A 113437-nucleotide genomic window follows, 5' to 3' on the forward strand; every position below is an offset into this window, starting at 1 on the left:
TGGTGCTCCGCCTGCGTGAAGCGCTGTCACGCAGGCGTTGCTTGAAATACTGGTAAAACAGTTATATCCGTATTCACCGGACCGCCGTCGTGGAGCCTCTCCACCGGCGGTCCGTCGGCATTGGTCGACACAAGGGGGCATCATGAAGTGGAACACGTGGGGGATGGCGCTCGCGGTCACCAGCCTGTTGGGGAGCGTGGGGGCAGCGCGGGCTGAGCCTTCCATGGCGGCCGTTCACTGGTACGGCGGATCCTGCTTCCAGGCGAACACATCCATTCCGGTGGGGGAGCGGGGATGGAACGTGGAGTCGGTGCTGGGCACCACCGACGGGACGTGGATCAACAAGTCGCTCACCGGGGCGCGCAACGCGGCCGGCGCCGGGCTGAGGAACATCATCCGCATCGACTACCGCAACTACAAAGCGGTGCCGGTGAGCTCGGCGGAGTACGCCGGGTGGGCCAATGAGTTCTGGAGCGTGGCGAACCAGTTCAAGAACGAGGGCCTGGCCACGGTCTTCATCGTGGGCAACGAGCCCAACATCGAGGGCTGCACCACCGCGTCCGAGTACGCGAGCGCCTTCAACTACCTCTACTCTCACGCGGGCCGTCCCGCCGGCATCACGCTGCTGGCCGCGGGCCCGGCCACCTACTCGCCCAATCCCGCCGGGCGCAACGCGGACGGGAGCTGTGCCTGGGGCGCGGGCAACTTCCTGGATTGGCTGGGCACCATGAGCAATGGGCTCGGCGCGGCGGATGGCTTCGCGCTGCACACCTACGGTGGCTCGTACGAGGGCTGTCCGAGCGAGCCCAGCCAGGCCTGTAGCCGCAACGGCTGGCCCTTCGATGCCGGCTTCCAGAGCTACAAGCAACAGATTGGCCGCATCACCAAGGCGGGGCTGAACACCAGGCCCATCTACATCACGGAGATCAACACGGACGTTCAGCCCGGCCAGTATCCGGATCCCCGGGATGCGTACCCGGCCGATTGGATCAACAAGGCCTACCAGGACGTGCGCAACTATAACGCCGCCAATGCCAACCGCATCAAGGCGCTGGCCTGGTTCGTGGACCGGGTGGACGGCTGGGATTCCTTCGCGCTGCGGAACATCCCCGCGGCCTGCCAGGACATGAAGGAGGAGTTCTCCAACCTGGCCAACCGTCCGGGGACGGTGGTCGTGTCGGGCAACAACGCGCAGGCCATGGCGGGCTCGACCAGCGTGGCGAAGTTCCTCATGCCGGGGCAGATCTCCCAGCTGACGCTCTCGATGAACAACACGGGCAGCACCCGGTGGACCGCGGCGAGCCTGTACCGGATGGGGGCCGTGTCGGGCAACACGACGACGTGGAGCTCCTTCCCGCAGTGCGGCGGCTACTCCAACTCCTCCACGGATGCGCGCATCTACGTGTGCGGTGATGTGGCCCCGGGCGGGACGTACGGCTTCCAGGTCCGGGCGCGGATGCCCACCACGGGCACCTCGGCCATGGTGGCGGGGAGGATGGTGCAGGACGGGGTGGCCTTCTTCGGCGACACCCAGTCGCGGACGATCAAGCTGGGCTCGGCCTTTTGCGGCTCCGCCTGCACCCAGTGCATCCTCAACGAGCGGACGGATCTGCTGCCCTTCTACCAGGCCAATGGCTGGGACACGTCGTGTGGCAACCGGGACAACATCGTCAACAACTACTGCACGGGCGTTGATCCCTCCAGCTGCAACGCGTTGAAGGCCGGTGCTTGCGCCAGCTTCTGCAACGCGTGCCGGTGCTCGGGTGGCAAGCACGCGGATGGCACCACCGTCGATGCCAATGCCACCTTCTGCGGCTACCGGGTGTGCGGCATGGACAAGAAGGAGTACGAGTGCACCAGCGCGGGCTGGAGCGCCGTTGCCGGCCTTACGTGCAAGTAGTCCCGGTGAAGCGGGCGGGGAGTGGAGACCCTCGCCCGCCGTCGGCGTCACCTGGCGCGCCGGGTTCCAGTTCGGTGGAGGACGGCCGGTCGAGCGCCTCTTGCAGGTTCCGAAGTTTGACGACCCCGCGAACCTGAAGCACTGGTTGAGGGGCCTCGTCTCGGTCGAGTTGCTCGAGGGAGAGCAGGGCCACCCCGGAGCGCGCTCGCGGTACATCTTCCAGATGGGCAAGCGGCGCGTCGAGATCATCCAGACGGTCACGAAGCGCAACCCGCCGGGCGAGTTCGACGCGATTTTCGAAACGCCGGGCATGTGGAACGAGGAGAAAAACCGGCTCGTCGCGCTGGGTCCCTCGAAGACGAAGTGGATCGCCGAGACCGAGTTTCGGATGAGCGGCTTCATGAAAGTGATCGGCTTCCTGATGCCGGGCTCGTTTCGGAAGCAGTCGCGGCAGCACCTGGAGGATTTCAAGGCGTTCGCGGAGCAGGGGAAGAGCGTCGCCGAGTGAGGCGGGCCCCACGTCCTTGAGCAGCACCCACCGCACCCGCCGTGGAGAGGCGGCGGGAATCGAAGCCGCCAAGGGCGGATGGTGTGTGCTAGACCGCCCGGCCGAGAGGAGCGGGCAATGGACAAGGCGAAGAAAGAGGAAACGGCGGCAACCGACACGATCCATGTGCGTGGCGCGCGGGTGAACAACCTCCAGAACATCTCGCTCGATCTGCCGAAGAAGAAGATCACCGTGTTCACCGGCGTGTCGGGCTCGGGCAAGTCGTCGCTCGTCTTCGACACCCTGGCCGCCGAATCGCAGCGGCTGCTCAACGAGACGCTGCCGACCTTCGTGCAGACCTTCCTGCCGCGGCAGCCCCAACCCGACGTCGACGCTCTCGAGAACCTCTCGGCGGCGATCATCGTCGACCAGTCGCGGATCGGCGGGAACAGCCGCTCCACCGTCGGCACCGTCAGCGACACCGCGGGCCTGTTGCGGCTGTTGTTCTCGCGCCTCGGCAAGCCGGCCGTGCCCCGCCCGAGCGCCCTGTCATTCAATGATCCCCTCGGCCTGTGCAAGGCCTGCGACGGCATCGGCGTCGTCTCGTCCATCGACGTGAAGGGTCTGGTCGACGAGAGCAAGAGCCTCGAGGAAGGGGCCTTGTTGTTCCCCGGGTTCGCCGTCGATTCCTGGTTCTACAACATCATCAGCGGCTCGGGCTTCTTCGACCTCAAGAAGAAGATCGCCGACTACTCCGCCGAGGAGCGGCACAAGCTGCTCCACGAGCCGGAGTGCAAGGTCAAGATCAAGGTGGGCACCAAGATGATGGGCTCCACCTATGAAGGGCTGATTCCCAAGATCCGCCGCCTCTATCTGTCGAAGAACCTCGACGACCTGCAGGCCAATCTCAGGAACGCGCTCGAACCCATCCTCACCCGGGAGCCCTGCGCCGAATGTGGCGGCACCCGCCTGAACGCCGCGGCCATCGCCTGCCGCGTCGACGACGGCGCGGGGCACGCCATCAACATCGCCGAGGCCACGGCGTTGCCGGTCGACGAGCTGCTGGAGTTGATCACCCGGAAGAAGAGCGGTTTCGACGATGCCGCCACCGCGCCGGTACGGGACGCCCTTGCCCGGCGCCTGCAATCCCTCGTCGACATCGGCCTCGGCTACCTCGCGCTCGATCGCGAGAGCAGCACGCTCTCGGGGGGCGAGTCGCAACGGGTGAAGATGGTCCGGGCGCTCGGCTCGAGCCTCACCGATCTGACCTATATCTTCGACGAGCCGAGCATCGGCCTGCACCCCGCCGACCTGCACCGCCTCAACACCCTGCTCGTGCAACTGCGCGACAAGGGAAACACGGTGCTCGTCGTCGAGCACAAGCCGGCGGTCATCGCCATCGCCGACCACATCGTCGACATCGGCCCTGGTGCCGGTGAGCACGGCGGCCGCGTCGTCTATGAAGGCGACGTCGACGGACTGAAGAGCTCATCGTCGGTGACGGGGCAGGCGCTGAGTCAGAAGCCGGTGACGAAGTCGCGGACGCGAGCGCCCACCGGGTGGATCGAACTGCGTGATGTGACCCTGCACAACCTGAAGAACCTGAGCGTCCGCATCCCCAAGGGCGTCTTCGTCGTCGTCACGGGCGTCGCCGGCTCGGGCAAGAGCTCGCTCATCCGCCAGACGCTGCCACAGCGCATCAAGGACGTCGTGGTCATCGACCAGAGCCTGGCTCGCGGCTCGAGCCGCTCGAACCTGGCGACGTGGACGGGAATCCTCGATGCCGTCCGCAAGCTGTTCGCGACGACGAACAAGGTCTCGGAGTCATTGTTCTCCGCGAACTCCAAGGGCGCCTGCCCCGAATGCCAGGGCCTGGGTGTCGTCTACACCGACCTCGCCCACCTGGACCCCGTCGCCATGCCCTGCGAGGCCTGTGGTGGCCGTCGCTTCACGGATGCTGTCTTGAAGCACAAGGTGCGTGGCCGCTCCATCGGCGATGTCTTCGACTTCCCGGTCGAGGACGCCGCCGCCTTCTTCGTCGAGCCCGCCATTCACGGACCGCTTCAATCCCTCGTCGACGTCGGGCTCGGCTACGTGCGCCTCGGCCAACCGTTGAACACGCTGTCAGGCGGTGAGCGCCAGCGCATGAAGCTCGCGCGCAGCCTGCACGAGCCGACGCCCCTGGCGATCCTCGACGAGCCGACGACCGGACTGCACTTGAAGGACATCGACCGGCTGGTGGGGATGATCGACCGTCTCGTCGCCACGGGCACGTCGGTCATCGTCATCGAGCATCACCCCCACGTCATCCGCCGAGCCGATTGGATCATCGACATGGGACCGGGTGCCGGCCACGACGGCGGCCGCATCGTCTTCGAAGGACCCCCCGAGGGCCTGCTGAAGCACCCAACCTCGCTGACCGGGAAGTGGTTGTCCCAGGAAGGCTGACGGCGGCCGCCTCGCCCAGGGAACCCGCGGAGGCGCATCCCGCGGGTTCCTGGAGCCGCCATCCGTCAGGGCTTCAGGTACGGACCATCCGAGCCCACCTTGCCGGGAGCCGGGTTGCCGGGCAGGTCGAGCACATACACGCGCAGGTTGCCCTTGCCAGAGACACTGGCCGTCAGCGAGCCGTTGCTCACGGTCTTCACATCACCGGTGATGGCGTCCTTGTAGGTCCCATTGGGGATGCCGCTGAAGGTGGCGCCGCCGGAGATGGTGACGAGTACGAAGCTGTCCACGCCCTTGGACGCGTCGGTGAAACGCCGCTTGAAGGCCATGCCGCCCGAGACGCCCTCGGTCGAGTACTGCCCCTTCTGGAGCGCGGGAATCTTGCGGCGCAACTGATTGAGCCGCTGCAGGTGTTTGGCCAGCGGCTTGTTGAGCGTCTCCGAGACCTTGCCGGAGGCGCTGCCCACCACGCCGAAGTCGGAGGCCGAGATGCTGCCCTCGAGGTTGTCGCCGTAGTACGCACGGCCGGTGGTGGCCAGCGCGCAGGTGGGGCCGCAGTCGATCTGCTTGCCCGCCTGGAACTCGATCTCCGAGCCGTAATACAGCGTGGGGATGCCGCGGAAGGTCCACATCAGGCTCATGTTCTCGGCCCAGGCGTCGGTGCCTCCGGCGTAGCGGGTGCTGGACTTGTTGGGGCCGTAGTCGTGCGAATCCACGTACACCACGTTGTAGGTGGCGTCGTTGTAGCTGTCGTCCGAGTCCTTGCCGTTCCACCAGGCATTGCTGGCCTCGCCGAAGTTCATGTGCATGCGCATGTCGATGACGCTCATGCCGGAGAACTGGCTGTGATCCGGGGCGTGGTACAGGTTGCCCTGGAGGAAGGCATTGGTGGACGTGGGCTGGTTGGACGTGCCCTGGGTCTGCTCGTAGTTGTACTGCTCGAGCGCGGCCGCGGTGTCATCCGCGCTATACGTCTTGCGCTCCTTCCACGTGAAGAACTGCGCCGAGTGGTTGGGCGAGCCACGGTTCCACTTGTCGTTCACGAACGAGCCCACCTCGCCGAACATGAAGAAGTCCCGGCCCTTGGCTCCGAACTTCTCCTCGGCGTGCTGGTGGGCCGCCGGCAGCAGGCGCCGGTTCCAGGTGACGCGCGGAATGTGGACCGCCGTGTCGATGCGGAAGCCGTCCACGCCCATGTCGATGTACTTGTTGTAGACGCCCACCAGGAACTGCTGCACCGGCGTGCTCTCGGTGTTGAAGTCCGCCAGGTCCTCGTGAATCCAGCAGCTGCGCGAGTCCTCGCCCTCCCAGTTCCCAATCCAGCACTGGTGGAAGTACTGCGAGGGGAACATGCCCGAGGTGGGGTTGGGCCACTGGCAGTTGTAGACCTTGTATCCCTCGGCGCTGTATCCCCCCGTGTGCACGCCCCAGTTGCGGCACGTGTTGCCCGCGGGCTCGGACGTCGACCACAGGTCCCCGTTGTAATAGGACTTCCCGCTGGTGGGCTCGACGGTGAGCCCGTCATAGGTGAAGCCAGAGACGGGCGCGTCGTAGTACCAGCTCCACTGGCTGTCGCGCACCCCGTAGACCTTGGCGTTCCACAGCCCCTTGGCGCCCCAGCGGCTGGAGTGGTTGTAGACCACGTCCTGGATGATCTTGATGCCCTTGGTGTGGGCCGCGTTGATGAGATCCTGGTAGGTGGCACCTGGAGACTCCAGGCGTGGATCCACCTTGTGGAAATCCCAGCCGTGATAGCCGTGGTAGTCGTAGTCCGAGCGGTTGAGCACCACGGGGGTGATCCAGATGGCGGAGAAGCCCAGGGCCTTGATGTAGTCGAGCTTCTGGATGAGGCCCTTGAAGTCCCCGCGGAACATGGGATCGTTGTTGGCGGCGTTGCCCGACTTGACGTGCATGCTGCCACCGCGGTTGTTGGACGAGTCGCCATCGTAGAAGCGCGCGGTGAGCACGAAGTAGATGGAGTCCTCGCGGATGTCTCCGCCCAGGGGTTCTCCCGGGGGGGGTGGAGGCGGCGCGCTGCCGGTGGTGGCCGACACGGACGCGCTGGCGGAGGACTTGTTGCCGGCCGCGTCGAAGGCCTTCACGGTGTAGCTGTAGGAGGTCTGGGCCGTCAGGCCGGTGTCGCTGTAGCTGGTGAGCGACGTGGTCCAGGTCCGCGTGCCCTGGGTTCCCCCGGTGCGCACGAGCTCGTAGCCGGTGACGCCCCGGTCATCGGTCGAGGCACTCCAGGAGAGGTTGATCTGCGTCCCCGAGGCCGTGGCGATGACGCCCGAGGGAATGGACGGCGCGGAGGTATCCGGGGGCAGCGTCACGCACGGCGTGGAGGCGTTGGCGGTGACGACGCCATCCCTGACGGTGATCAACCCCGTGCCCAGGGAGTAATCCGAGCCGTTGTTGTTGTCCCAGGTGGTGCCGTTGTTGAACGCCGCCTTCATGCCGGTGGCCGAGCCCAGGTCCACGGTCTTCTTCACCCAGTCGGTGCAGGCGGTCTCGTTCATGGCGGCGCCGGGCACGGCGGTCCACGAGCCGCCGGTCGGCGCGTAGTGGATGTTGACGGAGGTCCAGGCGCGGGTGCGCGTGTAGTAATAGACCTCGGCCCTGTTGCCCGCGGGGGTGGTGACGGACAGGGCAGGGCTGGCGGCGGACACGTTGCCCGCCGCGTCCACGGCCCTCACGGTGTAGCTGTAGGCCGTGGAGGCGGTGCGTCCGGTATCGGTGTAGCTCGTGCTGGTGGCCGAGCCGATGAGCGTGCCCGCGCGGTAGACGTCGTAACGGACCACGCCCACGTTGTCGGTGGAGGCGGTCCACGAGAAGGTGATGGACGTGGACGTCACCGTGCCCGCGGTCAACGCGCCAGGCGCGGTGGGCGCCTGGGTGTCGGCGGCACACGGCGAGCCCGCGTTGGCCAGGAGCTGGCCGTTCTTGATCTGGTGGGTGCCCGACGTGGGAATGACGTAGTTGGCGCCGGACTGATTGTTGAGGTTGTCCCAGCGGTTCTGGCCGTCGGTGAAGACCGCCTGGAAGGTGGTGGCCGAGCCCGTGGTGATGGCCTTCGTCACCCAGTTCGTACAGGCCGCGCTCATCGCGTCGCCCGGCACGGTCGTCCAGGTGCCACTGGCGTTGTGATGGATGTAGGCGGACGTCCAGGCCTTATAGGGCGTGTAGTAGTAGACCGTTGCCGTGCCGGCGAGCGCGGGCGCGCTCGAGAGCGCCAGGATCAACGCGCACAGCGCTGACCCTCTCCAGGGAAGCTTCATGGGGTTCTTTCCTTGCGTGTCGGGGGAAAACGCGGACAGCCCGGAAAGATTGAACGAGCTCTGACCACTTGGAAAGTGAGGAGCAGACCACATGGAAAGGGGTGAGGCGGACACTCGGGAGCACGCGGGGGAGCGGCCAGGTCCGGCCCACCTGGGGAGTGCTTGACGGAATCGGTATTGCGAATTATTCTCAATTGCAACTTGGGGCCACATGGTGTGGCCCTTCGTCGTGTGAGCCTCGAATGATCGTCTGCCTCTGCCATGTCGTCTCGGACCGGACCATCCGCGCCCGCATCTCCGAGGGAGCCCGGAGCGTGGAGGCCATCGGGGAGGTTTGTGGGGCGGGGACGGGGTGCGGGGGCTGCCAGGAGCAGCTCGCGGACCTGATCAAGGAGTGTCGTCAGGGAGCCAACGGACGCTCCGCCTGTCGGGACAGTTGTGCGGTCCCCGCGCTGCAACTAGCGTCCCCGGCCCTATGAAAGGCCACCCCCAGATCATCGATCTTCTCAACGACATCCTCACCACCGAACTGACGGCCATCAACGAGTACTTTCTGCACGCGCGTATCGCGGAGAACTGGGGGTACGAGCGGCTGCAGAAGAAGATCTACGAGGAGTCCATCGGCGAGATGAAGCACGCCGACCGGCTCGTGCGGCGCATCCTCTTCCTGGGAGGCCTGCCCAACCTGCAGCGCCTGGGCAAGGTGAACGTGGGGGAGACGGTCCCCGAGATGCTCCGCTTGGATCTGGAGCTGGAGCTCGGCTCGCAGAAGCGCCTCAACGAGGGCATTGAGCTGTGCCGCACGTTGGGAGACAACGGCAGCCGGGAGTTGCTGGACACCATCCTCGAGGATACCGAGGAGCACATCGACTGGATCGAGGCCCAGCTCGAGCTGATGAAACAGGTGGGGGAGGCGCACTACCTCGCCCAGCAGATCAAGAAGGAGAGCTGAGCGCTCCCGGGACGCTTTCGTGGTGAGGCGGAGTGGCACGGGGCGCTCATGGAGAAGCCCCATGAACACCGCAGAACGAACGAGCGAACGAACGTCCCGTAGAGGTCCCTTTCCCATCAAGGTCCGCCTCCTGGAGGTCCTCCGTACCCGGCGGCTGTCGCCGGACATGGTGCGGGTGACACTCGGGGGGCCGGAGCTGGAGGGTTTCCGGAGCGAGGGGGCGGACGATCACGTCCGTCTGTTCTTCGCCGCTCCGGGAGAGCGCAAGCCCGTGTTGCCCACGGGCATGGGGCCGCGAGGCCTGGAGTTCCCTCCGGACAAGCCCCGGCCCCCGCTGCGCGACTACACCCCCCGGCGGTATGACGCGGCGGCGGGGGAGCTGGACATCGACTTCGTCATCCACGGCACGGGGCCAGGCTCCACGTGGGCCTCCCAGGCCAGGCCGGGAGACCTGCTGGGCCTGGCGGGTCCTCGCGGCTCGCTGCTCGTCACCTACGACTTCGACGCCTACGTGCTCTTCGGGGACGAGACCGCGCTGCCGGCCCTCACCCGCAGGCTCGAGGAGCTGCCCGAGGGCGCGCGTGCCCTGGTCTTCGCCGAGGTGGCCAACGCCGAGGCGCGGGTGCCCGTGAGCACCCGGGCGAACCTGGAGTTGCACTGGCTCCACCGCGACGGGGCGCCTCCCGGCACGGCGAGCCTCCTGGAGCCGGCCATCCGCGGCCTCTCGCTTCCTCCGGGCGACGTCTACGTCTGGGGCGCGGGCGAGTCCACCCTCATGCGCACCCTGCGCCTGCACCTGCTCAACGAGCGGGGTCTGCGCAAGGAGTGGGTGAACCTCACCGGCTACTGGAAGCGCGGTGTCGAGGACCACGACCACGACGAGGAGTGATCGCCTGGAGGGGGGGGAGGCGAAGTCCTCGTGGCTCCTAGTTGAGAACGATTCGCATTGTCATTTTCACCCAATCGCGGTAGAGGGGGGGCAGATCCCCATGGAGAACCCCATGAGCAAGCACCCGTCACTGCCCCGTCCCAACGCGGGCGAATTGAAGCTCGAGAACTCCCAACGTCTGTTGGCCGACGCCCGGCGGCTGGTGCCCGGCGTGACCATGACCATGATGAAGCGGCCGGAGATGTTCGCCCCGGGCGCCTTCCCGGTGTTCCTCGCGCGAGGGCAGGGGGCCCTGGTGGAGGACGTGGATGGGCAGCAGTACATCGACTACGTCTGTGGCCTGGGCGCCAACTCGCTCGGCCACAACCACCCCGCGGTCCTGCAGGCCATCCGCCAGCACCTGGAGGAGGGGCTGCTGCACTCGCTGCCCACCCCCGTGGAGGTGACGGCCTCGCGCGCCCTGGTGGAGGCCACTCCCGGCGCGGAGATGGTGCGCTTCTTCAAGACGGGCGCGGATGCGACCTCGGCGGCGGTGCGCCTGGCGCGCTTCATCACCCGCAAGGATCGCATCATCACGGTGGGCTACAACGGCTGGCACGACCACTTCATGTATGACACCCCGGGCGTCCCCTCCGCCGTGGCCGAGTATACGCGCCGCCTGCCGCTCTTCGAGGAGCCGGAGGAGGCCGCGCTGCTGGCCCGGGTGGAGCAGGACGCGGGGCAGTTGGCCGCGGTGCTGCTGTCCGTGCCCTTCAACCGCGCCCTGAACCGTGAGTTCCTGCACCAGCTGCGCGCCGCGTGCACGAAGCACGGCGTGATGATGATCCTCGACGAGGTCATCACCGGCCTGCGGCTGGCGCGGGGCGGGGCCCAGGAGTTCTACGACGTGAAGGCCGACTTCGTCTGTCTGTCCAAGGCCATCGCCGCGGGCATGCCCCTGTCGGCCGTGGCCGGCCCGGCCCAGTACCTCTCCAAGCTCTCGGAACTCCAGGTGTCCACCACCTTCGGCGGCGAGATGCTGTCGCTGGCCGTCTGCGAGGCCGTCCTTCGCGAGTACCGCGAGAACGATCACATCGGGCACATGATGTCCCTGGGCCGGCGGCTGCGCGAGGGCATCAACGCCCGGTCCGAGCGGCTCGGCTCGCGGCTGCAGGTGCTGGGCTACGACGGCATTCCGCTCTTCCGTTTCTCCAAGGACCTCGCCGAGAACGCGAAGCTCACGCAGCCCTTCCAGGCCGGCATGGCCCGCCGGGGCGTGCTGCTGCGCCGCGATCTCAACTTCCTCAGCCCGGCGCATACCGTCGAGCAGATCGACTACACCATCGACATGGTGGAAGAGACGCTGCGCGAGAACGCCCAGCGCGCCGCCGGGTCGAACGCGGCCTGAGCCACTCTGCCTCTCGCCGGCAGCCGTTCCAGGGGCTCCTTCGTCCCGACGTGACCCCTGGAACGGCGGTGTGAAGTTTTAAAGTGAAGTTGCAAATCAAAATCAATATGTCATGCTTGCCCCATGGCACGGATCCACTCGGTCGAGGAACTGGAGCGCACCGTCGGCTCGCGTCCCGTGGGCGTCATGATGAAGTCGCTGGACGCCCTGGATGAGCACTGCGTCCGGTTGCTCGGGCTCTCGTCGTTCGCCGCCATCGGCTTCATCGACGGGGAGGGGAGGGCGCGTGTCACGACGGCGGGGGGCTCGCCGGGCTTTGCCCGGGTGGAGGACCCCACGCATGTGCGGCTCGACGGAACGCGGCTGGCGGTCGCGGATCGGCCCGGTAATCGCCGCACGGACACGTTCCACAATGTCATCGAGCAGCCACGGGCCGCGCTGCTCGCGTCGATGGCGGTCGCGGACAGGGTGCCGAAGCTCGCCCTCTGGCTTCGAAACGGGTCATGGACTGGGCCCTGACCCAGGACTACAAGAAGAACCTTTATTAGAGATTCCGAATTAGAGATTCCGATGAAACATCCAGCCTACTTGTTGCTGCTCATGAGCGCCGTCATCGCGAGCCCTCTCGCCCAGGCGGCGCCGATCAAGGGAGTCGACGGACAGAGCGTCGATATCGCCCCGCCCAAGCGGGTGGTCGCGGTCAACTCCTCGCTGGTGGAGATCCTGTTCGGACTCGGGAAGGGTGAGACCATCGTCGGTACCGACGTCGGCGGGACCTTTCCTCCCGAGCAGGCGAAGATCGCCAAGGTCGGCCACCCCTACCACCCCAGCCTCGAGGGCATCATCAGCCTGAAGCCGGAGCTCGTCCTCGCGGCGGAGGAGAACCTCACCCCCGCCACCGCCGGGCAGCTTCGCAGTGCCGGGATTCCCGTGCTGATCCTCGAGAACTCCTCCAAGGATGGGATCGACGGCCTCAAGCGGCGCATCGACATCGTCTCGCGGCTCTTCAACGTCCAGGACGCCGGGAAGCGGATGAGCCAGGAGATCGACAAGCAGCGCGCGGACCTGGACAAGAAGATCGCGGCACTCGGGAAGAAGCCCCGGATCCTCTTCCTCTATGCCCATGGGCCTGGAGAAGCCTTCGTCTACGGCAAGGACACGGGCGTCCACGTGCTCATCGAGCTGGCGGGCGGCCAGAACGCCGCGGACTTCACCTCGGGAACCAAGACGCTGACGGCGGAGGGGCTGGTGTTGGCCGCCCCCGATGCGATCCTCATGATGAACCGCGGCCTCGAGGCCGTGGGTGGAATCGACGGGGCGTTGAAGCTCCCAGGCGTGGCGCTGACGCCCGCGGGCAAGAACAGGAAGATCATCACCGTGGACGACACCATCCGCTGGGTCGGTCCCCGCTTCCCCCAGTTCGCGGACACGATCTTCAAGGCCATCCATGCAAAGCCTTCCCGGTGAGCGCGCCTGGGCGGTGGGGGAGTACGTCCCGAAGGTCCAAAGCAAGAGGACCCAGGGCCTGCTCCTCCTCGTGCCGTTCCTGCTCATGTGCGCGGTGGCCTCGCTGGGGGCCGGGGCCGTGTCCATCAGCCCGCTCCAGGTGATCTCCATCCTCCTGTCCTACGTCGGGCTGCCGCCGCTCACCGAGTTCTCGGAGCAGCAGTCGGCGGTCCTCTTCGTCATCCGCCTCCCGCGCGTCCTCCTGGGCGTCCTGGTCGGTGCCGCGCTCTCCGTTGCCGGCGTGGCCCTTCAGGGGCTCTTCCGCAACCCGCTCGCGGATCCCGGGCTCCTCGGCGTGTCGAGCGGAGCGTCGCTCACCGTGTCCGCGGTCACGGTGCTCAAGCTCCATGTCCTCGGGTTCTACACCCTCCCGCTGGCGGCGTTCGCCGGGAGCCTCGGGGCGATCCTCCTCATCTCCTCGCTCGCCCAGGAGAACGGGAAGACCCAGGTCACGATGATGTTGCTGTGCGGAGTCGCCATCAACGCCCTCTGCATGGCCGGAACCGGCCTCTTCACCTACCTCTCGACCGATGATCAGTTGAGGACGCTCACCTTCTGGCAGCTCGGCTCGCTGTCGGGAGCGACGTGGCCGCTGGTCTCCACCATCGCGCCCCTGGTCATCCTGTGCTCCGTGGGAATGGTGTCCCTGGCGAATCCGCTCAATGCGCTCCTCCTGGGGGAGGCGAACGCGGGCCATCTGGGCATCTCGGTGGAGCGGACGAAGTGGTTGCTCGTGGCGTTCGTCGCCCTGGGCGTGGGCTCCGCGGTGGCCGTGTCCGGAATGATTGGCTTCCTCGGGCTCGTCGTCCCCCACCTCGTCCGGCTCTGGCTGGGCCCCAACCACCGTGTCCTGCTGCCCCTGTCCGCGCTCCTGGGTGCATCGCTGCTGTGCCTCGCGGATCTGACCGCCCGCACCGTCGTGGTCCCCTCCGAGCTTCCCATCGGCATCGTGACCGCGCTCGCTGGCGCTCCCTTCTTCCTGTACCTGCTGTTGCGGCAGCGGAGGACCCACGCGTCATGACCGTGGCACTCGAAGTCCGGGATCTCCACTGCCGTCTCGGCGAGACGCAGCTGCTGTCCGGCATCCACCTGACCTTGAATCCTGGCGAGCTCACGGTGGTCATCGGCCGCAATGGCGCGGGGAAGAGCACGCTCTTCAAGCACCTGGCGGGAGAGCTGCCGTGCCAGCGTGGAGAGATCCGCGTCTTCGGTGCTCCCCTCGGCAGCGGCTCGAAGGCCGAGCTCGCCCGGAGAAGGGCGGTGCTGCCCCAGACCACGAACCTCCAGTTCGCCTACGAGGCCCTGGAGGTCGTGATGTTGGGGCGGCTTCCCCACCAGCAGAATCGTCCGGAGTCCCGGGAGGACGTGCGGATCGCCCGGGCCTGTCTGGAGCGGGTAGGGCTCGAGGGGTATGAAGGGCGCAACTACCTGACGCTCTCGGGAGGAGAGCAGCAGCGCGTCCACTTCGCGCGAGCGCTCGCCCAGATCCACGAGAACACCGGAAGCCGGTTGCTCCTGCTGGATGAGCCCACGAGCGCCCTGGACGTCGCCCATCAGCACAAGGCCTTGCGGATCGTGAAGGAGCTGACCCGGGAAGGCGTCGCGGCGCTCCTCATCCTCCATGACCTGAACCTGGTCGCCCAGTACGCGGACAAGGTCCTGGTCCTCGCCGAGCGTCAGGCCATTGCCTGTGGCTCGCCGCACGAGGTCATGACGTCGGACATCCTGAGCCGGGCCTTCGGCTTCCCGATGACGACCGTGCCTCATCCCTGGCTGGACTGCCCGATGATCGTCTCGGGAGCGCGGCCGCGCGAGGCGTCCCTCGAGCAGCACCCCGCTTGATGTGCCGCCCGTTCGTGATACATCCGCGCCCAGCCATTCGACGCTCCGATGGCGGCACGACGGAAACGTCGTTGCCGTAGGGCGTCCTCGGATGGCGTTCCAACCGTGGCGTCGTCCGAGTCTTGACTCCCTGACTGGAGGCAGACCGTGTCCGATGCCCAGCTCCCCGTCCTCGATTTCGTTCTCACGAACTACAAGAACTTCAATGCGCGCGCGACCCGCGACGCGCTGCTGTCCTACTGGCGCCACATCTCCGCGGGGGGCCGGATGTTCTGGGCCGTCGCCGGAGCCATGTCCTCCGCCCAGCTCGGGATCACGCTCGCCCCCGCCATCCGCGCGGGGCTGATCCACGGCCTGTCCGTCACCGGCGCCAACCTCGAGGAGTCCCTCTTCCGGCTCGTGGCCCACCACGGCTACAAGGACTTCCCCAACTACCGCTATCTCACCAAGAGCGACGACACGAAGATCCTCGCCGACCGGATGCGCCGGGTCACCGACACGAGCATTCCCGAGGACGAGGCGTTCCGTGCGGTCGAGAAGATCATCGTGCCCATGTGGCAGCGGGCCACGGCGAACGGCGAGCGCCGCTTCTGGCACGAGTACTTCTACGAGGTCATCCAGGCCATCGAGCCGAAGGCGTACGAGGGGGACCCGGAGGCCTGTTGGCTGCTCGCGGCGGCGCGCGCGAAGCTGCCCATCGTCGTGCCGGGCTACGAGGACTCCACCTTCGGCAACATCTTCGCCTCGTACGTCAAGACGGGGGAGTGCGACGCCCGCATCGTGAAGTCCGGCATCGAGTACATGGCGGACTTCTACGGCCGGTACCAGGAGCTCTCGGCGGGCGAGGGCATCGGGTTCTTCCAGATTGGCGGCGGCATCGCCGGGGACTTCCCCATCTGTGTCGTGCCGTCGATCAAGTATGACCTCGCCCAGCCCGTGAAGCCGTGGGCGTACTTCTGTCAGATCAGCGACTCGACGACCTCGTACGGTTCGTACTCCGGCGCGACCCCCAACGAGAAGATCACCTGGGACAAACTCACGGAGACGACGCCCATGTTCGTCATCGAGTCCGATGCGACCATCGTCGCGCCGCTCGTGCTCCGCGCGCTGCTCGAGTGCAAGCGTCATCCCGCGGAGGCGGAGGCCCTCATCGCCCGGCACGGGATGTAGTTCCCCGCCCGGGCGAGAGCGCACCCCCGATGGGGCCCGTCCACTCGGAGGACGGGCCCTCGTGGGAGCTCAGAACCCCTGCCAGATGAAGTCCAGCGTCGGCAGGAAGTCGTTGCTCCGGACGCGGACGCGCTCGCTGAAGCCATCGGCGCCCTCGATCAGGCGCGTGGCGCCCTGGTCCGCGTTGGCCCACAGGACGCCGGCGGTGATGCGGCTGTGCTCGGAGACGGCGATGTCCACGCCCACATGGGCCGTGAGCACCAGCGGAGACACGGAGGCGATGGCCCCCACGTCCCGGCCCGAGACGATGAGGTTGCCCTGGGAGCCGGTGACATAGAGGTTCAGCTCTCCGCGCAGGCGCAGGCGATCGTTGAAGGCGTGGTCATAGGCGCCGCCCACCCGCGAGCGGAAGCCCGTGAGCGGTGCCGCGAGCACGAGGTCCAACGGCGTGAGGAAGAAGTTGAGGGGCGTGGCGCTGTTGGGGCCGAGCGGAATCCGGAAGGTCGCATCCGCCCGGAGCGTCCACACGTCGTGCTCGAGCACGTTCCCCGAGAGCAACAGCCCCGCCCGCGGAATCAGCATCCAACCGATGTCGTTCTGGCTCGTGCCCCAACTGGGGAAGAGGTAGCCCTTCACCAGCCGCATGGCGAGCGTGGGCATGGACAGCCCGGCCTCGGCCGTCAGCCGCAGGGGCGAGCGCAGCAGCGCGAAGCGGGCATCCACGTTGGGCGCCACGAAGAAGAGGAGCGGGTGGGTCTGGAGCTCGACGCTGTCGTGGACCGCGATGCGCAGCGGGTTGAACACGCCCACGCTCCAGGAGCCCCGGGGCCCCACGTCCGCGGTGTCCCAGGCCGGCGGCGGTTGCGCCGAGGCCGGGGTGCTGCTCATCAGGGCGCCGCTCAACAACACGGCCATCAACAGGGCTCTCATGGCAGCCTCCAGGTACCCACGACGGGGGCATGGTCGGACAGACGGCTGGCATCGCCCTGGACCTCGAGACGCCCGGGTCCCTGGATGACGTCCGTGTCCGTCCACACCTCGCCCTTGCGGATGAAGAGATAGTCCAGCGTGCGGCTCCAGGTGCCAGGCAGGCCCTGGTCATTCATGCTGTCCGGTCCGAGCACCGAGTGCGTGAAGTAGCGCCGCTGGTTCTCCTCGCCCACGCCGTAGCGGGCCAGGGAGATGGAAGGCTCGAAGTCGTCATAGAAGCGCTTCATCACGCTGGGCGTGTAGGGCGGCTGCTCGAACTCGGTGCCCTGGCTGCTCTCTCGCTCGTCCAGGAAGCCCGAGAGCCGCAGCTTGCCCACACAGGACTCGGGGGTCCCCGCCGCCGCGCGCTCGTCGCAGACGGGCGGCAGCTCGTTGAAGTCTCCTCCAATCACCCAGGGCAGCGTCTCCGCCCGGAGGACTTCATGGATTTGTTGGATCTGCTTCTGCTTGGTGCCGTCCTGGTCATACGCCTCGGTGTGCACCACGTACGCGGCGATGGTCCGGCCGTTGCCCACGTCCACCTCGGCCCGGCCAATGGCCCGCTTGATGTAGAACGTCGACGTCAGCGGATCCTGATCCGTGCGGTCCTCCTGCCGGATGCGCTCGGCCTTGGTGATGGGGTAGCGCGAGAGGATGGCATTGCCCAGGTTGATGCGGCCCACGCCCTCGGACGGCACGAAGCGCGAGTTCCAGGTGGACATGTAGGCCGCGTAGCGGAGGTTCGTGTTCTCCAGCAGGAAGCGGACCTGGTCGACATAGGCGCTGCGCTTGGAGTCGACCTCGATCTCCTCCGTCATGAGGATGTCCGGGTCATACTCGCGGATGAGCGCCGCCACCCGGGTGAGACAATCCGTCACCTCGGACTCGGACATCTGGACGCGGTCTCCCCAGAAGTCGAACCAGAAGTCGATGCGGCAGGCACCGTACTTCACGTTCCACGCCATCACCTTGAGCGAGGTGGGATTCGCTGCCGGTGCGGGATGCTCGGCCCGGGCCTTGAACCGGGGAACTTCTTCCCGGGTGAAGGACATGGGGTCGGCCACCCATTCGCAACTGGCCAGCAACAACGGGAGGAGGAGCAACGGGAGCGTTCGTCTCATGCGGGGCGCGAGGTTACTCCGCACGGCTTCGCTTCGAACAGGGACATGAGGCGGGCGGTGACCCGCTCGGCCTGCACGAGGGTGACATCGTGCCCCGCTCCGGCAATCAACTCCGCCTCGATGCCGGGGGCCACGCGGCGCAAGCGCTCGAGCGCCGCCGGGGCGGAGAAGCTGCTTCGCCCTGCTCGCGCACGAGGGGAGGATGGCGATTCGTTCAGGCCCGAGAGAGTCCTGCCTCGCTGACAGGTTGTCAGCGAGCCCATCACGCGGCAGCTTGTGTCACGGAACTTCCGCTCACCTGCTTAGCGGTGCACCCCGGAGGCCTCGTGCACATTCCGATGACTCCGGGACGCCCGCTCACGCTCGGCCCGCTCCCGGCGCTCGCGCTCGGCCCGCTCCCGCTCCTCGCGTTCCCGGCGCTCGCGGGCGTCGCGCTCATGGCGGTCCCGCTGGTGCACGGCGCTGGCGTCGTGGCTGGGCGAAGCGGTGCGGAAGTCCTGCGCCAGTGCCGGAGTGCTCGAATACACAACGACGGCAATCGACATCCACGTGAACAGGCGCTTCACGGCTTCTCGATTTCCAAATATTTCCGCCCAGGGGCCTGTCGCCCCATCCATCCATGCCATTGGCGCTGTTATTCTGTACAATACGGTTCTGTCGCGCTTTCCCATTCTAAAGGAGCCTTGACAATGAACCGATTTCCGACCCGACCCCTGCTCATTTCCCTCCTGTCAGGACTGCTGCTGGGAGGCTGTGGCGGCGGCCTCGAGCCCGTCCCCATCGAGTCCACGGAGCCCCTGGGCGTCCAGGAGTCCGAGCTGTGCTCCTCGCTGAGCGTCACGAGCCTGACCCTGGCGGGCGCGAGCATCTTCGAGGGCGAGCTGGCCGGAAGTGGAAGCTGGACGGTGTCCACCTCCTCCAACGCGGTCCTGCTGGAGTACTACGTGGACAACGTCAAGGTCGCCTACGAGGAGCGGCCCGGCGCCTCCGGCACCTGGTACTTCAGCAACGGAGGCGTCAGCTGCGGCGTCAACCACACCTTCATGGTGAAGGCCTGGCCCATGGTCATCGACAGCTCGGGTGTCCGCACCACCTGCTTGAACGGCTCCAAGTCGGTCTCCAAGATCGTCAGCGAGACCTGCGCCAGCTGCATGACGTGCCACGGGGGCTTCGCGCCTCCGCAGGACAACAAGGCGCGGTCCGCCTACGCCGAGCCCTGCCCCCGGAGCACCATCGGGGGTGAGGAGCTGAAGCTGTTCGAGCGCATCCAGCACTGAGGTGGAAGGCAGGTGGGCCCGGGACATTCCCGGGCCCGGTGTCAGGCGCGGGCTTCCTACTTCTTCGGGAAGCTCGGATCGGTCCTCACCTCTTCGATCTGCGCGACGTGCCGTTTGCCATGCGCGGCCATGAAGAGCATCCACTGGTAGGCGTCCAGTTCGCCGATGGGCGACGGACCGCTGACGTGGCTGCGCAGCTCGCTCTCGGGCGTCGTCTTGGCCAGGGCGATATTCGCGTCACGCCGGTCCTTGAAGGCCTTGGCCGCGTCCTTGGCGGAGGTGAACTTGCTCGCGGGCTGGAGCTTCTCGGGCGCCTTGTGCTTGGTGGTCCGATCCGGAATGCCCTGGAGGATCTTGTCCTCGAGCCCCTGCGTCTTGGCCTTCTGCTCGGCGGTCGCGGCGGGCGTCTTGAGGATCTTGCCCGTGAGGTTCTCGCCGAACATCTCCTCGGACAGGATGATGTGCTCGGCCACCTCCGCGACCGACCAGCGCTCGGGGGAGGGCTTGAACTTCCACTGCGCCTCCGAGAGCCCGTCGATGGACTTGAGGAAATCCTTCTGCGTCTGGGAGAGGTAGTCGACGAGGAACTTCGAGTCCTTGGGCGCGGACTTCGCGGGGGCGTTCGCCTCGGCGGCGAGGGCGAGGGTGGGGAGCAGCACGGCGAGGGCAAGCACGATACGCTTCATGGTGTGATTCCTCCGATGGGGAGGCCGCCCCATATAGTGCAGGGCTCTGACATGGGGTCGGGCGCCGGGCCTACCGCTCCGAGGCGGAGGCCACGGGCATCAGGTCGCCGGAGAAGGAGAATCCGAGTGCCAGGTACGGGAAGAACGGAGAGGAGTCCGTGCCCGTGCGGTAGCGGTGGGCGAGCCACCAGTTGACCATCAGCAGCACGGTGGGCGAGTTGAATTGCGCGCCGTCCCGCTCCGCGAAGGTGTAGGCCACCACGGGGCCCACGCGGTGGGTCGTGTTGGGATTCGCCTGGAGCTCGCCGGGAGCGAAGTGGTTCGGACCGTAGAAGGCGTGCGAGGACGCCCACCGAAGCCCGATCGTGAGGCCACGCCCCGTCTGGTACAGCACGTCGGCATCGTTGACGAAATACCAACCCTGATTGGGGGCGAGCACGTCGTAGTAGATGTCATAGAAGACGCGGTTCCCGTCGCGCAGGGACATGTCGGGGCGGACCATCCGGAAGAGACTGCGCGCCACCACCGGACCCACCTTGAACTGGAGTGTGGCGCCGAGCGTGACTTGCGAGCCCATGTTGGAATAGGGCCTCCGGGTGTCTCCTGTAGGGAGCTTGTCGAGGCCATCCAGCTCCGTGTCGCTGAAGTTCGAGAGCGCCGAGGGAAAGGATTGCAGCTGCCGGAAGGTGCCGAAGTTGCCAATGAACTCATACATGCCCCAGAGCTGGAGGATGCTGAGGGGCTGGAGCTCCACCACGACCCCGAGCCGTCCGAAGGCGGGGCTGAGCGCGGGCGCGAGGCCGACACTCACGAAGTTGTCGCGCAGCGCGGGTGACTCACTGCGGTAGAGCCGGTAGCGGTAGTTGATCCGTGCTTCGTCCAGCAGGCCCAGGGGGTTGAGGCGGGCCACCATCAGGTTGCGGTACACGAGCCGGTGCTGCGGCGGTGGCCCGTCCTGGAGGGCTTGTGCCGAGGCGTTTGACGCTGCGAGGAACACCAGCGCCGTGAGCACGGCGAGGCAGTGGGGGTGACGCGGCATCGATATCTCCGGGGGAAGGAGGACGACGATAACAGTTTATCGTGCCCTCTCAGGTTCCCGGCTCATGGCCAGTTGCGTCATTCAACGCGCGCGTCGCTTTCCTGGATGTATTGCATGCTCCTGCCTGCGAGGCTGGAAGACGCTGTCTGGCTCAGGAGGGCAGGGTGAAGCGGTAGACGACCTCCGGGTCGCCCCGGCTGAAGCCCTTGAGCACCTCGTGTGAAACCTCCTTGCCACTCAGATAGGTGAGCCCGCCGGACGCGAAGCCCATCACCGACAGCTCGAAGTAGATGTGTGGCTGGGGCACGCCCGTGATGCGCAGCTCCGCCACGTCCCCCTGGACTTGTGCCGCCAGCTCGCCCTGGGTGAAGTAGCCCTTCCAGATGCCCGGGGTGTACAGCGCGAAGCGCCGGTGCTCCCCCTTGCTGAAGATCGGCTTGAGCTGGCCCTGGCCCAGTGCGTACTCGGCGGACTTGAGGCCGTATTTCCAGTAGGCCTGCGGATCCCCCGCGTAGAACTGCTGGGTCATGGCGTCGTTGAGCCGCAGGAAGGCGTCCGCCGGGATGCGTGTTACCGGCATCATCGGCTGGGTGAAGATGGGGTCTCTCTTCGCCTGTTCGGCGAGGAACGCGCGCCACCTCTCCGCGCCGAAGGTCTGCTCCGCATGGGCCTGCCGGGCCAGGAACGCAACGCCTTTGACTTCCATTCGTGTGCCTCCACGCCGCCCGGCTGCCCCTGGTCTCGACGGACACGGACGGTTCACCTGTTATTCTGCGCGGCTTCGTGCCCCTGTGCGATACGCATCGCGACAATCCGGCCCTTTCTCGAGGGTTTGTCCGTGCAATCGCCGCGGGGCGGGTCCGTATCCCACGGACCTGTGAGGAGGACGAGATGCGTTGGATGAATGGGCGCGCCGTGGGCGCGCTGGTGGCCCTGGTGCTGGTGGCTCCGCTCGCGGAGGCGGCGTCGCGGAAGCAGGAGGTGGACCAATATGTCACCCGGTTCCATCAGTTACGCATGTTCAACGGGACGCTGCTCGTGGCCGACGAGAACGGCATCATCCTCAAGAAGGCCTACGGCTCCGCGAACTTCGAATGGAACGTGCCGAATACGCCCGATACGAAGTTCCGCATCGGCTCCATCACGAAGTCCTTCACGGCCATGGTCATCCTGCAGCTCGCCGCCGAGGGGAAGCTCGGGCTGGATGACCCGCTCTCCAAGCACCTGCCGGACTACCGGAAGGACACCGGAGACCGCGTCACCATCACCCACCTGCTGAACCACACCTCCGGCATCCCCAGCTTCACGTCGGCCAGGTCCTTCAAGGACGATGCACGCGACCCCTACGGCGTGTCGGAGTTCGTGCAGAAGGCCTGCAGCGGTGACCTGGAGTTCGAGCCCGGGACGAAGTACTCCTACAACAACTCCGGCTACTTCCTGCTGGGCGCCATCATCGAGCGGCTCACGGGGCAGACGTATGCGCGGGCCTTGCAGCAGCGCATCTTCGGGCCGCTGGGAATGAAGGACTCCGGCTTCGATGTGAGCGCGACGGTGCTTCCCAAGCGGGCCAGCGGCTACGAGCCCGTTCCGGGCGGATACGCCAACGCGTCCTACATCGACATGTCCCTGCCCTATGCCGCCGGCTCACTGTATTCGACGGTCGAGGACCTCTACCGCTGGGACCGGGCGCTCTACCTCGACACCCTGCTGCCCGCGCCACTCAAGGAGAAGATGTTCACACCGGGCCTGGAGCATTATGGCTTCGGTTGGTCCATCCGCCCGCTCCGCCTGCATGACGGCAAGACGATGACCCCGGGCATCTTCCACAGCGGTGGCATCAACGGCTTCAACACGCTGCTCGTCCGCGCGCCCGAGCGGAAGGAAGTCGTCATCCTCCTCGACAACACGTCGCGGGGCGGCAGCCTCCAGGAGATCGCGGGCGGCGTGCTGAGCATCCTCCATGGCGTGGCCCCCCGGCAGGCCCGGGCGCCCATCGGTGACGTGGTGATGGAGACGCTCGAGAAGCGCTCCGCCGCCGAGGCCATCGCCAAGTACCGCACGCTGAAGAAGACGAAGGAGGCCCAGTACGACTTCTCCGAAACGGAGCTGAACCGGGTGGGCTACGGGCTCCTGCGCTCCGGGCGCGTTCCGGAGGCCATCGAGTTCTTCAAGCTGAACGTGGAGATGTTCCCCGCCGCCGCCAATTGCTACGACAGTCTCGGCGAGGCCTACGCGGCCAGCGGTGACAAGGAACTGGCCATCCAGAACTACCGCCGCGCCCTGGAGCTGGACCCCAAGAACGAGAACGCGGTGAATGTTCTCAAGCGGCTCGAAGAACCCTCCGCCGCCCGCTGAGCCGTGGAGGCAATGCTGGCGCCGGGCCCGTCGAGGCCACGGCGCCAGCGAACGACACCCTTGCTACTGATGGAAGTAGAGGTTGTCGATGTACATCGTGCCGCCGTTGGGGGCGACCAGGACCATCTGGGCCAGGTGGCTCAGGTTCGCCAGGCCCGTGAAGTCGCTGGCCAGCGTCAGCTCATAGGACAGCCAGGCCCCGGTGGCGAGCGGCGGCGTGGACTCGGCCGTGAGGGTGGCGGTCCCCTCGGTGTCGTCGCCGCCCGGGCCGCTGTAGACGCCGTCCGGCCCGAAGTCGACCAGCTTCACCTGGAAGTTGGTGGCGTTGTCCGGCGTCCACAGGTCCAGGTGCAGCCTGGTGAGCCCTCGGCCCGCGGCGTCGATCTGGTTGGCACCGGTGAACTCGATGCCGATGAAGGTCGCCGACGGGTTGGTGAAGACGTACTTGCGGGGGCTGGCGCTGCCCGCGCCGGTGGTGATGGTGAACGGCTCGCCACCGGCTCCGGCGCTCCAATCCGTCCGCCACGTGTTGACCTTGGCGCTCTGGTCGGAGGCCGTGCCCGTGTAGCCGCCCGTCACGGAGCTGTGGAGCGAGTACACGGAATCCCCAGCCGGATGGGTGGGCGCGGGAGGCAGCGTGGTCGGCTCGGCCAGCACGCCGGTGACGGTGATGGCGAAGGAACCGCTGGCCGCCACACCACCCAGCGTGGCGGAGATGGTCACCGGGCCGCCCGAGGCCACGCCGGTGATGACGCCGCTGCTGCTGACCGAGGCGATCGACGCGTTGGAGGAGGTGAGGTCGAAGAAGGTGTTGGCCACCGGCTTCACGGTGACGGGGCTGGCCGGGTCGCCAGCGACGGTGAAGGTGACCTGGTTCTGGTCCGCGGCGATGGTGAAGGTTCCACCCGTCGCCACCGACCCCGTGTTGGCGTTGCCGTTGCCGATGGAGGCCGTGCCCGCGCCGAGGGTAGCGCCGCCGAGGTTCTCGTAGATGATGTCGGCGAGATAGAGGGTGTAGTTGTCGGGTCCATCGGCGATGTGGAAGAGGCCTCCCACGTTCTTGTATTTGGCCGGGTTGGGGATGGGGATGGTGAACTTCTGCCACGACGTGGTGAGCGCGAGCGCGGCCCGCTCGCTGCCGAAGCCGGTACCGGAGGTGGCGCCCGCGTCGTTACCGATGCCCGTCACGTTGAGCGTCTCGGCCTTGCTCGCCTTCGCCCAGAAGGTCAGCGCGTTGTAGGCGGAGAGGTCGCGGGGCGCCGAGGTGACCCAGGCGCCACCGGAGTACGAACCGCTGCCAGTGACCTGGAAGTTGATGACCTTGCGGTCGTTGAAGGTCTCGGTGGCGTCGACGGTGACGTTGTTGGCGGCGCCGCCGAAGTCCGCGAAGCTCACGTCCGCGCCATTGCCGTCGTAGAAGACGATCTGGTTCGCGCCGGGCGGGGGCGGCGCCTCGGTGACCGTCACCTCCAGTGTCGTGGTCAGACCTCCCGTCCCGGCGGCGATGGTGGCGCTGCCGACCGAAACGCCGGTGACGACACCGGAGGCGTTCACGGTGGCGATGCCCTCCGCGCCGGAGGAGAAGGACACGCCCGCGGTCAGCGGCCGGGTGGAGTTGTCGCTGTAGGTGCCCGTCACGGTGAGCTGGAGCGTGCCCCCCTGGGCCACGGAGGCCGGGCTCGGGCCGAGCGCGATGGACGAGAGCGTCGCCGACGAGGAGCTGACCGTCACGCTGGTGGAAGCGCTCTTGCCGGAGACCGTCGCGGTAATCCGGGCCGTTCCGGCGGCCACGGCGGTGACCAGGCCACCCGGGCTGCTCACCGTGGCGGTGGCGGGGGTATCGGAGGTGAAGGCCGCGTTCGCCGTGAGGCTCTTCGTCGAGCCATCGCTATAGGTGCCGGTGACGGTGAGCTGCTGGGTGCCGCCGGCGGCGAGGGTGATGTTGGCCGGGGTCACGCTCACACCCGTCAGTGTGGCGGCGGCCGGGTCACAAGCCGTTTGTACGAGGACCGTTAGAAGCAACAGCGAGGACACGACCAGGCGATTCCGTGGGGTCATCACGCAATTCACGCTCCGGTGAGGGTGGGGTACGGCGGAAGTTGCTGCGACGGGGCGGGCTCCTTGTCCGGTGCTCCCAACGTCCCTCGAGCAACTTTCTTTTCTTCTCGAACAAAGTAACAACCAAAAAATCACCATGTCAAACATGTGCTTCTTCCTCGTGGCACGCGAGGCTCGACGCGGTTCGTCATGACGCGGAGCAGAAAGCGGCCTCTCCAGAATCGCTGGAAAGACGCCACGCATTCGCGCGCGGAGTTAGGGTGCCACCCGCCATGAACCACCCCCTTCTCTCGCGGATGTCCCTGCCCACGCTCCTGCTCTTCGCCCTTTCTTGCGGCACGAACGCCTGCACGAGCGCGGCGACCGTACGTCCGGAGCCTCGAGCTGCGTCGACTCCCGTGGAGCCCTGGCGTTACGCGCGGATGGACGTACGGGACAGCGAAGTCCCCTCCCGTTTCCAGGCACCCCTGCCGGATCTCAGCCGGGGTGAAGAGTACGCCTGGACCTCGGAGCATCCTCCTCGCTCGTTCGTGACGGATGCTCTGTGCGCGGGGGACCCCGACATGGGCGAGCGGTTGGTCGCGTCAGTGGATCGAGCAGTGGCCTCGGGCGCCAGCACCTCGGAGGTTGTCAGGGCCTACGCGAACCTCTTCTACGATTGCGGTATGGGGCGCTGCGCGTGGGCGCGTGGCGTCGTGCTCGATGCGAAGCGCTCCGCCACCGCGCGCGAGGTGGTGTGGTTCGGGCTCGCCCGGTGCCAGGAGCCGGAGGTGGAGGCACTCTTCGAGGAGCAGGAGGCTCCCGCCTTCGCCTATGTTTCCTACCTGGACAGACGGCGCTGGCGTGACTTCCGCTCCTCCACCCCCGTGCCGTTCTCGCCCAGGCTGGAGCGCGCGGCCTCCGAGGTGGTGCGCCGGGAGAAGGAGGCCCCGTTCCTCATCAACGCCCGGATGGCCGCCATGTTGCTCGGTGAGACGGATTCTCCGCGCGCGGCGGAAGCGCTCCTGAAGCTCCATGCCGGGGCGGCCGATGCCTCGCTCCGAGACGACCTCGCGGCGGCGATGTACCGGCAGAGCCACCCCGAGGCACGCGCCCTCTTCCAGGCGCTGTGTGCCCAGGGACGAGAGCCCCTGTGCGAACGCGACGAGCGCTCGCGTCCGGAGGTCCCCGCCGACCCGCGCGAACAGTTTCGCCAGGAACTGCTCTCTCCCGGCGAATTCGCACTGCGGGAGGAGGTTCCGCGCGCCGAGCGCATCGAGTTGCTCGCCAGCCGCGCCAGCGCGCTCTCTGGAGAGGATTGGCACGCGGTCCGCTGCCTCGAAGCCCTCGCGACGCTGTCGCGCGAGAAGGCCGTGGAAGTGGCGAAGGCGTGGGACTCCCGGCCGTTGCAGGAGGAGATGCGGGACACGGTGCGCGCGCTCACGCGTTTTCCCGCCTCCGGGGCACTCGGGGCCTATCTGGATGGGCTCGGCCTGAGGGCTGTTCCGGGCAGGCTCATCGCCGAGGAGTCCGCTCTCACCGCGGAGGAGATGCTCCTCTGGCGAGGACGGGCCCTCGTCTTCGACGTGGAGACGGGCCAGTTCCCCAACGAGCACGACTCCCTGTTGCGGGAACTGGCCGCGCTCGCTCCCGGTGCACTGTCGGGCGTCCTCTTCGAGGAGGTGCCTCCCACGTTCGAGGAGGAACAGGCTGGCACGGGCACCTACCGGCTCATCGCCTGGGGCGGGGGCAAGCGCTACGAGATCAAGGCTCAGTCGTTTGGGGACTGGTACGACCTGGAGGCGGTGCTCTCCTTCCTCAATGCCCTGGCACGGGCGCGGGGCAGCGACGTGCGTTGGATTTCATTGGCCACGACCGACCAGGTCGCGCATGTGGTGGCCGGGCCCTCCCAGTCACTCTCCCGTCTGCTGGATTCGGGCCTGGTGCGTACCGGCGACTCCGATGAATAGGTCCTCCAACAGCTCCAGCAAGAGGGCGCCACGCTCGCGGAGTAACCCGGATTCATTTTTGGCGTAGGCGCTTGCAGGGCAACCGGGCGGGCGAGGGCTGGCCGGGCGGGCCCTGCCTCCCCGGGCGTTGGGAGCTTCCCCACCCTCACAAGGCGGAGGGATGGCATGCGAATGGACCCGGCTCACGAGGCGAAGGTCGAGCGGATCGCTCGGCAGTTGCGGCGGCGGACGAGCACGCGGCCCGTGTCCTTCAAGAAGAAGACGCCGCCGCATCAGGTGCCCAAGCGCTACGACCAGCGCCGTGGCGACGAGAAGATCGACTTGAGCGACCTCGATCAGATTCTCGAGATCGATCCCGTGGCGATGACGTGCACGGCCGAGCCCGCGGTCACCTTCGAGGAGGTGGTCCGCGCGACGTGGCGCCACGGGCTCGTGCCCATCATCGTCCCCGAGCACAAGACCATCACCCTGGGCGGCGCCGTCGCGGGGTGCTCCATCGAGTCCATGTCCTTTCGTGAGGGGGGCTTCCACGACACGTGTGTGGAGTACGAGCTCATCACCGCGAAGGGCGACGTGCTGCGCTGCTCTCCTCGGGAGAACCCGCTCGTCTTCCAGATGCTCCACGGCTCGTTCGGGACGCTCGGCGTGCTCTCGAAGCTGAAGTTCAAGCTCATCCGCGCCGCGCCCTACGTGCACGTGACGTACGAGACGTACGCCACGCTCGAGGCCTTCCAGCAGGCCATCTGGCGCCACTTCACCGCCCAGGAGGTGGATTACCTCGACGGGCAGATCTTCTCTCCGACCCAGCACGTGTTGTGCGTGGGCCGCTTCGCGGAGCGCGCCCCGTACGTGAGCCGCTATGACTGGCTCAAGGCGTATTGCGAGAGCATCCCTCGCCGGGCGGAGGACTACCTCACGCTCTACGACTACCTCTACCGCTACGACCGGGGCGTCACCCACGTCTCGCCCAGGAGCCTCGTGGGCCGGGCGTTGTTCGGCAAGCTGGTGCACTCGGACAGCGTGCTGAGGGCCGCGGAGCGCTTCCACCGCTTCCTGCCGAAGAAGAACCCACCGGTCATCGTGGACGTGTTCATTCCATTCTCGCGCACGGCCGAGTTCATGGACTGGTACCACCGCGAGATGCACTTCTACCCGGTGTGGTGCGTGCCCTACCGGCGCATGCGGGACTACGAATGGCAGACGCCCCGCTGGTGGGCCGGTGTGAAGGATCCCCTGTTCCTGGACCTCGCGGTCTACGGGCTCGAGCAGCAGCCGGGCCGCAATGTCTACAAGGAGTTCGAGGACGAGCTGCAGCGGGTCAACGGCACCAAGACGCTCATCTCCTACAACTACTACGACGAGCAGACCTTCTGGAGCATCTGGAACAAGGAGACCTGGCAGGCCGTGAAACGGCTGACGGACCCGGACAACGTCTTCCGCGATCTCTACACGAAGACGTGCCAGGCGGCGTTCGGGCCGCGGGAGCAACCGCCCGGCGCCGGGGCCACGGTGCACTGAGGCCCCGGCGGGTGTGCGCTCAGCCCTTCTTGGCCGGGCTCACGGGCACGGAGACCTGCGTGTTCTCCCACGAGATGTTCAGCGCGGAGCCCTTCTCGTCGAAGGCGATGGTGAGGGCCTCGTAGGTGTCCGCGCTCTTCGTCGCGGGCACGTCCACGCGCAGGACGTCATTGTCCTTGTTGTACTTGTAGGCGCCCCACTGGCCGACGTCCTTGTTGACGATGAGCGTCCACTTGTCCGCCTGGGGAATGGTGAAGAGCGAGTAGGTGCCCGCCGGGAGCTTCTTGCCCGCGAGCTCGATGTCGCTCGTCGCGGTCAGCTCCGTGGCGGCGTTCGCGCCCAGGCGCCACACCTCGCCATAGGGCACCAGCTTGCCGAAGATGACCCGCTTCTGGCCCGTCTTCGGATCCTGGATGCGGGGCGAGTGGTACGTCACCTTCACGTACGTGGTGTCATCCAGCTTCTTCGCCGCCATCTGCATGGGGCTGACGGGAGCCTTCGCGGGCGGAATGCTCTTCTGCGCCAGCGCGGGGGTCACGGCCAGGAAGACGAGCGCGGCCAGGGTCGGAAGGGTGAGTCGGTGGTTCATCATGGGTGATGCCCTCTTGGGTGAAGAGACAAACTACCGTGCGTCGTCACGCAGGCCCAGCACGACGACGGCCCACTCGTCCGTGGCGTCCTGGTAGGTCTTGATGGGCTCGAAACCCGCGCGGAGGTGGGCCCGCATGGAGCGCGTGTTGCGTGTGGCCACCTCCGTCACCGTGCAGTCGAAACGCGCACCGTAGCTCGCGCGGTGCTCGCGGTAGAGCGCGTCGAACACGCCCTGTCCTCGCCAGGCCTCGGCCACGCACACCTGGCCCATGACGTAATAGCGGGACTCGCTCAGCGGCCGTCCACGCCAGCTCAGCGTCTCCAGGAGCTGGAACATGGGCTCCAGGATGGGAACGAAGGCGCGCGCCTCCACCGGCATCACCAGCGCATAGCCCACGAGCGTCTCGCCATCCTTCGCGATGACGCTGGGCGCGAGCGCGTGCATCCGCTCCAGTACGTCCAGCGTATGGGCCACGGTGAGGAAGCCCTGGCTCATGGCCCGCTCGGCGGAGACGTGGTCGCGCAGGTTGACGGCCTGCAATTGGAGGATCTGCTCCAACTCCTCGCGGCGCGTGACGAGGCAGGTTCGTGGCGCGGTCGACGGCGTCATGGAGCCCGGTCTTTAATGCCGGAGTCCCGCCCATGTCACGCCCCGCGTGCGTGAAACCGTGCCGCCCACTCCCTGAGTGTGACGCTACTCCTCGAACGGGTTGCTCAGCCTCGGATCATTCACGAAGTCCATGTCCGTGAGGCTCTCCAGGAAGGCGATGAGGTCGGCGCGCTCCTGGGCGTCCAGCTCGAAGGGGCGCACCAGCGGGTTCTTCAGCGGGTTCGTCCGGCCATCGCCCGCGTGCGGTCCGCTCGTCACCTCGCGGCCGCCGGCCATGTAGAAGTCCAGCACCTCCTCGAGGGTGGCGATGCTGCCGTCGTGCATGTACGGCGCCGTCAGGGACACGTTGCGCAACGGTGGTACCCGGAAGCGCCCCATGTCCTTGGGGTTGTTGGTGAACTCGAAGAGGCCGGTGTTGTTCACCGGGTAGGCGCCCAGGCCATCCACGTTGTAGAGGCCCGTGTTCTGGAAGTCCCGCTCGGACAGCTTCGTGTCCTTGGAGCGGAACGAGTTCGTCTGGTGTGGCCCGCTGTGGCAGTGGTAGCACTCGGCGCGCTCGCCGAAGAACAGCTCCATGCCCCGCCTGGCCGCCGCCGACAGGGCCGTGGAATCCCCCTGGAGGTACCGGTCGTAGGGCGAGTTGCCCGAGATCATCGTGCGCTGGAAGGACGCGAGCGCCTTCACGACGTTGTCCTCGTGGATGGGGTCCTTGTCTTCCGGGAAGGCCGCCTGGAACAGCTCCTTGTAACGAGCGTCCTCGCGGAGCCGTTGCAGCACCTCCGCCAGGCGCGTGCCCATGCCCAGCTCCAGCGGCGTCTCGGCGAAGAGCGGCACCAGCGCCTGCTTCTCCAGGGTGTCCAGCACGGGGTTGGCCCACGTGTACGTGGCGAGGTAGGCCACGTTGGCCAGTCCGGGCGAGTTGCGCGGGACGGCATGCCCCGTGGAGCCGCTGGGCGTCGCCTTGGCGTCACTGAAGGCCCGCTGCTGCTCGTGGCAGCTCGCGCAGGACATGGTGCCGTTGCCGGACAGGCGCTCGTCGTAGAAGAGGTGGCGGCCCAGCTCCACCTTCTCCTCGGACATGGGGTTGTCCGCGGGCACGAAGGGCTCGGGGAAGCCCGGTGGCAGCTGCCACGCATAGGGCTTCTTCTCCTCTTCACACGCGGTGAGCAACAGCACCGACAGCACCGCGGTGCTCCACGACAACAGGGCTCGTGAGGTCATCCTGGAGGAACTCCTTTCACTCGAGGAACACGGGCAGGCGTCCCACGTGGCACATGTTGCAGGCACCCGAGGCCGTGGAGAAGGGCATGAAATTATAGGCCTCGGAGGTGGCGTTCATCACCTTCGGGAAGAGGGGCGTGTCCGGCAACGGCACCGGCTCGGTGGTGTAGAAGTTGCCGTTCGTGTCGGCCTCCAGCGTGAGCACGACGGTGCCTCCACCGTTGCGCTCCGTGGTCATGAGCAGGGTGGTGTTGGGGTTGGGCCGGCGTTCGCCCGTGACGGCCGTGCCCGCCACGGTGAAGCGGCCCGGCCCCAGGCCGTTGGGCCCATGGCACGCCATGCAGTTCTCGCCCGCCCGGTGGCTGGTGCCGTTGCGCTGGCTCTTCATCGGGACGTCCAGGGAGGCCGGGCGCTCCACGGGCGCCGGTGGCGTGGGCGGCGGCTCGTCCCCCGGGTCACACGCGGGCGTCAGGGCCGCCAGCGCGAGCAGGGACAGGGTCCTGGCGAGGGGACGGAGTGGGGTGTGCATGGGCGTGCCTTCTCTCGGTTCAGCGGACGCGGATGAAGGAGGCGGGCACCTCCCGCGGCGAACCTTCCGCCGTCAGGCCCACCTGGGAGAAGAGCGCGGCGCACTCGGGATCGGAGAGGCTCGACATGCAGCCGGCGATGTTGTCCGTCTTGAAGTCCACGGAGTGGTCGAGGTCGGAGTCGGCATAGAGGGCCGCGAGGTCGAGCACCACCTGATTGGCCTCGGGGTCGAAGCCGCTCAGGGCCACGGTCGACTGGTTGGTGGAGGCGCAGGTGTAGCCCTCGGCCGTGCTGCCGGTGCAGCCGGACGCGCCCAGGTGGAAGAACCAGGTGGCGTTCTTCGTGCTGCGCACATCCAGGCGCACGAACTTGTAGCCGCCCTTCCAGCTCCACCACATGCCCGGGGAGTTGAGCGGAGCCGGAGCGGTGGCGCCGTCCAGGTGGTTCTGTTCCTCGGGGAGCCCCACCTTGAACTCGAGGCCGGTGTAGTCATTGAAGTCCGGTGCGCGGCCCACCACCTCCATGCGCGTCTCGGGGCTGCCGGTGTCACAGGTGCCGGTGCCGTCCTCGAAGTCGAGCAGGGCGATGGCGTCGCGCTGCCACGTGCCGTCCTGGTCCAGCTTCAGCGCGTGCTTCTCCCCGTTGGCGCGCACGAGCGTGACGTCCCGCACGTACATCTTGAACTCGAGCAGCTCGATGGTGGTGCCCGTCTTGCCGATGTTGGGGTAGCTGGCGGAGCAGCTCAGGGGCTGGGTGCCCACCTGGGGGCTGAAGCGCACGGAGAACTTCTTCTCCGCGGAGCCGTCGCCTCCACACGCCTGGAGCAAGGGGAGGGCGGACAGGAGGAACAGCGCCGGCAGAGGCCTCTTCAGGAGCTTCATCTTCCACCTCGGAATGCGCTGGACGTGGCCAGCGGAGCAGGTGATGCCAGCCATAGCAGGGGCGGATCCACCCGCTCGTGCGGCATTGTGTCGCATCGTCCCACGGGGCCATCGCTCCCGAGCAGGGACTCCCCGAGTTGTTCACCTTCTTAAAGCCCGAGAGATGCTGAGCTTGCTTGCTCTACGGATAGCGAACGGGCGCGGGCTCCTCGGGCAGCGGGATGAACTCCGTCTCCTGCGGGACCCGGGCGAAGCGTCCGGCCTTCCAGTCCGCCTTCGCCTCCTCCAGCCGCTCCTTCGAGCTCGAGACGAAGTTCCAGAAGATGTAGCGGGGACCGTCCATCGGCTCGCCGCCGAGGAAGGCCATCCGCACCGGCGAGGAAGCCCTCACCGCGATCTCGCTCCCAGGGCGGAACACGAGCAGCTCACCCGCGTTGAACTCCGTCCCGTCGAGCTCCACCGTGCCCTCGGCGAGGTAGAGGGCTCGCTCCTCGTGCTCGGCCGGCAGCACCAGGCCCGCGCCTTCCTGCAGCGCCAGGTCCGCGTAGAACATGTCCGAGAGCGTCTTCACCGGCGAGCGCTTGCCGTAGAGCGCTCCCGCGATCAGGTGCATCCTCACGCCCTCGCCCTCGTGGAAGGGCATCGTGTCGGCGGCGTGGTGGATGAAGGCGGGCTCCGTCTCCTCGTACTTCTTCGGGAGCGCCACCCACGCCTGCAGGCCGAAGAGCTTCCCGCCCGCGGCCCGCGTCTCGGGGGCCGTGCGCTCGGAGTGGACGATGCCTCGTCCCGCCGTCATCCAGTTCACCTCGCCGGGCCGGATGGGCTGCACCACCCCGAGACTGTCCCGGTGGAGGATCTCCCCATCGAAGAGGTAGGTGACGGTGGCCAGGCCAATGTGCGGGTGCGGCCTCACGTCCAACCCATGGCCCGCTCGCAACACCGCCGGCCCCATCTGGTCGAGGAAGATGAAGGGCCCCACCATCCGGCGCTGCGCCGAGGGCAGCGCCCGCCGCACCTCGAATCCGTCGCCCAGGTCCCGCGTGCGGGTGACGATGAGCGTCTCCAGCTCCGGGTGCTGCCTCGTGTCGCTCGTGTCTTCCCTGCTCATGCGTTGCTCCTCCTGTGACGCCCATCCTGTGGCCGTCGGCCGTTCCGCGTTAGCCCCCCATCATGGGACACATTGTTCCATGGGTGGAATCGGGGGCGCCGCCGTCACGGTGTCCCCGCCTGGTTCTCGGGCCAGCGTTCGCGCAGGAAGTCCACGAAGGCCATCACCTTGGGCGAATGGTGCCGGGTGCTCGGATAGACGGCGTGCACCGGCGCGCCAGAGGAGCTCCAGTCCGGCAGCAGGCGGCGCAAGCGTCCCGTGGTGAGGTCCGTGTCGGAGGGTTGGGTGGGCACGAGCGCGATCCCCGCGCCCGCCACCGCCACCGCCCGCAGCATGTCGGGCTCGTTCACCACGAGCCGCGCCCGGACGGACACCTGGACCGATTTGTTTCCCGAGTGCAGGGTCCAGGCGTTCCCCTCCATCCCCGCGCCGAAGACGAGGCAGTCGTGCCGCTCGAGGTCCTTGGGGCTCTTGGGGACTCCCCGCTCCTGGAGGTAGCTCGGGGCCGCCACCACGACGCGCTCGACGTTTCCGAGCTTGCGGGCGATGAGCGAGGAATCGGCCAGCCGTCCCGCGCGCACCGCCAGGTCGAATCCCTCCTGCATCAGGTCCACCGAGCGGTCCGTGCACACCAGCTCCACCTGCACCTCGGGGTAGCGCTTCAGGAACTCCGCGACGATCGGCCCCAGGAAGCTGAAGGTGAGCGGCGCCGTCACCCGGAGCAGCCCGTGCGGCGCGGACTGCATGCGCGTGACGGCCAGCTCGGCCAGCTCCGCCTCGGCCACGATGCGCGCGCAGTGCTCGTAGTAGGCCTGCCCCACGTCCGTGAGCCGCAGCTTGCGGGTCGTGCGCTGCAGCAGCTGCGCGCCTACCCGCTCCTCGAGCTCGGACACCTTCCGGCTGACGGTGGACTTGGGCATCCGCAGCCCGCGCGCCGCCACCGTGAAGCTGCCGGCCTGCACCACCTTGGCGAAGACGAGGAGCTCGTTGAGGTCCATGTCGGGTCCCGTTCCCGTGTTTGTTCCATGGGTGGAACAGTTCTTCCAGTCCGCCCCATCTAATCAGGGCCACTGGCCACCGCTACCTTCTGCTTCGTCAACAACGCCTCACCGGCAAGGAACACGAACATGGCCAACGCGACCTGGAATATCGACACCACCCACTCCGGCATCCACTTCTCCGTCCGCCACATGGTCATCTCCAAGGTGCGCGGCAGCTTCCGGAAGTTCAGCGGCTCGGTGTCGCTGGACGAGCAGGACCCCACCGCCTCCTCGGTCTCCGTCCGCATCGACACGGCCAGCATCGACACCGGTGTCCAGCAGCGCGATGACCACCTGCGCTCGCCGGACTTCTTCGACGCGGAGAAGTTCCCCGTCATCTCCTTCGAGAGCACGAAGGTGGAGAAGTCCCCGGACAGCGGCCTCCGGGTGACCGGCAAGCTGACCATCCGGGACATCACCCGCGAGGTGGTGCTCGAGGCCGAGCAGCTCGGCGTCGGCAAGGATCCCTGGGGCAACATCAAGGCCGCCTTCGAGGCGAAGACCTCCATCGACCGCCGGGACTTCGGCCTGAAGTGGAACCAGGCGCTCGAGACCGGCGGCGTCCTCGTCGGCGAGAAGATCGAGATCGCGCTCGAGATCCAGGCGGTCAAGGCCCAGATCGCCGAGAAGGCGGCCTGAGCCGGCGTCAAGGTCCCGGAGCGCCCACCCTCAGCAGGAGAAGGAGACACCATGTCCATCGAGAGCCAGACCGAGCGGAGCGGCGCGTTTCGCCAGGTCATCCGCGTCGGCGAGCACACCTTCCACGCCGATGTCGCTCCCTCGCTCGGGGGCCAGGGCTCCGCTCCGGGACCCCACGACTACTTCGATGCCTCGCTCGCGGCCTGCAAGACGCTGACGGCCCACTGGTACGCGAAGAAGCATGGCATCTCCCTGGAGCGCGTCGAGACCCACATCGAGCGCGACGACTCGAAGGAGCGGCAGGGCACCTACGTGCTCAAGGTGAAGCTCGCGTTCCATGGCGCGCTGTCCCAGCAGGACAGGCAGCGGCTCCATGCCGCGGTCGCCCAGTGCCCCGTCCACAAGCTCATGACCACCACCACCGTGGAGGTCGTGACGGAGCCCCTCGAGGCCGGAGAGACCCCGTAACAATGGCCTGTCAGGGTGGGGCACTCGTGGGTGGCACTCGTAGTCGACTACGAGTGGTGTAGTTTTTTGTGCCACACCAATCGTAGTCGACTACGAGTGCCGCAGGCTCTGCCGTATGCGAACCACGGCATTCCTCCAGGCGGTAGGGGCGTGACCGTCCTGCTTCATGACCAGCACCCGGGGCCGTTCGCGGCTCCCGGCCTATTCTTGGTGTCCTGCCTGCATCGGCCAACCTGGTGGCTTGACCGAGGTGCCCGCGTTTCCGTGTACTTCCGACGCGGCGGTGCTCGGGCCGCGTCGCTTCCGGAGGTCCGCCCTGTCCACCCATCTTGCTAGCGCTCGCTCCAAGGGCGTGGGCCTGGGCCGCTGTTCTGGCGCCTGGGCGCTCATCGTCCTGTTCCAGTTCGCTTGTGCCACGGGCACGCCACGAAGCAGCATGCTGGTGGGCTACCGCTCTCCTCGGCCCACGCCCCCGCCGGCTGCCCATGCGCGGGTTGCGGCCACGGCGGAGCCAGGCCTGGAGTCGGCCGTGGTGTACGAGGTGGACTTCCTGGAACCCGGTGCCGTTGCCATCCGGCCGGTGCGCATCCCCCCGGCCGAGTTCCAGCGGGCCTTCCATCGGCTCGCCCGGGAGGTGCGGCTGGGGGCGAAGACACCCCGGCAGGCGGCGCACGCGTTGCTCGCTACTGGGGGACCGCCCGCCGAGGCGGGCTGGGTGGAAGCCTCGGGTGACTGGAGGCTGGAGGCGTACGCGGGCCAGGGCCTCACCTGGATACCCGAGCGCCAGACGGGCCCCGTCTTCCTCACTCCCGAGGCCGAAGCAGCCGTGAGGGACTACTACCTGGCATGGTGTGCGCCCGAGGGGGGAGGTGACTGCCGGGCCCTGCTGGATGACGGGCCATACCTGAGCGCCGAGGACCGGCGCGTCCTGGCCCTGTCCATCGCCTTTGGCCACGTGCTGGAGGAGACGAAGGGAGCGCTGGGCCGCGAGTTGCTGGCCACACGGGCGCTCGTCTCCATGGTCGTCTGGACGGTGGCCCTCTACTGCGCCATGTGGCTGGTGCCCGAGCCCACCACCAAGGCCCTGGCCGCTGGCATGACCCTGCTGCTCATCGGCTACCTGGGCCTGGGCACGGTGTATGGGCTGATGGACGGCTGGGCACGCATGGCGGACGCGGCGCACCACGCCACCACCTTCGAGGAGTTGCGCGCGGCCGGTGCGCAGTTCGGCAAGGTGCTGGGCGAGGACGCGGCGAGGGCGATGATTCTGGCGGTGGCCAGCCTGAGCGGACACACGCTGGGCCAGGTGATGGCGCGGGTGAAGTCACTGCCGGGCTTCCACTTCGCGGGGGCGCGGTTCAACGCGCAAGGCGGGGCGGCCGTCATGGGCCGGCTGGAAGGCACGGAGGCGGCAATCGCCTCGGAGGGAGCGCTGGCCCGGGCGGTGGCGGCGGCGGAGATGGTGGCCACCTCGCCGCAAGGCCCCATGGCCGTGGTGATGCTCAAGAAGGGGCCGGGGCATGGCGTGGAAACGGCCCCGGGAGGCCGCTCCGCCGCCACCGTCATCCGGCACCGGGGCGGCAACCGCCAGGTGCAACTCAGCGACGGCCCGCGCTGGCACATTCCCCGAGGCAGGTCGGTGGCGGACATTCCTGTCGAGGACAGGGTGGGCGACATGCTCCAGGAGGCTGTCACCCGGGCCGCAAGCGAGTGGGGGCCTCACAGGCTCTCATTCAAGGAGGACAAGGCCATCAAGGAGGCCTTGGAGCGAGGAGAATACTGGCTAGCGCGGTTGCTGGAACGCGAGGCCCGGGGGCGCTACGTGCAGAAAAAGGTGAAAGAGCAGTTCGAGCACCTCTACGACTTCAGCTTGAGCAAGGGCGTGGACGTGTTTGACCCGGCGACGAGCACCCGGTACGAGATTCTCTCCGGGACGGAGTCGAACCTGGCGCGGCATGGACGGCGCATGGCGGGCGAACTCTTCCGGATGCTCACCTTCTGAAAGGGGCGGCGATGGACCGGCTCGGCAACATCGTCTTCAAGGACCGGGAAATCGAAAACGAGCGGCTGGAACTGACGGACGACAAGGCGAACTACATCCTTGGTCCCAACCTGACGTTGAAGAATTGCACCCTGGTGCTCAAGGTGTCTGCCCGGCGTCTGAGCCTCAAGCAGCCCCGTATCATCGACTGCATGGTCGAGGTGAAGCAGGAATTGAAGAACTTCCAGGGCTGGGTGGCTGCGTGCCTGAAGGGCTGCCGCTTCAAGGGTCGTTTGACGGGATGCGACTTCGGGCACTGGCCTGAATACATGAGCCTGCCGTGGTATCAACACGGGTCCATCGAGGACTGCGACTTCACCGAGGCCCGTCTCGATGGCTGTCGCATCATGGGCTCTGACCCTGCCACCCTTCGCTTTCCCAAGTGGCCCTGCTTCACCATCCTGGACCCCATCAGGCGAGCCCCCGAACTGGGTAACGTCCATTGGCCGGGCCGATTTGGCCGTATCGTCATCGAGCACCTGCACGAGCAACCAGCCCCCACGAGAGCCTTGACCTTGTCCGCTACGGTCGAGGCAAAGCATTTCGAGAGCACCCCGGAGGAGTTCCGGGCCGTCATCGAGAAGTTCGACTGCATCGTCTACTAACGGCCCGTGCTGGCACCTGCCCCGAGGCGCGGAGGTGAGGCTCACGGGGCGGCGGGCGACCGGAAATGCTTCGCAACGGGTGTCACTCGTAGTCGACCACGAGTGTGCTTACATGTGCCTACATTTTTGGCCCCTCACTCGTAGTCGACTACGAGTGAGGGCCTCCAGTCGGCGGGATGCGGCCCGCCTCCGCCCGAAAAGGCCTTGTGTTCAAGCGGGGTTGGGCGTGCTGGGGCTGGCGCTCTAAGATGCCGGGCCGAATGGCCCCGTCCAACCGCCGTCCCTCCTCCAGGCCCCCCTCCGCACAGCCGATGCCGGCTGAGGACAGCACCCGTATCAAGTCCGCCAGCGCGGTGCGCCGCAATGCTCCCCGAGAAGAGGAGTACGGCGCCGCCGAGGACGAGGCGTATCCATCCGACGATGACACGGGCGATCAGGGCTACGACGACGAGGGCACCCCGACGCCCGGCGTGGAGGATGACGACAACCCGGACTCCACTCGCGCCGGTCCGCCCCTGACGCTGGAGATCCTCGAGGGACCGGACCAGGGCCGGAAGAAGCGCTTCCGGAGCGTCCGCATGGTCATCGGACGGGGACAGGACTGCGACCTCATGCTCCTGGACCAGTCCGTGTCGCGCCGCCACGTGGAGTTGGTGTACGGCGGCGAGAGCGGCGTGATGCTGCGCGACCTGGTCAGCGGCAACGGCACCCGGGTGAACGACACGCGGGTGGACGAGTGCAAGCTCAAGCACCAGGACGTCATCTCCATCGGCCGCACGAAGATCCGCCTCGTCGACGAGCAGGAGGCCATCCGGCAGATGCGCCTCGCCGCCGAGGAGGCCGAGCGCAAGGAGAAGGAAGAGGCCGAGCGCCTGGCGAAGGAAGAGGAAGAGGCCGCCAGGAAGGCCGCCGAGGCCGCGGCTTCGGGCGCCGCCGCTGACGCCGGTGCCACCCCCGAGGGCGGCGCGAATCCCGACCCCGAGCGGGACAAGGGGACGCAGATACGCGACATCCGGGACATCCCGCGCCGCAACCCGCCCCCGCGCAGCACCAACCTGGGGCTCCTGGCGGCCGCCGCGCTGGTGCTGCTGATCGCCCTCATCGGGGGTGGCGTGCTCTTCATCAAGCGGGGCCCGCCGCCCCCTCCGCCGCCCAACCCCAAGGAGGAGCTGGCCCGCACGCAGATGCAGGAGGCGCGCACAGCCTTCCGCAACGGCGACTACGCGCAGGCGGTGAAGCTGGCCGAGGAGGCCGAGGCCCTCTTCCCGGGGCTGCCCACGGACGGCTTCCTGCAGACGGCGCGCGCGGAGCTGGCCATCGTGCAGGCCTTCGAGCAGGTGCGCCAGCTGGCCGGCGAGAACAAGTTCGAGGAGGCGCGCGAGCTGCTCTCCAAGACGCCGCACGGCACCGTGAAGACGGAGGAGATGCGGGAGAAGCTCGACGCCGAGCTGGCCTCGGCGGAGGTCTCCTGGTGGGTGAAGCAGGTGGAGATGGCGCTGGATGCCCGGGACGTGGAAGGGGCCCGCGGGCTCATCCGGCATCTTCCCCTCGAGCGCCAGCCGCTCTACCTGAGCAGGCTGGCGGAGCTGGAGGCGGAGATCGAGCAGGAGGACCGGGACGCGGCCTCCCAGGATCGCGCCGCCCGGGCCGCCGCGGCCCGCAGGGCCAAGGAGCAGCGCGAGGCGTTCATCACCGCCGCCTTCTCCCCGGTGGAGCAGCGCTTCAACGCGGGGGATTACTCGCGCGCGGCGCTCGAGTGCGACCGGGTCATCGACGCCCACTCGGATGACAAGGAAATCCGCGACCGGGCGAAGCTGCTCAAGAAGCTCCTGCCCCAGTTCGCGCGCGTCTACCAGGACGCCCAGCGCAAGGTGCAGTCCAACGCCCTGGAGTCCGCGGCCCGCCCGCTGCGCTCGGCGGCCGAGCTGTACCGGCAGATCGGCTTCAAGGGAGGGCCCGTGGGCGACACGCTCAACAGCCAGCTCGCGGCCTCGGCCGTGGTCGCGGGCAAGGCCGCCCTGTCACGCGGAGACCTGGTCAACGCCACCCGCTTCTTCAACGACGCCCTGCGCCTGAGCCCGGAGGACGAGAAGGCCCAGGCGGGCCTGGCGTCCATCCAGGGCAAGCTGAACGATCTGTACAGGCAGGCCTACCTCATCAAGGACCGGGAGCCCGAGGAGGCGGCGGAGAGGTTCCGGGTCGTCTTCCAGCTCGCGGCCGAGGGCTCCGAGCTGAAGACGAAGGCGGAGTCACAACTCCTGGCACTCGAGCAGTAGGGATGGGGTAGGGTCGGCACCCATGGTTCGCGGAGAAGAGGGATGAACGAGTCATCATTGCGGGAACTGGGTCTGGACCTGCTGGAGGACCGCCAGTTCGAGCGGGCCCTCGCGGTGTTCGCGGAGGCAGTGCGCCGGCTCCCGGCGGATCACCGCTCGCGGATGCTGGCGGCGCGCTGTCTGGCGGAACTGGGAGAGCGTGAGCGGGCCGTCACCGTCTACCACGCCTGCGCCGAGGGGCTGCTGCGGCGTGACTACCTGCTGTCGGCGATGGCCGCGTGCAAGCTGGGGTTGGAAATGGCGCCCCAGGAGCGGCGGCTGAAGGACACGCTGGTGCGGTTGCACGCGCGCGCGGCGCGCAACGTGACCGGACGCGCCTCGGTGCCCCCGCCGCTGCCGCCGGAGACGCTCTATGACGGCAAGGTGGACACCGACCTGATGGCGTTGTCCGGCGAGGAGCTGAGCGACCGGGCCATCGAGGTGCTCGCCGCGCCGGATCCGGGTGGCTCGGCCAATCCGAATGATCGGCCGCCCCTGCCGCTCTTCGCGGACCTGGAGCGTGACGCGTTCATCGACCTGGTGGGCCGCATGGGCTACCGCTCCATCAAGCCCGAGGAGGTGGTGAGCCGCGAGGGCGAGGCCACGGACCGGTTGCACGTCATCGTGGCCGGCAAGGCCGAGGTGACGCGGCGGGCCGAGGGCGAGGATCGGACGCTGGGCTTCCTCGGGGGCGGCTCCATCTTCGGAGAGCTGTCGCTGCTCACCGGCGCGCTGACCACGGCCAGCATCACCGCGGTGTCGGACATCGAGGTGTTCGAGATCCGCCGTGAGCACCTGAACGCGGTGGCCAAGAGCTTCCCGTCGATGCCGCAGGTGCTGGCCACCTTCGCGCAGAAGCGCATGGAGCGGAACCTGATGGCGACCTCGCCACTGTTCCAGCCCATGCCCGAGTCCGATCGTGCCGCGCTCCTGCAGCGCTTCACCTTCCGGGCCCTGCAGCCCGGCGAGAAGGTGCTGGTGGAGGGTGAGCACTCTCCGGGCCTCTTCCTGGTGCTCGCGGGCGAGCTGGTGGTGCAGAAGGAAGATCCCGCCGGTGGCACGGTGCGCCTGGGCGTGCTGCGCGAGGGTGAGGTGGCGGGGGAGATTTCCCTGCTCACGGGCCTGCGCGCGACGGCCACGGTGGTGTCGGCGCGCAAGACGGCGACGTTCTTCCTCGAGCGCGCGGCCTTCCACGAGCTGGTGAAGGCATATCCGCACATCAAGAAGTACCTGGAGCAGCTCTCGGATCGCCGGCTGAAGCAGATCGGCGAGGCGCTGCGGCCCGCGGAGATCATCGACGCGGACGAGCTGCTGACGGAGAGCGGCGGCGCATGATGACCCTGTCCAGAGGGCAGGTGCTGGGGGTGGTGCTGGCGCTGCTGGCGGCGGGCGCGGTGCTGTTCTTCTGGCCCCGGGAAGAGCCCGGGGTGAAGGAGGCCATCACGCGCAAGGTGGTGCAGATGACCGACGCCGCCGAGCGCAAGGACATGGCCGAGCTGATGGAGGGCGTGGCCGAGAACTTCCAGACGGGCGAGGGGTGGGACAAGCGTCAGGTGAAGGGCGTTCTGCTGGGCCAGGTGCTCCGGGGCAACTGGGTCCGCATCTTCGTGAAGGATTTGAACGTCACCGAGGTGAACCCGAGCCAGGGTGACGTGCAGATGAAGATCATCTTCGGCCGCTCGCAGACGGATCAGCTCGAGACGCTGGCGGAGGAGAGCGTGCTGAGCGCCTACCTGATCGAGGGCACGTTCGAGAAGCAGGAAGACGGAGAGTGGCGCATCGTGCAGGCGAAGCACCGCTCCCTGAGCCCCACCGAGCTCTTCTGAAATTCCACTCCCTCTCCTTCTGGGAGAGGGTTGGGGTGAGGGATTGCGCGGCCAGTCCCCGCGCTCCTACCGCAGCAGCGCGTCCGTCTCGGTCTTCCAGGCCTTGGCCATTGCGGGCTGACCCTCGGAGGCCAGGCGCTTCTCCACCTCGGTGGCCCTGGCCTTCAGCGTCTCGACGGGCGTCCCGTTCAACTGGGCGCGGCTCAACCCGAAGAAGTAGTGCTGGCAGCCCTTGGCGAACTCGCCCTTGGCGAAGAGCAGCTCGCCCATGGCCTCATAGGCCTCGGGCATGGCGCCCATGCCGTTCTCCGGGGCCACCTCGGTGAGCAGGGGCCGGGCGGCGTCGTAGTCCTTGCGTGCCATCAGCAGCACGGCCTTGGCGTACTGCGCACGCGCCATGCCCACGCCCTTCACCGCCAGGGCCCGGTCGTACGCCGCCATCGCGTCGTCCGAGCGCGCCAGCGCCTCCATCACCTGTCCCCGCGCCAGCCAGTACCGCTCGTCCCGCTCCAGGGCACCCACCGTCTTCCCCTCGGGGGCGGGCACCTGCACGTCGCGGAAGACGGCCTCGTAACCGTCCAGCAGCGCCAGGGCGCCCTCGCCATCCCCCGCCTGCTGCAGCGCCTTCGCGCCATCCAGGTAGAGCAGGGTGGCCGTGCGCCGCTTCGTCACCGCCTCCTGGAAGGCCGGGCGCGCGCCCGCGTCCTTCTTCAGCGCCAGCGCCCGCGCGCGGATGAACAGCGCATGGTGCTCGTCCGGAGACGCGGCGAGTGCCTCCCCGGCCTCCTTCAGCGCCTCGTCCGTGTTCCCTTCCGCCAGCGCCAGCGCGGCCCTCACCGTCAGGGCCCGGGCCTTCAACGCCGGGGTGAGCTCGGCCTCGCGCGCCAGCACGTCCGTTACCGTCTTCGCCGCCTCCTCCCGCCCCACGCCCTGGTACAGCCGGGCGAGCGCCAGCGAGAGCCGCGCGCGCAGGTGCTCCGCGTTGGCGGCCGTGGCCTTCTTCAGCGCCTCGGCGGCCTGACCGTACATGCCCTCGTCCAGCAACGCCTCTCCGTGGGCCACCGGGTAGCGCGGCTCGCGCCACGCCCCCTCACTGGCCTGGGCGAAGGCCTGCCGCGCGTCCGACAACCGCCCTCGTGCCAGCAGCGCCTGTGCCTCGGCCAGCGCCAGCTTGGGGCTCTTGGCGCCCTGCGTCTTCAACTCCTTCAGGTAATTCTCCGCCTCCGCCGCCTTGCCCTCGGCCAGCAACACCATCGCCCGCGTGCCGTAGCGCTCGCCGGAGCGCGAGTCCAACGCCTCGGCGCGCGCCAGTTGCTCGCGGGCCTTCGCCTCGGCCTCCGGCTGGCGGTGCTCCAGCCACAGCCTCATGTTCACGTCCGCCGCCAGCGCCCGGGCATCCTTCGCGTCCGCGTCCAGTTGGAAGAGGGCGTCCAGCTCCGTCAGCGCCTTGCGCAGGTCCGCCGGGTTGTCTCGCTGGGCCTGCGTCCGCGCCGCCTTCATCCGCGCGTCCACCTGCTGGCGCACCTGTCCCCGGTGCACCACGTACGTCACCGCTCCCGCCAGCAGCACCGCCACCACGCCCAGCTGGAGCAACGCGCTCGGCAGGCTCTCCCGCCTCCGCCCGTCCCGCTGTCCGTCGTGGCTTCCATTCGCCGGGGTCATGGGGGTGCCTCCCAACTGAAATTTGAATGGTTTCAGACGTTTATGGATGAGACGATGGGGTCGGCCGTAGATAGGCACGGCACCCCGAAGCGTCAACGCGGGGCACCCATCCGGGGCGGCGCGTGTGCCGCGGGGAGGACATCATGGCGCTCTACACCAACATCGACGCGGCGGCCTTCGAGCGGCTGGCGGAAGCCTACGGGCTGGGCCCGGTGCGTGAGTTCACCGGCATCCCCCAGGGCTCCATCAACTCCAACTACCGGCTGGTGACGGCCTCGGGCCGCTACTTCGTGCGGCACACCACGGTGCGCTCGGCGGAGGTGCTGCGCTTCGAGGCGGAGCTGCTCGCGCTGCTCCACGAGTCCCACTGCCCCGCGCCGCGGCTCCTCCTCACGCGCGAGGGCGCCCCCTGCCTGGAGATGGAGGGCGGCCGGGTGAGTGTCTTCGCGTGGCTGGCGGGCGAGGAGCTCACCCACGCCCAGCTCACCCCGGAGCACCTGGAGTCCCTGGGCCTGGAGCTGGGCAAGCTGCACCGGGTCACCCTGTCCTTCAGCGGCTCGCGCCCCAACCCCTACGGCCCGGAGGTGGTGGGCGGCTGGCTGGAAGAACTCGCGCGCCACCCGGACGCGGAGCTGTCCTCCATCGCCGGAGAGCTCCGGGGCTACCTGGCCCGGGCCGAGTCGGCGCGTGGAGGCCTGGAGCCTCGCGGCATCATCCACGCGGACCTCTTCATGGACAACGTGAAGTGGCTGGGGGACCGGGTGAGCGCCTTCTTCGACTTCGAGATGGCGTGCCGGGACTTCTACGCGCTGGACGTGGCCATCACCCTCAACGCGTGGTGCTTCCACAACGGCGCCTGGCGGCCGGAGCTGTGCCGGGCGCTGCTGCGCGGCTACCAGGTGGAGCGCTCGCTGGTGCCGGTGGAGCGCGAGAGCCTCTTCGGCCACGCCCTCTTTGGAGCGGTGCGTTACACCGCCAGCCGCATCCGGGATTTCCACCTGTCCGGGCTGCCGCCTGACAAATTGTCACCCAAGGACTTCCGCACCTACCTGGCCCGGTCCCGGGCGCTGGCGCACATGGGGCCCGAGGGCCTGCGCGCGCTCGTGGGTGTCTGAGCGCGCGGGCCGGGCCTTACCGGCTCAGAAGCCGGCGACGATGCGCCACTGCCCGTCCTCCTTCTGGAGGACCATCTGCTCCAGCTCGGCGTCGCGCTGGGGCTTGTCCAGCAGCCCCGGCGCCCGCCACGTGGCGTTCCAGTAGTAGATGACGGTGGCCACGCCGTTGCTCCTCACGTCCATCTTGCGGACGTCCATGGTGAGGCGGGGCGGGTCGATGCGCGAGAAGAGGGCGGGGAGCGCCTCGGGAATGTTCTCGTAGGTGAGATCGTCCGCCGGGTCGTCGGTGCCAGCGTTGTCCCGGAAGGACTTGGAGATGAGTCCCTGGAGGGCCTTGGCATCGCGGGCCTCGAGGGCGGCGCGGTATTGCTCCATCACCTTGAGGATGGCGCGGGAGTCGTTGGTGTCGGCGATCTGCGTGCCCGGGATGTTGCGGGGGCCGCAGGCCGCGAGCACCAGGAGGGCACAGACAAGCAAGGGACGGACGTTCATGGTGGTGGAGTCTCCGTGAGGGGCAACCGCGCACGGGAAGATGCATTCCCCGTGCCGGGGGCGGGGGATTCAAACCGGGTGGCTGGCGCGTCTATCGGAAAGCGTCGCGGGGCACCAGGGGGCCCCCGAAGTGGCGGTCCTCGAAGTCACACCGCTCGGCCCATTCGGAGGTGACGGCGCGGAAGGCGGGGCCGTAGTCGGGCAGGGCGCCCACCTCGTGGCGGACGGTGCCGCAGTCCCCCGCCAGGTAGGCCGCCTGCACCCGGAGTCGGAGGGCCTCGCGGCGCAGGGCGTCGGGCAGCTCGCCCTCCAGGGCCCGGGAGAGGTGGGGCAGGGCGTCGGCGGGGGCGTCCACCTGGAGCAGGCGCCGGCCGAGCAGGTAGTTGAGGTAGGGGTCCTTCGGGGTGCCCTCCAGGGCGCTGGCGAGCCGCAACAGGCGCAGCTCCTCGTGCTTCTCCTGGAAGTAGGACTGGATGGGGCCGGCGCGGGCCTCGGACTCGAGCGCGGCGAGCTTCACCTGGGCGGTGCGTGTCACCTCCGGGCTGGGGGCGAGCGCGAGCACCCGCTCGAGGAAGGCGCGTGCCTGCTCCTTGTTCCCCCGCCGGGCCGCCGAGTCCGCCTGGGACAGGGCCACGTCCGCCTCCAACGAGGGCTGGCCCTTCACCTGCTCGGCGAGCGTGGCCAGTACCCGGGTGGCCTCGTCCGGCCGCTCCAGCCTGTCCAGCGCGGAGGCCTGGCCGAGCTGGAAGGCGGGCTCCTGGGGCTGGAGGCGGGCGGCGCGCTGGTAGAGCTCGAGGGCCTGCTGTGGCTCGCTGGCGAGGAAGTCCCGGGCCTCCTCCTGGAGGAGGGCCACCTCGCGGGCGCAGGCGCGGGAGAAGAGGCTGCCGGTGCGGAAGCGCTGGAAGGCGCGGCTCACCGTGGCCTCGTCCAGGGGCAGCGCGTCCAGGAAGGTCTCCCACTCGGTGGCGAGCGCGTCCAGGGGGCGGCCGTAGGCGGCCTGGAAGTCGGCGTGGGCGTAGAGGGCGCGCAGCTTGTCCGGGCCGTAGGTGTCGGCGAGGTAGCGCAGGAAGGAGCCCACCAGCGTGTACGCGCGGGCGGGGGCGGACTGGTAGAAGCCCTCGGGGCCCACCAGCTTGCGGATGTCCGGGGCCAGCTTCTGCCGGCGCATGCCCGCGGCCCACTGGTGCAGGGTGAGGTCTCCCTGGACGGCGTTGTCCGCGCCCACCGCCAGGCCCTCGATGACGCCCATGAGGGGCCACACGCCCAGCCGGGTGGTGACGCGGAAGGGCGCGCTGCCCGCCGGCGCCGCCATCACGTGCGCCAGCTCGTGCTTGAGGACGGAGTGGGGGAACTCGCGGCCGTTGATGTGCAGCTCCAGGAGCCAGGGCTTGGCGAACTGGGTGCGGCCGGCGCCCACCAGGGCCTGCTTCTCCTCGTCCGTGCGGTACAGCCACACGCGGATGCGGCCCTCGGGGACGGCGCCGAGGAAGCGCGCGAGCTGGGCGTAGCGGAACTCGAGGTCCCTCGCCATCCGCTCCACCTTCTCGCGGGGCAGGCCGCGGGGGTAGACGAGCTGGAAGTGCTCCGTGTCGCGCACCCCGCCGAGCCGTGCCAGCAGGGCCTCGTCCGTCATCCGCAGGCCCAGGTCCGTGCCATGCGCCTCCAGGAGGAGGAGGGGGACGAGCACCAGGCCGAGCAGGACGAGCGCTCCGGCGCGCACGCGGGGGCGGCGCAGGCGGGCCTCGGGCACGTCCAGGCACAGCACGGTGAGCGCGAGGACGGCGAGGGCGATGAGCAGCGTCTCCAGCCGGAACCAGAGGAGGGCGGAGGAGATGGAGAGCGCCTCGTCATAGAGGGGCCCCGGCATGTGCCCGAGGAAGTGGTTGAAGGCGTAGACCTGGGGCCCGAAGACGAGTGGCCAGGCGGTGGGCACCGCCGAGACGAGGAAGCACCCCAGGTAGAGGAGGATGGCGCGGCCCCAGCGGCGGGTGGCGAAGCCGCAGAAGACGCCCACGACGGCGGACAGCACCGCCGAGGGGAGGGTGAGCAGGGGGTAGAAGCCCACCAGGGAGAAGGGGTCGCACCGGGTGCCGACCAGGGCGTACAGGGTGGCCGCGAGGAAGGGGGGCACCAGGACGGCCAGGTTCAGCAGGAGGGCGGGGGCCAGGGCCCTCCAGGCCATGCGGCCCGGGCTGTCCGGAGGAGGGGCCTCTGGAGCCTGCCCGGGAGCCTGTCCGGCGAGCAGGCGGCGCTCCTGGTGCACCGCGGCGATGCCCACTCCGCCTCCGAGCAGGCCCACGGCGATGGAGAGGGTGAGGCCCAGCTCGAAGCCGGGCACCCCGAAGAGGGGGAGGAAGACGAGGGCCGAGCCGCCAGCCGCCAGGGCCCCGGCGAGCACCAGCACCGGGGGGCGCCGGAGGAGCTCTTTGGCACGGAAGAGGACTTGCCGCATGGCCTTCTCCTATACTCCCCCCAGCATGGCCGAACAGAAGACAAGCGCCGAAATCCGCCAACATACTCGAGCGCCCATCGAGCTGAAGGTGGACTACAAGAAGCTCAACTCGTTCTTCGCGGACTACACGAAGAACATCTCGAAGGGTGGCACCTTCATCAAGACGAAGAAGCCGCTGCCCATCGGGACGCGCTTCCTCTTCAAGCTCACCGTGCCCCAGCGCGAGGCCCCCTTCGAGCTGCTCGGCGAGGTCGTCTGGTCCAAGGGCGACGTCGAGGAGCCCGGCATGGGCATCCGCTTCATCTACAACGACGACCGCCAGCGCGGCGAGTTCGAGGGCGTGGTGGAGCGGTTGATGGCGGACAGCCTCGGCACGCAGCTCACGGAGAAGCTGCTCAACAAGCAGCTCCACCCGGGGTGAGTGGGCGCTGGCCGCGCGGGCTGTGCGCCGTGCTGCTGCTGATGGCCTGGGAGGCTCCCGAGGCCAGGGACAAGCCATCCCCGCCAGTGGGTAGGGGCCGGAAGGTGATGGACGTGGATGCGAAGGAATACGGAGGGGCCACGTTGCCGAGGGCGCGGGTGCTGCTCGAGGACGGCTCGGGCGGTGTGCACCGGGTGGACGTGGAGGTGGCCGCCACGCCGGAAGCGCGCACGCGCGGGCTGATGTGGCGCCAGGAGTTGCCCGCCGGCCAGGGCATGCTCTTCATCTTCCCGGAGGAAGAGGTGCAGAGCTTCTGGATGCGCAACACGCTCATCCCGCTGGACATGCTCTTCATCGACTCGGCGGGGAAGATCGTCGGCATCGTCGAGAACGCCCAGCCGCGCACGCTCACCTCGCGCTCGGTGGGACTGCCCGGACGCTACGTGCTGGAGGTTCCCGGCGGTTGGTCCAGGGCTACAGGCATCGCGCGCGGCGGCACCGTGCGCTTCCAGGGCCTGGAGGGCATTCCGGTCGTGCCGTGATGAAGATGTGACCACCTTCTCAATGGAACGCCATACGGCGCTCGCAGGATGCGCGCGCCCGTACTCGAACCGCGGGCGTTTCCACGACTCCGAGGAAGGTCTCACTCATGTCTTCTCGTTTTCTGGGGCTCGCCACGAGCGCGCTCCTGCTGGGGAGTGCCCTGGCCGGGGCCGGTTGCCAGGGTGTGCAGGGCTCGCCGGGCGCCGATGGCAAGGATGGCGTCAACGGCTCCAACGGCAGGGACGGCGTCGACGGCGCTCCGGGCGCGGATGGTGCACCGGGCACTCCGGGGACGGACGGCGCTCCGGGTACTCCGGGGGCGGATGGCGTGCCGGGCTCGCAGGGCCCCACGGGTCCCGAGGGCCGCTCGCCGTTGGATCCCACCACGCCGCTGTCGTCCATGGTGGCCGTCAACTTCATGGGGGCGGATGGCGCGGCGAACCTGGTGGAGCTGGTGAAGCGCCGCGTGGCGCTGCAGGCCCGGGGGACGCCCACGGAGGGCTTCCCGCTGACGGCCGCCGCCACGGACACCGTGCGCACCGTGCCGGGGCTGAGCTCCAACGTGGTGGTGCGCTGGCTGGAGCCCCTCACCTTCAAGGGCTACAACGCGCAGACGTCTCCGCGCTTCGGCGCCAACGCGGACTACATCGCGTACTTCGGTGACGGCTGGCAGGAGGCGGGCGCGCCCCAGTTCAACGGCAGCGGTGGTGCGGGCTGGGTGTGGGTGAACCACGAGTACGTCTCCAACAGCCGCCCCACGCTGAGCACCGGCGCGTCGGGCCAGCACCACGTCCTGGCGCGCTTCCTGCGCTACGTGGGCGTGCTCAACAACGACGTGAACGCCTCCAGGTGGGCGGACGCGGACCTCCAGTCCTACACGCACCAGTACAAGCGCCAGGTGGGCGGCTCCTGGTTCCGCGTGGTGAAGGACCAAGCCACCCACCAGTGGCAGGTGGACCGGGGCGCGGCGGCGAAGCGCTTCGACGGCACGAGCGGCACGCTGCTCAAGGTGGTGGGCCAGCCGCTGTCCGGCCTGGATCACAAGGACGATGGCACCGAGCTGCCCGAGGGCGTGGTCGTGGGCACCCAGGCCAACTGCTCCGGCGGCCAGACGCCGTGGGGCACCGTCTTCACCGCCGAGGAGAACGTCCAGGACTACTACGGTGACCTGGAGTCGGGCTGGAGCGGCCAGAACTTCCGGCCCCGGACGACCGACCCGCTGACCACCAACCCCTTCGCGGCGGGCGCCAACGTGTCGCCCCTCTACACCGCGGTGAAGACGGGCGAGTTCAGCCCGACGCCCAACGACGACACGGCCTCGAGGAACGCGCGTCACGCGCGGGACATGCACGGCTACCTGGTGGAGATCGATCCCGAGGTGGCCCCGGACGAGTACTACGGGAAGACCACGGCGGGCGTGGGCCACCGGAAGCTGGGCGGCATGGGCCGCGCGCACTGGGAGAACGCCGCCTTCGTGGTGGGTCCGGACTGGAAGCTCCTGCCCGGCGAGCCCGTCGTCGTCTACGGCGGCGATGACCGGCGCAGCGGTGGCATCTACAAGTTCGTCTCCAAGGGCGTCTACACCGCGGGCATGACGCGCGCGGAGATCCGCCAGCTGCTGGATGAGGGCACGCTGTACGTGGCCCACTTCGCCAACCTGGACAACGTGAGCGGCATCGACACCGTGGGCGGCGCGCCCGGCGAGGGCAGGTGGATCCGCCTGTCGGTGGACAACGACGAGGACAAGGCGCCCAACGCGGGCCAGGCGATGCCGTACGCGGGCAACGCGGAGGAGCTCACCCTGCCGGACCTGACGGTGGGCCAGGCGCTGCGCGACGTGAGCTACAACGGCATGGGCGGCTTCCCCACGGACGCCGACGTCCGGCGCGCGCTCTTCACCGCCACCATGAAGATGGGCGTGATGGAGCTCAACCGGCCCGAGGATCTCGACTGGAACCCGAAGGACCCGAGCGGCACGCCGACGCTCTACGTGGCCTTCACGCAGCACGGCCAGCAGACGGCGCTGCGTCAGAACGGCACGCTCCTCACCGCCGCGCTGGACAAGGCCACCAACACGTGGGGGGCGCGCGCGCGTACCACGTACAAGGGCGTGGACGAGGCCAAGGCGCGCACGGACACCACGGGCGCCATCTTCGCCATCCGTGAGGCCGACGCGGCCCACCCGGGTGCCTCGAAGACCTTCAGCTTCGAGCGCGTGTGGAAGGGCTCGAAGGTGACGCCGGGCATGGACCAGACGTACGTGGCCGCCAACCCGGACAACATCGCCATCGATCGCGACGGCGGCGTGTGGTTCGGCACGGACGGTAACTACAACTCCAGCGGCAACAGCGCTTCCGACGCCCTCTACTACCTGGACCTGGATCCGGCCCACAAGGCGGGCGTCGACGGCGTGGTCGCTCCGACGTTCGGCAAGGCCTTCCGCGTGGTGGCGACGCCCAGTGACGCCGAGGCCACCGGCCCCGCGTTCAGCTCGGACATGAAGACGCTGTTCTTCAGCGTCCAGCACCCGGGCGAGGACACCTTCAGCAGCTGGCCGGCCAAGTAGTCCCGTCTCACGCAGTCACGCAGCGGGGAGCTCGCTTCGGATGGTCCGTCTTTTCGTGAAGAGAGGCGCGCGAGGGGCCGTCATCGCCCTCGCGCTTCTGGCGGTGCTGGGGGCCGTGGCGCTCGTGTGGCGGAGGCCGGCGTACGATCCGCTCGCCCAGGCGCGGGCGGCGGGGATGCGCATCGAGAACCGGGAGGCTCCGATTCCCTCGATGTGCTACACGAAGACGGACGGCGTGGCGAACCCCTGCTGGACGTGTCACACGGGTGGCGTCGGCCTCAACGGCATGGACGATGCCGCCCTGCAGTCCGAGTACGCCTTCTCGGACGTGGGGATGACGAACCACTGGACGAACCTCTTCGCCGACCGCTCGGCGGCGGTGGCGGGCATCTCGGACGAGGAGGTGCTCGCGTACATCCGCGAGGACAACTACACGCCGCTGCGCGAGGCGCTGGAGGGGCTCGAGGGTTACCCCGGCTACACGCCGGACCTGGACTTCGCGAAGGGCTTCGACGAGGACGGCTTCGCCCGCGATGGCAGCGGCTGGCGGGCGTTGCGCTACAAGCCCTTCCTGGGCACCTTCTGGCCCACCAACGGCAGCACCGATGATGTCTTCGTCCGCCTGCCACCGGCCTTCCAGCGGGACGCGGCGGGCAGGCCGTCGCGGGACGTGTACCGCATCAACCTGTCCATCCTCGAGGCGGCGATGACGGCCGAGCCCACCGAGTCGCGGCCGGAGAAGCTGCGCCGCACGGTGGAGCCGCTGGACGAGCGCCTGGCCGGGGTGGACCTGAACCGGGACGGGCAGCTCTCCGAGGGAGTGACGGAGCTGATCGGCCTGCCGGCGACGTACGCAGGAGGGGCGGGGGAGGAACCGGTGGCCACCAACGTGTACCCGGGCGGCACCGAGTTCCTCCATTCCGTGCGCTACGTGGACCCGGACGAGCCCACGCTGCTGTCCACGCGCATGAAGGAGCTGCGCTACATGCGCAAGGTGCAGGGCTCGGACACGTGGCGCACGCTGAACGTGTACGAGGAGGAGAAGGACAAGAAGATGCGCGGCCTGTTGCCGGTGTATGCGGGCACGCCGGACGTGGGGCTGCTCAATGACTTCGGCTGGCAGCTCCAGGGATTCATCGAGGACGCCGAGGGCCGGCTGCGCCTGCAGACGATGGAGGAGCACCTCCACTGCATGGGCTGCCACGGCAACCTGGGCGTGACGGTGGACCAGACATTCGCCTTCGTGCGCAAGGTGCCGGGCCGGGAGGGCTGGAGGTATCAGGACCTGCGCGGGATGAAGGACGTGCCGCAGCGGGGCCACTCGAATCCCGAGGTGCTGACGTACTTCCAGCGGGTGAAGGGCGGCGACGAGTTCCGCGCCAACGAGGAGCTCCTCACGCGCTTCTTCCCGGGCGGGGTGTTGGACGAGGCCACGGTGCGCCGGTCGGCGAAGGGCGGGGACAAGGACCTGGCCTTCCTGGTGAGCCCCTCGCGCGAGCGGGCCCTGGCGCTGGACAAGGCGTACCTCGCGCTGGTGCGGGAGCAGTCCTTCAGCAAGGGCCGGGACACGTTGCTGGCGCCTCCGAGGAACGTGCACCAGACGCTGGAGAACGGCTCCACGGGCCTGGAGGACGCGGGCCGCATCTACACGGACGGCAGGCTGCACCTGGACTGGGAGTGAGCAGGCAGGCTCCGTGACGCGAATGTCACCCGGGGCTTGTTGCGGCAGCAGGACATTCGAATATTGTTATGTCGTGATGTCCGCGGCCATCTCCACGTTGGATGTGCGTCAGGCCTCCCGCTTCTTCAAGGCGCTCGGGGACGAGACGCGGCTGCGCATCGTCGCGCTGCTGTCCCATGGGGAGCTGTGCGTCTGTCACTTCGAGTCGGCGCTGGGTCTGTCCCAGCCCAACGCGTCGCGGCAGCTTGGCGTGCTGCGCTCGGCGGGCATCGTCGAGTCACGCCGGGAGGGCAGCTGGGTCTACTACCGGCTGGCTCCGCAGTTGGACGGGTTCTGCAAGCAGCAGCTCAAGACGCTGGTCTCCGCCTTCGGCCGGCGTGAGGTGCTGAAGCAGGACGTCGAGCGCCTCCTGGCCGCGCGGGGCCCCGATTCATGCCGGTGAGGCGAGCCTCGCTGGTTCCTCTCTCCTGGAGCTCCTTCGCACCATGACCACCGCGGCCTCCGACAGCATCGTCAGGAAACTCTCCATCATCGACCGGCTCCTGCCGGTGTGGATCTTCGCCGCCATGGCGTTGGGCATCGGGCTGGGGAGGGCCTTCCCGGACCTCGGCGCGAGGCTGGACACGGTGAAGCTGGACACGGTGTCGCTGCCCATCGCGCTCGGGCTGCTGTGGATGATGTACCCGGTGCTGGCGAAGGTGCGCTACGGCGAGCTGGGCCGGTTGCGTTCGCGTGGCAGGCTCTTCGGCGTCTCGCTCCTGCTCAACTGGGTGGTGGGGCCGGTGCTGATGTTCGCGCTGGCGTGGCTGCTGCTGCCGGACCTGCCGCACTACCGCACGGGCCTCATCCTCATCGGCCTGGCGCGCTGCATCGCCATGGTGCTGGTGTGGAACATGCTCGCCTGCGGCAGCAACGAGCTGGCGGCGGTGCTGGTGGCGCTCAACTCCGTCTTCCAGATTCTCTTCTACTCGGTGCTCGGCTGGTTCTTCATCACCGTGGTCCCTGGCTGGCTCGGGGCCGAGGGCTCCGCCTTCGACGTGTCCATGTGGAGCATCGCGAAGAGTGTGCTCATCTTCCTGGGTGTGCCGCTGGTGGCGGGGGCGCTGACCCGCATCGGGCTCACCCGGCTCAAGGGCGAGGAGTGGTACGAGACGAGTTTCCTTCCGCGCCTGGGGCCCACCGCGCTGCTGGGGCTGCTCTACACCATCGTGCTGATGTTCGCGATGCAGGGGGAGAAGATCACCCGCCTGCCGATGGACGTGGTGCGTATCTCCGTCCCGCTGCTGCTCTACTTCGTCATCATGTTCGCCTCGTCCTTCTTCCTCTCGCGGAAGCTGGGCTTCAGCTACGAGGAGACGGCCTCGCTGTCCTTCACGGCGGCGGGCAACAACTTCGAGCTGGCCATCGCGGTGGCGGTGGGCGTGTTCGGCATGGCCTCGGGTGAGGCGCTCGCGGGGGTGGTGGGGCCGCTCATCGAGGTGCCCGCGCTCATCGCGCTCGTCTATCTGTCGCTGTGGTTGCGGCGCCGGCTCTTCCCGGAGGCGGCGTCCACGGTGCTGCCCCGCCGCTTCGGCGACCCGAAGCAGTTCCCCAACCAGGAGAGTGCATGAAGACGGTCATCTTCGCCTGTGTCCACAACGCCGGCCGCTCGCAGATGGCGGCGGCCTTCTTCAACGCACTGGCCGATTCCGAGAAGGCCCGGGGCGTGTCCGCCGGCACGCAGCCGGGCGAGCGTGTGCACCCGGAGGTCCAGGCCGCCATGGCCGAGCTGGGCATCGACCTGTCGGGAGCGAAGCCCCAGCGGCTCACGGACGAGCTGGCCCGGGATGCGCAGTGGCTCATCACCATGGGCTGCGGCGAGGCCTGCCCACATGTGCCCGGGCTGAAGCGCGACGACTGGCCGCTGGAGGACCCCAAGGGCAAGCCGGTGGAGCGGGTGCGCCAGATTCGCGACGAGGTGCGCGCGCGCGTGTCGGCCTTCCTGGCCCGGGAGGGCTGGCTCGGGCAGAGCTGAGGACTACCGCGTTCTTCCAGGGGAGAGCGGCACTCGCTGACGCCGCTGAGCCACGCCCACTCCTTCTCCCTCTGGGAGATGGTCGGGGTGAGGGTCTGCTCCTGCGAAGAGCGGCCCGCTCAGAAGTCCTGGTTCGCGATGCTGGCCAGGGCCTCGATGAGCGTCTCCATCTCCCAATCGACCGCGAGCGTGACCGCCTGCACACGCGCGTGGGTTCGCTGGCGGCTGGCGAGCAGGCTCTTCGCGCGGCGGAGGGCCGCCGTGAGCGCATTGGCATCGAGCAGCCGGAGGGTCCCCTCGAGTTCCTGGCAGAGGCGCTCGAGCTTGTCGGCGGCGCCCGCCGCGAGCGCGGACCGGAGCGCGGGCCTGGTCTGCTCGAGCTCATGGAGCGTGAGGCGGGCCAGCGCCGCGCGGACCTGTGGGTCGCCAGCCGCTCGTTGCTCCAGCCCGGCGAGGCTGAAGTCGGGGGCCGGGGCGGTGGAACTCGCGATCGGCTCAGGGGGCCGATGGGCTGGCTCTTGCACCAGGGGCTCCGGCGGATTCGGCAGCTCGCGCGACGTATGCAGCGCCATCATGCGATACAGCACGTCCGTGTCGAAGGGTTTGCCGATGAAGTCGGTGAAGCCAGAAGCCCTGACGCTGCCCTGCTGCCAGATTCGTGCGGATGCCGAGATGGCGATGATCGGAAGCTGGCGAAGCCGCTCGTCCGGCAGTTGCCGGATGGTCCGCGTTGCCTCGTATCCGTTGAGCTCCGGCATGTGCAGGTCCATGAGCACGAGGTCGTAGCCTCCCTTGCGAACCTGCTCCACCGCCATCCGCCCGTTCTGGACCGTGTCGAAGGCAATCCCCCAACGTTCGAGCCAGCGGGTGAGGACATAGGTGTTGACCTCGCTATCCTCGGCGAGGAGCACGCGCAGCCCTCGCAGTGCCTGCTCGGGGGCCGCGCTCCTGGGAGCCTCGATGGGGAGATTCTCCCCGGTCTTCAAGCGCAGCTCGAAGGAGAAGCTGGAGCCCTGTCCCACCACGCTCTCGACGGACATCTTGCTGCCATGCAGCTCGAGCAGCTTGCGGCTGATGGAGAGGCCAAGGCCCGTGCCTCCGTACTTCATCCCGATGTCGTAGCTCGCCTGGGTGTACTCCTCGAAGATGGCGGCCAGTTGATCCGGAGAGATCCCGATCCCGGTGTCGCTCACCCGGACGTCCACCGTGAACTCGTCGTCGTGCTGTGCGCGGACGGCCAACGTGAGGGTGACCGAGCCGCTCTCCGTGAACTTGATCGCGTTGCTCGTGAGGTTGGTGAGGATCTGCCCGAGCTTGACCGGGTCGCCCAGAAGACGGGCCGGCAGCTTTTCGTCGAGGTTGGCGTGGAGCAGGAGCTTCTTCTCCTCGGCCCGGGCAGCCAGGCCGTTCACGATGCCGCTGAGCAGCTCGCGCGGATCGAACGGTCGCTGTTCCAGGGAGATCTTTCCCGCTTCGATCTTGCTCCAATCGAGGATGTCGTTGACGAGATCGAGCAGGCTGCTCGAAGACGTCGCGAGGATTCGAAGGTACTTCTCCTGCTTCTCGGAGAGCGCTGTCATCCCCAGCAGCCGGGTGGCGGCGGTGATCGCGTTGAGGGGATTGCGGATCTCGTGGCTGATCGTCGCCAGGAGGATGGCCTTGCTCTGGGCCACCTGCTCGGCCTTCTTGCGCGCCAGCAGCAGCTCACGCTCGTAGAGCTTGCGATCCGTCGCGTTGAAGATCGTCGTCCGGTGGTAGAGGGGCGTGCCGGCGGCATCCTTCTTCTGCACCGAGTTGAGCAGGATGGGGAGCGTGCGGCGGTCGGTACACACCAGCTCGAGAGCGATTTCCCGGACGAAGCCCTGCATCTGCAGGAGCGGTGCGTAGTGCGTCTCGTGGTAGATGCGTCCGGCCATCGTGAGCAGCTCGTAGAACCGCTTGCGGCCGAGCAGCTCCTCGCGTTGATAGCCGGTCCAGTCTAGGAAGGTCTGGTTGACCTTGATGATCAGCCCGTCCGGACGCGTCGAGATGTAGCCACACGGAGCATGTTCGTAGAGCTCTTCCGCGGACTCCTCGAACTGTCCCTCCTCGAAGGAGGTGCGCTCCTCGTCAACTCGCGACACGGTTCGCTCGGACTCCCAGGAACGCCCTCATCGCGGCGATGGTCTCCGCGGGGGCGCTCAGGTTCGGGCAGTGCCCGGTCGCCTTCATGAGCACCAGCTCGCTGCCCGCCAGGTGGCGGTGCACGTACTCACCCACGGCGTGCGCCGCGATGGGATCGTTCGAGCACTGGAGTACCAGGGAGGGAGTCCTGACCTTCGGCAGGTCGGCCCGGTTATCGGAGAGGAAGGTGACGCGTGCGAAGTGCTTCGCGATCTCGGGATGTGTGCGGCAGAAGCTGTTGGTGAGCTCCGCTCCGAGCTCGGGACGGTCCGGATTGCCCATGATCATGGGTGCCATCGTGCTGGACCAGCCGAGATAGTTGTCGTCGAGCGACTCCAGCATCTGCTCGATGTCCATGGGCGTGAAGCCACCGGGATACTCTCCATCGTTGATGTAGCAGGGCGACGGCCCGACGAGCACGAGCCTGGAGAAACGTTCCGGCTCCTCGAGCGCCGCCAGCACTCCGATCATCGCACTCACGGAATGGCCGACGAAGACCACCTGCTCGAGGTGGAGCTCGCGGCAGATCTCCAGGACGTCGTCGGCGTAACCCCGCAGCGTCCCGTACTTCGTGCGGTTGTATGCGGAAAGCTCCGAACCGCCCGCACCCACGTGATCGAAGAGGATGGTGCGGTAGTCGCGCGCGAAGTCGGGCGCGACGAAGCGCCACATGTTCTGATCACACCCGAAGCCGTGCGCGAAGAGCATGGGTTGTGCGTCCTGGTCCTGCACCTTGACGTTATTCCTGGTGAGCACACCCATGCGCAGCTCCGTCGAAGAGGGGGGGGGCAGACAACGGCGCGCGAGGATGGCATGTCGGCCATTCACTCATGAAGGAGAACCCGGAACAGGGACCCTTACCCGACAGTGCGAGGCTGCTCGCATGGCAAGTTTCCAGTAGGGCGCTGTGGCCCTCTGCTACCCCTGGGGCTTGTCGCGCGAGATGGGTCCCACCTTGCCCTGGGTGACGCGCAGGTAATCCGCGGGAGCGAGCACGAGTTGCGTGCCCCGCACGCCCGCGGACACGGCGATGACATCGAAGAGCTCGAGCGTCTCATCCACGAACACGGGGTAGTCCTTCTTGCCCCCGATGGCCGTGCAGCCGCCACGGATGTACCCGGTGAGCGGCTGGAGCTCCTTGAGTGGCACGGTGTCCACCTTGCGATCTCCGCTGAGCCGCGCGAGCGCCTTGAGATCCAGCTCGCCATTGCCGGGCACCACGGCCATGAGCACGCCGGTGCGGTCTCCACGGGCCACGAGCGTCTTGAAGACCTGCTCCGGAGGCATGCCCACCTTGGTGGCCACGGTCTCGGCGGAGAGGTCCTCCGGGTCCACGTCGTAGTCGCGCAGCTCGTAGCGGATGCCGAGCGAGTCCAGCAGCCGTGCCGCGTTCGTCTTCACGGTGTCACGCTCCCAGCGCCTGGCGAGCGGCCTTGATGCGGGCGAGCGCTTCCTCGGGCGTGGTGCCCACGGCGGACAGGTGCCCCATCTTCCGGCCCTTGCGCGCCTCGCGCTTGCCATACAGGTGCAGGCGCACGCCCGGCATGGCCAGCACGGACTCGAAACGGGGCCCACCCTCGCGCAGCCACAGGTCGCCCAGCAGGTTGACGATGGCCGCGTGCCGCACCACCTCCACGGAGCCCAGCGGCAGGTTGCACACCGCGCGCACCGCCTGCTCGAACTGGCTGGTGAGGCAGGCCACCTCCGTGGCGTGGAAGCTGTTGTGCGGGCGGGGCGCCAGCTCGTTCACCAGCAGCCGGCCGTCCTTCAGGAGGAACATCTCCACCACCAGCAGGCCCTCGACCTCGAGCGCCGTGGCCATGGCCCGGGCGAGCTCCGTGGCCTGGGTGCTCACCTGGGGCGGCACCTGGCCCGGCAGCAGGGACCAGTCGAGGATGCGCTCCTCGTGGTGGTTGTAGGCCGGCGGGTACACCACCACCTCGCCGTTGGGTGAGCGCGCCACCAGCACGGACAGCTCGGCCTCCAGCTCCAGCGCGGCCTCCACCACCACCGGGCGCTGGCCCAGCTCGCGCCAGGCCTCGGGGGCCTCGGCGGCGGACTTCACCTGGTACTGGCCCCGGCCGTCATAGCCGCCCTCGCACGACTTCACGAAGCAGCGCCCGCCCAGCTCGGTGGCCGCCGTGGCCAGGGATTCCTGCAGGTCCGCCTGCTTCCACGGGCCCTGGGGGAAGCCGTGCTTCGCCAGCCAGGCCCGCTGCCGCCCGCGGTTCTGCACCACGTCGAGCACGCCGGGGCCCGGCCGCATCGGGGCGTGCTGCGCGACGGCGCGCAGGGTGTCCATGGGGATCTTCTCGATCTCCAGCGTCACCACGTCGCAGGCGCGGGCCATCCGGGTGGCGTCCCCCACGTTGCTGTAGTCGGCCGTGTAGCACTGATCCACCACGAATCGCGCGGAGCACGCCGGGTCCGGATCCAACGCCTGCACCTGATAGCCGAGGGTGCGCGCGGACAGCGCCATCATCCGGCCCAGCTGCCCACCCCCGAGGATGCCGAGCGTGCCGCCCGGCAGGATGGTCCTCTTGCTGTTCATGCGATCTCCCGGTCCCGGAGCACCTCGTCGGTGCGGGCCTGCCGCCAGGCGGCGAGCCGCGCGCGGAGCTCCGGGTACTTGAGCGACAGGATGGAGGCGGCGTACAGCGCGGCGTTGATGGCGCCCGGCTTGCCAATGGCCATGGTCCCCACCGGCACGCCCTTGGGCATCTGCACGATGGACATCAACGCGTCGAAGCCGTTGAGCACGGTGGCGGGGATGGGCACGCCGAGCACGGGCAGCAGCGTCTTGCTCGCCACCATGCCCGGCAGGTGGGCCGCGCCTCCGGCCGCCGCGATGATGACGGACAGGCCGCGGCTCTCGGCCGTCTCCGCGTACTGAATCATCCAGTCCGGCGTGCGGTGGGCCGACACCACCCGCACCTCATGCGGGATGCCCAGCTCCTTCAGCACGTCGATGCCGGGGCGCAGATGCTCCAGGTCGCTCTTGCCCCCCATGATGACGCCCACCCACGGTGTGTCCGCGCTCACGCTCTCGCCTCCGGTGCGCCCTCCTGGTGGTGTCCAGGAGGTGCGGGGAACGCGGAGATAGGGTGGGGCGATTCCGCAGGTCAACCGGAAGCGTACGGCCAGCAGGTGAAATCCGAGGGGCAGGGGTCCTCTTCTGGGACCCGGGCTGGCAACCCAGGGCTCTCGATACCCTCACCCTGTCCCTCTCCCGGCGGGGGAGAGGGGAGGGTGGGGCTCAGTAGGTGGAGCCGAGCTTGCCAAAGCTCTTCATGGCCTTGGACTTCGTGCGCTTGACCGCCGCCCCCACGGACTCGTCGTCGGAGGCCTGCTCGTACTCCTGGAGTACCGCCTTCTGCTCCGCCAGATCCGCCGCCACCGCCGCCGGGCTCGCCACCGCCCCGGCCTCGTTGAAGAGCGCCTCGTTCTGCATCACGTAGCCCTTCGCCTCCTCCTTGCGCCCTTCCCTCAGGGCCTGCGCCGCCAGCTTCAGGTTCTTCGCGCTCATGGCCCGCGTCGCGAACACCGTGGCGTCCTTGTCCTGGCGCGCGAGCACCTCCTCCCGCCGCTCCGTCACCATCGCGGACAGGCTCGCCGCGCTCTCCACCCCCGCGCTCTTCAGCAGATCCGTGTACGCCAGCTTCAGTCCCGTGACGTCCACCGCGCTTCCCACCCGTGCGCCCACCACCGTCACCCTCGCCACCACGCGCTCCACCTGGCCCGAGGAGAAGTCCGGCAGCGGCACCCGCACCGTGCGCCCCTCCTGGTACGAGCGGTAGCCCAGCACCTCACCCAGGGTCACCCCCTCGGGCAGCTGGAAGCGCAGCTCCACGCCGCGCGCCACGCTCGTGGACGCCTGCTGCAGGTCCTTCTGGAAGAGCGAGGCCAGCTGTCCCGCGTCCTCCAGGAAGCCGTATGCGCCCGCCCCGTACTCGGCGAAGCCCTGCATCAGGTCCTCGTTGAAGTCCGTGCCCACGCCGATGGCGCTCACCGTCACCCCCTCGGAGCGGATGCTCTTGACGATCTCCGTCAGGCTCGCGTCGTCGGTGATGCCCTCGGTGGCCTGGCCATCGCTCAGCAGGATGATGCGGTTGACGGTGTAGTCGCCCCGGAGGGCCGCCACGTGCGATTGGCCCGCGTGCAACCCCGCGCCGATGTTGGTGCCTCCGTCGTCCCAGATGCCCTCGATGTACTGGAGCATCCGCTCGCGGTTGGCGGGGGTGGCCGCCAGGCTCGGCAGGCTCTTCACGTCCGAGCCGTAGTGCACGATGGCCAGCCGGTCCGTCGGGCCCAGCAGCCCCACGAGGTGCCGCGCGGCCTGCTTGGCCTGTTGCAGCTTGTAGCCGCTCATGGAGCCCGAGCGGTCGATGACCACCGCCAGGTTCACCGGCGTGCGCTTGGAGCCCGGCACCTCCACGCCGGTGATGTCCACCGTGACGAAGAGGTCCGCGCTTCCCGGGGTGATGTAGGGGTGGGACAGGCGGCTCGTCATGGTCAACGAGCCGTTGGAGGCGGTTGCGGGCCGGGGCGGCTCCACCGGGGTGGCCGGGTGGGGCGGCGCCACGTGGGGCAGCCCCAGCACCAGGGCGGTGAGGGCGAGTCCGGCGGCCAGGGAGACGAAGGCGACCGTCTTGTTCATGACAGAGGGCTCCTTGCGGCGAGGGCCCCGCTGTCCACGTACGGCGCGCGGAAAAGTTCTACGCCGTTTTCACGGCGTGGTGGGATTGCCCGCGCAGAAGTAGGGCGAGTTGTTGTCGCCGAACGTGTTGCGGTACGTCACCGGGTCGGTCTGGCGCAGGTCGTCCAGCGCCTGCTGATCCAGCAGCAGGGCGCGGCAGCTCATGCGGTCCTTCACCGACTCGAGCGCCTCCGGATCGGTGACGCCGCACGGGTCCACCAGCTCGTTCGGCTGGCAGGCCTTGCTGCAGTAGCCCGCGACCTGCCCGTTCTCGGCCGTCTCGATGGGCATGTCCGCGTCCTTCACGCAGATCAGATCCTCACAATCCAGCGAGCCGAAGGAGATGAAGTCCTGGCCCTCGGACAGGTCAGTCGCCACGACGGGGTCCGATTCCCTCCCGGAGCCCTCGGCGGCCTTCTTCACCAGCAGGCACCGCTTCCCAATATCGGAATTGACCTTGCACCCGCCGCACAGCAGCACGGCGCTCACCAGCAGGGCCAGACGCGAAGACATCGACGTGCACCTCATGAGGCTCATGTGGGCCGCCACCGTAGCACAGTGCCTCCCCATGCCAATCGCACCTTGGTCGCATGGATGCTCTCTCGGCGAGGGCACTGGACACTCCCCCTGCAACAATACCGAGTGGATACACAAAGCGGCGCTGGGGGTGTTACCCGGGCGCATACAGGGGGAGCAGGCGAGCGGAGTTCGGTTGATGGGTTGTGAGTGTGACGGATAGGATGCCCCTGCCTCAGCCTCCGATTTCGAAGGTGTATCGGCGGGTGGACGCCCCCATGACACGGAGCTCCCGGAAGTGAATCGCCTCCAGGCCATCGTGCTCGCGCTGTGCATCGCGCCAGCCTCGGCATTTGCCCAGAACCAGGAAACGGGGCTCGGACTCGATCTGAGCAGCGGTGAGCAGAAGCCCCAGGAAGAGACCGACACCAGCGCCGAGGCGCCCACGGAGGAGCCGCCACCGCTGCCTTCCTCCGTGGCCGAGGCGCCGCCGGCCGAGCCGCTCTCGCCGGCGGATCGCGATGTCACGCTCGACGACCGCGTCAAGAGCGTGCAGCGCAAGGTGTACTTGAAGAAGGGCCGCTTCGAGCTGGCGCCCTCCGTCACCTTGTCGGTGAACGATCCGTACTACACCAAGTTCGGCGCCGCGGTGCGCGGGGCCTACTACCTGGCGGATACGCTGGCGGTGGCCGGGCGCTTCTCCGCGATGCAGGTGCTGCCCGAGGATGACGTGCGCATCGCCAAGCGCACCTTCGACAGCCGCATCTTCTACTCGGTGCCCCAGTGGTCGGCCATGGGCGACGTGGAGTGGAGCCCGCTCTACGGCAAGGTGGCCTTCCTCAACGACATCCTCCACTTCGATGCCTACCTCCTGGGCGGCCTCGGCGTGGTGAACACCGAGACTTCCAGTGTGCTGATGACCAGCGGGGCTCCCCGCGGCCCCAGCTTCGCCGCGGACCTCGGCCTGGGCCTGCGCTTCGTGGCCCGTGACTACCTCGCGGTGAACGTGGCGCTCATCAACACGACCTACGTGGATCAGCCCCTCAACACCAGCAAGGGCGCCACCCAGAACCTCATGACCCTCAATGCCGGCATCTCCTTCTTCTTCCCGATGAAGTCGACCGGTCGGGAGTCCGAATGAAGACCGCTACCCGTCTGCTGATCGCGCTCTGTCTGGCGCCCGTGCCCGCCCTGGCCCAGGACGCGGCCTCCGCGCCCGCTCCGGCGCCCGCCGCCCCGGCCAGGCCCGCCCCCTCCTCGTCCGCCTCCTCCGAGCAGGAAGCCGGCGACGTGTCCGAGGTGGACAAGGATCGTCTCGGCCCCCTGCGCGAGCGCGTCCGTCCCGTCTCCGGCCACCTCTTCCTCAAGAAGGGCCGTTTCGAGTTCAGCCCCTCGGCCACGCTGTCCATCAAGGATGCCTTCTTCTCGAAGTACATCCTGGGCGGCACGCTCACCTACCACCCCACCGAGACGCTGGGGCTGAGCCTGCGCGCCGGCTACTCCATCAACACGGTGGCCAGCGCGGCGCAGATCTGCACCTTTGGTGCGGACGGCACCCGCGGCTGCCGCCAGCCCACCTACGCGGATCTGGATGGCGAGGCTCCCGGGCAGATGACCCTGCTGGGCGGCGTGGACGTCCAGTGGGCCCCCATCTACGGGAAGATCTCCCTGCTGGCCGAGCAGTTCCTCCACTTCGACCTGTACGGCGTGGCGGGGGCCACCGCGGTGCAGTACCGCGGGCCCGCCAAGACGGCGGAGCTCACCGGTGGCGGCAACATCGGCGTCGGCATGCGCTTCTTCCTCAACCGCTGGGTGACGGTGCGCACCGAGTTCCGTGACCTGATCTACGTCGAGAAGGCCCTCAACCCGGCCACCACGCTGCGCAACCAGCTGCTGTTCGAGCTGGGTGTGTCCCTCTTCTTCCCCTCCGCCCATCCCGAGTCATGAAACGTCTGCTCCGGCCCCTCTGTCTCGCTACCCTCGGGCTCTCGCTGGCGTGGGCGACGCCCTCGCCCGCTCAGAGCTTCGAGGGATTGGATCTCTCCCAGCCCAAGAAGAAGAAGAAGACCCGCAAGCCGCCGCGGGGCAAGAAGCCCACGGCCACCCAGGCCGCGGAGGACGACTCCGACTCGGACTCCGACTCGTCCGACACCTCGGCGACCACCACCCCGGCCGACACGGGCACGGCGACGTCCGCTCCCGCGGCTCCCGCGGCGCAGGACTCCTCCGCCAACCAGGGCGGCATGGGGTTGGACCTGACGGCGGACACGCCCAGCCAGCCCAAGGCCGCGCCCACCATGTCCTTCGACGCGGTGGACGTGTCCGGCAAGAGCGGTGACCGTCAGCGCCTGGACGTGGCCATCGCGCTCTTCAAGAACGAGGAGTACGAGAAGGCGGCGATGAGCTCCTTCGAGATGCTCCAGGACGCCAAGCTCGCCGGCCTCCACATGGAGGCGCGCTACGTGATGGCCAAGGCCCTCTACCGCATGGGCCTGTACCACTCGTCGCTGGGCGAGTTCTCGAAGATCCTCGCCGTCGGTCCCGAGACGAAGTTCTTCCGCACCAGCCTGGAGTGGCTCTTCTTCATCAGCCGCAAGACGAAGAACGAGACCGTCATCCTGGATGAGATCGCCCGCTACGCGAACCAGGAGTTCCCCGAGCGCTTCCGCAGCGAGTTCCACTACCTGCTGGCCCGCTACCACTTCGTGCGTGGCCGGGCGTTGGATCAGGTGGGCCGTGCCGAGGACGCGGACAAGAGCTTCAACGAGGTGAAGCGGCTCACGCTGCTCATCCCCAAGACGGACGTCTTCTACCCGCGCGCCAAGTACCTCGAGGGCCTGGCCTTCTTCCGCTTCGGCAACCGGGCCACCAGCGCGGCCGCCAGGCGCACGGACATCAACACCGTGGGCGCCATCGAGGCCATGAAGGAGATCATCCGCGTCACCCGCTCCGGCGCGGGCCTGGACGCCGAGCAGGCCGCGGCCAACCAGAAGCTGCGCGAGCTGGCCTTCATGCAGCTGGGCCGTACCCACTACGGCATGCAGCAGAACCGCTACGCCCTCTTCTATTTCAACAAGGTGGAGCGCGGCACGTCGCAGTGGCTCGAGTCCATGTTCGAGTCCAGCTGGGCCAACTACCGCGTGGGCCAGTACGAGCAGGCCCTCGGTAACCTCATCACGTTGTCCTCGCCCTTCTTCCGCGAGGAGTACTTCCCCGAGGCGATGATCCTCAAGGCGGTCATCTATTACGAGAACTGCCGCTACCGGGAATCCAGCCTCATCCTCCAGGACTTCGAGCGCACCTACCTGCCGGTGCATGATCAGCTGGAGCTGATCACCAAGAAGCAGCTGGAGGCCAGCGAGTACTACGGCGTGCTCTCCGACGTGCAGAAGAAGAACAAGGAGGGGCTGGAGAAGGGGGAGACGGACGTCATCCTCGAGCGCATCCTCCGGCTGGCCCTCACGGACCAGGACTTGAAGAAGACGAACGAGTCCATCCTCGAGCTGGAGACGGAGATGGACACCTTCGGCGAGAAGGGTGACACCTTCCGCTACTCCGAGCTGTCCAAGCAGCTGCTCGAGGGCCTGAAGACGCAGCGCACCAGCCTCATCGAGAAGGCCGGCATCATGGCCAAGGGCAAGCTGGAGGCGGAGCTGGTGGCGCTCAAGCAGCTGCTGGCCAACGGTCTGCGCATCAAGTTCGAGACCGTCACCAAGGAGAAGGAGTTCCTGGAGGAGCAGCTCAAGGCCGGCGGCAAGACGGCCATCGTCAAGAAGTACAGGTACTCGGTGGCAGTGGCGGATGACCAGCTCTACTGGCCGTACGAGGGCGAGTACTGGCGCGACGAGCTGGGCACCTTCCAGTACACCATGACGAAGGGCTGCATCCAGCGCGACACCGCCAACCGGACCATCCAGGCCAGCGAGACCAACTGAGCCCGGACTCCCAGTGACTCAGGGGCTGGATCCGAGTGGATCCGGCCCCTTTTCGTTTGCCACGAACGTGTAAGATGGTGCCGTCATGGCCACCAAGCTCATCACCATTGCGTTCGACGTGATGGGGAGCGACCACGGCCCCGCGGAGGTAGTCAGGGGCGCCGCGCAGCTCTCGCTGGAGTCACCACACATCCACGCCTTGTTGGTGGGGGATCGCGCCCTCATCGACGACGCGCTCGCCGAGACCAAGCACAGTGGCGAGCGCATCTCGGTGCAGCACGCCTCCGAGCACATCGGCATGGACGAGAAGCCCGGCGAGGCGCTGGCGCGCAAGCCGGACGCGTCCGTGTCCGTGGCGGCGCGGCTGGTGGCCGAGGGCGAGGCGGATGCGCTCGTGTCCGCCGGCAACACGGGCGCCTGCGTGCTCTCGTGCGCCCGGCACTTCCAGTTGCTGCCCGGGGTGCGGCGCGCGGCGCTGGCGGCCGTGTACCCCACCCGCGACAGGCATGGGGAGAAGGCGGATCCGTTCTCGCTCATCCTGGACGTGGGCGCCACGGTGGAAGCCACCGCCGAGGACCTGGTGACGTTCGCGGTGATGGGGGCGGCGTACGCTCGCATCATCTCACGCAACGAGAATCCCAAGGTGGCCCTGCTGTCCAACGGCACCGAGCCCAACAAGGGCCCGCGCCAGGTGGTGGAGGCGCACGCGGCGCTCTCGGCCATGGCGGGGCTGAAGTTCATCGGGAACGTGGAGGGCGTGGACATTCCCAAGGGCACCGCGGACGTGGTGGTGACGGACGGCTTCGTGGGCAACGTGTGCCTGAAGATGCTCGAGGGCGTGCACGATACGGTGGTGGAACTGGCCCAATACGCCTACAAGGAGAGCCTGCGCTGGCGTGCGGGCCTGGCGATGCTGTCCGGGGGCATCCAGCGCATCAAGGACATCACCGACTGGGAACAGTACGGGGGCGCACCGGTGCTCGGCTTCGATCGCATCTTCATCAAGGCGCATGGCCGCTCGAAGGCCCGGGCCATCTCCAACGCCGGCAAGGTGGCCGCCAAGGCGGTGGCCCATGAGTTGGGCAAGGCCATCCAGCAGGGTCTGGCGCGGTGAGTCTTCCGGATCGCATCGATCCCAGGCCCCCGCGGCGCATCTACCGCTGGGACCTGGACAAGACGTACCTGCAGACGGAGTTCGACTCGCTCCGGGATCTGCTGCGCACCGCCTTCCAGAAGGCCCACGAGAAGCAGGCCGTTCCGGGTGCGTCCGCGCTCATCCGCGAGCTGGCCTCCAACGGGGACTCGCGGCTGTGCATCGTCTCCGGAAGCCCCAAGCAGCTGCGCTCGGTGTTGGAGGAGAAGCTCAAGCTGGACGGGGTGGTGTGGGACGAGTTTGTCCTCAAGGACAACGTGGGCAACCTGATGCGCGGGCGCTTCCGGGCCCTGCGCGGGCAGGTGGGCTACAAGCTGCCCGCCATCCTGGAGAGCCGCGCCAACGCGCCCGTGGAGGCCGAGGAGGTGCTCTTCGGCGATGACGCCGAGGCGGATGCCTTCATCTACTCGCTCTACGCGGACATGATCGCCGGGCGCGTGGACGAGCGGGTGCTGCAGCAGATTCTGGATGCGGCCGCGGTGTACCCGGACGAGGCGAAGCGGGTGCTCACCGCGTGGAAGAAGACGCCGGTGGCGGATCCCGTGCGGCGCATCTTCATCCACCTGGACCGGCTGACGCCGCCCGCGCACTTCGCCAACTACGGCCCGCGCGTGGTGCCCGTCTTCAACTACTTCCAGGCCGCGCTGGTGCTGCTGGCCGACGGGCACCTGACGGCCCCGCAGGTCATCAAGATCGCCGTGGAGATGGTGCAGTCGGCGGGGCACAACATCATCACCCTGTCCAACTCGTTCCAGGATCTGCTGCGCCGGGGCCTGCCGCTGCAACAGGCGGCGGCGGCGCTGGTGCAGGCGCTGGAGGGGCCCAACGCGCTCATCCAGGCGCTGCGGCCGATGCCGGACATCATCTCCGCCTTCACCAAGCGGCTGGCCGCGCTGGGCACGCCGCCCCCGCCGCCCCCGGCCCAGGCGGTGGACTACCTGGAGCTCATCCACCACGCCCTGCCGCGGACGCACAAGGGGCGCAAGACGCAATGAGGGCCATCGTCACGGGTGCCCATGGCACCGTCGGCTCACGGCTGTGCGAGGACCTGCGGCGCCACGGTGTCGAGGTGTTCTGCTGGGACCGGGACAGCGTCCCGGTGGACGACTACTGGGCCATGGAGCGCTTCGTGCGCTCGGTGGCGCCGGACGTGCTCTTCCACCTGGCCACGGCCTCGCGGCCCACGGGACGGGCCAACGAGTCGTGGCTCATCAACTACGAGTGGACGAGCGAGCTGGCGTGGCTCACCCGGCAGCTCGGCGTGCGCTTCGTGTTCTCCAGCACGGCGATGGTGTTCTCGGACCAGGCGCGCGGGCCCTTCACGGTGGACTCGGAGCCGGAGGCCCCCGAGGGCTACGGGTACGAGAAGCGGCGCGCCGAGACGCGGGCCTTCGAGCAGAACCCCGAGGCCCGGGTGGTGCGGCTGGGGTGGCAGATCGACGAGCGGCCCTCGGGCAACAACATGGTGGCCTCGCTGGAGGCGCAGATGCGCGAGCGGGGCAGGGTGGAGGCGAGCACGCGGTGGTTTCCCGCCTGCTCCTTCCTGGATGACACCGTGAGGGCGCTCCAGGCGCTCGCGTGGGCCGAGCCGGGGCTCTACCTGCTCGACGCGAACGAGCGGTGGACGTACCACGAGATCGTCCTCGCGCTGAACGAGCGGCTCGGTGGCCGGTGGCGGGTGGAGCCCACCGAGCACTTCGTCTTCGATCAGCGGATGATGGACGACCGGGTGGTGCTGCCCTCGCTCAAGGCCCGGCTGCCGGGCCTGCGCTGAGGCCCGGCCTTCGGGGAGCGCGTGGCTCAGGTTCCGGTGTGGGGCAGGGAGGCGATGTTGGAGGCGCGGCTGAGCTGCTGCTGGGGCCGGCCCTGGGCCTCCATCATCAGATGCTTGACGATGTTGCAGACGCGGCGGCCCTCCTGCTCGTTGATGTTCTGGCCCTCGATGACCGAGCGCTTGAACTCGATGCCACTGAGCACGCCGGAATTCTCGATGATGCCGAGGCTGAGCGTCTTGTTCAGGAAGTAGTAGAGCAGACCGAGAACGATGCCCAGGCCGAAGAACCCGCCGAGCGCCACGCCGATCGCCACCGCGACCTGCCACGGCTTGGCGTAGCCGAAGTACGCGGAGCTCAGGTTGGCCAGCGGAATCACCCGCTGCTGGAAGCCCGCCAGCGAGCCCGCCTCGAAGTAGACCGTGTCACGATCGACCCGCAGGGTCGTGGTCGCGTCGATGCCCAGCACCGACAGCAGCCAGGAGAAGAAGCCCTCCTGCCGCCCCACGATGGAAACGTAGATGCCATCCGCGCCCGGCGTCTCGGTCGCGGTCCACGACTTGATCACAAGTGCCATGAATCCCCCTCACCGCTCACGTGGAACGTGAACGTGGGCCCTCCCATAGCCGCCCGGTTCTCCGGGTGTCAAATCCCCAACGGGTTTCTCACGCCGGCACCGCGTTCCCCGGCTCGGGAGTGCCCGAGGAGGCTCGCGGGATGGGCAGGGTGATGCGGAAGGTACTGCCCCGTCCCACTTCGCTCTCCACCGTGATGTCGCCCCCCATGCCCGTCACGATGCCATGGCAGATGGAGAGCCCCAGCCCCGTTCCCGTCCCCACCGGCTTGGTGGTGAAGAAGGGATCGAAGATGCGGTCGCGGAGCTCGGGGGCGATGCCACACCCGGTGTCCTGGACCTCGATGACGACCCGCCCGGCGATGGCGCGCAGCCTCACGCGCACCTCGTTCTCGCCGGGCAACCCGTCGGGGACCGCCTGGGCGGCGTTGATGAGCAGGTTGAGCAGCACCTGCCCCAGCCGCCCCTCGCTCGCGCGCACCAGCGGCACCGGCTCGAAGTCCTTCACCAGGCGCGCGCGGTGGCGCAGCTCGTTGCGCACCAGCCCCAGGCTCGATTCGATCACCGCTCGCACGTCCACGTCGGAGAGCTGCTCGCCCTCGTCGCGTGAGAGCGTCCGCAGGTCGCGCACGATGTGCCGCACCCGCTCCGCTCCCTGCTTCGTCTCGCGCAGCACGTCCTCCAGCTCCCGCAGCCGATCCTCCGGGAGGAGCTCCCCGAGCAGCTGGCACTCCTCCTCGAGGAAGCCGAGGTTGGAGAGCACGAAGGCGAGCGGGTTGTTGATTTCATGCGCCACGCCCGCGGCCAGGGTGCCCACGCTCGCCAGCCGGTCCGCGAGCAGCAGGCGCGCCTGCATCTGCTTGCGCTCGGTGATGTTGCGCGCGCTCACCACCGTGGCCGGCTCGCCGTCGAAGAGCAGCCGCAGGGCGCTCAGCTCCGCCGTCATCACCTGGCCGCCCGTCCGGAGGAAGCGCACCTCGCGAATGGTCGCGGGGCCCTGCTCGAGCGAGCCCTCGAGCACGTTGGCCGCCGCGCCCCGGTCATCCGGGTGGATGAGCTCCAGCAGGGACCGCCCGGCGAGCTCCTCCAGCGAGCGCTGATCCAGGAAGGTGAGCCCCGCCGGGTTGATGTAGAGCAGGTTGCCCTCGCGGTGCGCGAAGATGGCCTCGGGCAGCCCCTCGATGAGCGCGCGGAAGCTCTCCTCGGAGCGGCGCAGCGCCTTCTCGGCGTGCTTGCGCGCGGTGATGTCGATGGACACGCCTCCCAGCAGCCGGCGGCCGTTCGCATCCCGCAGGGTGAATTTGTGGCTGAGCCAGTGGTACTGCGTCCCATCCGGCGAGGGCACCACCTGCTCGGACTGGAGGGGCTGCCCGCTGGTGAGCACGGCCTGGTCCTCCCGCTTCAGCCGCGCGGCCGCCGTGGGAGGCAGCAGCTCGGAGTCCTCCAGTCCCCACATCGACTCCGCGTCGCGTTGGAAGAAGCGGGCACACGGCTCGTTCACCCACACCCGCCGGCCCTCCTCGTCCTTCATGTAGGCCAGCACCGGGCTGTGGTTCATGAAGGAGTGGAAGAGCTCCTGGCTTTGCTGGAGCGCGGCGAGCGTGGCGGCGAGCTCGTCCACCAGGGACTGCTTGGCCTCGAACTCGGCGGCGTTGCTCAGCGCCGCTCCCAGCAGCCGGCCCATCATCTCGAGCGTCCGGACGTCGAGGTCATCGTAGGCGTTGGGCTCGGAGTAGCTGACGTTGATGGCCCCCACGGTGCTGCCCACCCGGCGCAGCGGGACGATGATCATCGAGCGGATGCCCGTGGTGCGCGTGGCGGACACGTTCACCCGGGGGTCGTTCTCGGTGTCCCGGGTGTGGAGCACCTCGCCGCGCAGGATGCTCATCCCCGTGATGCTCTGGGCGAGCTTCAGCCGGAAGCCACGATGCGGCATCGAGGTGCCGTGCGTCACCTGGTAGACGAGCTCGTCGCCCTCGGCCAGGGCCACCGCCGTTCCGGACGCACCACACAGCCGCATGGCGCGCTCGGCGATGAGCGACATCACCTTCTCCAGCTCGAGGCCGGCGTTCGCGATCTCGCTCTGCGTCTGGATGATGGCCGAGAGCCGGTCGTGCACGTCCCGGGAGTGGGGATCCTCCAGGGGGGCCTGCATCCCGATCCGCCTGCGCCGGGCGAGCCACTCGAGCCGGGTCTGGAGCTGGGCGGGCTCGAAGGGCATGAGCAGGAAGTCATCCACCGCCGCGGCGAGCAGCGCGTCCAGCGGCACCTGCTCCGCCGACGCGGTGACGAGCGCCAGGAGGAAGGGCCGGGGCCGCATCTCCGAGGTGCGCAGGCGGGCCATCTCCTCGGCCAATGCGAGGCCCGTGCCCACCACCAGGACTCCTTCCACGCCCTGGAGCCGCGGGTCCGCCTGCTCGACCGCCGTGGCATGGCGCACCCCGTATCCCCAGTCCGAGAGGAGCCGGCCCACGGAGCACCCGGGGTGCGGACTGACGAGGAGCAATTCCATGTGCTCGCGATGGGCAGGCATCCAAGCAGTCCAGGTCCGCGAAGGCGGGCGGTGCCGGGCGGGTATCATTCTAGCTCCTGGGCCCCAGGAGGAATAGGGCTTCCCTTGGGACCCGCGAGAGCGGGCATGCGAGCAACCGGCCCGTTCGCTCACGCCGCCTGCTGGGCGTTCTTGCGGTGCTCCTCCATGGTCTTGTGGCGCCCGAGGTAGTGCCCGAAGGCCTGGAGCATCCCGTCCCCGTCCTGCAACTTGCTCAGGCAGATGGAGCGCTTGCCCTTGAACAGGCCTCCTCCCTCGAGCTGCACGTCCAGGTACTTCTTGAACAGGCGCTCCTCGGTGGTGGCGGACTTCACCTGCTCGAGGCGGACGGGCTCCTCCCACTCCGTGCAGCTCACCTGCGCGTAGTCCAGGTGGACCTCCAGCCCGGCCTCCTTGCCCTGGAAGGTGAGGGCGGGGAAGTGCTTCTCCACGTGCTGCCGCTCCTCGTCGGTGGACGGCACGTACCGGTAGGCGAGCACCAGGTCATGCGCCTTGGAGAATCGCTCCTCGTACGCGCCCCACAGCCGGGCCTCGATGGCCTCCGCCTCCAGGATGGCGCTCACCCAGGAAACGCGGGTGGGCTCGAGCAGCACCTTCACCACGTCGTCCTGGGAGAGCGTCTCACCCACGTTCTCCAGGCGCGCGGCGAGCGGAGGGTGGGAGTCGAACGGGTGCGGCGTCACCGAGCCATGCAGATCTCCGTGCACGGCCTCGGAGCTGGCGTACTGCGCGAAGCCGAGCGCGACCCGCTGCGCGATGGCCACGCTCCGCTGCTGCTCTCCGCGGGCGAAGAGGTCCGCCTCCACGCGGTCACGGAAGCTCGCGTACGCGCCCACCTTCACGAGCGAATGCGCGATGTCCCGGCCCGATGTGACACCCGCGGCGAGCCGGTCCGCGGCCAGCTCGCTCGCGCGCCGGCTGCGCCCGAGCGACAGCTCTAAGAGCCCGCGGTAGGCCACCATGAAGTGGAAGATGGGCAGCGTGAGCAAGCCCTCGCGCAGCGCCTGGAGGTAGTTGCCGAAGCGCGCGAGCATGGGCGCGAGCCGCTTGCCGTGGCCCGTGTCTCCTCCGAGCAGGTGCCCCATCTCGTGCGCCAGCACCGCGTCCGCCTCGGACTTCTCGAGCATGCGCAGCAGGGACAGGCTCACGTAGAGCGTCCGGCCGGTGAGCTTCCGCTCTCCGACCTGCACCTCGCTCTCGGTGACGAAGAAGTTGGTGTCGATGCCGGCGAGGATGTGGTCCGGCGGCTGCGTCTTCAGCTTCTCGCACAGTTGGCGCACGTGGGCCCAGAGCTCCGGCGCGTGCGACGGCTCGATCACCTCCGCCTCCACCTCGAAGTCCATGGCGGGGCGGCGGAAGATGGCGGCCACCACCTGGAAGAGGGCGAAGGCCGCCAGCAGACCGATGATGCCGATGAGCTTCGGGTAGTAGCGGTTGAACCACACCGCCGTCACCCAATAGGACAGCCACACGGCCAGGGCTCCCTGGGCGAGCGCCTGCAACGCTCCGGTGACCCGGAGCACGTTCCAGCCCACCACGAAGCTGCCGTACTGGAAGGGCCGCGAGATGAACGCCGCCAGCGCGCACATCAGGGCGATCATCCCGGAGGCGAGCCCCAGCAACACCGAGCCCAGTGCCAGCAGGCCCATCAAATCGAACTGCTCCAGGTCCGAACACGCCTCACCGAGCTTGTTGCGGAACCCCGCCAGCTCCTCCGACGTCGAGAGACAGGCCTCCGAGGCCGGGACGGTTCGGAAGAACTCCAGCAGTTCCTGCCGCATCGCTTCCTCGAGCGAGGTGTCCTGGGTGAGCTGGCTCTCGATGGCGGTGAGGAAGGTCTGGTCGAAGCGCGAGGTGGCGTGGCTGGAGAACCAGAGACCGAAGAGGGGGAGCGCGAAGAGCCAGAGGGCGGGCAGCGCGTAGACGCGGAGGAAGCCGGGAAGGTTCATGGCGGGCGGAGGAATGGAAGAAACTCCGACCCTATCGCGTGGACTGGCGCCCTGGGGAGCCCCCTGGCTCCGGACTACTTGTGCTCGGGCTCTGGATCGGACCCGGAGCCCGGCTCGGACATCAGCCGGTGCAGCTGGACCTTGGCGGGATCCGGAAGCACCCGGGCCACGGCGGCCTGGAGCCGCGTCTTGACCGAGCCGGCGAAGACCTTCTGCTCGCCGGCCATCATCGCCTTGAAGCCCTGGCGCGCGACCTGGGCCGGATCGTCCTTCTTCTGCTGGCCGACCCGGGTGTCATCCATGCCCGCGCGGTGGAAGAAGTGGGTCTCCGTGGGGCCCGGCAGGAGCGCGGTGACACTGACGCCCGCGTCGGCGAGCTCGTTGCGCAACGCTTCCGAGAACGACAGCAGGAAGGCCTTGGAGGCGCCGTACACCGCCTCGAAGGGCGCGGGCATGATGGCCGCGATGGACGAGGTGAAGAGGATCCGGCCGCTGCCGCGCTTCACCATGTCCCGGGCCACCCGCTTGGCCAGGTGGACCGCCGAGGTGACGTTCAACTGGATGAGGTTGAGCTCGTCCTTCAGCTTCGTCTCCGTGAACTCGCCGCCCACGCCAACGCCCGCGTTGATGGCGATGGCATCCACGGGCCGGCCGAGCGACTGGATCTTCGCGTAGAGCCGCTCGACACCGTCGTAGGTCGCGAGGTCGACCTTCAGGCTCTCGATGTGGGCGCCATTCGCGAGGCTCCGCGCGGCCTCCGTGATGCCGTCGTCCTCGGCGGCGATCAGCACGTCGAAGCCGTTCTGGGCGAACTGTCTGGCCAGCTCGTAGCCGATGCCGCTGGAGGCACCGGTCACGACGGCGAACTGTCTGGGGTTTCCCTGGGTCGACGAAGCCATCAGCCCTCTCCTGGTGTGGAGGCAAAGACGCTTCGCTCAATGTTCGGCGGGCCCCTCCATCTGGCCACGGCCCCTCATCGGGCAGCAAGGCGGGCGGACGAGGGAGCGATGGACTCCCTCCCCGCTTTCTCCAGCGGGAGGTCCAGCGAGGATGGTCCGGCTCAGGGGTCCACGCAGGTGAAGCTCTCCGCGCGCGTTTCGTCTCCCGAGCCGTTGTAGCGCGGATAGCGCGGGTACTTGCACACGGGCCGTGACAGGACGGACTCCCCCGTGGCGCTCCGCTTGTGAGCCACCAGCTTCGCCTGGGAGGGCGGCACTCCACGCTCCACCCAGCCCTCCAGCGCGGAGAGGAGATCCACCTGGGACGGTCCGGCGCCTCCACTGCAGTGATTGACGCCCGGGGCGGGGAAGTACTCGACGAAGGTATCCGCGGCTTCCAGTCCTCCCGCCGCGCGGACCAGCGCTTCGTAGTACGCGGCCGTGCCCCGCCAGGTGATGATTCCGTCCGAGCCACCATGTCGCAGGATGAGCTTGCCGCCGCGAGCCCGGAAGCGGCTCAGGTCCGTGTCGTTGGCGGAGACCCGTGCCGTCACCGCGTCGACACGGGCACGCCACTCGGAGGGCTTGAAGGTCAGCGCGTCGAAGGACGCATCCTGGGTGATGAAGTAGCGGATCATGTCCTGGGAGAAGCGATGGCCCGCCGAGCGCCCGAGGTTCCCGTCCGCGGAGAGCCACGGGGCCCAGCCGCCGGGGTCCACCGCGTCGCCTGGGCCCCAACCCAGGTGCAGCGTCTTTCCGTCGACCACGTAGGGCGCGGCGAGCGCGCGGGCCGAGGCCACCTGGGCCGGCGTGAGGCAGTCGTCGCCGCTGGCTCCCTGGCACTGGAGGACGGCGGGATCGAACTGGCAGGCGGACGGGTGGGAGATGACGCCGTCGGCGAGGCCATCCTTCGCGTCACACGCCGCGAGCAGCGCCCGGCCCAGATTCGCGAGCTGTGCGCGCGAGGGCATGGCGCCAGGTTGGATGAGCCGCTGGGTGTGGTGGTTGAACGCGAGCATCATCTCCACGAAGTCGTAGGCCGGGGCGTGGACGATGATTCCGTCGAAGTCCTCGGGCCAGCGCTGCGCGGCGATCAGCCCCTCGCGGCCTCCATTGGAGCAGCCCTCGAACCACGTCTTCGTGGCGTCACGGCCGTAGTGCTCGCGGATGAGCGCCCGGGCCACGGGCAGCACGCGGTGGACGGACAGGAAGGCGAAGTCGTCGAGTCTGGCGGGGTCCGCCGCGAACGAGCCATCCAACGCGCCTCCGGTATGGCCCCCGTCCGAGGCGACGGAGGCATAGCCCCTGGAGATGTATTCATCCCCGGGGATGATGAAGCCGTCATAGCCACCACCCCCGTTGTAGACCGTGCGGCCATTCCACGCGGTGGGCAGCCGCACCTCGAAGTGGAGCGAGGGCGGCAGCATGCCCTTCACCTCGCAGTACTCCGGCAAGGCACTGGTCGCGGCCTTGAGGGTGGCGCCGGTGAGCGTTGCCCCCTCCACGGTCCTGACGCGCAGGCCTTCGCAGAGCCTCCGCTGGGACACCGCGGGAGGAGGCGGATGCGTGCACGTGGCCGCGCTCAGCAGGAGGAGGACGAGTGCGGGCGGAAGGGTCCGAGGGCTCTGTCGCATTCCCCGAGCCTACGCGTGGGGCGAGCGTCAATTGAATGGCCTGGCGCTCTGGTACTCCTCGGCGCTCGGCGGGTACTCGGACCAGAAGTACAGCGTGCCCGAGTGGCCCATCAGCGTCTCCTGCTTACCGGCCGTGTCCGCGTCGGAGACATGGTTGGCTTGCTGACCCCGGGGCTCTTCGAGCCGTTCTTCTGGACCCTGGGCGACCCCTATGCCGGGTACGTGTATCCCCAGACACCTCCGCCCTTCAGGTTTGATCGGGTCCTCTCGAAGCTGAACGGGCTGGATTTGAAGCTCGTCGGAGCGCCCCCCGCGAAGTGAACGAGCCTGCCTCCGGTGTCAGTGTCGAGCGGCGGCATGCGAGGCCGCGAGCTGGCCGCTCAGCACGGGCAGCGCCACCTTCACCGCCACGGTCAGCACCATCAGCCCGAAGGCCCAGATGCCCGCGGTGATCTTCCACTCGGTAAGGGTAGGTACGTACTCCACCACCTCGTGCAGGGTGCTCGGGACGAAGCCAGGGATGATGAGGCCCATGCCCTTTTCAATCCACACGCCCGCGAAGGCCAGCGCACACGCCAGGTTGAGCAGCCCCACATGCCTCCGCGTGGCCGGTAGGTGCACCAGCACCGCCGCGGTGATGTTGAGCGCCACCGCCGTCCAGATCCACGGCACCAGCGCGTGGTGCCCGTGCGAGCCGAAGAACAGGTAGCGCACCGCCGTGGCATGCGAGCCGCCCGTGTAGAAGGCGGTGAACAGCTCCGAGCCCAGCATGAACAGATTGAGGAGCACCGTCACCCGCATCACCGACGTCAACGTGCGCAGCGGGCCCTCGCCGATGGGCAGCCCCGTGAAGCGGCGGATGACCTGCAGCAGCACGATGACGAACGCCGGGCCGGTGATGAACGCCGAGGCGATGAACCGTGGCGCCAGCAGCGCCGAGTTCCAGAACGGCCGCCCCCCGAGTCCGCTGTAGAGGAACGCCGTCACGCTGTGGATGCTGATGGCCCAGAAGATGGAGAGGAAGACGAACGGCAGGTACCACTGTTTGCGCGGCTTGCGGCCGAGGAAGCGCATGTAGAGGAGATAGCCGCAGATGTGCAGATTGATGAGCAGGTAGCCATTGAGCACCACCACGTCCCAGGTGAGCATGGACACCGGCCAGTTGAACCGGCCAATCCCTGGCAACAGGTGCCACGCCCGCTCCGGGTGCCCCATGTCCACCACGATGAACAGCAGGCAGATGGCGATCGCCGCGATCGCCAGCAGCTCGCCAATCAGCGTGACGTCGTGCATCTCGTGGTCGTGGTACAGGTACGCGGGGATGACCATCATCACCGCGCCCGCCGCCAGTCCCACCCCGAAGGTGAAGTTGGCGATGTACAGGCCCCACGAGACATGGTCACTCATCCCCGTGAGGGCCATGCCCTCGGCCAGTTGGTGCGCCCAGGCATTGGCACCCACCAGCGCGATGGCCGTGAGCACCGTCATCCACGTGTAGAAACGCCAGCTCCCGTCCGTGCTCATCCACAGGAGCCGGCCCAGGAACCGCGGGTAGTCGAGCAGGTGACGGGTCGCGGTCATGGCTCACTTGTCGAAGAAGTAGAAGAAGCGGGGGCGCGTCCCGAGCTCTTCCTTGAGCACGAAGACGCGCTTGTTCTCGAGCACCCAGCGGATGGGGCTCTTCGGATCCAACAGGTTGCCGAACACCCGTGCCCCCGTGGGACACGCCTCCAGGCACGCCGGCAGCCGGCCCGCCCGCGTACGGTGCAGGCAGAAGGTGCATTTCTCCACCACGCCCTGCGGACGCACGCGGTTGGAGAGGTAACCCTGGTCCGGGTTGAGCTCCTCCGGCGGAATCTCCGGCTTCGTCCAGTTGAAGCGCCGCGCGTGGTAGGGGCACGCCGCCTCGCAGTACCGGCAGCCGATGCACCAGTTGTAGTCCACCACCACGATGCCGTCCGGCTCCTTCCACGTCGCCTGCACCGGGCACACCTTCACGCACGGCGCGTTGTCGCACTGGTGGCACTGCACCGGCAGGTAGTACTTCCCCTCGGCCGGCACCGGGTGGTCGTAGTTCGCGTTGCCGTGCTCCAGGTCCAGGCTGCCCTGCTGCATCTCCAGCACCCGGATGTACGAGTTCCCCGTGCTCCGGTCGTGATTGTTCTCCTGGTGGCACGCCTCGGCGCACCGGCGGCAGCCGATGCACACGCTCAGGTTCAGCGCATAGCCGAACGACACGCCCTCCTGTGGCGGCAGATCCTTGATGTCCACGTCCCGGCCGTACTTCTGTTTCGCCTCGGCCTTCAGGTGGACGAGGATCCGCGCCATCTCGTCGCGCGTCAGCTCCTTGTAGTGCTTCTGGAGGAATTCATCGACGGTCAGGTCCTTCGACCACTCGGTGAGCGGCGCCATCGCGTGCGCGAAGGCCGCGGCCCCGAGCGTGGCCCCGGCGCCCTTCATCACGGTGCGGCGGGAGAGGATGTCACTCATGGCCTCGGGCCTCCTTCGTGTCCGTCCCGCCCTGTGCGGCCGGGTGGCGCGGAGGCATCACCGGATGCCCTCCCGCGTACTTTGGCGAGTGCGGATCGTGGCAGCTCACGCAGTGGTTCCGCGTGCGGTCTCCCCGCGACAGGTCCCAGTAGCCCGTCATGCCGCCGTGTGCCCCCGCCTTGAAGTCCCGGTACTGCGGCCCGTGGCACTGCGCGCACAGCGTCAGCGCCTCCGTCATCGGCAGCGGCTCGCCCGTGGCCAGGTGCAGCGAGCGCGGCTGGTTGGCCTGGTGGCACGAGGTGCAGGCGAGCTCACCATGGCGGAACTGGAGGCCCTGGTGGAACTCCTTCAGCTCCTCGGGCCGCGAGGGCATGGGCTTCGTCTCACGCAGCGAGTGGCAGCTCTCGCATGACACGCGAAGCGGCCGGCCCAGCGCGTCCTTCTGGTCGCTCTCCACCGAGGTGAGCTTCGCCGGCTGGTGGAGTGTCTCCCCGCCGGTGGGCGCCCCCGGGGGCGGTTGGAAGCGAGCGGGCTGATCCTTCCCGCAGCCGCCGAGCGCGAGCAATCCAGCGGCGAGCGCCGGGCGCATCCATCTGTCGAGAGGGGTCTCCACGGGCATCTGCGCAAAGCAGTGTCCGTGCCAGCACGGCTCGTCCCGTGGGCCCGCCTCGAAGAGGTCCCGGTTCGCTCGCCTGCCCGCGAAAACCCTGCATCCGGGAAACAGCTTTGGGCGCAGGCTTTGCGTCACCTCCGCCGTCTTCTCTCTCGGGCCGGGGTGGTCCGCCTCTTGCTCATGGCGCCTGTATGCCCATCAGCAGCCTGGTGCTCACCCTCGATGCCTCTCCCGAACTGAGGGCGAGCGCGCTTCGTGAAGTCGCTCGAGACCCGCGCATCACCCTGGGGCCGCCCCTGGAGGAGCGCTGGCTGCCGGTGGTGACGGAGACCGGCAGCCTTCCCGAAGGGGAGGCGCTCGCCGAGTCACTGAGGGATGTACCCGGAGTGAGCTTCGTGGACGTCGTGATGGTGGATTTCTCCGAGGAGGAGCGCTGAACATGGATCGCCGGGACTTCCTCAAGGGCACGGCCATGACGGCGGCGACGCTGGCCGCGAGCCGCCTCGCCTATGGCCAGGACAAGGCCGCCGGGACTCCGCCAGCGGCCGCACCGGGTGGCCAGGGCGTGCAGTGGGACAAGGCGCCCTGCCGCTTCTGCGGCACCGGCTGTCACGTGCAGGTGGGCGTGCAGAACGGCAAGGTGGTGGCCATCGCGGGGGATCAACAGGCGCCGGTGAACAAGGGCCTGCTGTGCGTGAAGGGCTACCACGTGGGGCTCGCCCTCTATGGGAGTGACCGGCTCACCACGCCGCTCCTCAAGAAGGGCGACAAGCACGTGCCCATCAGTTGGGAGGAGGCGATCGACATCGTCGCCCGCCGAGTGCTGAAGGACCCCAAGGGCTTCGGCATCTACGGCAGCGGCCAATGGACCATCCCCGAGGGCTATGCCGCCTCGAAGTTCGTCAAGGGAGGCCTCGGCTCCAACCAACTGGATGCCAACGCGCGGCTGTGCATGGCCTCGGCGGTGACGGGCTTCCTCGCCACCTACGGCGTGGATGAGCCCGCGGGCTGCTACGACGACCTCGACGCCTGCGACGTGCTCATCATGTGGGGCAACAACCCCGCGGAGATGCACCCGGTCCTCTTCTCGCGCGTCATCGACCGCCGCTCTCGCGGGGAGAAGGTGACGCTCATCGACATCGGCACGCGCAAGACGCGCACCAGCGGGTTCTGCGACCACTCGCTGCGTTTCAAGCCGAACACGGACCTGGCCATCGCGTGCGGCATCGCCCACCTGCTGGTGGAGAACGGCACCTACGACAAGGCCTTCGTCGAGGCGAACTGTGCCTTCCGTGCTCCCAGCGAGCCCGCCACGCTCGAGGGCAAGGCCATCACCTTCGAGGAATACCGTGAGCTGCTGAAGCCCTACACCCCGGAGAAGGTGGAGGAGATTTCGGGCGTTCCGGCGAAGGACCTGCGGATGCTCGCGGACCTGTTCGGCCGGCGCGACGTGCGCATCACCAGCCTGTGGTGCATGGGGATGAACCAGCACACCCGGGGCACGGCCATCAACAACCTGGTCCACGGGCTCCACCTGCTCAGCGGGCACTTCGGCAAGCCGGGCGACGCGCCCACGAGCCTCACCGGCCAGCCCTCCGCGTGCGGCACCGTGCGCGAGGTGGGAACGCTCGCCCATGCGCTCCCAGGCGGTCGCGTGGTGGCCAAGGCCGAGCACCGTGCGCAGATGGAGGAGATCTGGAACGTCCCCAAGGGCCGTCTCCACGACAAGCCTGGCTACCACACGCTGGAGATGTGGAAGCGTTTCTCCACGCCCACCGAGCAGGGCGGGGACATCCACACCATCTGGGTCCAGGTCACCAACCCCGCGCAGACACTGCCCAACACGCACAAGCTGGTGGATCCCAGCCGCAAGCTCGCCGACAAGTTCCTCATCGTCTCGGATGTCTATCCCTCGGCCACCGCGCGCATCGCGGACCTCATCCTCCCCTCGGCGATGTGGGTGGAGAAGAACGGCATGACGGGCAACTCCGAGCGGCGCACCCAGCAGTGGTTCAAGATGGTGCGGCCTCCCGGCCAGGCCCGTGACGACGCCTGGCAGCTCATCGCCGTGGCCCACCGGCTCCTCGCGCTCGGCTTCGAGGGCATGAAGGACAAGGACGGCCGCTTCCTCTTCGAGGTGAAGGGCAAGGATGGCAAGCCCGTGCCCCTCTGGGACTTCGCCCACTACTACGACGTCAACGTGGACGAGCACCTCTTCGAGGAGTACCGGAAGACGACTCGCATCAAGCACAAGGACCTGGCGCCCTATCCGGAGTACGTGAAGGCGCGCGGCCTGCGCTGGCCCGTGGTGCAGCAGCCGGATGGCGGTTGGCGCGAGACACGCTTCCGCTTCGCGGGCTTCGACGACCCCTATGTGAAGAAGGGGCGCGACATCCAGTTCTACCACTCGACCACGCACGACGACCGGGCGCAGATCTGGTTCAGCCCCTACGAGCCTCCTCCCGAGTCCCCCGACACCGAGTTCCCCTTCTGGCTGTGCACCGGCCGCGTCATCGAGCACTGGCACTCGGGCACGATGACCATGCGGATTCCGCAGCTCCAGCGCGCCATGCCCCAGGCCTATGTGGAGATGAATCGCGCGGATGCGCGGCGGCTCGGGGTGGGCAATGGGGATCAGGTGACGGTGGAGACGCGGCGCGGGAAGTTGGACCTGCCCGTGTGGATCGGCGGCCGCGGTGAGCCGCCCGAGGGCTCGCTCTTCGTCCCGTTCTTCGACGAGCGGTTGCTCATCAACGGGCTCACCCTCGACGAGCATGACCCGTTCTCCAAGCAGCCCGATTACAAGAAGTGCGCGGCGCGCGTGCGACGGCGTGAGCTCGTCGCGGAGAAACAGGGATGAGCCCCGAGGGTGGACAGGGCAGTGGGCTCGGGGCGCGCTGGCTCCACGTGGGAGCCGCCGTGGCGGTGGCGTTCGCGGCCACGGGTTTCTTCGCCGGCCTCCGTGCGCCGGAGATGCCGGAGCGTCCGGTGGCCTCGGATCCCCACGCACGACGGGCCGAGCGTGCTCCGAGCTACGGCGAGCTGCGCGAGCAGCGGCGGGGAGACAACGCGCGCATGTACGAGGGCGCCATCGAGTCGCTGTCGGAAGAGCCGTTTCCGGTGAAGCCCCTGCCCGTGGCCACCCCCGAGCAGCGCGCGCGGGCCGTGGCTCAGCGTCAGGGTCACCGCGCTTATGACGGGGCGCCGCCCACCATCCCCCATGAGATAGACCAGCGTGAGGTCCCCGGCTGTCTGGCCTGCCACGGAAAGGGGATGACGCTGGGCAACCGGGTGGCTCCGAAGATCAGCCATCCGCCGTACCAGAGCTGCACCCAGTGCCATGTGGTGGGGGACTCGCCGCGCCCGCTGGCCCCATACAAGGACATTCCGGGGAACGGTTTCGTGGGACTGGCCTCGGCGGGGAAGGGCGAGCGGGCGTGGCCAGGGGCTCCGCCGACCATGCCCCATCCGACGCTCATGCGGGACGATTGCGCGAGCTGCCACGGCCCTCGTGGTCTCCCCGGGCTGCGGACCTCACACCCCGAGCGGCTGAACTGCCAGCAGTGCCATGGGTCCTCGGCGCGGCTCGACCAGCGCGGTGGGGCAGGGGGGCCTGGTCTGGTCATGGAGGCGCGGCCATGAGTTCCCAGGTCACGCTCAGCCGCCGAGCGTTCCTCGGCTTGCGGCGGTGCGAGGAGGAGCCCAGGCCTCCCATGGCGCCGGCTCCCGTGTCCGCGCCTGTCGCTTCCGAGCCCGGCTTCTCGCTCGAGGCGTTCTATGCCTCCCGTGCACGCTCGGGCGAGGTGACGGGCCATGCGCTGCCGGTGTTTTCCTTGCGCGAGGGGCTCGCCGTTCCGCAGGAGGGCCTCCGCCGGATGGAAGTGCCGGTGGCGGGGATGAGCGTGCGGGTGCGTCCCCAGCTCTGCCTCGCGTGGCAGGGCTCGTTCTGCGGAACCTGCTCCGAGCGCTGCCCCGTCGAGGGCGCCATCGTCATCGAGTCGGGCCGTCCGAGCGTCGTGGAGGCGCGATGCAACGGCTGCGGCCTCTGCGTGCGGGCGTGCCCGGCTCCGCTCAACGCCCTCGAGCTCCTTCCTCCCCGCCAGCAGGTCCCAGCACCATGACGACAGGTATCCGCCTCGCGAATGTGTCTCCCGAGAACGCCGCGCTTCCCCAGTTGCAGGACGCGATCCTCGATCCAGAGACCCTGGCGCAGTTGTTCCGGGACATCCAACGCTGTGCCGTGGTGCACGAGGTGCTGCTCAAGGGGAGCGCCTCGTTGATGGCCTCCGAGAAGTCCGTCCAGCTCGATGACGCCGAGCTGGCGCTCCGGGAGAAGTGGGTCGTCGGCGTGCAGATCCGTTACTGGTACGAAGGCACGAACTGGTGGGACACGCTGATGCACACCCCCCGAGGGATCCGGTTGATCCGCATCGAGCACCGGCTCGGGGGGTAGGGCGCCTCACCCTCTACCGGCTGGACATCACGACGCGCGGCCAGGACTCGCTCAGACCCAGCGTGTCCGTGGTGCCAGTTGTCTTGAAAGGGGAGGTGCGCGAAACGCGCAACCCCTAGCTCGGCGGGTTGTAGTCGCGCCGGCCCCTCCGCGGCTCACGGGCGGAGGGGCCAGACGCGTGGAGAAGGAAGCCTCCGTGTCACAGCGAGATTTCCCACTCCTCCGCTACCGCACGCTGTGCCTCCGCCTCCTGTTCCCGCCCCAGCTTCTCCAGCAGCGTGGGCCACAACACCGGATGCGGCAGCCCCTCCGCGCACCGGCGCAGGCCCGCCTCGACCTCACCCAGGTCCGCCTCCGGCGGTACGGCCAGCAGCGCGAAGAAGCCGGGCACTTCCTCACCCTCCGGGGTCATCAGCCGGTACGTGTCCGAAGTGCGCACCGACAGGCGCGCCCCGCACGCCGCCAGCGTCTCGTACATCCTCTCGATGGCCTCATCGCCCGGGCCCACGCCGTCCAGCGCGAAGACGCTATACCTGCCCGGCCGGAGCACCTCCACGACGGGGTACAGCCAGGAGTGCTCCTCCTCCTCCCCTTCGGCGGGGCCCTCGTTGAGCGGCGTGGCGTCGAAGGCCACGGTGTCTCCCACGTGCTGGGCGGAATCCGGCATGGCGATGGAGACCACGCGTGCGGTGACGGGCCCGGTGCGCCGCGCCCACACCTCCGTGAAGGTTCCGTCCGGCTCGGTGTAGCGCAGCCGGCACGCCTCCCACTCCTCCTCCACCGGGCCCGAGTCCTCTTTCAGCTTGAAGCCGAGCCGCGAGGCGGACGCGCGCACCACGTCCCAGCGCCCGAGCAGGGTGGCCACGAGCATCCGGTCCCAATCGTGCGGCCCGGGCTCCGTCCAGCGGGCCACGGCGTCATCCAGCCGCGCCAGGGCCCGCTCCCGCTCGCCCGTGTCGCGCTCCAACGCCGCGAGTGTCAGGGTGGTCCCGCGCAGCTCCGGATCGAGCTCCAGCATCGCGCGCAGCGGGGCCTTGGCGGCCGCTTTCTCTCCCGACTCGAGCGCGGCCCGGGCCCGCAGCCGGTACGCCTCCACGCGAAGGGGCGTGTCTCCGGACGCGTTCAGCACCGAGTCCACCAGGGCATGCAGTTCCGTGAATCGCCGCCGCTCGAGCAGGTTCATGCCGAGCTCCCGCACGACATCGGGAGTGGGGTGCGCGTCCGCGTCCAGCAGCGAGCGCAGCGCCACCTCCGCCTCTTCGCCGCGGCCCAGTTGCTCCAGCGCCTTCGCCTGGGCACGCACGAGCGTTGCCCGCTCCCCGGGCCAGCGTGTCCGCGCCGCGTCGAGCAGTCGGAGCACGTCCTCGGGACCCTTCTCCGCCTGGTCGAGCAGCGCCGCGGCTGACTCTGGAAGCTCGGGCGGACGCTCGGACGTGAGGGCCTCGGCCCGCGCCCGCAGATGGCGCAGCGTCTCGTCCGCGCCCAGGGGCTTGCGCAGCCGGGGCACGAGCGCCTCGAGCCTCGCGCATGCGTGCAATGCGGATTGCGGCTGGCCTCGCTTCAGTGCGGCCTCGGCGCGCTGCTCCTCGATGCGGACCGCTCCGCGGATGGCTCCCGTGCTCGCGAGCCGCCCGGCGAGCTCCAGCAGTGTGCGCTCCAGGTTCGCGTCGTTGCCGATGGCTTCGGCCTTCATCAGCTGGACGAGGGCGTCCGCCCAGTTGCCGTAGTGGCCAGGCGTGGCACGCACCGCGGACAGGGCGGGCAGGACCTCGAGCGCCTCGGAGGTGCGCCCCATGCGCGCGAGCACCCGCGCTTGCAGGATGCGCGCTTCCATGCGGGTGTGGTCGGACGGGGTGCTTTCCTCGCACGCCTCCGCCGCCGCGAGCGCCTCCGGCAACCGGCCCAGCTCGAGGAGCACGTCGGCGCGCTCGCCCAGGAGGTACTTGCGCTTGTGCCCCTGGCCGGCCGCCACCAGGGCGGCCTCCTGCTTCTCGAGCCACGCGAGTGCCTCCTCGAAGCGCTTCTCGTCCATCAGGCCCAGGAAGTACTCGGTGGAGAGGCACGTGAAGCACGGCCAGGTGGCGTCGATACGGGAGAGTGTCTCGATGACGACCGCCTTGCGCTCGGAGGCCCAGCCCGGGCCGTCCGCGCGTCCATAGCAACCGGCCACGTCCTGGGTGGCGCAGACGCTCTGGGGGCACTCGCGTGTCTCCTCCCGATGGGCGAACTCCAGGAGCGAGATGGACTCGGAGAGCCACTCTCCCGGCTCGGAGCGGTGGAAGATGCGGCTCTGCAGGTTCCAGTGCCGGAAGAAGACCTCCAGCCACGGGCTCTTCGCCTGACGGGCGAGCGCGAGCGCTTCGGGGAAGAGCGCGTCCGCCTGGGTGTGGGCGTCCTCGGTGACGACGGTGGGCAGCCGGTCGATGAGCTCGGCGAGGCGGGTATTCCCCAGGCGGCGTGCTTCGGCTTCGGCTTCGTTCACCCACTTCCAGATGTCCATGACGGGTGTGTTTCCTCGCGGAGGTTCGGGGGATGTCAGGCGGGGGGCGGGAGCAGCGCGCACAGGGCCGCGGAGATGCCTTCCAGGGCGGAGGCCACGCTCGGCGCGCCGGCGCGCTCGTCGCGGTGGGAGAGGAGCGTGCACAGGCCCGAGAGCAGCCGCGCGGCCGAGCGCGCCCGGTCCTCGGGGGCCGAGAGCAGGGCCTGCAATGTGGGGGCGTCCACGTTGAGGTAGAGGCGCGCCTGGGCGCGGGAGGCAATGGTGGCGGTGAAGCCGCGCGCCAGGGACAGCACCGCGGCGCCGATGCGCTTGTCCGCCGCGTCCGCCTCGAGCCGGGCCTTCAGCTCGGCCTCGCGGTCCGGAACCAGCACCAGCGGCAGGGCGGGCGGGGAGAAGCGGCTCGGCACCAGCTCCACGCCGTCCTCCGCGAAGAGGGCGCGCAGCCGCTCCTCCTGCGCGGGCTCCAGTTGCACGCGGGGGAAGAGGGCCGCGTTGCCCTCGCGCGTGCCGAGCTGCAACACGGGCAGCCCCTGCCGCTCGGCCCACCTCCGGGTGAAGGGCAGCGCGGCGTAGCGGCCCGAGTCCACCACGGGCACGCCGAGCGCGCGGCAGAGCACCTCCTCGGGCCCGCCGCTCTCCCCGGTGGAGGCGTGCAGCCTGCCTCCGCTGCGCCGGCGCACGGCGGGCAGGGTGAGGTCCCCCTCGGTGGTGGGCACCTTGAGCGCGTCCGCGAGCAGGGTGAAGAGCCGCTCGTCGCACAGGGCCGCGCCGAGCAGGGCCTCGTTGTGGCGCTGGAGCAGCCGCCGCCAGGTGGGCTCGTCCTCGCGGGCCAGCCGGGACAGCCCGTCGATGAGGCACTCGCGCACCTGCTCCGCCGTCACGTCGAAGGCCGCGTCGCGCTGGACGTCCTCGCGGCTCGCCGTGGGGGTGAGCGCGTCCGCTTCGAGCACGCCCCCCACGAAGCCGGCCCACTCCGGGAGCAGCTCGCGCGCGTCGCGGCTCACCAGCATGCCGCGTACGAAGATGGAGAGGTTGCGGTTGTCGGAGGTGCCGTACGTGGCGCCGTCCTGCAGCCACAGCAGGCCGCTCGCACTGCCTCCGTTGCCGGGGGCCATGGGCAGCGTGCACAGCGGCTCGAAGCGCTGTTCGAAGCGCGCGGCGAAGGCCCGCTCGAGCGAGCGCCGGCGCAGGGGCGAGTGGGCTTCCGTGTCGCGCCACGGCGGCGGAGGGCGGTTGATGGCGGGCCGCTCCGGGCCGCTCACGTGGATGGCCATGGGCAGCAGACAGCAGTAGCGCCGCAGCAGCGCCTCCAGCGTGGGCGCGTCACACAGGGGCCGGAAGCGCTCGGAGAGCTGGAGCACCACGCGCGTGCCCACCTCCTGGGCGCCGTGAGGGGCCACCGCGTAGCGCTCGCCCCCGGCGCTGGAGAAGTGCCAGCCTTCCTGGGGCGTCTGGAAGGAGGTGGTGTAGAGGTCCACCCGCGTGCTGACCACGTAGGCGGAGAGGAAGCCGATGCCGAACTGGCCGATGAGCCCCGCGTCCGCGCCCGCGGCCCGAAGGCGCCCGGTGTAGCCCGCGCCCACCGTGGCCAGGTAGCGGTCGATCTCCTCGCGGGTGAGTCCCGCTCCGTTGTCCACGATGGACAGCGTGCCCGCGGCCTCGTCCGGCACCACGAGGATGCGGCCCTCGGGGGCGGACGTGTCCTCCAGACGGCGCCGCGTGCAGCTGTCATGCGCGTTCTGCACGAGCTCGCGGACCACCACCTCGGGGGTGGAGTACATGTTGTTGGCCAGCACCCGCATCAAGCCACCCAGGTCCACCTGGGTGCGCACCAACTCGGCGACAGGACTCACGCGCTCTCCGGCAAGGAAAGGAGCCCGCACCGTAAGCGAGCCCGGCGGGGGAGGGGAACGCACGCGGAGGAAGGCAACTCCCGCTGGCGCTCCGCGCCCCATGGACGCGGCGGGTGGGCCACATGCCTACACGCGCAACCGCTTCATCCGCATCCCCCAGCCCGTGAAGCTACAAGCTGCTGCTGTTGAGCTGAATCTGTTGCTTGATCCAAGGGATGTAGCTGGAGACCCGCGTGTAGATGCCGGGCAATCCCGGTCTCGCACAGCCAACACCGAAGCTCGTGATGCCCTGGAGGACGTAGCGACCGTCGGCCCGCTTCATGACCAGCGGCCCTCCGCTGTCGCCCTGGCATGAGTCCTTGCCTCCTTCACGATACCCAGCCCCGAGCATTGCATTCGCGTCGATGTGGATTCCCTGGGAGCTGTACATATTGGCCACGTCCGCGGTGTTGATTTTGGGGACGCCCACCTGCATCAAGATGTCGGACGTATCGTATCCTCCCTCTTGCGTCAGGCCCCAGCCCGCGGCGGTCATCATCGTGCCGTTTGGAACCGAAGAACCAGCGGCCGGGAGACAAACGGGCGTCGTCGTGAATCCAGACGCGAGCTGAGGGCTCGGATTGGAGCGCATGCCCGTGGAGTCGCCGCAACTCCCGGCAACAGGCTGGTTGAACTTGATGGGCTTCTCGAGCTTGAGGATGGCGATATCGTTCATGGTCGTGTCCGGGTCGTAGACTGGTGCGCGCGGCGGCCTGTGGAATCAAGCCTGGCGTGACTTCAAGACCGCCAACCAGGGCCGTGCGGTGCCGCCAGAAGAGTTGCTGGCCAAGGCCTTCGAGTTGGCCTATCGCTTCGATATCGTCGGGCCCATCGTGCCCTATGGGCACACGCTCGTAGAGCCCGGGCCTCAACTGTTCGCGCCATGAGGGCCGGGCAAGATGAAGAGATCCCCTTGAAGTTCTACTGGATTCGGGAAGATGAGGCGTCGCAGTACACGGGCAACTTGAATGCCGTGCACAAGTGGATGCTGCCTGGCATTCAGCCTTGTTCCCGCTGTGGCCTCGGGGGACGGAGTTCGTCGGCGCAGTATCCCTGCGTGGACCTCTCCCTCCTGCCTGAGGTGGATCAGAAGAAGCTGTCCGATCCCTGGCCTGTTCCGCGAGAGGAGTTTGTTCGCCTGCGCGAGTTGGTGCGCCCACTGGCACCCCCGGACGCTGAATTGTTGCCGGTGACGGCATTCGGTCCGTTGACGGGGACAGCCACCGGACGCTTCGGCCAATTCTTCATGCAGAATCCCTGGTCGCTCTGCCTGCGCCGCGAGGCGTTGGAGAAACTGCAATCGGCCGGGGTGCGTGGTCTCCAGGGTTGTCCGCTCAGCGTGCGTTTCCGGCAGAAGAACCATCCCGAGTTGCAGGACCTGCAACTCGCGCGGCGTGGGCGGTTCCATCCAGACTGTTTGCCGCGGGACCGCGAGCCTCCATGCCCCACTTGTGGCGAGGACAAAGGCTATAGCCTCCCGCAGCCGCCCATCCTAGCCGCCGCCTCGCTTTCCGATGACCTGGATGTGTTCCGGCTGGCCGATTGGTCCTCGCTCATCATCGCCAGCGAGCGCATGGTGGACACGGTCAGTCGGCTTGGGTTGGATGGAGTGGTGTTCCAGTCATTGGTGGTTCGTTAACGGCCACTCTCCGCGCGAGGCGGGCCGGATGAGCCGTCCCGTCGCCCGCTGCTCGGAGATGTGCCCGAGCCACCCGGCGACGCGGCCACAGGCGAAGGTGGGCGAGAACATCGTGCGGTCGAGACCCACCGCGTCGAGCAGCACGGCGGTGTAGAACTCCACGTTGGCGCGCAGAGGGCGGTCCGGGTAGCGCTGGCGCAGGAGGTCCTCGGCCGCGCGCTCCACCGCCCGAGCGAGGGCGAGCCGCTCGGTCCGCAGCCCCCCGCGCTCGAGCCGCTCGAGGGCACGCTCCAGCACCGCCGCGCGGGGATCCCTCACGCGGTAGATGCGATGGCCCATGCCCATGATGCGGCGCCCGGCGCGCAGCTCCTCCTCGAGCCAGGACGTGGCCCGCTCCGGACGGGCAATGCCGTCGAGCATGTCCAGCACCGGCCCGGGTGCGCCGCCGTGCAGCGGCCCCTTCAACGCGCCGATGGCCCCCACCACCGCCGATACGGCGTCCGAGCCCGTCGAGGCAATCACTCGCGCGGTGAACGTGGAGGCATTGAGCCCGTGGTCGGAGACGGTGACCAGATAGGCGTCGAGCCCGGCGGCGCGCTCGGGATGGAGCTCACCGGTCACCATGCGCAGCAGGTCCGCCGCGTGGGACAGCGCCGGGTCCGGCGGCACCGGCGCCAGCCCGCGTCCGCGCCGCGCCCACGCTCCCGCGAACACGGCGAGGGCTCCCGTCAACATGAGGTTCGTCGCCAGGTCCCCCTTGGGGTGCTCCGGCACATGGGCCGCCGCGGCCCCGCAGTGCGTCCATTCCATCCTTCGCCGAGAGCGCCTCTCCCAATCCACCGAGCAGCCCGAAGGCGTGCACCCGTGCCTCGCCCAGCGCCGCCTGGAGCGAGCCCGGGAGCGCCTGCTTCGCGTAGGGTGCCCAGAGCCGCGCGCACACGTCCTCGAACGAGCTGGCTCCGGCGAGAGACTCCACGTCGCCACCGGCAATCACCAGCCGCCCGCGCTCACCGTCCACTTCACTCAATCGGGTCTCGGCCACCACCACGCCTTCGAGTCCCGCCTGCACAGCCACAAGCTGTAATGAGCCGCCCACGGGTCCAAAACTCGATTCGACAATCGACATGCGGATACTGGGGCGCATGGAAATGCGTGAACTGTACGGCCTCGATGAGGTGCGCGGTCCCGGACTTGAGCACGCGAACCCCAGGGCCCCCTCTTCCCGGCGACTCCACTCTCCTGGCTCGATGGCGACACCGGAGGGGGTAAAGGCGCTCGCACGGGAACTGAGCCGCAAGGAACAGGCGCTCGCGGAAGCTCGCGCACTGGTAACCCTGTCGAGGAACGCGAAGGGCCTCGTCGTGGGGGGACGGGGGCGGCTCCACACTCCAGACGTCCGGCGCAAGGTCTGTCATCTGGTGGCGCATGCCATGGCGGATGGCGCGCGGTTGTCCCTGGCGTGCCGGTTGCTGGGCGTTTCGGCGCGGACCGTGCAACGTTGGCGCAAACCCGAGTGCGTCCAGGATCGTCGGCGCATGGCGCGTCGCTGTCCCGCCAACCGCCTCAGCGATCAGGAGCGTAGGCTCGTCTTGGAATTGCTCCACTCCCCCTTCTGCGAGGGGCTTCCCCCCAGACAAATCGTTCCGAGACTCGCGGATCAGGGCATCTATGTGGCCTCGGAGTCCACCATGTATCGCCTCCTCCGCGCGCACAAACGCGAGGGGTGCGCCAGGGACTTCCGCACCAGACCGCGGCCCGGACACGAGCGGCGTGTCTCGGCGCCCAATCAGGTCTGGAGCTGGGACATCACCTACCTGAATGGCCCGGGCCGGGGCTCCTTCCTCTACCTCTACATGGTGATGGATGTCTTCAGCCGGCGCATCATGGGATGGAGGATCCACCGCGAGGAGCGTGCGGAGCATGCCGCCAGCTTCGTCCGCAAGGTGTGCGAGGAGAACGGAATCAATCCGGCGGGACTCGTGTTGCACTCCGACAATGGCCGGCCGATGAGAGGGACCACGATGCTGTGCACCCTCCAGCGGTTGGGAATCGTGCCCTCGTTCAGCCGCCCCCAGGTCAGCAACGACAATCCCCATGCCGAGGCGTTGTTCAGCACCTTGAAGAGACACAAGGACTACCCCGCAACCTTCTCCTCCCTGTCGCTCGCGCGGGCCTGGATGGGCCGGTTCGTCTCCTGGTACAACCACGAGCACCTCCACGGAAGCTTGTCTTTCGTCTCTCCCGACGACAGATACTTCGGGCGCGATGCCTCCGTGCTCGCGAGGCGGCGCACGGTCTACGAACAGGCCCGGCTCCGCTCGGGTGTCCGGTGGTCTGGGGGTCCCCGGCGCTGGCACCCACCTGTCCCGGTCCAGATGAAGGTCTGGCCCTTCTGGGGCGTGCACGTTCATCAGGGAGGGACTCTATCGAGGGAACCTCCGGAAGCGCGGCCTTTGCCCATCAGGCGACAACTCCCTTGACACAGAGCGTCCCGTGGCTGGCGATGGGTCTTCGCATGAGCCCCATGCCCTGCCACGAAAGCACGTCCTGCGGTGGCAGCATTGTTGTCGCCTGGTGAGGGCTCATCCCAGCAACCCGTAGAGGGAGGTTGGGCAGCCGCCGGGCCGGCAATGCAGTCAGCAGGGGTGTAACGGCCATCCGCACATGTCCCGGGGCCGTTTTCCTGCGTCGCCGATACCGCGCAGAAACGAGGAACGTCTCTTGATACGCGTTGGATTGGTTGGCATCGGGGCGCAGACGAAGGAAAACCTCCTTCCCTCGCTGTTGCAGATTCCCGAGATTCAGATCGTCGCCGCTTGTGATGTGTCGCTCGAGCGCGCGGAAGAGGTGAAGGGCTACGTTCGTGACGTCCAGGTCTTCAAGGATGTCGCGACGATGATCAACATCATGGGCCCGGACGCGCTGGTGTTGGCCTGTCCGCCTCAGGCCCATCGGGACATCTCCCTGATGGCCATCGAGCGCGGCATCCATGTCTTCGTCGAGAAGCCGCCGTGCTTCACGCTCAATGAACTCAAGGACATGATCGACGCGGCGGCGCGCAAGCGGGTGGTGACCGGCGTGGGCCTCAACTTCCGCTTCGCCCGCCCGGTCCAGCACCTGCGGAAGATCGCCGCGAGCGAGAAGTTCGGCCGGACGATGCATGTGCAGATCAACCACTACGCCGGCAAGCCCCGCGCTCCCATGTGGGGTCTTTCCTCCACCCTCCGCTCGTTCCTGCTCGCCCAGACGATCCACTCCATCGATCTGACGACGGCCTTCGGCAAGGACGAGCACGTGACGGACGTCCACTCCACCGTCCAGCACGGGACCGATGCGATGCTGGCGCGGATCGACATCACGTTCTCGTCCGGGCGGTCCGCGTCCATCCTGACGGGCAGCATGTTCCCCTATTTCGAGTTCGACATGAAGGTGATCGGCGACAGGTCGAGCATGCTCACCCTCGACAACCTGTGGAACATCACGCTCCACGACGCGGAGATCTCCTCGCAAGTGGTGGGCGGAGACAAGCGCTGGCGCAATGCCTGGCAGCCGGGCCCCCTGGACTCGGGTTATGTCCGCAGCGGCTATTTCACTGAGCTGACGGGGTTCTTCAACGCCATCCGCTCCGGTACCCGCTTCGAGGCGGATTTCGAGAGCATGATTCCGACCTACCAGGTGATCGAGCAGGTGTGCGCGGCGGAGGTCCAACCGGGCGTCGTGGCGACGCCGTCCTCGAGTGTCACTGGGGTGCAGCAGAGGAGTGTGGCCAATGGCTGAGGCATCCGTGAAGAACAAGCGAGTCATCTCCGACAAATACCGCGCGAGCTATGAGGATGATCAGCCCGCCCTGGCCGCGGCCCTGGCCAGTGGCTTGTCGGGAACCTCCGACATCGTCACCGAGTACGAGGCGGCCCTTCGCGCCTGCTTCTCGAACCGCAATGCGATCGCCATCTCATCCGGCGGCGCGGCCATCACGGTGGCGCTGGCGGCCGTGGGCGTGAAGGCCGGTGACGAGGTGGTGCTGACGCCGACCTGCCCCCTGTGCACCGTCTACCCGATCATGGACATGGGCGCCAAGCCGGTGTTCGTGGACACCCGTCCGGACAGCTTCAGTGTGGACCTCGAGGACCTGGCGCGGGTGATCACCAAGAAGACCCGCGCCATCATCGAGATCCCGATGTGGGGCATGCCGACCGAGGTCGACGAGCTGCAGCAGGCCGCACGCAAGGCCGGCATTCCGCTCATCCTGGACCTCGCCCACTCGCACGGCTCCACGCTGCATGGACGCTCTCTCTCCGCGTACGGAGACCTCTCCTGTTTCAGCACCCACGAGCGCAAGCCGCTGGCGACGGGGGAGGGAGGCTTCATCCTCACGGACAACGATGACCTGGCCAGGCGCTGCCGGGACTACAGCCGGTTCGGCAACCTCAACGGCCGCGACTTCGGCCTGAACTTCAAGCTGGGCGGGCTCGCCGCCGCGCTCGGCAAGAACCGGCTCAAGTACCTGGCGCGGCAGCTGGAGGGCCGCCGCGAGAACGCGGAGCGGTTCCTGTCCCAGCTCACCCATCCGTCCGTCCGTGAGTTCACGCGGCTCACCGGCGCGAGGACGAACTACTACTTCCTCACCCTGCGCACGAGCTTCGCCGACAACCGCCGCTTCATCGACTACCTGGACGAGCACGGCATCCCGTCGGACATCAAGCGCTATGGCTGCCGCTGCCTGTACGAGTTCCCGGCCGTCGAGCAGTTCCGCCGCCCGTGCCCCAATGGCGAGCGGCTGCTCAACACCATGACGACCATCCCCGTGCATCCGGCCCTGTCGGGTGAAGACATTGATTACATGGTAGGTGTCGTCAATGCCTACCAGGAGAGGTAGGCCGGCGTGAACACCATGGATCCTCGCTTGCCCAAGCAGTGGACCGCGTCGGGTTTCGTTCTCCATCCGGAGCGCAAGGTGCTGTTGATCCACCACCGGAAGCTCGGTGTCTGGCTCTACCCGGGTGGGCATATCGAAAGCACGGAGTCGCCAGATGATGCCGTGCTTCGCGAGATCAGCGAGGAAACGGGGATACAAGCGAGGATCCTGGGTCTTCTCGACACACCGTTGGCTGACCCCGAGGCCGACGTCCATGTGCTGCATACGCCCTACCGGGTGCTGTGTGAGCGCATCAATGACCCCAAGGGCCACCACTACCACATCGATCTGATCTACCTGTGCGTGGCTCTGGAGACGAACTGCATCGCCAATGGCGAGGTCCATGCGGCCCGCTTCTTCAGTCAGGAGGAGCTCGCGGACCTGAAGCTGTTCCCCAACTTCCGCGTCCTGCTGCGGCGGGTGTTCGAGGACGAGGAGATCTGGCGGGCCATGGACAAGCTGAAGGAGCAGGTGGCGGCATGAGCACGCCAGGAGCCGCGTATAGGGGCGCGCGGGAAGAGCTGCCCCGCCGGCGGATCAACGATGCGTTCCGGCACCGTCATCCCGATGACGAGCTGTACCTGCGGCAGGCCCTGGAAACGGGCCTGACCGGAACCGCGCCGATCGTGGAGCAGTACGAGCGGAAGATCTCGGAGCTCTACGGGATGCGCCACGTGCTGGCGGTCTCCTCGGGCGCGGTCGCGGTCTCGGTCGCCCTGGAAGGCATCGGGTGGCAGGTGGGCGATGAAATCATCGTTCCCCCCAGCTGCCCCATCTGCACGGTCCTGCCCATCATGGCGCGCGGGCTCGTGCCGGTCTTCTGTGACGTGCGCCCCCATGAATTCGGGCTGGATCCGGAAGACCTGGCAAGGGTCATGTCGCCACGAACGCGCGGCATCATCGAGGTCCCCATGTGGGGATACCCGTCGAGGGCGGATGAGCTGCGGACCCTCGCTCACTCGCATGGCGTCCCATTGATCCTCGATCTGGCCCATTGCCATGTGACGCGCCTGCGGGGGAAGTGGCTGGCGGAGTTCGGCGACATCGCCTGCTTCAGCACCCACGAAGGCAAGTTCATGTCCACCGGCGAGGGGGGCTTCGTGATGACGAACGATGCTTCCCGGGACGCGAAGATGCGGGCGTACACCCGGTTCGGAAACCTCGATGGCCAACGGGTGGGCCTCAACTACAAGCTGGGTGGACTGCAAGCGGCCGTGGGACTCGCCCGGCTGCAGGCGCTCGACTGGCAGTTGGAGGTCCGTGCGCGCAATCGTCAGTACCTCCTCGAGCGCATCCACAACCCGCTCGTCCGGGAGCTGCCCATCGTCGAAGGGGGGGCCATCAACGGCTACGCCCTCCTCATGCAGGTGGTGAAGGGGGACGGCCGGCGCTTCGTCGAGCACCTGGACAGGAATGGTGTCCCTTCGGACGTCAAGAAGTACGACAACCAGCCCCTGTACAACTACCCGCTCCTGGCGGACCGCCGGCGGGACTGCAAGAACGCCCGGGAGTTGCTGCGCTCGCTGACGACGATTCCCCTGCACCCGCGGCTCTCAGACGAGGAGCTCCAACATATCGTCGCGACGGTGAATGCCTATGAGGGATGATTCCCTGGACAGATCTAAAGGCAGACATGCAATCGTGCTCGGCGGCAGTATTGGTGGCTGTCTCGCCGCCGAAGTGCTGTCTTCGGAGTTCGAGCGGGTCACGATCATCGAGAAGGGCGACTTCGAGGACGGTCTGAGCGATCGGCGCGGCGTCCCGCAGGAGAAGCACGTCCATCTGCTGCTGCTGCGTGGCAAGCAGGTCATGGAGGAGCTCTTCCCGGGTCTCCTGGCCGAGCTGGTCCAGGCCGGCGCGGACATCGCGGACCAGGGGCATGATGTCAAGTGCTTCCACTATGGTCAGTGGAAGAACCGGTTCAAGACCGGGGTGAGTGCGCACTACTGCAGCCGGGGCCTGCTCGACAATGTCGTCCGCCGGCGCATCCGGGCCAATCAGCGGATCACCGTCCATTCCGGGACCCGGGCCATGGGCTTCCTGTTCCGCCGGGAGGGTGCGCCACGCGTCAACGGGGTGGTGTTGGACGAGTCCGCTCCGGTCCGGGAGCTGCCGGCGGAGCTGGTGATCGACGTCAATGGGCGGGGCTCTCGCGTGGCCGAGTGGCTGGCGAAGGAGGGGCTGGGCGAGGTGAAGAAGACTCTCGTCGAGACGAAGCTCGGCTATGCGTCCCGCCTCTACCGGCGGCGGCCCGAGTTCGCCGATCGCTGGAAGGTGCTGCTCGTCCTGCCAAGGCCTCCCCATGACCGGGCCATGGGGGTGATCAGCCCCATCGAGGGGAATCGTTGGCTCGTCACCACGGGCGGGTGGTTCGGTGAATTCCCCAAGCCAGAGCCCGAGGAGTTCCTCCGGTTCCTCGGGAGGCTGCCGGTCCCGGATATTCAGGAGATCATCCGGGATGCGGAGCCCCTCTCGGACGTCGCGGGCTTCGCCATTCCGGGGAGCTTGCGGCGCCACTACGAGGACATGCCGGTGTGGCCCGAGGGGCTCGTGGTCATGGGCGACGCGTTGTGCAGCATGAACCCGTTGTACAGCCAGGGCATGACGCTCTGCTCGCTGGAAGCAGACGTGTTGAGGCGGCAACTTCCCATATGGAAGCAGGGAGGCACCAGCACCCGTGCCATCCAGGCGCTGATGGCCCAGGTGGTCGAGCCCGCGTGGAACATGGCGGTGTCCGAGGACATGCGGTTTCCGGAGACGCAGGGCCGCCGCTCGCTCGGGCTGCGGTTCCATCATTGGTACGGCTCGGGGCTCTGCGAGCTGGCCGCCTCCCATCGGCTGACGCTGCAGACCCAGGTGGGGGTCACCAACCTGGTGGTTTCGCCGAGTCAGCTCTTCCGGCCTGAAATCGCGGCCCGGGTCGTCCTCAACAAGCTGCTCCCGCGTTTGGGCAAGACGGTGAACGATGATTCCCCTGCGTAAGGTCTGGAACCAGATTCAGCATGTCGTCTGGGATTGGAACGGGACGCTGCTCGACGACGTGGATCTGGCCGTGACTGGGGTCAACCAGGTGTGCGCCCGTTTCGGTGTCCCCGCCGTCACGCGGGAGTTCTACCGTGCCCGGTTCCAGTTTCCGATCTCCGCGTTCTATTCCTCGCTCGGCTTCGATCTGGAGCGGATTCCCTTCAGCGACATCATCCGGGAGTACCTGGCTGTTTTCGACGCGCGGGTGCGGCACTGCGCGTTGAACGAGGGCGCGCTGGAGTTGCTGGAGTGTCTGCGTGAGAATGGCATCGGGTCGTCCATCCTGTCCGCGTCCTACCGGCCCACCCTGGTGCAGACCCTCGAGGCGAAGAGGCTCAGCGGGTACTTCACCCACGTGTGTGGATTGGGGGATGAAAAGGGGACGAGCAAGCTCGAGGAGGGGCACCTCCTTCACGCGAAGCTGGGGCTGCCGGGCGAGCGCATCCTCTATGTGGGAGACACCACCCACGACGCGGAGGTCGCCGCGGCCCTGGGGTGGAACAGCTGCATCCTGTCGTGCGGGCACCAGGACGAGGACCGCCTGGGCGCATGCGATTCCCCGCGGATGACTGGAATCCCAGCCCTGTTCGAGGACCTGCCTTGGGGCAGGGTCGTGCCCAACCGCTGAGGTATTCATCTCATGCTTCCCACTGAATCATTGCCACCGCTGCTCGCCGCGCTGCTGTGTTCGACGCTGTTGTTCCGCGCGGCCGTGTCCCTCTATTACTCGGACCCGGCTCGGGTTCTGCGCATCTCCCGGCTCCGCCCGCGTCTGGAGGGGACGCGGGAGTTTCTGTACAAACCACTGGATGAGTGGTTCGCGCCCCTCCCGTTCGTGTGGACGTGGCTCGACATCTTCATCGCGATCCTGCTCGCGCGGTGGTTCGACCATCCCCTGGCCTGGGTGGCGGTGTGCTTCTGGGTGGGGGGCCGCTTCCGGGCCCTCCAGGAGTTCGGGCACAACGCGGTGCACTACGCCCTTTGCCGCTCGCACGCCTGGCAGTGGTGGCTCTCCGATGTGTTCTATCAGTTCCCGGCGTTCAAGCGGGACATGCACAGCCGGCAGATCACCCATACCCAGGAGCATCATCGCCACCCGAATCACGAGAAGCTCGATCCGAACCGCGCGCGCGTCCGTGACGGCGGGATGCGCGGTGGCATGACCCATGCGCAGTTCATCGGCCGGCTGTTCCATCCGCTCTCGCCCTCGGGAATGATGGTCAACCTCAAGACGATGGTGCGCAACAGCCTGCTCAACCATCGGCCCAGCACCGCGGTGGCCCGGGTGGTGACGCTGCTGGTGCTCTCCGCGCTGCTGTATGCCGCGGCGGGCTGGAAGGCGATTGTCTGGGGCTGGCTCGTTCCCCTGGTGAGCACCTACTCCCTGTTCGCCTGGGTGTCGCTCCTGACGGAGCATCGTTGGTTCAAGACGCCGAGCTGGTCCGAGGACCGTCTGACCCGGGAGTTCCTGGCGGGACGCCCCACGGACTACCGGGGCTTCTCCGGCTGGATGGTCCGCGTGTTCATCTGCCCGACGTCGGATGCCTATCACCTGGCCCATTCCCTGTACCCGGGCGTGCGCTGGAACTACCTGCCGGCGATCGACCATGTCTTGAAGGTGGAGGAGCCGCGCTACACGGAGCATGCGAGCGAAGGCCTGCTGTTCTCGCGCGACGGTATTCCTTCCGCGCTCTCCGAGCTGAAGGAGCGCCTCGTCTCGGCCGAGACCCGGGCTGAACCCACTTTGTACATCCAGGAGGAGCGGTGACGGATAAAAGCGTGAAGGTCCCTCGTATCGGTATCATTGGCGGGAGCGGATTGAGCAAGCTGCTCTCCCTGTCCAACGTCCAGCGGGTGAAGGTGGAGACCCCCTTCGGGGAGCCCTCGGACGAGGTGATCCTCGGGACGCTCGGCCGAGCCCAGGTCGCCTTCCTCCAGCGCCACGGGCCTGGCCACCAGATTCCTCCCTCGCAGATCAACGTGCGCGCCAACATCGCGGCGTTGAAGCACGTCGGCTGCACGCAGCTGCTCTCGCTCAGCGCCGTGGGGAGCCTGCGGGAGGAGTGTCCGCCGGGCTCGTTCGTGCTCGTGGATCAATTCATCGACCGGACGATCCAGCGGGAGAAGACCTTCTTCGGACGGGGGCTCGTCGGGCACGTTCCTTTTGGCGACCCGGTCTGCAAGCGGATGCGGACGGCGCTGGCGGACGTGGCCTCGAAGTTGAAGTTGACGTATGTCAATGGCGGAACCTACGTGGTGATGGAGGGGCCGCAGTTCTCGACGCGCGCCGAGTCCAATCTGTACAGGAGTTGGGGCGGGACGGTGATTGGAATGACGGCCATGCCAGAAGCCAAGCTGGCGCGTGAGGCGGAGCTCTGCTACGCGATGGTCGCCATGCCCACGGATTATGACTGTTGGTATGACAGTCATGAGGCCGTGACCGCCAGCCTGGTCAGTGAGCGCATGGAGCGGATCGCGGTGCAGGCCAACGCGCTCGTGGAGCAGGTGTGCGACGTGCTGACGGCCCACCAGGCGTCATGTCCTCAGGGTTGTGAGCGTGCGCTCGACACGGCCATCATGACGCATCCCGCTTCGCGCGCTCCCGAGATGCTGGGACGGTTGGGGTTCGTCGTCCCCCGTATCATCCAATCCAGGGATGGAGGCTCCAGATAACATGAGTGGCGAAACCGCGCGCGGCTTCCGCGCCCCCGAAGACATGCGGGACCGCATCCGGATCAAGGACGTCGTCGTCCTGTCGGATGATTGGTATGTCCTGCGAAAGACGACATTTGACTTCAAGCGCAAGGACGGCTCGTGGCAGCAGGTCAGCCGGGAGACGTATGACCGTGGCAATGGCGCCACCATCCTGCTCTACAACCGTGAGAAGAAGACCGTCATCCTCACGCGGCAGTTCCGGTTTCCCGCGTTCGTCAATGGCCACCATGGGATGCTGATCGAGACCTGTGCCGGCCTGCTGGACAAGGATGACGCGGAGACGTGTATCAAGCGCGAGACCGAGGAGGAGACCGGCTTTCTGGTCAACAATGTCCGGAAGGTGTTCGAGGCCTTCATGAGCCCAGGCTCGGTCACCGAAATCCTCCACTTCTTCGTGGGGGAGTACGCCGATCGGGACAAGACGGGGGAGGGCGGCGGGGTGCATTCGGATGGCGAGGACATCGAGGTCCTCGAGCTTCCGCTCGCTCAGGCGCTGCGGATGATCTCCACGGGCGAGATCATGGACGGCAAGACCATCATGCTCCTGCAACACGCCAGGCTGGCGGGGCTGCTGGACTGAGCGCGGACCCGGGGGGGAATGCCCGTCTGGCCCGGGTCTGCTTCCATGAAGGACATCGAATGACAGACGTGAATCAGAAGCAGACCGTGGTGGCGTATAGCGCCATGGAGGAGTACGAGCTGGCCGAGTATGTCCAGGGCATCGAGGCGGCGAATCCGGATCTCCGGATCCGGATGGAGCGGATGTCCACCGCCGCCCTGCTGGATCGGCTCCTCGCCGAGGGACCGGACGGCTCCTGGGACATCATCCTGGGATGGGCGCTGACGACGATGTTGGCCCCCGAGTTGCGCGGCTGGTTCGCGCCCCTGGAGTCGGAGCGGGTGCGCCGCCTGCCGGCGTCGGCCAGGGATCCCGAGTCGCGCTGGTTCTGTCCCTCCGCCTTCGTTCCCGCGTTCTGCGTGAATGAGGCGCGCCTGGCCCGGCGGGGCCTCCCGATGCCGACCCGCTGGGAGGACCTGGCGGACGTGCGCTACCGCGGGGAGTTGGTCGTTCCAGACCCGAACTACTCCGGGGCGGGTTTCCTCCACCTGACGGCCCTGCTGCAGATGACGGGGGAGGCCAGGACGTGGGAGCTCCTCCGCGGTGTGTCCGCGAACAGGCCGCTCATCGAGCGCTCCGCGTTCGCCCCCTGCCTGGCGGTCGCGGGAGACGAGGCCTCCATCGGCGTCACCGTGTCCATCGCCGCGGAGCGGATGGCGCGGATGGGGCTGCCCGTCAAGATGGTGATTCCGGCCGACGCCGCGGGCTCGGAGCCCGAGGGCTTCGCGCTGCGCGCCGGCTCCGCCCGCAGGGAGCCGGCGTCCAGGGCCCTGGAGTGGATGATGTCACCCGAGGCTTGCGCGATTTACAGGAAATACAAGAAGGTCGTCCTGGTGGATGGAGCGGACACCCCGCCGAAGGAGCAAGGGCTCGAGGTCCACCCCATCAACGCCGCCCATGCGGCTGCTTCGAGGGCGTCCGCGTGCGAGCGTTGGCGCCGCGTCTTCACGCCGGCAGCCGTTTGAGGAACCTTCATGACCACGTCGTCCGCGCCAGGAGTTGCCGCGAGCCAGGTGAGTCTGTTGCGCCAACGCAACGTCCAGATGGTGTTTCTCGGCCGTCTGGCGGTCTTCATGGCGGACGTCATCCAGGATGTCGCCCTGATCTGGATCGTGTGGGAGCTGACGCACTCGTCGACCGCCACCGCGATCGCGAGCATGTCGAGCCGCACGCCGCTCTGGCTGTTCAGCCTGCCCGCGGGGGCTCATGCGGATTCCGCGCCGCCCCGGCGTACGATCATCGCCGCGAACCTGGTGTGCAGCGTGCTCGCGTTGCTGGTGGCGGGCCTCTCGAACATCGGCTGGGTGGACGTGCCCCTGCTGTGCCTGTTCGCCTTCGCGATCTCCACCTGCCGCACCTTCGAGGCGCCCAGCTTCTACTCGCTCGTGCGAGGTCTGTCGCACGACGGGGTGGATACCCAGCAGCTCAATGGGATCGCCGACACGGCGAAGCGCACGGCTCGCCTCACCGCTCCACTGCTCGCGAACGCGCTGCGTGGTGTGACCTCGCTCTTCAACCTCTATGCGTTCATCGGGCTGTTCTACGCGGGCATGGCCGTGGCGGGACGCCGTCTCGAGGTCCGGGACTTTCGAGGTGAGCGGAAGCAGCGCAAGGGGCTGGTCGCCGACCTGAAGGAGGCAATGGGGGTGATCCGCCAGCAGCCCGCGCTGCAGTACATCATCGTGGCCGAGTGCCTCTTCAACGCCGCCTATGGCGCCTGCTATTACGTATTCCTGCCGCGCCTGACCCTGGACACCACGGGCGGCGGGACTTCCGGCCATGCCTCCGCGGTCACCGCCTTCGGAATCGGAGGCATGGTGGCGGGCTTCTTCTCCACGCGCCTCAAGATGGGCCGGCACGCGCTGGCCTACGCGACGGCCGCCTGGATTTCGATCGGAGGTGCGTTCGGCTTGATGTACTTCGCCACGAGCCTGCCGGTGATCGTGCTGCTGACGGCCCTGGCCGGAGCGGCGATGGCCATCCAGACCATCGCCTTGTGGAGCGGGCTCCATGCCGCGTGCCCCGCGGAGCACTCGGGGCGAGTGTATTCGATCTGGCGTCTGGGCGCGGATACGGCCATCACCGTGAGCACGTTGACCGCGGGGGTCGTCGCCGATGCCTTCGGTCCCTCCATCCCGATTGGTGTCGTTGGCATCTATGTCTTCTTCGCGATCCTGCTCGCCCGCCGGTTCACGGTGGGGCGAACGAAAACCCATGCGCTCGAATGATGATGGTTCGAATCGGGAGCCGGGAGCCCCGGGGCCCGGTTCCTTGTCCACGGTGGCGGCAGCCGATGGTGCGCGAATCCAGTTCTCCGCCCATGGCGGGCAGATCTGCTCCTGGAAGACCGCGGATGGCATTGAACGTTTGTATTTGAGCCCATTGGCCGAAACGCACGCGAATGTCGCGATCCGGGGCGGAATTCCCGTCATCTTTCCCCAGTTCGCGCACGAGGGGCCGTTGCCGAAGCATGGCTTCGCCAGGTCCAGTGTCTGGCGGGTGTCGCGCAGCGGGACCCTTTCCGATGGAAGTGGTTCAGTCGAGCTGCGGCTGTCGGACGACGCGCTGACCCGGGCTGTCTGGCCCCATCCTTTCGAGCTCGTGTTGCGTGCGCGCTTCAAGGGGCTGGAGCTGACGGTGTCCCTGGCTGTCGTCAACACCGGGAGCCTTCCGTTCGACTTCACCAGTGCGTTGCATACCTATCTGGCCGCGAGCGCGACCGAAGCCGTCATCCATGGTCTGCGGGGAGCCCGCTATCTGGATTCCGCGGACCATCGCCGGATGGGGGTCCAGCAGGAGGAGCTTCTCCGGATTGATCGGCATCTGGACCGGTTCTTCTTCGGTGTGACCGCGCCCGTCGAGGTGCGGGGGAACGGCGCCTCGATCCGGGCCGGTCAGGACGCATTCCCCGACGTGGTCGTCTGGAATCCCTGGCAGGAGCTCTCCAGAAAGCTCGCCGACCTTCCGGATGACGGATACAGACATTTTGTCTGTATCGAGTCCGCCGCGGTGGAACGCCCCGTTTCTCTCGGGCCTGGGGAGGAGTGGTTGGCCTCCCAGCACCTGAGCGTCTTCTGAGCGTTGCAGGTCTTTCCCCGCCGTCACCCCCGGGAGTCCCTCCATGATCCAGAAGCTCTCACCGCTCTCCCTTCCGCAGGATTCCTCGCTCCGGGAAGAGGTTGTCGCCCGGCTGCGGGACATCCCGGACTTTCCCAGGCCCGGTGTCCTCTTCAAGGACATGACGCCGATCCTCGCGGAGCCTCATCTGTTGGGGCGGGTCGTGGACGCGATGGCCGCGCCCTTTCAGGGCCAGCGCATCTCCCGGGTGGTGGGCGTGGAAGCCCGCGGCTTCCTGTTGGGGGCGCCCATCGCCCTGAAGCTGCACGCGGGCCTGGTTCCCGCGCGCAAGCCGGGAAAGCTGCCCTGGCGCACGCGCACCGAGCGCTATGCCCTGGAGTACGGCGAGGACGCCCTGCAGGTCCACGAGGACGCCGTGAGACCGGGTGACAGGGTGCTCATCGTGGATGATCTGCTGGCCACGGGCGGTACGGCGGATGCCGCCGCCCGCCTCGTGATGCAGCTGGGGGGCGAGGTGGTGGGGTTCAGCTTCCTCATCTCGCTCGATTTCCTTCCGGGGCGTGAGCGGTTGGGCCGCGACAAGGTCTGCGCCCTGCTCTCCTATTGAGCCTCTCTTGAGCTGCTGGGGCTTGGAGTGGAGAGGCGGGTTGGACGGAGTGGTGTTCCAGGCGTTGGAGGTTCGCTAACCCGCAACCGGAGCGGGGTAGAGCTCCGGGTGCAAGAAGGGCATCAGCGCGCAGGCCAGCGGCCCCTGCCACATCTCGGCCCGCGTGAAGAGGCCGTTGGTCAGGATTCCCACCGCTCCCTGCTGCTTCTTGCTCTCGGTCCGGCCAGTGACCTCGTCCATCACCCGGCTGAGTTCCTCGCCTCGCAGTACCCGCGCCACCACCGCTGGCGGCAGGGGGAAGCGCACGCCCCAGGTGAGGTTCTCCCGCCCCCCGGCCTCCACCACGGCCACGCAGTTGATGAGGTTCCCTTCCTCGTCCACTCCCCCCTCGAACCCCACGCTCATTCGCGCTCCTGGGACGGCCGCGAGTGCGGCTCGCGCCCGGTTGCGCGCTCCCGTCGACGTCTGGTCCGGGCCAAGGGGTTGCTCGGGCACTCCGCTGGGGACCTCGACCGCGGCCACCGTGCAGCCAGGGAAGGCCCGTTCACAGATGGTTTTCGCGGCGGACGTCTTGGCCGGGTTCGTCGAGCCCACGGCGATGGTGATGGACATGGGATTCGGTTCTCCAGGATGGTTTCAACCCACGACGCCTCGGGGCTTCAGCGGGCGGTCCCTCGGGAGCATTCCTTCCTCCTGGAACCACCTCAGTGCCTCGCGGATACCGAGCCGCACCGGCCTCGGCTGATACCCCAACTCCCGCATCGCCTTCGCCGAGGACTGGTACGCCGGCAACGGCAGTGCCTGCAGGAACGCCGTGTTCACGTATTTGAAATGGTCCGGTGACACCCCGCCCACCACGTCCCCCAGCCTCCCCACCGCCTTCACCACCCCGTCCGGCAGCGGAATCCTCGGTGGCGGCACCCCCGCCTCCTCCGCGCAGAGCGTCAGCAGCTCCCGGTAGGTGAGGTTCTCTCCCCCCAGGATGTAGCGCTCCCCCGGCCGGCCCTTCTCCATGATGAGCTTCAGCCCTCGCGCCACGTCCTGCGCGTTCACCACGTTGATGCCACCGCTCGGGTACGCCACCCCGAGCCCCTTCGCCGCCAGCAGCAGTAACTCCCCCGTCGAGGGCCTCACGTCGTAGGGGCCCAGCACGAAGCTCGGATTGCCCGCCAGCACCTCCAGGCCCCTCCCCGACGCCTCCAGCGCCAGCCGCTCCGCTTCCCGCTTGGACTCGTGATACGGGTTGTCCCCCGCGTAGTTGTACCCGCTGTCCTCGGTCGCCGGCTCGGCCAGCGTCCCGTGGCCGACCGCCGCCACGCTCGATACCACCACGACCCGCCGCACGCCGGCCGCCAGTGCCACCCCCAGAACGTTCTTCGTCCCCTGGGCGTTGGTGCGGGAGACGTCCTCCCGCGTGAACGGATCGAACCGGACGATGCCAGCGACGTGGTAGACCTGATTTACCCCTTTCAGCGCCCCCCGGAGCGAATCTGCATCCAGTACGTCGCCGAGCACCTCCTCATAGCGCAGCCCGCGCAGCCCCCGGCGGTCACTCCGCTCCCGGACGAGCAGCCGGGGGTGCTCCCCCTGCTCACACAGCAGGTGGGCGAGGTTGGCCCCGATCAGCCCCGTCGCTCCCGTCAACAATGTCTTCATGCGCTACTCCCTTCCGGGGAGGATGCGGTATAGGTCGCCCCTTAGAGGCGCCCCCGACGGGGCGTCAACCGCGAGATGACGCGAGACTCCACTGAAACACCGCCCGCCGGCGGACCGACGCTCCAGCCTGCGCCCGATGACGCGCGCGAGGTTGCTGCCTCCGAGGCCGGGTCCCTGGACCCCCTCGAGGTGCTGCCGGTCCCCGAAGCCGCGGAGGAGAACCCCATAGCCATGTCCGCTTTCACGGAGACGCTTTCCGAGGACACCCTCCCCGAGACCGACTTCCTCTCCCAGCCCACCCCCTCCGGCAGACCCGCGGAGATCGACCCCGAGAAGCTCGACCCGGATGCCCTCAAGGTCATCCACCGCCTCCTGTCCCATGGCCACCAGGCCTACCTCGTGGGCGGTTGTGTCCGGGACCTGATGCTGGGACGGAAGCCCAAGGACTTCGACATCGCCACCAGCGCCCACCCGGGCGAGGTGCGCGCCATCTTCCGCAACTGCCGCCTCATCGGCCGCCGCTTCCGGCTCGCTCACATCTACTTCAAGGGCGGGAAGATCATCGAGGTCTCCACCTTCCGAGCCAACCCCACCGAGCTCGACGCCTCCAACGGCGTGACCGCGGCCGATACCGGCGCCGAGAACGGCGAGGAGGAGGGCTCCGAGGCCGAGGAGTCGCAGGATCTCCTCATCACCCACGACAACGTCTTCGGGACCGCCGAGCAGGACGCGCGCCGCCGCGACTTCACCATGAACGGCCTGTTCTACGACGTCGCCGAGGGCCAGGTGATCGACTACGTGCGGGGCCGGCGCGACATCGACGAGCGCTACATCCGTACCATCGGCGACCCCGAAATCCGCATGCGCGAGGACCCCGTCCGCATCCTCCGCGCCGTGCGCTTCGCCGCCAAGCTGGGCCTGGACATCGAGTCCCGCACCTACGCCGCCATGGAGGGCGCCGTCGAGGATCTCCCCCGCTGCGCCCCCGCGCGCCTGCTGGAGGAGACCTTCCGCCTCATCCGCGGGGGCGTGGCCGCGCCCACCCTGCGGCTGCTCGCCGCGCTGGACGCGCTCAAGGTGCTGCTGCCGCCCGTGGCCGCGTACTTCAAGGAGAACGGCCGCCGCGGCCGGGACACCTTCTACGCCTTCGCCGAGGCGCTCGACCGGCGCGTCTCCTCCGGAGAGCCGCTGGATGACGCCATCCTGCTCGCCGCGCTGCTCGTCCCCATCGCCCAGACGGCCCCCGTCGTGGAGAGCCAGGATCCGGCGGAGCGTCCCTCCGTGGCCCAGTCCATCGAGGAGCTGCTCGCCGAGTTCGTCCAGAGCGCGCGTCTGCCGCGCCGCATCGCCGAGCGCTGCCGGCTGCTGCTCATCGCCCAGCGCACCCTGACGGGGGAGCGCCGCCGCCGCACCGGCGCCTTCCGCCGCCACCCGCTCTTCAACGACGCGCTCATCGTCTTCGAGATCTCCGTGGAGGCCACCGGCCAGTACCGCGAGGCGCTCGAGGCGTGGAAGCGGGGCGAGGTGCCTCCCCTCAAGTCCGCCGAGGGCGCCACCGAGGGCGGCGAGGCCCCGCGCAAGCGCCGCCGCCGCCGCCGTCGCGGTGGGCGCAAGACCGGGGCGGGGGAGGGTGCTTCCGCTTCCGCCACCGGTGCACCCGGGAGCCCGGGTGGAGAGGCCGCGGAGCCGGGTGACGACTCCGAGGGGGACGACGCCGATTCCGGCGCGGACTCCGACGGTGATTCCGAGTCCGACGAGGGTTGACCCCCGGCCGGAAGGGCCTGTCGGCAGTGTGGGGCTGAACGATCGGCCGAGCGGGCCCCCCATGGCTTTCTTGCGGGCAAGCGGAGGTCTGACCACCTTTGCTCCCAATGGGCCGGAGCGCCTTCACAAAGGCGGTGCTGTTCGTCGTGGCACTCTGGGCGCTCCCGTCCGGCGCTCAGATTCTCGAGCTGTCCCGGCCGCTCGCTCCCCCTCCAAGCATGCCGGAGCGCCCCGCGTTCGAGGAGCTGCTGTTCTCCTTCGCGGATCCGGATCGGGCCCTGCAGGGGGGCTTCCTCGTACCCTCGCTCTCCCTCGCCGTGCGCTCGCGGGCCTGGGCGTTCATGCCGTCGCGGAAGTACGAGCAGCGGGATGCCCTGGACACGCTCTCGCAGCCCGCGCAGGACCTGACCCTGTCCGAGCTGCCAGCGGGACGGCGCCTCGCCTCCCTGCTCGCCCTGGGCCCCGATGGGGAGCAGGTCCGGATTCGTGACCTGGGTCACCGGCTGGGGGGACCGGACAGCCCTCTTCAGAAGGGCTTCCAATCGGCGCTCGACTCCCTGCACATTCCCAAGCCCGCGGCGATGGTCTCCGCGGGCGTGGCGGCGCTCGGGCTCGTGTACCAGTTCGGCACCGTCCAGGTGAACGACCTCGGGATTCCCACCTCGGTGAGTGCCACCACGCTCGGGGGGAAGCTGAACGCGTCCGTCCACCTGCACTCCGAGGCCCGGTTCCAGAACGCGCGCGCGGACACGTCCGTGCGCTTCCGGTTGCCGGAGCTGCCGCTGCCCGTCATCCGCTTCGAGCAGATTGAAGTGGGCGGCGCGGTCGCGCGCACCCCCGAGCGGCTCCTGCTCGACACGCGGTGGCTCACCCTGCGCAGCCGGCTGTCCTGGCTCGAGATGTCCCTGGGCGTCCACTCCAGCTACGCCGAGCCGCAGCTCTGGACGGACTTCGAGACGAGTGTGCAGCGAGAGCGCTTCAGCGTCCGGGCCGTGTTCAGCCGTCAGTGGGAGACGGCGCGCTTCCGCTCCCTGGCCACGGCCACGCTGCGCACGGGCCCCGTGTTGTCCGGGCTCTTCATGGGCATGCAGGACATGACGCACACCTTCGGCCTGGTGGGCATGGGCTCGTTCTGAGCCCTCCCGGAGCGCGGGGGCTCAGTGGGGGCGCTTCGGCTTCTGGGGGCGCGTGGGATCCGGCTCGACTTCCTCGTTGCCCGCGATGTCCGCCGTCGTCACCGCCTTCGTGCCGAAGCGCTCGGCGATCCGGTCCAGCGCGGCGTTCAACTTGTCGCTCTTCCTCGGCTTCTCCGGCGCGGAGAAGAGCCCGAGCTGTCTCGTCCCGCCTCCGTCCATTCCCAGCTCCTGCACCGAGACCCCCGTCAGGCGCACCGATTTGTCGTCGTGCGCTTTCTCCAGCAGTTCCTTCGCCACCCGGTAGAGCGTCTGCCCGTCATCCGTCGGAGAGGGCAGGGTGGTCCGCCGGGTGAGGAGCGTGAAGTCCGAGTACTTCAGCTTGAGCTGCACCACCCGGCCCTTCACGCCCGCGCGCCGCAGCCGGCGCGCCACCCGCAGCGCCTGCGAGTGCACGTGCGGGCTCAGGGCCTCCATGCCCGTCAGGTCCTCGTCGAAGGTGTCCTCGGCGCCCACGCTCCTGGCCTCGCGATCCGGCACCACCTCGCGGGGATCGATTCCCTGAGCCAGTTCCCACAGTTGGCGTCCGCTCGCGCCCCACCGGGCCTCCATCCACGCCACGTCCCGCTTCGCCACGTCGCCGATCGTCTCCAGCCCCGAGCGCTTCAGCGCCTCCTCCGTCTTGGGCCCCACCCCCCACAGCCGCCCCACCGGCAGCCCCGCGAGGAACGCCACCGTCTCCTCCGCTCGCACCTCCCGCTGGCCGTTCGGCTTCGCCACGTCCGAGGCGATCTTCGCCACGAACTTCACCGCCGCGATTCCCGCCGACGACGGCAGGCCCGTCTCCGCCGAGATCTCCTTGCGGATCCGCCTCGCCATGTCCGCGGGCGCCCCGAACAGCCCCACCGACGCCGTCACATCCAGGAAGGCCTCGTCCAGCGACAGCGGCTCGATGAGCGGCGTGTACCGCTCGAAGATGGAGAACACCTGCTCGCTCGCCTCGCTGTACGCGTTGAAGCGCGGCTTCACCACGATCGCGTGCGGCGCCATCTTCATCGCCCTCGCCATGGGCATCGCGCTGCGCACCCCGTACTTGCGCACCTCGTACGAGGCCGCCACCACCACCCCGCGCCGCGCGTCCCCGCCGACGATCAGCGGCTTGCCCCTCAGCTCCGGGTTGTCCCGCTGCTCCACGGACGCATAGAAGGCGTCCATGTCCACGTGGATGATGGCCCTCATCGGATTCACTGTATCGGCCCCCTCTGACGCTCAATCCCCATGAAGACCCTCACCGAATACCTCACCTTCCACACCCGCGAACGCCGGGAGCTCGTCCGCATCACCGACTCCGTCGCCGAGCTCGTCCGCAAGAGCGGCATCCAGGAGGGCATGGTGCTCGTCTCCGCCATGCACATCACCGCCGGTGTCTTCGTCAACGATGATGAGTCCGGTCTCCACGAGGACATCTGGGAGTGGTTGCAGACGCTCGCCCCCCAGGGCCCCGACTACCGCCACCACCGCACCGGCGAGGACAACGGCGACGCCCACCTGAAGTCCCTCCTCGTCCACCACCAGGTGATTCTCCCCGTCACCGCCGGGAAGCTGGACCTCGGGCCCTGGCAACAGGTGTTCTACGCCGAGTTCGACGGTCAGCGCAGGAAACGGCTCGTCATCAAGGTGATGGGCGAGTAGGGCGCGCGGGGTTCAACCCGGGGGCCGGGCACCCTCGCCCCGTCCCTCTCCCGGGGGGAGAGGGATTTGATGGCTCCTGAGGACCTCGAGGAGCTCCTGGGGGAGGGGGCTTTCCACTCGCACCTGCTGCTTCGTGATGGGGTGGGTGACTCCCAGCGCCTTCGCGTGCAGGAAGAAGCGGCCCAGGCCCGGCTCTTCTCTTCCTCCGTAGAGGGTGTCTCCCACGATGGGCGCTCCCACCGCCGCCAGGTGTGCTCGCACCTGGTGCAGCACTCCCGTGTGGATCCGCACCTCCACCAGGCTGTACTCCCCCTCGCGCCCCAGCACCCGGAACTCCGAGCTCGCCTCCCGCGCTCCCTCGCCCCCGTCCAGCGCCGGCTCCACCCGGTCCGGGTGTCTCGGGTGGTGACGCAACGGGAGATCGATCTCCCCCTCGTCCGCCAGCGGCCCCGTCACCAGCGCCCAGTAGCGCTTGTCCACCTCGCGCCCGCCGAAGGCCTCGCGCACCGCGGTCCACGCCTCGCGCGTGCGCGCCGCCACCATCACCCCGGACGTCTCGATGTCCAGCCGGTGACACAGCCCGCCCTCACGCTCGTCCTCCGAGGACTCCGCGCACTCGGGATGCCTCGCCACCAGCGCGTTGGCCACCGTGCCCGTCTCTCCCGGCTGCAACGGGTGCGAGGGCTTGCCCGCGGGCTTGTCCACGAACACCAGCGCCTCGTCCGTGTGCAGCACCGTCAGCGGCGCCTCCGGCTCCGGCACCACCTCGCGCCGCTCCTCCGGCACCACCACGGTGATGCGTTGCCCCACCGCCACCAGCAGCCCCTTCTTCGCCGGCCGGCCTCCCACCTTCACCGCGCCCGCGTCGAACAGCCGCTTCAGCTTCGCTCTCGACAGCCCCAGCGCCTCTCCGATGAAGAGGTCCACCCGCTGCCCCGCCTTGCCTTCCTCCACCACCAGCGTGTGCGTCGTCCCGGTCTCGTTCACTCGGACAGTGCCTCGTACACTTCCTCCGCCGTCTGGAGCCGGTCGTCCGGCTCCTTCCGGATGAGGCGATGCGCCACCCGCGCCAGCTGGGGATCTCCCCACTGGTTGATGGCCAGCACGGGCGGGGGCTCG

General features: G+C 68.2%; 103 protein-coding genes and 2 pseudogenes (1 of these 105 cut by a window edge). 62 read left to right on the forward strand and 43 right to left on the reverse strand.

Features of this window, described 5'->3' with window-relative positions; all coding sequences use genetic code 11:
* Positions 1–142 precede the first annotated feature (142 nt).
* The 3 genes from Q664_RS14960 (at position 143) to Q664_RS14970 (ending at position 4835) form a co-directional block, all read left to right on the forward strand.
* Positions 143–1900 (forward strand): hypothetical protein, encoded by a 1758-nt coding sequence (locus Q664_RS14960; RefSeq protein ID WP_152622114.1) that lies wholly within the window; start codon positions 143–145, stop codon positions 1898–1900.
* A gap of 100 nt (positions 1901–2000) precedes the next feature.
* Positions 2001–2408 carry an SRPBCC family protein gene (locus Q664_RS14965; protein ID WP_052518120.1) on the forward strand — a complete coding sequence of 136 codons (408 nt, stop codon included), beginning with the start codon at positions 2001–2003 and terminating at the stop codon, positions 2406–2408.
* A 117-nt stretch (positions 2409–2525) separates the two neighbouring features.
* Positions 2526–4835 (forward strand): ATP-binding cassette domain-containing protein, encoded by a 2310-nt coding sequence (locus Q664_RS14970; RefSeq protein WP_052518121.1) that lies wholly within the window; start codon positions 2526–2528, stop codon positions 4833–4835.
* Between the two features lie 65 nt (positions 4836–4900).
* Here Q664_RS14970 and Q664_RS62650 read toward each other — a convergent pair whose 3' ends face one another.
* Positions 4901–8110: a carbohydrate binding domain-containing protein gene (locus Q664_RS62650; RefSeq protein WP_043395018.1), complete on the reverse strand. Its 3210-nt coding sequence runs from the start codon at positions 8108–8110 to the stop codon at positions 4901–4903.
* A 242-nt stretch (positions 8111–8352) separates the two neighbouring features.
* Here Q664_RS62650 and Q664_RS62940 point away from each other — a divergent pair, with 242 nt between their 5' ends.
* The 9 genes from Q664_RS62940 to Q664_RS15020 all read left to right on the forward strand — a co-directional run bounded on the left by Q664_RS62940 (position 8353) and on the right by Q664_RS15020 (position 15856).
* A complete protein-coding gene (locus Q664_RS62940) occupies positions 8353–8589 on the forward strand; it encodes a (2Fe-2S)-binding protein (protein ID WP_043395020.1) in 237 nt (78 codons plus the stop codon).
* The gene (bfr, locus tag Q664_RS14985; RefSeq protein ID WP_043395022.1) at positions 8586–9062 is read left to right on the forward strand and encodes a bacterioferritin; all 477 of its coding nucleotides are present in this window, start codon (positions 8586–8588) and stop codon (positions 9060–9062) included. The genes Q664_RS62940 and bfr overlap by 4 nt, the downstream gene beginning before the upstream one ends.
* A 61-nt stretch (positions 9063–9123) precedes the next feature.
* Positions 9124–9951, forward strand: a complete 828-nt coding sequence (locus Q664_RS14990; protein ID WP_043395024.1) for a siderophore-interacting protein — start codon at positions 9124–9126, stop codon at positions 9949–9951.
* 112 nt (positions 9952–10063) lie between these two features.
* Positions 10064–11338: a myxochelin B biosynthesis transaminase MxcL gene (gene mxcL, locus Q664_RS14995; protein ID WP_326938702.1), complete on the forward strand. Its 1275-nt coding sequence runs from the start codon at positions 10064–10066 to the stop codon at positions 11336–11338.
* Positions 11339–11461: 123 nt separating this feature from the next.
* On the forward strand, positions 11462–11857 hold the full coding sequence (locus Q664_RS52120) for a PNPOx family protein (protein ID WP_052518122.1): 396 nt from the start codon (positions 11462–11464) through the stop codon (positions 11855–11857).
* Between the two features lie 51 nt (positions 11858–11908).
* On the forward strand, positions 11909–12805 hold the full coding sequence (locus tag Q664_RS15005) for a heme/hemin ABC transporter substrate-binding protein (protein ID WP_043395027.1): 897 nt from the start codon (positions 11909–11911) through the stop codon (positions 12803–12805).
* A complete protein-coding gene (locus tag Q664_RS15010; RefSeq protein WP_052518123.1) occupies positions 12786–13865 on the forward strand; it encodes a FecCD family ABC transporter permease in 1080 nt (359 codons plus the stop codon). The genes Q664_RS15005 and Q664_RS15010 overlap by 20 nt, the downstream gene beginning before the upstream one ends.
* Positions 13862–14686, forward strand: coding sequence for a heme ABC transporter ATP-binding protein (locus Q664_RS15015; RefSeq protein ID WP_052518124.1), 825 nt, complete (start codon positions 13862–13864; stop codon positions 14684–14686). The genes Q664_RS15010 and Q664_RS15015 overlap by 4 nt, the downstream gene beginning before the upstream one ends.
* A gap of 147 nt (positions 14687–14833) precedes the next feature.
* Complete coding sequence (locus Q664_RS15020) at positions 14834–15856, forward strand: deoxyhypusine synthase family protein (RefSeq protein WP_043395029.1); 1023 nt, start codon at positions 14834–14836, stop codon at positions 15854–15856.
* A 69-nt stretch (positions 15857–15925) separates the two neighbouring features.
* Here Q664_RS15020 and Q664_RS15025 read toward each other — a convergent pair whose 3' ends face one another.
* The 3 genes from Q664_RS15025 to Q664_RS15035 all read right to left on the reverse strand — a co-directional run bounded on the left by Q664_RS15025 (position 15926) and on the right by Q664_RS15035 (position 18512).
* Positions 15926–16786: a hypothetical protein gene (locus tag Q664_RS15025; protein WP_152622115.1), complete on the reverse strand. Its 861-nt coding sequence runs from the start codon at positions 16784–16786 to the stop codon at positions 15926–15928.
* Positions 16783–17946, reverse strand: coding sequence for an endonuclease/exonuclease/phosphatase family protein (locus Q664_RS15030; RefSeq protein ID WP_084609909.1), 1164 nt, complete (start codon positions 17944–17946; stop codon positions 16783–16785). The genes Q664_RS15025 and Q664_RS15030 overlap by 4 nt, the downstream gene beginning before the upstream one ends.
* Before the next feature lie 302 nt (positions 17947–18248).
* Complete coding sequence (locus Q664_RS15035; protein WP_043395036.1) at positions 18249–18512, reverse strand: hypothetical protein; 264 nt, start codon at positions 18510–18512, stop codon at positions 18249–18251.
* Between the two features lie 123 nt (positions 18513–18635).
* Here Q664_RS15035 and Q664_RS15040 point away from each other — a divergent pair, with 123 nt between their 5' ends.
* A complete protein-coding gene (locus Q664_RS15040) occupies positions 18636–19223 on the forward strand; it encodes a hypothetical protein (protein WP_043395038.1) in 588 nt (195 codons plus the stop codon).
* Positions 19224–19279: 56 nt separating this feature from the next.
* Here Q664_RS15040 and Q664_RS15045 read toward each other — a convergent pair whose 3' ends face one another.
* The 3 genes from Q664_RS15045 to Q664_RS15055 all read right to left on the reverse strand — a co-directional run bounded on the left by Q664_RS15045 (position 19280) and on the right by Q664_RS15055 (position 21654).
* On the reverse strand, positions 19280–19909 hold the full coding sequence (locus Q664_RS15045) for a DinB family protein (RefSeq protein ID WP_052518125.1): 630 nt from the start codon (positions 19907–19909) through the stop codon (positions 19280–19282).
* A gap of 70 nt (positions 19910–19979) precedes the next feature.
* Positions 19980–20948, reverse strand: a complete 969-nt coding sequence (locus Q664_RS15050) for a hypothetical protein (protein ID WP_052518126.1) — start codon at positions 20946–20948, stop codon at positions 19980–19982.
* Between the two features lie 151 nt (positions 20949–21099).
* Positions 21100–21654, reverse strand: coding sequence for a hypothetical protein (locus Q664_RS15055; RefSeq protein WP_043395042.1), 555 nt, complete (start codon positions 21652–21654; stop codon positions 21100–21102).
* A 194-nt stretch (positions 21655–21848) separates the two neighbouring features.
* On the opposite strand from Q664_RS15055, the gene Q664_RS15060 reads away from it, so the two are divergent.
* A complete protein-coding gene (locus tag Q664_RS15060) occupies positions 21849–23303 on the forward strand; it encodes a serine hydrolase (protein ID WP_481954998.1) in 1455 nt (484 codons plus the stop codon).
* Positions 23304–23366: 63 nt separating this feature from the next.
* Here the strand turns inward: Q664_RS15060 and Q664_RS52125 are convergent, their stop codons facing one another.
* Positions 23367–25265 (reverse strand): Ig-like domain-containing protein, encoded by a 1899-nt coding sequence (locus Q664_RS52125; RefSeq protein ID WP_052518127.1) that lies wholly within the window; start codon positions 25263–25265, stop codon positions 23367–23369.
* A gap of 368 nt (positions 25266–25633) precedes the next feature.
* On the opposite strand from Q664_RS52125, the gene Q664_RS15075 reads away from it, so the two are divergent.
* On the forward strand, positions 25634–27310 hold the full coding sequence (locus Q664_RS15075; RefSeq protein WP_152622116.1) for a hypothetical protein: 1677 nt from the start codon (positions 25634–25636) through the stop codon (positions 27308–27310).
* 165 nt (positions 27311–27475) lie between these two features.
* Entirely contained in the window at positions 27476–28828 is a 1353-nt protein-coding gene (locus Q664_RS15080) for an FAD-binding oxidoreductase (RefSeq protein WP_052518128.1), read from the forward strand.
* A 19-nt stretch (positions 28829–28847) separates the two neighbouring features.
* Here Q664_RS15080 and Q664_RS15085 read toward each other — a convergent pair whose 3' ends face one another.
* From Q664_RS15085 to Q664_RS15115, 7 genes are all read right to left on the reverse strand, one after another.
* Positions 28848–29420: a DUF2911 domain-containing protein gene (locus tag Q664_RS15085; RefSeq protein ID WP_052518129.1), complete on the reverse strand. Its 573-nt coding sequence runs from the start codon at positions 29418–29420 to the stop codon at positions 28848–28850.
* 30 nt (positions 29421–29450) lie between these two features.
* Positions 29451–30029, reverse strand: a complete 579-nt coding sequence (locus Q664_RS15090; protein WP_043395048.1) for a GNAT family N-acetyltransferase — start codon at positions 30027–30029, stop codon at positions 29451–29453.
* Positions 30030–30113: 84 nt separating this feature from the next.
* Positions 30114–31250 (reverse strand): methanobactin export MATE transporter MbnM, encoded by a 1137-nt coding sequence (locus Q664_RS15095; RefSeq protein ID WP_043395050.1) that lies wholly within the window; start codon positions 31248–31250, stop codon positions 30114–30116.
* A gap of 16 nt (positions 31251–31266) precedes the next feature.
* The gene (locus tag Q664_RS15100; protein ID WP_043395052.1) at positions 31267–31779 is read right to left on the reverse strand and encodes a hypothetical protein; all 513 of its coding nucleotides are present in this window, start codon (positions 31777–31779) and stop codon (positions 31267–31269) included.
* A 19-nt stretch (positions 31780–31798) separates the two neighbouring features.
* Positions 31799–32659: an MbnP family copper-binding protein gene (locus tag Q664_RS15105; RefSeq protein WP_052518130.1), complete on the reverse strand. Its 861-nt coding sequence runs from the start codon at positions 32657–32659 to the stop codon at positions 31799–31801.
* Positions 32660–32840: 181 nt separating this feature from the next.
* Positions 32841–33767 carry a pirin family protein gene (locus tag Q664_RS15110; RefSeq protein WP_043395053.1) on the reverse strand — a complete coding sequence of 309 codons (927 nt, stop codon included), beginning with the start codon at positions 33765–33767 and terminating at the stop codon, positions 32841–32843.
* A gap of 104 nt (positions 33768–33871) precedes the next feature.
* The gene (locus Q664_RS15115; protein ID WP_043395055.1) at positions 33872–34765 is read right to left on the reverse strand and encodes a LysR family transcriptional regulator; all 894 of its coding nucleotides are present in this window, start codon (positions 34763–34765) and stop codon (positions 33872–33874) included.
* Between the two features lie 129 nt (positions 34766–34894).
* On the opposite strand from Q664_RS15115, the gene Q664_RS15120 reads away from it, so the two are divergent.
* The 7 genes from Q664_RS15120 (at position 34895) to Q664_RS15150 (ending at position 42701) form a co-directional block, all read left to right on the forward strand.
* Positions 34895–35446: a YceI family protein gene (locus Q664_RS15120; protein ID WP_043395057.1), complete on the forward strand. Its 552-nt coding sequence runs from the start codon at positions 34895–34897 to the stop codon at positions 35444–35446.
* Positions 35447–35497: 51 nt separating this feature from the next.
* A complete protein-coding gene (locus tag Q664_RS15125; RefSeq protein WP_043395058.1) occupies positions 35498–35914 on the forward strand; it encodes an OsmC family protein in 417 nt (138 codons plus the stop codon).
* A gap of 316 nt (positions 35915–36230) precedes the next feature.
* Positions 36231–37916, forward strand: a complete 1686-nt coding sequence (sitA5, locus tag Q664_RS52130; protein ID WP_075207440.1) for a SitA5 family polymorphic toxin — start codon at positions 36231–36233, stop codon at positions 37914–37916.
* A gap of 11 nt (positions 37917–37927) precedes the next feature.
* Entirely contained in the window at positions 37928–38560 is a 633-nt protein-coding gene (locus tag Q664_RS52135; RefSeq protein ID WP_052518132.1) for a hypothetical protein, read from the forward strand.
* Between the two features lie 311 nt (positions 38561–38871).
* Entirely contained in the window at positions 38872–40836 is a 1965-nt protein-coding gene (locus Q664_RS15140) for an FHA domain-containing protein (RefSeq protein ID WP_160174413.1), read from the forward strand.
* A gap of 42 nt (positions 40837–40878) precedes the next feature.
* Positions 40879–42210: a cyclic nucleotide-binding domain-containing protein gene (locus Q664_RS15145; protein ID WP_043395060.1), complete on the forward strand. Its 1332-nt coding sequence runs from the start codon at positions 40879–40881 to the stop codon at positions 42208–42210.
* Positions 42207–42701: a hypothetical protein gene (locus Q664_RS15150; protein WP_043395062.1), complete on the forward strand. Its 495-nt coding sequence runs from the start codon at positions 42207–42209 to the stop codon at positions 42699–42701. Before Q664_RS15145 ends, Q664_RS15150 begins: the two co-directional genes overlap by 4 nt.
* 66 nt (positions 42702–42767) lie before the next feature.
* Here the strand turns inward: Q664_RS15150 and Q664_RS15155 are convergent, their stop codons facing one another.
* Entirely contained in the window at positions 42768–44363 is a 1596-nt protein-coding gene (locus tag Q664_RS15155) for a tetratricopeptide repeat protein (protein ID WP_043395064.1), read from the reverse strand.
* Positions 44364–44506: 143 nt separating this feature from the next.
* On the opposite strand from Q664_RS15155, the gene Q664_RS15160 reads away from it, so the two are divergent.
* Entirely contained in the window at positions 44507–45478 is a 972-nt protein-coding gene (locus Q664_RS15160; protein WP_043395068.1) for a homoserine kinase, read from the forward strand.
* 24 nt (positions 45479–45502) lie between these two features.
* Here the strand turns inward: Q664_RS15160 and Q664_RS15165 are convergent, their stop codons facing one another.
* Together Q664_RS15165 and Q664_RS15170 are read right to left on the reverse strand one after the other, a co-directional pair.
* Complete coding sequence (locus Q664_RS15165; protein ID WP_043395079.1) at positions 45503–45970, reverse strand: YybH family protein; 468 nt, start codon at positions 45968–45970, stop codon at positions 45503–45505.
* 91 nt (positions 45971–46061) lie between these two features.
* Positions 46062–48422: a tetratricopeptide repeat protein gene (locus tag Q664_RS15170; RefSeq protein WP_043395081.1), complete on the reverse strand. Its 2361-nt coding sequence runs from the start codon at positions 48420–48422 to the stop codon at positions 46062–46064.
* Between Q664_RS15170 and Q664_RS15175 the strand changes: the two genes are divergently transcribed.
* The 7 genes from Q664_RS15175 (at position 48421) to Q664_RS15205 (ending at position 55647) form a co-directional block, all read left to right on the forward strand.
* On the forward strand, positions 48421–48843 hold the full coding sequence (locus Q664_RS15175) for a TIGR02266 family protein (protein WP_369865014.1): 423 nt from the start codon (positions 48421–48423) through the stop codon (positions 48841–48843). The genes Q664_RS15170 and Q664_RS15175 overlap by 2 nt on opposite strands.
* Positions 48840–49385 carry a DUF192 domain-containing protein gene (locus tag Q664_RS15180; RefSeq protein ID WP_235216707.1) on the forward strand — a complete coding sequence of 182 codons (546 nt, stop codon included), beginning with the start codon at positions 48840–48842 and terminating at the stop codon, positions 49383–49385. Before Q664_RS15175 ends, Q664_RS15180 begins: the two co-directional genes overlap by 4 nt.
* 107 nt (positions 49386–49492) lie before the next feature.
* Entirely contained in the window at positions 49493–51952 is a 2460-nt protein-coding gene (locus tag Q664_RS15185; protein WP_043395204.1) for an alkaline phosphatase PhoX, read from the forward strand.
* A 40-nt stretch (positions 51953–51992) separates the two neighbouring features.
* Positions 51993–53633 carry a hypothetical protein gene (locus Q664_RS15190; protein ID WP_043395083.1) on the forward strand — a complete coding sequence of 547 codons (1641 nt, stop codon included), beginning with the start codon at positions 51993–51995 and terminating at the stop codon, positions 53631–53633.
* Between the two features lie 76 nt (positions 53634–53709).
* Complete coding sequence (locus Q664_RS15195; RefSeq protein ID WP_043395085.1) at positions 53710–54075, forward strand: ArsR/SmtB family transcription factor; 366 nt, start codon at positions 53710–53712, stop codon at positions 54073–54075.
* Between the two features lie 43 nt (positions 54076–54118).
* The gene (gene arsB / locus Q664_RS15200; protein WP_052518134.1) at positions 54119–55243 is read left to right on the forward strand and encodes an ACR3 family arsenite efflux transporter; all 1125 of its coding nucleotides are present in this window, start codon (positions 54119–54121) and stop codon (positions 55241–55243) included.
* Positions 55240–55647 (forward strand): arsenate-mycothiol transferase ArsC, encoded by a 408-nt coding sequence (locus Q664_RS15205; protein WP_043395087.1) that lies wholly within the window; start codon positions 55240–55242, stop codon positions 55645–55647. The genes arsB and Q664_RS15205 overlap by 4 nt, the downstream gene beginning before the upstream one ends.
* Positions 55648–55766: 119 nt before the next feature.
* On the opposite strand, the gene Q664_RS15210 is transcribed toward Q664_RS15205, so the two are convergent.
* From Q664_RS15210 to cglC, 7 genes are all read right to left on the reverse strand, one after another.
* Positions 55767–57770, reverse strand: a complete 2004-nt coding sequence (locus Q664_RS15210) for a PAS domain-containing hybrid sensor histidine kinase/response regulator (protein ID WP_052518135.1) — start codon at positions 57768–57770, stop codon at positions 55767–55769.
* Positions 57757–58572 carry an alpha/beta fold hydrolase gene (locus tag Q664_RS15215; RefSeq protein WP_043395089.1) on the reverse strand — a complete coding sequence of 272 codons (816 nt, stop codon included), beginning with the start codon at positions 58570–58572 and terminating at the stop codon, positions 57757–57759. The genes Q664_RS15210 and Q664_RS15215 overlap by 14 nt, the downstream gene beginning before the upstream one ends.
* Positions 58573–58728: 156 nt before the next feature.
* On the reverse strand, positions 58729–59211 hold the full coding sequence (gene ybaK / locus Q664_RS15220; protein ID WP_043395091.1) for a Cys-tRNA(Pro) deacylase: 483 nt from the start codon (positions 59209–59211) through the stop codon (positions 58729–58731).
* Between the two features lie 4 nt (positions 59212–59215).
* Positions 59216–60361, reverse strand: a complete 1146-nt coding sequence (gene purK, locus Q664_RS15225; protein ID WP_043395094.1) for a 5-(carboxyamino)imidazole ribonucleotide synthase — start codon at positions 60359–60361, stop codon at positions 59216–59218.
* On the reverse strand, positions 60358–60819 hold the full coding sequence (gene purE / locus Q664_RS15230) for a 5-(carboxyamino)imidazole ribonucleotide mutase (protein WP_043395210.1): 462 nt from the start codon (positions 60817–60819) through the stop codon (positions 60358–60360). The genes purK and purE overlap by 4 nt, the downstream gene beginning before the upstream one ends.
* Positions 60820–61066: 247 nt before the next feature.
* Positions 61067–62467, reverse strand: a complete 1401-nt coding sequence (locus tag Q664_RS15235) for a vWA domain-containing protein (RefSeq protein WP_043395097.1) — start codon at positions 62465–62467, stop codon at positions 61067–61069.
* Between the two features lie 69 nt (positions 62468–62536).
* The gene (gene cglC / locus Q664_RS15240; protein ID WP_052518136.1) at positions 62537–63019 is read right to left on the reverse strand and encodes an adventurous gliding motility lipoprotein CglC; all 483 of its coding nucleotides are present in this window, start codon (positions 63017–63019) and stop codon (positions 62537–62539) included.
* 301 nt (positions 63020–63320) lie between these two features.
* Here cglC and Q664_RS15245 point away from each other — a divergent pair, with 301 nt between their 5' ends.
* The 6 genes from Q664_RS15245 (at position 63321) to Q664_RS15270 (ending at position 69884) form a co-directional block, all read left to right on the forward strand.
* Positions 63321–64163 carry an outer membrane beta-barrel domain-containing protein gene (locus Q664_RS15245; RefSeq protein WP_043395101.1) on the forward strand — a complete coding sequence of 281 codons (843 nt, stop codon included), beginning with the start codon at positions 63321–63323 and terminating at the stop codon, positions 64161–64163.
* Positions 64160–64969 carry an outer membrane beta-barrel domain-containing protein gene (locus Q664_RS15250; protein ID WP_043395103.1) on the forward strand — a complete coding sequence of 270 codons (810 nt, stop codon included), beginning with the start codon at positions 64160–64162 and terminating at the stop codon, positions 64967–64969. The genes Q664_RS15245 and Q664_RS15250 overlap by 4 nt, the downstream gene beginning before the upstream one ends.
* Positions 64966–66957, forward strand: coding sequence for an adventurous gliding motility protein GltC (gltC, locus tag Q664_RS15255; protein WP_043395105.1), 1992 nt, complete (start codon positions 64966–64968; stop codon positions 66955–66957). The genes Q664_RS15250 and gltC overlap by 4 nt, the downstream gene beginning before the upstream one ends.
* 85 nt (positions 66958–67042) lie before the next feature.
* Positions 67043–68071 (forward strand): phosphate acyltransferase PlsX, encoded by a 1029-nt coding sequence (plsX, locus tag Q664_RS15260; protein ID WP_043395107.1) that lies wholly within the window; start codon positions 67043–67045, stop codon positions 68069–68071.
* Complete coding sequence (locus tag Q664_RS15265) at positions 68068–69105, forward strand: phosphatase domain-containing protein (protein ID WP_043395108.1); 1038 nt, start codon at positions 68068–68070, stop codon at positions 69103–69105. Before plsX ends, Q664_RS15265 begins: the two co-directional genes overlap by 4 nt.
* Positions 69102–69884, forward strand: a complete 783-nt coding sequence (locus Q664_RS15270; protein WP_043395110.1) for a sugar nucleotide-binding protein — start codon at positions 69102–69104, stop codon at positions 69882–69884. The genes Q664_RS15265 and Q664_RS15270 overlap by 4 nt, the downstream gene beginning before the upstream one ends.
* 26 nt (positions 69885–69910) lie before the next feature.
* On the opposite strand, the gene Q664_RS15275 is transcribed toward Q664_RS15270, so the two are convergent.
* The 5 genes from Q664_RS15275 to Q664_RS15295 form a co-directional block, all read right to left on the reverse strand.
* Complete coding sequence (locus Q664_RS15275; RefSeq protein ID WP_052518137.1) at positions 69911–70459, reverse strand: hypothetical protein; 549 nt, start codon at positions 70457–70459, stop codon at positions 69911–69913.
* Between the two features lie 88 nt (positions 70460–70547).
* On the reverse strand, positions 70548–72989 hold the full coding sequence (locus Q664_RS15280; protein ID WP_152622117.1) for an ATP-binding protein: 2442 nt from the start codon (positions 72987–72989) through the stop codon (positions 70548–70550).
* 128 nt (positions 72990–73117) lie between these two features.
* Positions 73118–74956 carry a M48 family metallopeptidase gene (locus tag Q664_RS15285; protein ID WP_043395112.1) on the reverse strand — a complete coding sequence of 613 codons (1839 nt, stop codon included), beginning with the start codon at positions 74954–74956 and terminating at the stop codon, positions 73118–73120.
* Between the two features lie 74 nt (positions 74957–75030).
* Positions 75031–75855 (reverse strand): SDR family NAD(P)-dependent oxidoreductase, encoded by an 825-nt coding sequence (locus Q664_RS15290; protein ID WP_052518139.1) that lies wholly within the window; start codon positions 75853–75855, stop codon positions 75031–75033.
* Between the two features lie 161 nt (positions 75856–76016).
* Positions 76017–77528, reverse strand: coding sequence for a tannase/feruloyl esterase family alpha/beta hydrolase (locus Q664_RS15295; protein ID WP_043395113.1), 1512 nt, complete (start codon positions 77526–77528; stop codon positions 76017–76019).
* Positions 77529–77678: 150 nt separating this feature from the next.
* Here Q664_RS15295 and Q664_RS57720 point away from each other — a divergent pair, with 150 nt between their 5' ends.
* Positions 77679–77849 carry a hypothetical protein gene (locus Q664_RS57720; protein WP_200883705.1) on the forward strand — a complete coding sequence of 57 codons (171 nt, stop codon included), beginning with the start codon at positions 77679–77681 and terminating at the stop codon, positions 77847–77849.
* An 18-nt stretch (positions 77850–77867) separates the two neighbouring features.
* Here Q664_RS57720 and dsrP read toward each other — a convergent pair whose 3' ends face one another.
* From dsrP to Q664_RS52140, 3 genes are read right to left on the reverse strand one after another with little or no spacing between them, the layout of a single operon-like run.
* Entirely contained in the window at positions 77868–79109 is a 1242-nt protein-coding gene (gene dsrP, locus Q664_RS15300) for a sulfate reduction electron transfer complex DsrMKJOP subunit DsrP (RefSeq protein WP_043395115.1), read from the reverse strand.
* A gap of 3 nt (positions 79110–79112) precedes the next feature.
* A complete protein-coding gene (locus tag Q664_RS15305; protein ID WP_043395116.1) occupies positions 79113–80018 on the reverse strand; it encodes a 4Fe-4S dicluster domain-containing protein in 906 nt (301 codons plus the stop codon).
* Entirely contained in the window at positions 80011–80631 is a 621-nt protein-coding gene (locus Q664_RS52140) for a hypothetical protein (RefSeq protein ID WP_152622118.1), read from the reverse strand. Before Q664_RS52140 ends, Q664_RS15305 begins: the two co-directional genes overlap by 8 nt.
* A gap of 191 nt (positions 80632–80822) precedes the next feature.
* Here Q664_RS52140 and Q664_RS15315 point away from each other — a divergent pair, with 191 nt between their 5' ends.
* The 5 genes from Q664_RS15315 to Q664_RS15335 are packed head-to-tail and all read left to right on the forward strand — an operon-like array spanning position 80823 to position 85084.
* A complete protein-coding gene (locus tag Q664_RS15315; RefSeq protein WP_043395118.1) occupies positions 80823–81068 on the forward strand; it encodes a hypothetical protein in 246 nt (81 codons plus the stop codon).
* 2 nt (positions 81069–81070) lie between these two features.
* On the forward strand, positions 81071–83491 hold the full coding sequence (locus Q664_RS15320) for a molybdopterin-dependent oxidoreductase (RefSeq protein ID WP_043395120.1): 2421 nt from the start codon (positions 81071–81073) through the stop codon (positions 83489–83491).
* Complete coding sequence (locus Q664_RS52145; RefSeq protein WP_052518142.1) at positions 83488–84273, forward strand: nitrate reductase cytochrome c-type subunit; 786 nt, start codon at positions 83488–83490, stop codon at positions 84271–84273. The genes Q664_RS15320 and Q664_RS52145 overlap by 4 nt, the downstream gene beginning before the upstream one ends.
* On the forward strand, positions 84270–84752 hold the full coding sequence (locus Q664_RS52150) for a 4Fe-4S binding protein (RefSeq protein ID WP_052518143.1): 483 nt from the start codon (positions 84270–84272) through the stop codon (positions 84750–84752). The genes Q664_RS52145 and Q664_RS52150 overlap by 4 nt, the downstream gene beginning before the upstream one ends.
* Positions 84749–85084 carry a hypothetical protein gene (locus tag Q664_RS15335; protein ID WP_043395122.1) on the forward strand — a complete coding sequence of 112 codons (336 nt, stop codon included), beginning with the start codon at positions 84749–84751 and terminating at the stop codon, positions 85082–85084. Before Q664_RS52150 ends, Q664_RS15335 begins: the two co-directional genes overlap by 4 nt.
* Before the next feature lie 199 nt (positions 85085–85283).
* Here Q664_RS15335 and Q664_RS15340 read toward each other — a convergent pair whose 3' ends face one another.
* The 3 genes from Q664_RS15340 to Q664_RS15350 all read right to left on the reverse strand — a co-directional run bounded on the left by Q664_RS15340 (position 85284) and on the right by Q664_RS15350 (position 90152).
* On the reverse strand, positions 85284–87584 hold the full coding sequence (locus Q664_RS15340) for a tetratricopeptide repeat protein (RefSeq protein WP_043395124.1): 2301 nt from the start codon (positions 87582–87584) through the stop codon (positions 85284–85286).
* Between the two features lie 35 nt (positions 87585–87619).
* Positions 87620–89437, reverse strand: a complete 1818-nt coding sequence (locus tag Q664_RS15345; protein WP_043395126.1) for an ATP-binding protein — start codon at positions 89435–89437, stop codon at positions 87620–87622.
* A 169-nt stretch (positions 89438–89606) separates the two neighbouring features.
* The gene (locus Q664_RS15350; RefSeq protein WP_052518144.1) at positions 89607–90152 is read right to left on the reverse strand and encodes a serine protease; all 546 of its coding nucleotides are present in this window, start codon (positions 90150–90152) and stop codon (positions 89607–89609) included.
* Between the two features lie 22 nt (positions 90153–90174).
* On the opposite strand from Q664_RS15350, the pseudogene Q664_RS54830 reads away from it, so the two are divergent.
* Both Q664_RS54830 and sitI6 read left to right on the forward strand, forming a co-directional pair.
* Positions 90175–90363, forward strand: a pseudogene (locus tag Q664_RS54830) (DUF2380 domain-containing protein); the annotation flags it as partial.
* A gap of 26 nt (positions 90364–90389) precedes the next feature.
* Positions 90390–91115: a SitI6 family double-CXXCG motif immunity protein gene (gene sitI6, locus Q664_RS15355; RefSeq protein ID WP_043395228.1), complete on the forward strand. Its 726-nt coding sequence runs from the start codon at positions 90390–90392 to the stop codon at positions 91113–91115.
* Here sitI6 and Q664_RS15360 read toward each other — a convergent pair.
* A complete protein-coding gene (locus tag Q664_RS15360) occupies positions 91098–91925 on the reverse strand; it encodes a citrate/2-methylcitrate synthase (RefSeq protein ID WP_235216708.1) in 828 nt (275 codons plus the stop codon). The genes sitI6 and Q664_RS15360 overlap by 18 nt on opposite strands.
* A 169-nt stretch (positions 91926–92094) precedes the next feature.
* Positions 92095–92259 (reverse strand): annotated as a pseudogene (locus tag Q664_RS62945) (hypothetical protein); the annotation flags it as partial.
* A gap of 103 nt (positions 92260–92362) precedes the next feature.
* Here Q664_RS62945 and Q664_RS15365 point away from each other — a divergent pair.
* From Q664_RS15365 to Q664_RS15430, 14 genes are all read left to right on the forward strand, one after another.
* Entirely contained in the window at positions 92363–93595 is a 1233-nt protein-coding gene (locus Q664_RS15365; RefSeq protein WP_160174414.1) for an IS3 family transposase, read from the forward strand.
* A gap of 241 nt (positions 93596–93836) precedes the next feature.
* Positions 93837–94892, forward strand: coding sequence for a Gfo/Idh/MocA family protein (locus Q664_RS15370; protein ID WP_043395128.1), 1056 nt, complete (start codon positions 93837–93839; stop codon positions 94890–94892).
* Entirely contained in the window at positions 94885–95991 is a 1107-nt protein-coding gene (locus tag Q664_RS15375; protein WP_043395130.1) for a DegT/DnrJ/EryC1/StrS family aminotransferase, read from the forward strand. Before Q664_RS15370 ends, Q664_RS15375 begins: the two co-directional genes overlap by 8 nt.
* Before the next feature lie 15 nt (positions 95992–96006).
* Positions 96007–96513 (forward strand): NUDIX hydrolase, encoded by a 507-nt coding sequence (locus Q664_RS15380; RefSeq protein ID WP_043395232.1) that lies wholly within the window; start codon positions 96007–96009, stop codon positions 96511–96513.
* Positions 96510–97637: a DegT/DnrJ/EryC1/StrS family aminotransferase gene (locus tag Q664_RS15385; RefSeq protein ID WP_063934701.1), complete on the forward strand. Its 1128-nt coding sequence runs from the start codon at positions 96510–96512 to the stop codon at positions 97635–97637. Before Q664_RS15380 ends, Q664_RS15385 begins: the two co-directional genes overlap by 4 nt.
* Entirely contained in the window at positions 97627–99012 is a 1386-nt protein-coding gene (locus Q664_RS15390) for an FAD-dependent oxidoreductase (RefSeq protein WP_043395131.1), read from the forward strand. Before Q664_RS15385 ends, Q664_RS15390 begins: the two co-directional genes overlap by 11 nt.
* Entirely contained in the window at positions 98996–99682 is a 687-nt protein-coding gene (locus Q664_RS15395; protein WP_043395133.1) for an HAD family hydrolase, read from the forward strand. The genes Q664_RS15390 and Q664_RS15395 overlap by 17 nt, the downstream gene beginning before the upstream one ends.
* A 12-nt stretch (positions 99683–99694) precedes the next feature.
* On the forward strand, positions 99695–100822 hold the full coding sequence (locus Q664_RS15400) for a fatty acid desaturase family protein (protein ID WP_043395135.1): 1128 nt from the start codon (positions 99695–99697) through the stop codon (positions 100820–100822).
* Positions 100819–101727: an S-methyl-5'-thioadenosine phosphorylase gene (gene mtnP, locus Q664_RS15405; protein WP_043395137.1), complete on the forward strand. Its 909-nt coding sequence runs from the start codon at positions 100819–100821 to the stop codon at positions 101725–101727. The genes Q664_RS15400 and mtnP overlap by 4 nt, the downstream gene beginning before the upstream one ends.
* Before the next feature lies 1 nt (position 101728).
* The gene (nudK, locus tag Q664_RS15410; RefSeq protein WP_235216709.1) at positions 101729–102349 is read left to right on the forward strand and encodes a GDP-mannose pyrophosphatase NudK; all 621 of its coding nucleotides are present in this window, start codon (positions 101729–101731) and stop codon (positions 102347–102349) included.
* A 59-nt stretch (positions 102350–102408) separates the two neighbouring features.
* Positions 102409–103353 (forward strand): ABC transporter substrate-binding protein, encoded by a 945-nt coding sequence (locus Q664_RS15415; RefSeq protein ID WP_043395138.1) that lies wholly within the window; start codon positions 102409–102411, stop codon positions 103351–103353.
* 9 nt (positions 103354–103362) lie between these two features.
* Entirely contained in the window at positions 103363–104616 is a 1254-nt protein-coding gene (locus Q664_RS15420; protein WP_075207439.1) for an MFS transporter, read from the forward strand.
* 52 nt (positions 104617–104668) lie between these two features.
* The gene (locus Q664_RS15425; protein ID WP_235216711.1) at positions 104669–105466 is read left to right on the forward strand and encodes a D-hexose-6-phosphate mutarotase; all 798 of its coding nucleotides are present in this window, start codon (positions 104669–104671) and stop codon (positions 105464–105466) included.
* Positions 105467–105509: 43 nt separating this feature from the next.
* Positions 105510–106073, forward strand: coding sequence for an adenine phosphoribosyltransferase (locus Q664_RS15430; RefSeq protein WP_052518147.1), 564 nt, complete (start codon positions 105510–105512; stop codon positions 106071–106073).
* 75 nt (positions 106074–106148) lie between these two features.
* Here Q664_RS15430 and yjjX read toward each other — a convergent pair whose 3' ends face one another.
* Complete coding sequence (gene yjjX, locus Q664_RS15435) at positions 106149–106685, reverse strand: inosine/xanthosine triphosphatase (protein WP_043395144.1); 537 nt, start codon at positions 106683–106685, stop codon at positions 106149–106151.
* 24 nt (positions 106686–106709) lie between these two features.
* A complete protein-coding gene (locus Q664_RS15440; protein WP_052518148.1) occupies positions 106710–107729 on the reverse strand; it encodes an NAD-dependent epimerase/dehydratase family protein in 1020 nt (339 codons plus the stop codon).
* A gap of 75 nt (positions 107730–107804) precedes the next feature.
* On the opposite strand from Q664_RS15440, the gene pcnB reads away from it, so the two are divergent.
* Both pcnB and Q664_RS15450 read left to right on the forward strand, forming a co-directional pair.
* The gene (pcnB, locus tag Q664_RS15445) at positions 107805–109493 is read left to right on the forward strand and encodes a polynucleotide adenylyltransferase PcnB (RefSeq protein ID WP_043395146.1); all 1689 of its coding nucleotides are present in this window, start codon (positions 107805–107807) and stop codon (positions 109491–109493) included.
* A gap of 218 nt (positions 109494–109711) precedes the next feature.
* Entirely contained in the window at positions 109712–110629 is a 918-nt protein-coding gene (locus tag Q664_RS15450) for a hypothetical protein (protein WP_043395243.1), read from the forward strand.
* Positions 110630–110650: 21 nt separating this feature from the next.
* Here the strand turns inward: Q664_RS15450 and Q664_RS15455 are convergent, their stop codons facing one another.
* Entirely contained in the window at positions 110651–111865 is a 1215-nt protein-coding gene (locus tag Q664_RS15455) for a DNA polymerase IV (RefSeq protein WP_043395148.1), read from the reverse strand.
* A gap of 39 nt (positions 111866–111904) precedes the next feature.
* Here Q664_RS15455 and Q664_RS15460 point away from each other — a divergent pair, with 39 nt between their 5' ends.
* A complete protein-coding gene (locus tag Q664_RS15460; protein ID WP_043395152.1) occupies positions 111905–112318 on the forward strand; it encodes a secondary thiamine-phosphate synthase enzyme YjbQ in 414 nt (137 codons plus the stop codon).
* 12 nt (positions 112319–112330) lie between these two features.
* Here the strand turns inward: Q664_RS15460 and Q664_RS15465 are convergent, their stop codons facing one another.
* A complete protein-coding gene (locus Q664_RS15465) occupies positions 112331–113305 on the reverse strand; it encodes an RluA family pseudouridine synthase (RefSeq protein ID WP_052518150.1) in 975 nt (324 codons plus the stop codon).
* On the reverse strand, positions 113302–113437 hold the 3' portion of the coding sequence (locus tag Q664_RS15470) for a serine/threonine-protein kinase (protein WP_043395154.1). 1052 nt of this gene lie beyond the right edge of the window; 136 of the gene's 1188 nt are visible here — the last part of the coding sequence; its start codon lies beyond the right edge, outside the window; the stop codon is at positions 113302–113304. Before Q664_RS15470 ends, Q664_RS15465 begins: the two co-directional genes overlap by 4 nt.

The organism is Archangium violaceum Cb vi76 (assembly GCF_000733295.1).
Taxonomy (GTDB): domain Bacteria; phylum Myxococcota; class Myxococcia; order Myxococcales; family Myxococcaceae; genus Archangium; species Archangium violaceum.

Bases quoted from the DNA above. Each gene is read 5' to 3' on its own strand.
- Q664_RS14960 (WP_152622114.1), top strand. From the start codon at position 143: ATGAAGTGGAACACGTGGGGGATGGCGCTCGCGGTCACCAGCCTGTTG.
- Q664_RS14970 (WP_052518121.1), top strand. From the start codon at position 2,526: ATGGACAAGGCGAAGAAAGAGGAAACGGCGGCAACCGACACGATCCAT.
- Q664_RS62650 (WP_043395018.1), bottom strand. From the start codon at position 8,110: ATGAAGCTTCCCTGGAGAGGGTCAGCGCTGTGCGCGTTGATCCTGGCG.
- Q664_RS62940 (WP_043395020.1), top strand. From the start codon at position 8,353: ATGATCGTCTGCCTCTGCCATGTCGTCTCGGACCGGACCATCCGCGCC.
- bfr (WP_043395022.1), top strand. From the start codon at position 8,586: ATGAAAGGCCACCCCCAGATCATCGATCTTCTCAACGACATCCTCACC.
- Q664_RS14990 (WP_043395024.1), top strand. From the start codon at position 9,124: ATGAACACCGCAGAACGAACGAGCGAACGAACGTCCCGTAGAGGTCCC.
- mxcL (WP_326938702.1), top strand. From the start codon at position 10,064: ATGAGCAAGCACCCGTCACTGCCCCGTCCCAACGCGGGCGAATTGAAG.
- Q664_RS52120 (WP_052518122.1), top strand. From the start codon at position 11,462: ATGGCACGGATCCACTCGGTCGAGGAACTGGAGCGCACCGTCGGCTCG.
- Q664_RS15005 (WP_043395027.1), top strand. From the start codon at position 11,909: ATGAAACATCCAGCCTACTTGTTGCTGCTCATGAGCGCCGTCATCGCG.
- Q664_RS15010 (WP_052518123.1), top strand. From the start codon at position 12,786: ATGCAAAGCCTTCCCGGTGAGCGCGCCTGGGCGGTGGGGGAGTACGTC.
- Q664_RS15015 (WP_052518124.1), top strand. From the start codon at position 13,862: ATGACCGTGGCACTCGAAGTCCGGGATCTCCACTGCCGTCTCGGCGAG.
- Q664_RS15025 (WP_152622115.1), bottom strand. From the start codon at position 16,786: ATGAGAGCCCTGTTGATGGCCGTGTTGTTGAGCGGCGCCCTGATGAGC.
- Q664_RS15030 (WP_084609909.1), bottom strand. From the start codon at position 17,946: ATGAGACGAACGCTCCCGTTGCTCCTCCTCCCGTTGTTGCTGGCCAGT.
- Q664_RS15040 (WP_043395038.1), top strand. From the start codon at position 18,636: ATGAACCGATTTCCGACCCGACCCCTGCTCATTTCCCTCCTGTCAGGA.
- Q664_RS15045 (WP_052518125.1), bottom strand. From the start codon at position 19,909: ATGAAGCGTATCGTGCTTGCCCTCGCCGTGCTGCTCCCCACCCTCGCC.
- Q664_RS15050 (WP_052518126.1), bottom strand. From the start codon at position 20,948: ATGCCGCGTCACCCCCACTGCCTCGCCGTGCTCACGGCGCTGGTGTTC.
- Q664_RS15055 (WP_043395042.1), bottom strand. From the start codon at position 21,654: ATGGAAGTCAAAGGCGTTGCGTTCCTGGCCCGGCAGGCCCATGCGGAG.
- Q664_RS15060 (WP_481954998.1), top strand. From the start codon at position 21,849: ATGAATGGGCGCGCCGTGGGCGCGCTGGTGGCCCTGGTGCTGGTGGCT.
- Q664_RS15075 (WP_152622116.1), top strand. From the start codon at position 25,634: ATGAACCACCCCCTTCTCTCGCGGATGTCCCTGCCCACGCTCCTGCTC.
- Q664_RS15080 (WP_052518128.1), top strand. From the start codon at position 27,476: ATGCGAATGGACCCGGCTCACGAGGCGAAGGTCGAGCGGATCGCTCGG.
- Q664_RS15085 (WP_052518129.1), bottom strand. From the start codon at position 29,420: ATGATGAACCACCGACTCACCCTTCCGACCCTGGCCGCGCTCGTCTTC.
- Q664_RS15090 (WP_043395048.1), bottom strand. From the start codon at position 30,029: ATGACGCCGTCGACCGCGCCACGAACCTGCCTCGTCACGCGCCGCGAG.
- Q664_RS15095 (WP_043395050.1), bottom strand. From the start codon at position 31,250: ATGACCTCACGAGCCCTGTTGTCGTGGAGCACCGCGGTGCTGTCGGTG.
- Q664_RS15100 (WP_043395052.1), bottom strand. From the start codon at position 31,779: ATGCACACCCCACTCCGTCCCCTCGCCAGGACCCTGTCCCTGCTCGCG.
- Q664_RS15105 (WP_052518130.1), bottom strand. From the start codon at position 32,659: ATGAAGCTCCTGAAGAGGCCTCTGCCGGCGCTGTTCCTCCTGTCCGCC.
- Q664_RS15110 (WP_043395053.1), bottom strand. From the start codon at position 33,767: ATGAGCAGGGAAGACACGAGCGACACGAGGCAGCACCCGGAGCTGGAG.
- Q664_RS15115 (WP_043395055.1), bottom strand. From the start codon at position 34,765: ATGGACCTCAACGAGCTCCTCGTCTTCGCCAAGGTGGTGCAGGCCGGC.
- Q664_RS15120 (WP_043395057.1), top strand. From the start codon at position 34,895: ATGGCCAACGCGACCTGGAATATCGACACCACCCACTCCGGCATCCAC.
- Q664_RS15125 (WP_043395058.1), top strand. From the start codon at position 35,498: ATGTCCATCGAGAGCCAGACCGAGCGGAGCGGCGCGTTTCGCCAGGTC.
- Q664_RS52135 (WP_052518132.1), top strand. From the start codon at position 37,928: ATGGACCGGCTCGGCAACATCGTCTTCAAGGACCGGGAAATCGAAAAC.
- Q664_RS15140 (WP_160174413.1), top strand. From the start codon at position 38,872: ATGCCGGCTGAGGACAGCACCCGTATCAAGTCCGCCAGCGCGGTGCGC.
- Q664_RS15145 (WP_043395060.1), top strand. From the start codon at position 40,879: ATGAACGAGTCATCATTGCGGGAACTGGGTCTGGACCTGCTGGAGGAC.
- Q664_RS15150 (WP_043395062.1), top strand. From the start codon at position 42,207: ATGATGACCCTGTCCAGAGGGCAGGTGCTGGGGGTGGTGCTGGCGCTG.
- Q664_RS15155 (WP_043395064.1), bottom strand. From the start codon at position 44,363: ATGACCCCGGCGAATGGAAGCCACGACGGACAGCGGGACGGGCGGAGG.
- Q664_RS15160 (WP_043395068.1), top strand. From the start codon at position 44,507: ATGGCGCTCTACACCAACATCGACGCGGCGGCCTTCGAGCGGCTGGCG.
- Q664_RS15165 (WP_043395079.1), bottom strand. From the start codon at position 45,970: ATGAACGTCCGTCCCTTGCTTGTCTGTGCCCTCCTGGTGCTCGCGGCC.
- Q664_RS15175 (WP_369865014.1), top strand. From the start codon at position 48,421: ATGGCCTTCTCCTATACTCCCCCCAGCATGGCCGAACAGAAGACAAGC.
- Q664_RS15170 (WP_043395081.1), bottom strand. From the start codon at position 48,422: ATGCGGCAAGTCCTCTTCCGTGCCAAAGAGCTCCTCCGGCGCCCCCCG.
- Q664_RS15185 (WP_043395204.1), top strand. From the start codon at position 49,493: ATGTCTTCTCGTTTTCTGGGGCTCGCCACGAGCGCGCTCCTGCTGGGG.
- Q664_RS15190 (WP_043395083.1), top strand. From the start codon at position 51,993: ATGGTCCGTCTTTTCGTGAAGAGAGGCGCGCGAGGGGCCGTCATCGCC.
- Q664_RS15195 (WP_043395085.1), top strand. From the start codon at position 53,710: ATGTCCGCGGCCATCTCCACGTTGGATGTGCGTCAGGCCTCCCGCTTC.
- arsB (WP_052518134.1), top strand. From the start codon at position 54,119: ATGACCACCGCGGCCTCCGACAGCATCGTCAGGAAACTCTCCATCATC.
- Q664_RS15205 (WP_043395087.1), top strand. From the start codon at position 55,240: ATGAAGACGGTCATCTTCGCCTGTGTCCACAACGCCGGCCGCTCGCAG.
- Q664_RS15215 (WP_043395089.1), bottom strand. From the start codon at position 58,572: ATGGGTGTGCTCACCAGGAATAACGTCAAGGTGCAGGACCAGGACGCA.
- purK (WP_043395094.1), bottom strand. From the start codon at position 60,361: ATGAACAGCAAGAGGACCATCCTGCCGGGCGGCACGCTCGGCATCCTC.
- purE (WP_043395210.1), bottom strand. From the start codon at position 60,819: ATGGGGGGCAAGAGCGACCTGGAGCATCTGCGCCCCGGCATCGACGTG.
- Q664_RS15235 (WP_043395097.1), bottom strand. From the start codon at position 62,467: ATGAACAAGACGGTCGCCTTCGTCTCCCTGGCCGCCGGACTCGCCCTC.
- cglC (WP_052518136.1), bottom strand. From the start codon at position 63,019: ATGTCTTCGCGTCTGGCCCTGCTGGTGAGCGCCGTGCTGCTGTGCGGC.
- Q664_RS15250 (WP_043395103.1), top strand. From the start codon at position 64,160: ATGAAGACCGCTACCCGTCTGCTGATCGCGCTCTGTCTGGCGCCCGTG.
- gltC (WP_043395105.1), top strand. From the start codon at position 64,966: ATGAAACGTCTGCTCCGGCCCCTCTGTCTCGCTACCCTCGGGCTCTCG.
- plsX (WP_043395107.1), top strand. From the start codon at position 67,043: ATGGCCACCAAGCTCATCACCATTGCGTTCGACGTGATGGGGAGCGAC.
- Q664_RS15270 (WP_043395110.1), top strand. From the start codon at position 69,102: ATGAGGGCCATCGTCACGGGTGCCCATGGCACCGTCGGCTCACGGCTG.
- Q664_RS15275 (WP_052518137.1), bottom strand. From the start codon at position 70,459: ATGGCACTTGTGATCAAGTCGTGGACCGCGACCGAGACGCCGGGCGCG.
- Q664_RS15280 (WP_152622117.1), bottom strand. From the start codon at position 72,989: ATGCCTGCCCATCGCGAGCACATGGAATTGCTCCTCGTCAGTCCGCAC.
- Q664_RS15285 (WP_043395112.1), bottom strand. From the start codon at position 74,956: ATGAACCTTCCCGGCTTCCTCCGCGTCTACGCGCTGCCCGCCCTCTGG.
- Q664_RS15290 (WP_052518139.1), bottom strand. From the start codon at position 75,855: ATGGCTTCGTCGACCCAGGGAAACCCCAGACAGTTCGCCGTCGTGACC.
- Q664_RS15295 (WP_043395113.1), bottom strand. From the start codon at position 77,528: ATGCGACAGAGCCCTCGGACCCTTCCGCCCGCACTCGTCCTCCTCCTG.
- Q664_RS57720 (WP_200883705.1), top strand. From the start codon at position 77,679: ATGGTTGGCTTGCTGACCCCGGGGCTCTTCGAGCCGTTCTTCTGGACC.
- dsrP (WP_043395115.1), bottom strand. From the start codon at position 79,109: ATGACCGCGACCCGTCACCTGCTCGACTACCCGCGGTTCCTGGGCCGG.
- Q664_RS15305 (WP_043395116.1), bottom strand. From the start codon at position 80,018: ATGAGTGACATCCTCTCCCGCCGCACCGTGATGAAGGGCGCCGGGGCC.
- Q664_RS15315 (WP_043395118.1), top strand. From the start codon at position 80,823: ATGCCCATCAGCAGCCTGGTGCTCACCCTCGATGCCTCTCCCGAACTG.
- Q664_RS15320 (WP_043395120.1), top strand. From the start codon at position 81,071: ATGGATCGCCGGGACTTCCTCAAGGGCACGGCCATGACGGCGGCGACG.
- Q664_RS52145 (WP_052518142.1), top strand. From the start codon at position 83,488: ATGAGCCCCGAGGGTGGACAGGGCAGTGGGCTCGGGGCGCGCTGGCTC.
- Q664_RS52150 (WP_052518143.1), top strand. From the start codon at position 84,270: ATGAGTTCCCAGGTCACGCTCAGCCGCCGAGCGTTCCTCGGCTTGCGG.
- Q664_RS15335 (WP_043395122.1), top strand. From the start codon at position 84,749: ATGACGACAGGTATCCGCCTCGCGAATGTGTCTCCCGAGAACGCCGCG.
- Q664_RS15340 (WP_043395124.1), bottom strand. From the start codon at position 87,584: ATGGACATCTGGAAGTGGGTGAACGAAGCCGAAGCCGAAGCACGCCGC.
- Q664_RS15350 (WP_052518144.1), bottom strand. From the start codon at position 90,152: ATGAACGATATCGCCATCCTCAAGCTCGAGAAGCCCATCAAGTTCAAC.
- Q664_RS15360 (WP_235216708.1), bottom strand. From the start codon at position 91,925: ATGGAATGGACGCACTGCGGGGCCGCGGCGGCCCATGTGCCGGAGCAC.
- Q664_RS15365 (WP_160174414.1), top strand. From the start codon at position 92,363: ATGGCGACACCGGAGGGGGTAAAGGCGCTCGCACGGGAACTGAGCCGC.
- Q664_RS15375 (WP_043395130.1), top strand. From the start codon at position 94,885: ATGGCTGAGGCATCCGTGAAGAACAAGCGAGTCATCTCCGACAAATAC.
- Q664_RS15380 (WP_043395232.1), top strand. From the start codon at position 96,007: ATGGATCCTCGCTTGCCCAAGCAGTGGACCGCGTCGGGTTTCGTTCTC.
- Q664_RS15385 (WP_063934701.1), top strand. From the start codon at position 96,510: ATGAGCACGCCAGGAGCCGCGTATAGGGGCGCGCGGGAAGAGCTGCCC.
- Q664_RS15390 (WP_043395131.1), top strand. From the start codon at position 97,627: ATGAGGGATGATTCCCTGGACAGATCTAAAGGCAGACATGCAATCGTG.
- Q664_RS15395 (WP_043395133.1), top strand. From the start codon at position 98,996: ATGATTCCCCTGCGTAAGGTCTGGAACCAGATTCAGCATGTCGTCTGG.
- Q664_RS15400 (WP_043395135.1), top strand. From the start codon at position 99,695: ATGCTTCCCACTGAATCATTGCCACCGCTGCTCGCCGCGCTGCTGTGT.
- nudK (WP_235216709.1), top strand. From the start codon at position 101,729: ATGAGTGGCGAAACCGCGCGCGGCTTCCGCGCCCCCGAAGACATGCGG.
- Q664_RS15415 (WP_043395138.1), top strand. From the start codon at position 102,409: ATGACAGACGTGAATCAGAAGCAGACCGTGGTGGCGTATAGCGCCATG.
- Q664_RS15420 (WP_075207439.1), top strand. From the start codon at position 103,363: ATGACCACGTCGTCCGCGCCAGGAGTTGCCGCGAGCCAGGTGAGTCTG.
- Q664_RS15430 (WP_052518147.1), top strand. From the start codon at position 105,510: ATGATCCAGAAGCTCTCACCGCTCTCCCTTCCGCAGGATTCCTCGCTC.
- yjjX (WP_043395144.1), bottom strand. From the start codon at position 106,685: ATGTCCATCACCATCGCCGTGGGCTCGACGAACCCGGCCAAGACGTCC.
- Q664_RS15440 (WP_052518148.1), bottom strand. From the start codon at position 107,729: ATGAAGACATTGTTGACGGGAGCGACGGGGCTGATCGGGGCCAACCTC.
- pcnB (WP_043395146.1), top strand. From the start codon at position 107,805: ATGACGCGAGACTCCACTGAAACACCGCCCGCCGGCGGACCGACGCTC.
- Q664_RS15450 (WP_043395243.1), top strand. From the start codon at position 109,712: ATGCCGGAGCGCCCCGCGTTCGAGGAGCTGCTGTTCTCCTTCGCGGAT.
- Q664_RS15455 (WP_043395148.1), bottom strand. From the start codon at position 111,865: ATGAGGGCCATCATCCACGTGGACATGGACGCCTTCTATGCGTCCGTG.
- Q664_RS15460 (WP_043395152.1), top strand. From the start codon at position 111,905: ATGAAGACCCTCACCGAATACCTCACCTTCCACACCCGCGAACGCCGG.